Source organism: Nocardia abscessus, assembly GCF_015477775.1.
Taxonomy (GTDB): Bacteria; Actinomycetota; Actinomycetes; order Mycobacteriales; family Mycobacteriaceae; genus Nocardia; species Nocardia abscessus_A.
Genome location: NZ_JADLQO010000020.1, coordinates 1 through 115,343, shown reverse-complemented (window position 1 = coordinate 115,343; position 115,343 = coordinate 1). Strand labels below are relative to the sequence as shown.

Annotated in this window: 75 protein-coding genes, 1 tRNA gene and 1 CRISPR repeat array (1 of these 77 running past the window's edge); of the genes, 46 read left to right on the top strand and 30 right to left on the bottom strand. The window is 68.8% G+C overall.

Annotated features, from left to right (window positions below; all coding sequences use genetic code 11):
• Nucleotides 1-77 carry the 5' portion of a hypothetical protein gene (locus tag IU450_RS34925; protein ID WP_195153983.1) on the bottom strand. 1,189 nt of this gene lie to the left of the window's left edge, so the window shows 77 of its 1,266 coding nt (coding positions 1-77); its start codon is at nt 75-77; its stop codon lies off the left edge, out of view.
• Between the two features lie 246 nt (nt 78-323).
• Nucleotides 324-1,067 carry a CRISPR-associated endoribonuclease Cas6 gene (locus IU450_RS34920; RefSeq protein WP_195153982.1) on the bottom strand — a complete coding sequence of 248 codons (744 nt, stop codon included), beginning with the start codon at nt 1,065-1,067 and terminating at the stop codon, nt 324-326.
• Between the two features lie 356 nt (nt 1,068-1,423).
• A CRISPR array of direct repeats spans nt 1,424-2,120; the repeat unit is 30 nt; unit sequence GTTGCCAACCCTCGCAGGGGCGATGAGGAC.
• Between the two features lie 148 nt (nt 2,121-2,268).
• Between IU450_RS34920 and IU450_RS34915 the strand changes: the two genes are divergently transcribed.
• The 4 genes from IU450_RS34915 to IU450_RS34900 all read left to right on the top strand — a co-directional run bounded on the left by IU450_RS34915 (nt 2,269) and on the right by IU450_RS34900 (nt 9,465).
• Entirely contained in the window at nt 2,269-3,870 is a 1,602-nt protein-coding gene (locus IU450_RS34915; RefSeq protein ID WP_195153981.1) for an ISL3 family transposase, read from the top strand.
• 98 nt (nt 3,871-3,968) lie between these two features.
• A complete protein-coding gene (gene istA / locus IU450_RS34910; protein ID WP_195154000.1) occupies nt 3,969-5,210 on the top strand; it encodes an IS21 family transposase in 1,242 nt (413 codons plus the stop codon).
• Nucleotides 5,210-6,007: an IS21-like element helper ATPase IstB gene (istB, locus tag IU450_RS34905; protein ID WP_195153980.1), complete on the top strand. Its 798-nt coding sequence runs from the start codon at nt 5,210-5,212 to the stop codon at nt 6,005-6,007. The genes istA and istB overlap by 1 nt, the downstream gene beginning before the upstream one ends.
• 1,745 nt (nt 6,008-7,752) lie before the next feature.
• The gene (locus IU450_RS34900; protein WP_324197936.1) at nt 7,753-9,465 is read left to right on the top strand and encodes a recombinase family protein; all 1,713 of its coding nucleotides are present in this window, start codon (nt 7,753-7,755) and stop codon (nt 9,463-9,465) included.
• Here the strand turns inward: IU450_RS34900 and IU450_RS34895 are convergent.
• From IU450_RS34895 to IU450_RS34880, 4 genes are all read right to left on the bottom strand, one after another.
• Nucleotides 9,444-9,531: transfer RNA gene (locus IU450_RS34895), tRNA-Leu, on the bottom strand. The two genes, IU450_RS34900 and IU450_RS34895, sit on opposite strands and share 22 nt — an antisense overlap.
• Nucleotides 9,532-10,390: 859 nt before the next feature.
• Nucleotides 10,391-10,720: a DUF3140 domain-containing protein gene (locus tag IU450_RS34890; protein ID WP_195153978.1), complete on the bottom strand. Its 330-nt coding sequence runs from the start codon at nt 10,718-10,720 to the stop codon at nt 10,391-10,393.
• A 19-nt stretch (nt 10,721-10,739) separates the two neighbouring features.
• A complete protein-coding gene (locus tag IU450_RS34885) occupies nt 10,740-10,955 on the bottom strand; it encodes a DUF2945 domain-containing protein (protein ID WP_195153977.1) in 216 nt (71 codons plus the stop codon).
• Between the two features lie 322 nt (nt 10,956-11,277).
• Nucleotides 11,278-12,147, bottom strand: coding sequence for an NAD(P)-dependent oxidoreductase (locus IU450_RS34880; protein WP_195153976.1), 870 nt, complete (start codon nt 12,145-12,147; stop codon nt 11,278-11,280).
• Nucleotides 12,148-12,290: 143 nt separating this feature from the next.
• Between IU450_RS34880 and IU450_RS34875 the strand changes: the two genes are divergently transcribed.
• The 7 genes from IU450_RS34875 to IU450_RS34845 all read left to right on the top strand — a co-directional run bounded on the left by IU450_RS34875 (nt 12,291) and on the right by IU450_RS34845 (nt 50,433).
• Nucleotides 12,291-12,647: a winged helix-turn-helix transcriptional regulator gene (locus tag IU450_RS34875; protein ID WP_195153975.1), complete on the top strand. Its 357-nt coding sequence runs from the start codon at nt 12,291-12,293 to the stop codon at nt 12,645-12,647.
• Between the two features lie 172 nt (nt 12,648-12,819).
• Nucleotides 12,820-34,653, top strand: a complete 21,834-nt coding sequence (locus tag IU450_RS34870; protein WP_195153974.1) for a type I polyketide synthase — start codon at nt 12,820-12,822, stop codon at nt 34,651-34,653.
• Entirely contained in the window at nt 34,650-47,333 is a 12,684-nt protein-coding gene (locus IU450_RS34865; RefSeq protein WP_195153973.1) for a thioester reductase domain-containing protein, read from the top strand. Before IU450_RS34870 ends, IU450_RS34865 begins: the two co-directional genes overlap by 4 nt.
• Entirely contained in the window at nt 47,330-49,132 is a 1,803-nt protein-coding gene (locus tag IU450_RS34860) for a thioesterase domain-containing protein (protein WP_195153972.1), read from the top strand. Before IU450_RS34865 ends, IU450_RS34860 begins: the two co-directional genes overlap by 4 nt.
• 16 nt (nt 49,133-49,148) lie before the next feature.
• A complete protein-coding gene (locus IU450_RS34855) occupies nt 49,149-49,565 on the top strand; it encodes a cupin domain-containing protein (protein ID WP_043692050.1) in 417 nt (138 codons plus the stop codon).
• Complete coding sequence (locus IU450_RS34850) at nt 49,562-49,711, top strand: hypothetical protein (protein ID WP_195153971.1); 150 nt, start codon at nt 49,562-49,564, stop codon at nt 49,709-49,711. Before IU450_RS34855 ends, IU450_RS34850 begins: the two co-directional genes overlap by 4 nt.
• Nucleotides 49,708-50,433: a hypothetical protein gene (locus tag IU450_RS34845; protein ID WP_228835555.1), complete on the top strand. Its 726-nt coding sequence runs from the start codon at nt 49,708-49,710 to the stop codon at nt 50,431-50,433. Before IU450_RS34850 ends, IU450_RS34845 begins: the two co-directional genes overlap by 4 nt.
• Here IU450_RS34845 and IU450_RS34840 read toward each other — a convergent pair.
• Complete coding sequence (locus IU450_RS34840) at nt 50,411-51,169, bottom strand: polyprenol monophosphomannose synthase (RefSeq protein ID WP_195153970.1); 759 nt, start codon at nt 51,167-51,169, stop codon at nt 50,411-50,413. The two genes, IU450_RS34845 and IU450_RS34840, sit on opposite strands and share 23 nt — an antisense overlap.
• Nucleotides 51,170-51,255: 86 nt before the next feature.
• Between IU450_RS34840 and gmd the strand changes: the two genes are divergently transcribed.
• The 8 genes from gmd (at nt 51,256) to IU450_RS34800 (ending at nt 61,218) form a co-directional block, all read left to right on the top strand.
• Entirely contained in the window at nt 51,256-52,278 is a 1,023-nt protein-coding gene (gene gmd, locus IU450_RS34835; RefSeq protein ID WP_195101544.1) for a GDP-mannose 4,6-dehydratase, read from the top strand.
• Nucleotides 52,275-53,528: a class I SAM-dependent methyltransferase gene (locus IU450_RS34830; RefSeq protein ID WP_324197935.1), complete on the top strand. Its 1,254-nt coding sequence runs from the start codon at nt 52,275-52,277 to the stop codon at nt 53,526-53,528. The genes gmd and IU450_RS34830 overlap by 4 nt, the downstream gene beginning before the upstream one ends.
• Before the next feature lies 1 nt (nt 53,529).
• On the top strand, nt 53,530-54,477 hold the full coding sequence (locus tag IU450_RS34825; RefSeq protein WP_195153969.1) for a GDP-mannose 4,6-dehydratase: 948 nt from the start codon (nt 53,530-53,532) through the stop codon (nt 54,475-54,477).
• 1 nt (nt 54,478) lies between these two features.
• A complete protein-coding gene (locus tag IU450_RS34820) occupies nt 54,479-55,663 on the top strand; it encodes a class I SAM-dependent methyltransferase (RefSeq protein WP_195153968.1) in 1,185 nt (394 codons plus the stop codon).
• Nucleotides 55,664-55,667: 4 nt separating this feature from the next.
• On the top strand, nt 55,668-56,846 hold the full coding sequence (locus tag IU450_RS34815; RefSeq protein WP_195153967.1) for a nucleotide disphospho-sugar-binding domain-containing protein: 1,179 nt from the start codon (nt 55,668-55,670) through the stop codon (nt 56,844-56,846).
• 55 nt (nt 56,847-56,901) lie between these two features.
• Nucleotides 56,902-58,467: a glycosyltransferase family 87 protein gene (locus IU450_RS34810; protein ID WP_195153966.1), complete on the top strand. Its 1,566-nt coding sequence runs from the start codon at nt 56,902-56,904 to the stop codon at nt 58,465-58,467.
• A 112-nt stretch (nt 58,468-58,579) separates the two neighbouring features.
• Nucleotides 58,580-59,857, top strand: coding sequence for a flavin-containing monooxygenase (locus tag IU450_RS34805; protein WP_195153965.1), 1,278 nt, complete (start codon nt 58,580-58,582; stop codon nt 59,855-59,857).
• Between the two features lie 11 nt (nt 59,858-59,868).
• Nucleotides 59,869-61,218 (top strand): cytochrome P450, encoded by a 1,350-nt coding sequence (locus IU450_RS34800; RefSeq protein WP_195153964.1) that lies wholly within the window; start codon nt 59,869-59,871, stop codon nt 61,216-61,218.
• Between the two features lie 80 nt (nt 61,219-61,298).
• On the opposite strand, the gene IU450_RS34795 is transcribed toward IU450_RS34800, so the two are convergent.
• Together IU450_RS34795 and IU450_RS34790 are read right to left on the bottom strand one after the other, a co-directional pair.
• Nucleotides 61,299-62,225, bottom strand: coding sequence for an NAD-dependent epimerase/dehydratase family protein (locus tag IU450_RS34795; RefSeq protein ID WP_195153963.1), 927 nt, complete (start codon nt 62,223-62,225; stop codon nt 61,299-61,301).
• 52 nt (nt 62,226-62,277) lie between these two features.
• Nucleotides 62,278-62,928 (bottom strand): hypothetical protein, encoded by a 651-nt coding sequence (locus IU450_RS34790; protein WP_195153962.1) that lies wholly within the window; start codon nt 62,926-62,928, stop codon nt 62,278-62,280.
• A gap of 107 nt (nt 62,929-63,035) precedes the next feature.
• Between IU450_RS34790 and IU450_RS34785 the strand changes: the two genes are divergently transcribed.
• A complete protein-coding gene (locus IU450_RS34785; protein ID WP_228835554.1) occupies nt 63,036-63,665 on the top strand; it encodes a TetR/AcrR family transcriptional regulator in 630 nt (209 codons plus the stop codon).
• Between the two features lie 47 nt (nt 63,666-63,712).
• On the opposite strand, the gene IU450_RS41090 is transcribed toward IU450_RS34785, so the two are convergent.
• A complete protein-coding gene (locus IU450_RS41090; protein WP_195153961.1) occupies nt 63,713-66,133 on the bottom strand; it encodes a beta-ketoacyl synthase N-terminal-like domain-containing protein in 2,421 nt (806 codons plus the stop codon).
• Between the two features lie 197 nt (nt 66,134-66,330).
• Here IU450_RS41090 and IU450_RS34775 point away from each other — a divergent pair, with 197 nt between their 5' ends.
• The 5 genes from IU450_RS34775 (at nt 66,331) to IU450_RS34755 (ending at nt 69,880) form a co-directional block, all read left to right on the top strand.
• Nucleotides 66,331-66,744, top strand: coding sequence for a GtrA family protein (locus tag IU450_RS34775; RefSeq protein ID WP_324197934.1), 414 nt, complete (start codon nt 66,331-66,333; stop codon nt 66,742-66,744).
• A gap of 128 nt (nt 66,745-66,872) precedes the next feature.
• Nucleotides 66,873-68,234, top strand: coding sequence for a M20/M25/M40 family metallo-hydrolase (locus tag IU450_RS34770; protein ID WP_195153960.1), 1,362 nt, complete (start codon nt 66,873-66,875; stop codon nt 68,232-68,234).
• Between the two features lie 22 nt (nt 68,235-68,256).
• The gene (locus tag IU450_RS34765) at nt 68,257-68,790 is read left to right on the top strand and encodes a YbhB/YbcL family Raf kinase inhibitor-like protein (RefSeq protein ID WP_195153959.1); all 534 of its coding nucleotides are present in this window, start codon (nt 68,257-68,259) and stop codon (nt 68,788-68,790) included.
• A gap of 126 nt (nt 68,791-68,916) precedes the next feature.
• Nucleotides 68,917-69,318 carry a hypothetical protein gene (locus IU450_RS34760; RefSeq protein ID WP_195153958.1) on the top strand — a complete coding sequence of 134 codons (402 nt, stop codon included), beginning with the start codon at nt 68,917-68,919 and terminating at the stop codon, nt 69,316-69,318.
• 142 nt (nt 69,319-69,460) lie between these two features.
• Nucleotides 69,461-69,880, top strand: a complete 420-nt coding sequence (locus IU450_RS34755) for a hypothetical protein (RefSeq protein WP_195153995.1) — start codon at nt 69,461-69,463, stop codon at nt 69,878-69,880.
• A 20-nt stretch (nt 69,881-69,900) separates the two neighbouring features.
• On the opposite strand, the gene IU450_RS34750 is transcribed toward IU450_RS34755, so the two are convergent.
• Nucleotides 69,901-70,746, bottom strand: a complete 846-nt coding sequence (locus IU450_RS34750) for a class I SAM-dependent methyltransferase (RefSeq protein WP_195153957.1) — start codon at nt 70,744-70,746, stop codon at nt 69,901-69,903.
• A 244-nt stretch (nt 70,747-70,990) separates the two neighbouring features.
• Here IU450_RS34750 and IU450_RS34745 point away from each other — a divergent pair, with 244 nt between their 5' ends.
• Nucleotides 70,991-72,172 (top strand): NAD(P)/FAD-dependent oxidoreductase, encoded by a 1,182-nt coding sequence (locus IU450_RS34745; protein WP_195153956.1) that lies wholly within the window; start codon nt 70,991-70,993, stop codon nt 72,170-72,172.
• Nucleotides 72,173-72,250: 78 nt separating this feature from the next.
• Entirely contained in the window at nt 72,251-73,171 is a 921-nt protein-coding gene (locus IU450_RS34740) for an RNA polymerase sigma-70 factor (protein ID WP_228835563.1), read from the top strand.
• A 17-nt stretch (nt 73,172-73,188) separates the two neighbouring features.
• Here IU450_RS34740 and IU450_RS34735 read toward each other — a convergent pair whose 3' ends face one another.
• Nucleotides 73,189-74,319 (bottom strand): hypothetical protein, encoded by a 1,131-nt coding sequence (locus IU450_RS34735; RefSeq protein ID WP_228835552.1) that lies wholly within the window; start codon nt 74,317-74,319, stop codon nt 73,189-73,191.
• Nucleotides 74,320-74,881: 562 nt separating this feature from the next.
• On the opposite strand from IU450_RS34735, the gene IU450_RS34730 reads away from it, so the two are divergent.
• Nucleotides 74,882-75,256 (top strand): DNA-directed RNA polymerase subunit beta, encoded by a 375-nt coding sequence (locus tag IU450_RS34730; protein WP_228835551.1) that lies wholly within the window; start codon nt 74,882-74,884, stop codon nt 75,254-75,256.
• A gap of 97 nt (nt 75,257-75,353) precedes the next feature.
• Nucleotides 75,354-75,581: a hypothetical protein gene (locus tag IU450_RS34725; protein ID WP_195153952.1), complete on the top strand. Its 228-nt coding sequence runs from the start codon at nt 75,354-75,356 to the stop codon at nt 75,579-75,581.
• A gap of 65 nt (nt 75,582-75,646) precedes the next feature.
• Here IU450_RS34725 and IU450_RS34720 read toward each other — a convergent pair whose 3' ends face one another.
• The 3 genes from IU450_RS34720 to IU450_RS34710 all read right to left on the bottom strand — a co-directional run bounded on the left by IU450_RS34720 (nt 75,647) and on the right by IU450_RS34710 (nt 79,884).
• Nucleotides 75,647-77,479, bottom strand: a complete 1,833-nt coding sequence (locus IU450_RS34720) for an AMP-dependent synthetase/ligase (RefSeq protein ID WP_195153951.1) — start codon at nt 77,477-77,479, stop codon at nt 75,647-75,649.
• A 195-nt stretch (nt 77,480-77,674) separates the two neighbouring features.
• Nucleotides 77,675-78,409 carry a GTP cyclohydrolase II gene (locus tag IU450_RS34715; RefSeq protein ID WP_195153950.1) on the bottom strand — a complete coding sequence of 245 codons (735 nt, stop codon included), beginning with the start codon at nt 78,407-78,409 and terminating at the stop codon, nt 77,675-77,677.
• Nucleotides 78,406-79,884 carry a carbohydrate kinase family protein gene (locus tag IU450_RS34710; RefSeq protein ID WP_228835550.1) on the bottom strand — a complete coding sequence of 493 codons (1,479 nt, stop codon included), beginning with the start codon at nt 79,882-79,884 and terminating at the stop codon, nt 78,406-78,408. The genes IU450_RS34715 and IU450_RS34710 overlap by 4 nt, the downstream gene beginning before the upstream one ends.
• 730 nt (nt 79,885-80,614) lie before the next feature.
• Here IU450_RS34710 and IU450_RS34705 point away from each other — a divergent pair.
• Entirely contained in the window at nt 80,615-80,998 is a 384-nt protein-coding gene (locus IU450_RS34705) for a hypothetical protein (RefSeq protein ID WP_195153949.1), read from the top strand.
• A 10-nt stretch (nt 80,999-81,008) separates the two neighbouring features.
• Here IU450_RS34705 and IU450_RS34700 read toward each other — a convergent pair whose 3' ends face one another.
• From IU450_RS34700 to IU450_RS34690, 3 genes are read right to left on the bottom strand one after another with little or no spacing between them, the layout of a single operon-like run.
• Nucleotides 81,009-82,085 carry a quinone-dependent dihydroorotate dehydrogenase gene (locus tag IU450_RS34700; protein WP_195153948.1) on the bottom strand — a complete coding sequence of 359 codons (1,077 nt, stop codon included), beginning with the start codon at nt 82,083-82,085 and terminating at the stop codon, nt 81,009-81,011.
• Nucleotides 82,086-82,089: 4 nt separating this feature from the next.
• On the bottom strand, nt 82,090-82,389 hold the full coding sequence (locus tag IU450_RS34695; RefSeq protein WP_228835549.1) for a DUF5703 family protein: 300 nt from the start codon (nt 82,387-82,389) through the stop codon (nt 82,090-82,092).
• Nucleotides 82,389-83,399, bottom strand: a complete 1,011-nt coding sequence (locus IU450_RS34690; RefSeq protein WP_195153947.1) for an SMP-30/gluconolactonase/LRE family protein — start codon at nt 83,397-83,399, stop codon at nt 82,389-82,391. Before IU450_RS34690 ends, IU450_RS34695 begins: the two co-directional genes overlap by 1 nt.
• A 153-nt stretch (nt 83,400-83,552) precedes the next feature.
• Between IU450_RS34690 and IU450_RS34685 the strand changes: the two genes are divergently transcribed.
• Genes IU450_RS34685 through IU450_RS34675 form a run of 3 tightly spaced genes read left to right on the top strand, consistent with a single transcriptional unit; the run spans nt 83,553 to nt 86,559 of the window.
• On the top strand, nt 83,553-83,909 hold the full coding sequence (locus tag IU450_RS34685; RefSeq protein ID WP_195153946.1) for a hypothetical protein: 357 nt from the start codon (nt 83,553-83,555) through the stop codon (nt 83,907-83,909).
• A gap of 6 nt (nt 83,910-83,915) precedes the next feature.
• On the top strand, nt 83,916-84,449 hold the full coding sequence (locus IU450_RS34680; protein WP_195153945.1) for a hypothetical protein: 534 nt from the start codon (nt 83,916-83,918) through the stop codon (nt 84,447-84,449).
• Between the two features lie 16 nt (nt 84,450-84,465).
• Nucleotides 84,466-86,559: an MMPL family transporter gene (locus IU450_RS34675; protein ID WP_195153944.1), complete on the top strand. Its 2,094-nt coding sequence runs from the start codon at nt 84,466-84,468 to the stop codon at nt 86,557-86,559.
• A gap of 213 nt (nt 86,560-86,772) precedes the next feature.
• Here the strand turns inward: IU450_RS34675 and IU450_RS34670 are convergent, their stop codons facing one another.
• The 4 genes from IU450_RS34670 to IU450_RS34655 all read right to left on the bottom strand — a co-directional run bounded on the left by IU450_RS34670 (nt 86,773) and on the right by IU450_RS34655 (nt 90,827).
• Complete coding sequence (locus IU450_RS34670) at nt 86,773-87,606, bottom strand: heme ABC transporter ATP-binding protein (protein ID WP_324197933.1); 834 nt, start codon at nt 87,604-87,606, stop codon at nt 86,773-86,775.
• Nucleotides 87,607-87,697: 91 nt separating this feature from the next.
• Entirely contained in the window at nt 87,698-88,792 is a 1,095-nt protein-coding gene (locus tag IU450_RS34665) for a FecCD family ABC transporter permease (protein WP_195153942.1), read from the bottom strand.
• Nucleotides 88,789-89,847: a heme/hemin ABC transporter substrate-binding protein gene (locus IU450_RS34660; protein ID WP_195153941.1), complete on the bottom strand. Its 1,059-nt coding sequence runs from the start codon at nt 89,845-89,847 to the stop codon at nt 88,789-88,791. The genes IU450_RS34665 and IU450_RS34660 overlap by 4 nt, the downstream gene beginning before the upstream one ends.
• Before the next feature lie 20 nt (nt 89,848-89,867).
• Nucleotides 89,868-90,827 carry an aldo/keto reductase gene (locus IU450_RS34655; RefSeq protein ID WP_195153940.1) on the bottom strand — a complete coding sequence of 320 codons (960 nt, stop codon included), beginning with the start codon at nt 90,825-90,827 and terminating at the stop codon, nt 89,868-89,870.
• Nucleotides 90,828-91,109: 282 nt separating this feature from the next.
• Here IU450_RS34655 and IU450_RS34650 point away from each other — a divergent pair, with 282 nt between their 5' ends.
• From IU450_RS34650 to IU450_RS34620, 7 genes are all read left to right on the top strand, one after another.
• Entirely contained in the window at nt 91,110-92,039 is a 930-nt protein-coding gene (locus tag IU450_RS34650) for an undecaprenyl-diphosphate phosphatase (protein WP_195153993.1), read from the top strand.
• A gap of 16 nt (nt 92,040-92,055) precedes the next feature.
• Nucleotides 92,056-92,814: a histidine phosphatase family protein gene (locus tag IU450_RS34645; protein ID WP_195153939.1), complete on the top strand. Its 759-nt coding sequence runs from the start codon at nt 92,056-92,058 to the stop codon at nt 92,812-92,814.
• Nucleotides 92,815-92,887: 73 nt separating this feature from the next.
• Complete coding sequence (locus tag IU450_RS34640; protein ID WP_039798216.1) at nt 92,888-93,472, top strand: DUF3090 domain-containing protein; 585 nt, start codon at nt 92,888-92,890, stop codon at nt 93,470-93,472.
• 4 nt (nt 93,473-93,476) lie between these two features.
• Nucleotides 93,477-94,286: an SCO1664 family protein gene (locus tag IU450_RS34635; RefSeq protein ID WP_195153938.1), complete on the top strand. Its 810-nt coding sequence runs from the start codon at nt 93,477-93,479 to the stop codon at nt 94,284-94,286.
• An 82-nt stretch (nt 94,287-94,368) separates the two neighbouring features.
• Nucleotides 94,369-94,791, top strand: a complete 423-nt coding sequence (locus tag IU450_RS34630; RefSeq protein ID WP_195153937.1) for a hypothetical protein — start codon at nt 94,369-94,371, stop codon at nt 94,789-94,791.
• Between the two features lie 146 nt (nt 94,792-94,937).
• Nucleotides 94,938-96,176 carry a cysteine--1-D-myo-inosityl 2-amino-2-deoxy-alpha-D-glucopyranoside ligase gene (gene mshC, locus IU450_RS34625; RefSeq protein WP_195153936.1) on the top strand — a complete coding sequence of 413 codons (1,239 nt, stop codon included), beginning with the start codon at nt 94,938-94,940 and terminating at the stop codon, nt 96,174-96,176.
• A gap of 58 nt (nt 96,177-96,234) precedes the next feature.
• Nucleotides 96,235-97,314, top strand: a complete 1,080-nt coding sequence (locus IU450_RS34620) for an MBL fold metallo-hydrolase (RefSeq protein ID WP_195153935.1) — start codon at nt 96,235-96,237, stop codon at nt 97,312-97,314.
• Here the strand turns inward: IU450_RS34620 and fadD11 are convergent.
• The 3 genes from fadD11 to IU450_RS34605 all read right to left on the bottom strand — a co-directional run bounded on the left by fadD11 (nt 97,304) and on the right by IU450_RS34605 (nt 101,096).
• Nucleotides 97,304-99,139, bottom strand: a complete 1,836-nt coding sequence (fadD11, locus tag IU450_RS34615) for a fatty acid--CoA ligase FadD11 (protein WP_195153934.1) — start codon at nt 99,137-99,139, stop codon at nt 97,304-97,306. The two genes, IU450_RS34620 and fadD11, sit on opposite strands and share 11 nt — an antisense overlap.
• Nucleotides 99,140-99,811: 672 nt before the next feature.
• Complete coding sequence (locus tag IU450_RS34610; RefSeq protein ID WP_195153933.1) at nt 99,812-100,462, bottom strand: enoyl-CoA hydratase-related protein; 651 nt, start codon at nt 100,460-100,462, stop codon at nt 99,812-99,814.
• Nucleotides 100,463-100,493: 31 nt separating this feature from the next.
• Nucleotides 100,494-101,096, bottom strand: coding sequence for a TetR family transcriptional regulator (locus tag IU450_RS34605; protein WP_195153932.1), 603 nt, complete (start codon nt 101,094-101,096; stop codon nt 100,494-100,496).
• Between the two features lie 214 nt (nt 101,097-101,310).
• On the opposite strand from IU450_RS34605, the gene IU450_RS34600 reads away from it, so the two are divergent.
• Nucleotides 101,311-101,859, top strand: coding sequence for a TetR/AcrR family transcriptional regulator (locus IU450_RS34600; protein ID WP_043726054.1), 549 nt, complete (start codon nt 101,311-101,313; stop codon nt 101,857-101,859).
• 10 nt (nt 101,860-101,869) lie between these two features.
• Here IU450_RS34600 and IU450_RS34595 read toward each other — a convergent pair whose 3' ends face one another.
• A complete protein-coding gene (locus tag IU450_RS34595) occupies nt 101,870-103,726 on the bottom strand; it encodes a Na+/H+ antiporter (protein WP_195153931.1) in 1,857 nt (618 codons plus the stop codon).
• A 127-nt stretch (nt 103,727-103,853) separates the two neighbouring features.
• Between IU450_RS34595 and IU450_RS34590 the strand changes: the two genes are divergently transcribed.
• The 4 genes from IU450_RS34590 (at nt 103,854) to IU450_RS34575 (ending at nt 108,803) form a co-directional block, all read left to right on the top strand.
• Nucleotides 103,854-104,756, top strand: coding sequence for an alpha/beta fold hydrolase (locus IU450_RS34590; RefSeq protein ID WP_195153930.1), 903 nt, complete (start codon nt 103,854-103,856; stop codon nt 104,754-104,756).
• Nucleotides 104,757-104,834: 78 nt separating this feature from the next.
• On the top strand, nt 104,835-105,446 hold the full coding sequence (locus IU450_RS34585) for a TetR/AcrR family transcriptional regulator (protein WP_228835548.1): 612 nt from the start codon (nt 104,835-104,837) through the stop codon (nt 105,444-105,446).
• Between the two features lie 148 nt (nt 105,447-105,594).
• Complete coding sequence (locus tag IU450_RS34580; protein WP_228835547.1) at nt 105,595-106,566, top strand: enoyl-CoA hydratase/isomerase family protein; 972 nt, start codon at nt 105,595-105,597, stop codon at nt 106,564-106,566.
• Nucleotides 106,563-108,803: a molybdopterin-dependent oxidoreductase gene (locus tag IU450_RS34575; protein WP_195153929.1), complete on the top strand. Its 2,241-nt coding sequence runs from the start codon at nt 106,563-106,565 to the stop codon at nt 108,801-108,803. The genes IU450_RS34580 and IU450_RS34575 overlap by 4 nt, the downstream gene beginning before the upstream one ends.
• A gap of 230 nt (nt 108,804-109,033) precedes the next feature.
• On the opposite strand, the gene IU450_RS34570 is transcribed toward IU450_RS34575, so the two are convergent.
• Nucleotides 109,034-109,828, bottom strand: coding sequence for an alpha/beta fold hydrolase (locus tag IU450_RS34570; RefSeq protein ID WP_195153928.1), 795 nt, complete (start codon nt 109,826-109,828; stop codon nt 109,034-109,036).
• Between the two features lie 426 nt (nt 109,829-110,254).
• On the opposite strand from IU450_RS34570, the gene IU450_RS34565 reads away from it, so the two are divergent.
• Nucleotides 110,255-110,650 carry a MerR family transcriptional regulator gene (locus tag IU450_RS34565; RefSeq protein WP_195153927.1) on the top strand — a complete coding sequence of 132 codons (396 nt, stop codon included), beginning with the start codon at nt 110,255-110,257 and terminating at the stop codon, nt 110,648-110,650.
• 293 nt (nt 110,651-110,943) lie between these two features.
• On the opposite strand, the gene IU450_RS34560 is transcribed toward IU450_RS34565, so the two are convergent.
• The 3 genes from IU450_RS34560 to IU450_RS34550 all read right to left on the bottom strand — a co-directional run bounded on the left by IU450_RS34560 (nt 110,944) and on the right by IU450_RS34550 (nt 114,557).
• The gene (locus IU450_RS34560) at nt 110,944-113,157 is read right to left on the bottom strand and encodes a molybdopterin oxidoreductase family protein (RefSeq protein WP_195153926.1); all 2,214 of its coding nucleotides are present in this window, start codon (nt 113,155-113,157) and stop codon (nt 110,944-110,946) included.
• On the bottom strand, nt 113,057-113,794 hold the full coding sequence (locus IU450_RS34555) for a GNAT family N-acetyltransferase (protein ID WP_324197932.1): 738 nt from the start codon (nt 113,792-113,794) through the stop codon (nt 113,057-113,059). The genes IU450_RS34560 and IU450_RS34555 overlap by 101 nt, the downstream gene beginning before the upstream one ends.
• Before the next feature lie 178 nt (nt 113,795-113,972).
• Complete coding sequence (locus IU450_RS34550) at nt 113,973-114,557, bottom strand: YczE/YyaS/YitT family protein (protein ID WP_228835557.1); 585 nt, start codon at nt 114,555-114,557, stop codon at nt 113,973-113,975.
• Between the last annotated feature and the right edge of the window lie 786 nt (nt 114,558-115,343).

Sequence of the window (115,343 nt, the reverse complement as noted above, 5' to 3'; positions counted from 1 at the left end):
TAACTCGCACCCAGCCAGAACCCGCCAGGCTCGGCGGCTTTGGCGACCCTTGTGGTCGCCTCGAGGTGCTGGGTCATCGTCTCGACGACGTTCGAGAACTGCTCGGAGGTCAGTTCCTCGGGATGCTCGATCTCGGCCAGCGCGGCGAGAGCGAACGCGCCGATTCGCTGAATCGGGCTCGGGGTCAGAACAACCCGATACTGGTGAACCGCTACGTCAGACATCCATCCTGGCTCTCAGAGCTGAGTGAGTGAAGCAGGTAAGAAAATTGCGGGGCGGGTCGTCATCTCGCGCAGCCCGCCTGGACGATGAAGGCCATAGTTCTAGGTGCGGATCCAGCCCATACCGGCGGCATTGTTCTGGCCTAACCCCCAACTATGGATCGCCTGAAGGGTTTTGGGATCTCCGCTGACCTCGACCTCCACGCAGGCTCCCGGCTTCTTACCTTTCTCACCGCCAGCGCCGTGCACCGCGAACGAACGTTTGGGCCCGACCCAGGTCACCGCTTCCAGCGTCACATCCGGATCGAGGCCAAGCGTCTCCGCTTTACGACGCAGATTCCCCTGAAGATAGAAATCCCATTCGAGTTCACCCGGGAGACACCACGCTTGCCGCGTTCTCCGTACACCCGAATCATCCTTGCCCGAGCCCTTCATCACCACCGGGGTACTCGTGCGGAACACCGCACGCCCGGACGCGAACACAGGCGGCTCGACCGTCTCGACTTGGTCCACAATGAATGCTATTGGACCCCAAGCAATCACCGGCATCGTCGACAACGCCTTCGCCCACGCCTCCACGACCTCGGGCAGTGGACTACCGATCTCCAGCACACCAGGACCGCCTGCACTGTAGACGCGTGGCCTCTTGCGGGCAGCGGGGAACATCGGTGCTGAGTACCCGAAAGGCGCCATGCCGTGCGCGCCATAGCCGCTGTCGTGGAGCGCGGCTCCCAGCTCTGGCGCAGACCCTTTCAGCAAGGTATAAACCAGCGCCCGCCCAGGGGCCAGCACATCGTCCCACGCCAACTCGCGGGCTCCGGTATGGAACGTCAAACGCAGACGCATTACGGCATTCCTCGACAGGTTCGGATCTCTGGTATCTGGAAGCTGGGCAACGCAGGTGCGGCCACGCGGTCAATCTCGCCAACCGCGCTTCGAGAAGTCCAAGGACGCTGCACCGCAGCACTTCTCGCGCAGATACGAATGCCCACTCTCGGCCTCACCAACGCCTCCAATCCCAACGTGAAGCAGCATCGGCCACCGTACCGGCACCCACCGACAAACCACCGCCGATCACACAACCAACCCTCAGTCGGTTTACACCCCCGCTCAGCCCCAGCGGCAAACCACCCTACGACGACGCAGCGTTCTACCTACAGATCGTTCTATCTCCAGATCGCGGGACCAGCGGCTAGGACAAAGTTGGCAACCCTCGCAGGGGCGATGAGGACCCGGCACGGCGGCGGACTGGTTCGCCGCGCTTTCACAGTTGCCAACCCTCGCAGGGGCGATGAGGACTCATCGAACCAGCGCGGGCGCTCAGGTCGCGTAGCGGGTTGCCAACCCTCGCAGGGGCGATGAGGACCGGTTCGATGTTGCTGCCGAGTCTGCGCGACGCCTAGTTGCCAACCCTCGCAGGGGCGATGAGGACGCCACCGCCCACAACGTACTGACGCTCTTGCAGGGGTTGCCAACCCTCGCAGGGGCGATGAGGACAGGACCGCTCCCGTGTCGTACCCGCTCGGCGCACGTTGCCAACCCTCGCAGGGGCGATGAGGACTCGGCAAAGGAATTCGTCGGCGCCCTCGACGAGCTCGGGTTGCCAACCCTCGCAGGGGCGATGAGGACTGGCCATGCGCAGGACACGGTCGCCGCGGTCCTCACGAAGTTGCCAACCCTCGCAGGGGTGATGAGGACCAGAAAAGAGCGCCCAGTGACCACCGCGCCAGTGTTGTTGCCAACCCTCGCAGGGGCGATGAGGACGTCGCCGGTCATCAGCTTGACGGCGCGCCGATGCTCGAGTTGCCAACCCTCGCAGGGGCGATGAGGACTAGTCCCAGCCTCGACCGGAACGGACACCGGCAATGAGTTGCCAATCCTCGCAGGGGCGATGAGGACCCGTGACCGGTTCCATCCGGGCGGGAAGATCATGTTGTCGCGTCCGGCTGAATACTGGATCTGGCACGGTTTGCGTGATTGACACGACCCGGATTGCCAACGCGCGCTTGATAATCGATCATGTGGCCGGTGTTCTGATCTTGGACCGATGGCGGTCCTGTTCCCGCATCTGGATGGGCTGAGGATCGACGGTGTGGACTCGGCCGGGGTTCGGGTGCGAATCGATGCGAGGACGGGTGACGAACCAGCCGTGTGCCCAGGATGCGGCGCGTTGTCACGCCGAGTCCACAGTCGCTACGGACGCCGATTGTCCGACACCGCGATCACCGGCAGGGAGGTGGTGATCCGGTTGCGAGTGAGGCGATTGTTTTGTGACAACTCCGACTGCGGGAGAAGGACTTTCGCCGAACAGGTGCCAATGCTGGCAGCGCGGCATGCGCGGCGCACCGCCGTCCTGCAACGCCTGCTGCGCGCGGTCGCACTGGCCTTGGGTGGTCGCCCGGGAGCCCGCATGACTCGGCATCTGGCGGCCACGGTCAGCCGGATGACGCTGCTGCGGCAGATCCGGGCGCTGCCTGATCCGGACCTGGCGACCCCGCGCGTGCTCGGCGTCGACGACTTTGCCCTTCGTCGCGGGCACCACTACGGAACAATCCTGATCGACATCGAGACCCGGCGACCAGTCGACGTGCTCGGTGACCGGACCGCCGCAACCCTGGCCGCCTGGCTGCGTGCCCATCCCGGCGTCGAGATCGTGTGTCGCGACCGCGCCGGCGCCTACGCCGAAGGCATCGCGGACGGCGCGCCCGACGCTCTGCAGGTCGCGGACCGTTGGCACATCTGGCACAACCTCGGCGAGGCAGTCGAGCGCGTCGTGGCCCGATACCGAAACTGCCTCGACACCATCACCGCCCCCGAAGGCGACACCGATTCAGACAGCACGGATCGGCAGGAGATCCCGATTCCCGAAGTCGTTGCGCCACCGCCGGACCGGACGGACAAATGGGCCGTGCGGACACGCGCACATTATGCCACGATCCACACACTTCTCGCCGACGGCGTGAGCCTGCGGTCGATCAGCGCTCAGCTCGGTCTTGCCCGGGGAACCGTTCGACGTTTCGCACGGGCCGCCACCGTCGAGGAGTTGCTGGTCAACACCGGCACCGGGCAACGCCGGAGTCTACTCGAGGAGTTCAAGCCCTACCTGCATCAGCGATGGAACGAGGGCTGCACCAATGCCACCGAGCTATTCCACGAGATCAAGGCCCTCGGTTACCGCGGCGGACCGAAGATCGTGATGAACTACCTCCACCCGTTCCGGACGATTGGCCAGATTCCTCGCGCTGTCCGCAAGCCGCCGTCGGTGCGTCGTGTCGTGAGCTGGCTTATGAGCGACCCCACCAGCCTCGATCCCGATGATCGGCAGCGGCTCGATGCGATCCTCACTGCCAGCCCCGAACTCACTGGCCTGGCCGGTCACATCCGGGCCTTCGCAACGATGATGCGCCAGCTACGCGGCCGTGAACTGGAGCAATGGATGAAAGCCGTCGACGCCGACGACCTACCAGCCCTGCACTCATTCGTCCGTGGCCTGCGCCGCGACTTCGACGCGGTGACCGCCGGCCTGACCCTGCCCTGGAACAGTGGGCCAGTCGAAGGGCATGTCAACCGCATCAAGATGATCAAACGCCAGATGTTCGGGCGCGCGAAACCAGACCTTCTTCGGAAGCGAATCCTGTTGAGCGACTGAGCGACCCGGACCAGCCGAATCACGGAATTTGTGCCAGATCCTGAATACTGACCCTCTGGTTCCGGGTGAATGTTGACCCACCCGTGAACGATCATGAGGTGCTGAACGTGGAGGACTGGGCGGAGATCCGCCGGTTGCATCGCTCGGAGGGGATGGCGATTCGGGCGATAGCTCGCCGGTTGAAGATTTCGAAGAACACTGTGAAGAAGGCATTGGCTTCGCATGAGCCGCCGCGGTATCAGCGCAGGCCGCGTGGGTCGGTGGTGGATGAGTTCGAGCCGGCGATCCGGGCGGTGCTGGCCGAGTTTCCGGATATGCCCACGACGGTGATCATGGAGCGTGTCGGCTGGCAGCGTGGCCGGACGGTGTTCTTCGAACGGGTGCAGGCGTTGCGGCCGTTGTTCAAGCCGGTGGATCCAGCATCGCGCACGGAGTATCAGCCTGGCGAGTTGGCGCAGTGTGATCTGTGGTTCCCACCGGTGGATGTTCCGCTGGGGTTCGGTCATATCGGGCGCCCACCTGTGCTGGTGATGGTGACCGGGTATTCGCGGGTGATGACCGCGGTGATGATCCCGACGCGGCAGAGCCCGGATCTGTTGGCGGGGCATTGGGCGTTGATCTCGGCATGGGGCAGGGTCCCGAAGATGCTGGTCTGGGACAACGAGGCTGCGGTCGGCCAGTGGCGAGGCGGCAAACCGCAGCTGACCGAGACGATGAACGCGTTCCGCGGCTCGCTGGGCATCAAGGTTCTGCAGTGCCGGCCCAGAGATCCTGAAGCCAAAGGCTTGGTGGAACGGGCGAACGGCTATCTCGAGACGTCGTTTCTGCCGGGCCGGTCGTTCGCTGGTCCTGCAGATTTCAATGCTCAGCTTGCCAACTGGCTGGTTCGGGCCAATCACCGTCACCATCGCCGCCTGGGTTGTCGCCCGGTCGATCGCTGGGACGCTGACCGGGCCGCGATGCTGATGTTGCCGCCGGTGGATCCGGTCACCGGCTGGCGTTTCACCACCCGGCTGCCACGCGATCACTACGTCCGCTTGGACTCCAACGACTATTCGGTCCATCCGGCCGCGGTCGGACGCCGAGTCGAGGTCCGCGCTGATCTCGACGAGGTTGTGATCACCTGCGCTGGTGCAGAACTGGGTCGTCACCGGCGATGCTGGGCCGATCACCAGTCCATCACCGACGCCGGGCACGCCGCTGCGGCAGCGGACTTGCGCAACGCCCGGCGCCTGGTCTCGGTCCCCGCGATCGACACCGAAGTCGAGCACCGAAACCTCTCCGACTACGACCGCATGTTCGACCTCGACGAGGCGAGCAGCAGCGAGGAAATCGCCTGATGGCCACCAAGACCGCAACGAACACCTCGCGCAATATGGCCTCCGAAATCGCCTACCTCGCCAGAGCTTTGAAAGCACCCACTCTTGGCGGCGCCGTCGAACGCCTGGCCGAACGCGCCCGCGCAGAGAACTGGACCCACGAGGAATTCCTGGCTGCCTGCCTGCAGCGCGAGGTCTCTGCCCGCGAGTCTCACGGTGGTGAGGGACGCATCCGATCGGCTCGCTTCCCCGCTCGCAAAGCCCTCGAGGAGTTCGACTTCGATCATCAACGCTCTCTCAAACGCGACACCATCACCCATCTCGGCACTCTGGACTTCATCACCGCCAAAGAAAACGTCGTGTTCCTCGGGCCACCCGGCACCGGCAAAACTCACCTGTCCATCGGGCTCGGGATCCGCGCCTGCCAAGCCGGTCACCGGGTCGCTTTCGCCACCGCATCCGAATGGGTCTCGCGGCTGGCCGAGGCTCACCACGCCGGAAAACTGCAGGCAGAGCTGATCAAGCTCGGCCGGATTCCGTTGATCGTCATCGACGAGGTCGGCTACATCCCCTTCGAAGCCGAGGCGGCGAACCTGTTCTTTCAGCTCGTCTCATCTCGCTACGAACGCGCAAGCCTGATCGTCACCAGCAACAAGCCCTTCGGCCGCTGGGGCGAAGTCTTTGGCGACGACGTCGTCGCCGCAGCCATGATCGACCGCCTCGTCCACCACGCCGAAGTCATCTCGATGAAGGGAGACAGCTACCGCCTCAAAGACCGAGACCTCGGCCGCGTCCCCGCGGCCAAAACCAACGACTGAAACCAACCAAAGGGTGGGTCAAGATTCCAGCGAACAAGCCGGGTCACGATTCGACCGACGTTGACACATGTTGCCAACCCTCGCAGGGGTGATGAGGACGCCTGGCATGGGTCGGTGAAAAAGGCCCGGAAATCGTGTTGCCAACCCTCGCAGGGGCGATGAGGACCTGCCTACATCGCCGCCATGGTGCGGCACAGCACGTTGCCAACCCTCGCAGGGGGCGATGAGGACCCCAGGGTAAAGCTGCTGGTGGGAGGCCTTCTTCGCGGGTGGCAGAATACGGGGTTTGCAGCAGACCTACGGTAGCGCTTGTAAGTACGGCGTGTCGCTGATCGATCTTGGTCGACAGTCGAATGTGCAGGCTTGAACGATTCCATTGAGCTGTTGCGGGTGGCCGAAGTAGCGGGTGCTGGGACTAAAGGTGTTTACGCACCCGCACGCGTACCTCATCGCTTGCTGATCGAGGAGTCGATGGCGTCGCCGCGCAGACAGCATTGCGGCTCCACTATCCAAGGCCACGCGGCCACTGGCTCGGCGCGCAACCACGCATGCTTCCTCCCGAAGGTGTCCATTTACTGCCTGTTTTCATCGCAAACTCCTCGCATATGCCCGAATCCGACAGTATCCGTGGTGTTCGGCTCTATGTTGCGTTGACGCTGGTGAAAGCATGGAACAGGATGTCTCCGAAGCTGGTCGAACAGCTCAGGAAGCCGTGGACTGCGAATCCATTGCTCGCGGGTCCGCGGCTGTCGCCGTACCGCGGTTGGACTGCCCTCGCTTCGTCGCCTGCATCTGCAGTCCCTCCGATTTACTCGGAAGCAGCTTCACAAGGCTGCGTGGTGGGCGAGTTGTGAATCGGCGCCGGCTACCGACCGCACCCGCCTACATCGCTGCACTGGGTGCAAACACCGGCAACGGGTTGCCCGGCATCGAAAACGCTTTTCCACCAACGAATCACGTGTTGGCTGACTCGGCCTGGTATGGCAGTGCACCCGTCATCGAACTCACTACGGGGACGTCCACAGTGCTGCAGGACAACTCGTATCGAGCACGCGGTCGCCGTAACAGAGCTTGTCATCGTCGAAACAACACGATACCGAGCCGCGTAAGACAACAACGTCGAGCTTTCGTTTCGGTAGGCTGAGCGGAGGGAGAATCAGCAGATGGGCGGACAGGAGAGCCATGCCCTCGTCCCGGCTGCTGACTGGATCATGCGCGTTTATGTCGCTGATCCGCCCTTGCCCATACCGTGGTGCAAATCGCGGAGATGATGGGCACTGGCACCGATTTCATATGTCGCCAGCCCATGAGGCTCAGGGGCCGACGAAGACTCCTCCGAACGCGATCACTGGCACGGGCGTCAGATTCAACGAAGCAGCTTGTAGCAGCACGTGTTTGCGCTGCCGCATCCGTTGGACTGCAGCCATTGCTGCGAACCAAGCGGCCAGGCTGACGGTGGATGCACAAGCCTTCCGATACCGGTCTGCGCGTTCCGAGCACCAAGCAATCTGCAATCCGTCGGTACGCTTCACATCCACCGGTGCTCATCATGTGCACTGACCCCAGCAATCGCGAGGTTAACCAGCGCGCGGATGGGCCTGGCATCATCGAAGTCGTCTGCCCCGATGGCCCGCCTGAGTTGACCGATGACGCGGCTAGGGCGCTGCTTCAGATTCTGCTTCGACATGCACGTGAACACCCCATCGAGAGGGAGGACGATGCCAAACCAGCCAAACGAGTGGGCCGTGCTCGACGAACTGTTGGGAATCGTCCCCGAAACCGACGAAAGCGGCGGTGACCAGCGGTTCGCGTTCTACGGGCGCTGCTCGACCGAAGACAATCAGGATCCGGAGACCTCGTATCTGTGGCAGCGGGGCAATGCGGAAAAGTTCGTCTCCGAAGCGTCCATCGTCGCCGACTACTTCGACATCGGCCAATCACGGTCGGTGCCCTGGCATCGCCGCCGGGAAGCTGCGCGGCTGCTGGCGGATCTGAAGAATCCGGCCCGAGGCTGGACGGCGATCGTTGTCGGCGAGGGGACTCGGTGTTGGTTCGGTAACCAGTTCAGTCTGGTCGCGCCGCGCCTGCTAGCGCATGGGGTGGACGTGTGGGTGCCCGAGCTCGGGGGACGCTTCGATCCGCGCAATGTCACGCATTCGATGATGATGAGCATGCTCGGCGGGCTCAGTGAGTCCGAGCGCCAGCATGTTCAGCAGCGCACCCGCGCCAGCATGGACGCTCAAGTCCTCAACGAAGGCCGACACCAAGGCGGCCGACCACCGTACGGGTACGTGGTAGTCGACGGTCCACCGCACCCGAACCCCAACCGCGCCTCCGACGGGTTGAAGCTGCGGATCCTTTCACTCGATGTGAGCACCGCCCCGGTGGTGCAGCGGATCTTTCGTGACTACCTCGCCGGCCGCGGAGACAAAGCCATCGCCATCGCACTCAACCGGGAAGGTGTGCCCTGCCCATCAGCGCACAGGCCGGAGCAGAATCGTCACCGCTCACAGGACGGTTGGCAAGCTAGTACGGTTGCCGCGATTCTGCAGAATCCCCGTTACACCGGCTATGCGGTGTTCGGGCGGTGGACTAAACAAGAAGAGCTCCTCGACCCGGATGATGCTGCTGCTGGCAACGTCATTCGCTTCCGGAGGTCGCCGAATCATCGGATCGTGCGGTCGAAGAAGCCCGCGCACCCGGCCATCGTGTCGGTGCAAACCTTCACCGAAGCCCAGCTGCTGCGCAAGCGGCGAGCAGGCACCGGCAACCGAGCCCGCGGCCGCCTCGAACGCACACGGCAGAACTCACCCCGCGACTACCTGTTGCGGGGTCTGGTCCGCTGCGAGGCCTGCGGTCGCAAGATGCAAGCCGCGGTGGTCAGGGGCGTCGTCTACTATCGCTGCCGGGCCAAGACCCTCGCTCCGGGCAGCCCCGCTCTGGCCGAGCACCCACCGACGGTCAACTTGCGCGAAAGCATCATCTCTTCATCGATCGACCGGTGGCTGGCGACCCTTTTCGACCGCCGACATCGCGATCACACGATCGCCAGCCTGCTCGCCGTCCAAGACAGCAACGACCACGACACACAGCGAGCGCTTCTGCGGCGGCGTATCGCGGACGCCGACGCTCGGCTCGGCCGCCACCTCGCCGCTATCGAAGCCGGGGTGGACCCGCAAGCGCTTGTTGCGGCGATGAACGCCACGCAAGCAGACAAAGCTGCAGCTCAGGCAGAATTGCAGAGCCTGCCGAACGTCCCACGATTGAGTGAAACAGAAATTCGTAAGCTCATCGACTCACTCGGCGACGTCGCCGCCGTCCTCGCCGCAGGCGCACGAGCGGACAAAGCGAACCTCTACCAGGCCCTACAACTGCACATAACGTATCGGCCCCGGCAACAGCTAGCTGTCGTCGGGGCCGATCCTGTGTTTAGCACTGGTGTCCGGAGGGGGACTTGAACCCCCACGCCCGATAAAGGGCACTAGCACCTCAAGCTAGCGCGTCTGCCATTCCGCCACCCGGACCGGTGTGCTCAGCAAGATTATCGGATCACTCCGCGTGGACCAAATCGCGCCTGGACCTGCTGATTCTCGAGAGTCGGAAGGGGAAGCCGCAAGGGGTTTGTAGGCGGTGTGGGGCTTCCGGCGCCGCTCGCCTCGAGCATCCCTCGACGGCGCCCGGGAGCGAGCTGCACTCGGGCGCGGCGGGGACCGCTGACCCGGCCCCACAGAGGACTCGGGGAGGGTGCGAATTCTTGGGCTTCGCCGTGTCGGCGGTCTCGCCGGTGGAGGCGCGCGCTCCACTCGGCAGCGGCAGCTCTACCCGGCAGCGGCCAGTTGGGTGCAGGTGCGGCGGTTTGAGCCAGGGTGAGCAAAGGGGCCGTGCCGAGTGCCGCGTCGACGCATTCACCGAGCGGCAGGGCCGCACGCAGTTGGCGCTCGCGAGGATCGTCGTCGCCGCGATCTCCGTGCGCGGAACGGCCCGGTGCACCCGGTCCCGAACCCGAATGGCGGCTCGTCGCGACGATCCCCGGAGAGTAAATCGACACGCCCACGGATTCGGCCACGAATACGAATACGGACCGTCCAGCCGAGTGCATAGAGAGTGGTGATGCCCACCTGCGCCCGAGATCAACCAGGATCGACACGTAAACCCGGATGCCCGGCTTTCCGCCAGTACGGCGCGGCAAACCGAAGCGCGTTGCGCGATATTTGCTGTCCCGGATATTCGAGGTGACATAGATGGTGTAGCTAGCCGATACTGCCGCCGATGCGGCAGCCTTCGGCGCTTCCGCCCTTCGAAGGCGGCGAGGGTCGTTGCTTTCGCCGGAACTCTCAACCGTTGAGGTCGAGGTCCCGACGTCCGCGCCGCTGTTCGCGGCCGTCAGCTTTTCAACGGATCGTGGCCCCAGTTCATCAGCGAGTATCGCCATTTACTGTTCTCGATTTCCCCGGAGGGGCGTTGCTCCAGGTGGCGATGCGCGTAGCCGACGACTTTGCGCATATGGGCGTAATCATCGTCGGTCAGTTCGTTTTTCTCGAGGATGTCCACGATGCGGCGGCCGCTGGCGTGCCCGGTCGACTCGCTGCCGTCTTGCGGTTTCTGTCCCACCGACTTCGACTCGTCGGTGTCGAGCCACCGGCGTAGCTCTTTTGCCGTCATATTGACGATATTGTCGAATTGCGTGCGGGTATCTTTGTTGTCCGTCGTCATGGCGATCCCGCTTTCGATGTCAGTCTTTGTGACGTAGAGCGTCTGGTTTGTGCACCGCATCACGACCGCTTTTCGCACTCCGCACCCGATACTGGGGATCTTCTTCGGATGCCCGTACGGTCCGGCCGGCCGCCTCGGTGTCTGACGTGATCTCTTCTTCTACCTTGCCCTCTGTAGTGCTGCCGTGGCTGTCCCATTCGACTTTGTCGCCTTTGCTGAACGATCGTTTGCTCATGATCGATTCCTTACCCGTTTCCGTCCCCAACGTGCACGTGGTACCCGCGCGACGCTGCCGAAAACCGATAGCTGTAGTGGTGCTGCATCGGTTCGAGTGTCCGCGCAGTGCGTCTGACCGTGGGTGCGCAGGGGGGGGCAGCCCGAGTGGTCTGTCGAACTCGAAGGGTCACCCAAGCAAGGGTGATTTCCGACGTTCTGGGCGGCAAACGCGACCACAGATACGACGTGAGCGGGTGGTTGGGCCGTATCGGTCACAACCACCCGCGATCGTGTCTGCATATGGGCCGAATTGCCGGTCGACCGGGAGTTTGCCCGCGGGCTCAGAGAAGCTCTTCGAAAGTGCGTTCGAACCCAAGCGCGCCGTGGCCGTCCGCCACCTGGCGATCGAGGAGCGTTTTCAGGGGCGCGACGAAATCGAGGGTGACGTTCGCGTCGCGGCTGGCGCGGTTGATCGCGTCGAACGCTGCCTTGTGGAACGCGATGGATTGGACCGGGTCGGTGTAGGCCGCCGAGTCGATGACGGCCCCCTGGTGCGGCAAGGACTGGGTCATCGCGCTGACCCACGCCGCGGCTCGCCGGCCGAATTCGGCGGCGGAGACGCCGACGGAGCGCATCATGGCCGCGCCGTGCAGGAAGCCGCCGAACATGGCGTACATGGCGGCGAGCAGGGCGAAGTCGTAGGTCGAGGCGAAGCCCGCGTCGTCACCGAAATACTCGGCGGCGGCGAGCAATTCGAGGGTTTCGCGGTGAGCGTCGAAGACCTGCTGCGAGCCGCTGTAGAGGATGGAGGCGCCGGGCTGGCCAATCATCGGGGGCACCGCCATGATTCCGCCGTCGAGGTAGTGGCAGTCGTGCCGCGCCGCCCAGGCGGCGAGTTCGCGGGCCTCGTCGGGAGCGGTGCTGGTCAGGTTGATCAGCTGGCGTCCGGCGAGCCGGTCGGCCACCGGGTCGAGGGTGGCGTGCACCGATGCGTGGTCCAGCAGGACGGCGATGATCGGACCGTCGGCGCCGATCGCCTCGGCGACTGTCGCGGCGCCGACGGCTCCGGCCGCGAGGAGCTCGATGTCCTTGCCGGGGGTGCGGTTCCAGACCGTGGTCGGCAGGCCGGCCTTCAGGAAGGTCGCGGCCAGCGCTTGGCCCATCGCGCCGAGTCCCAGGATGGTCACCGGGGTCTTCGTGGTTTCCGCCATGGCGGGTTCAACTCCTTGGGGTCGATAAAGGTCCTGGTCAGCGCGCTGTAACCAAGAGTGCTCGGCGCCCGGCGTGGAGGCAAGTACCTACTATTTTGTCGGGTACTTACCCATTGGTTTGTGAACAGCTAGAGAGGTTGACGATGGGCGCGAAGCGATCGGGACCATACTTCTGCGGCATCGATGCCGCGATGGATGTCGTCGGCGGGAAGTGGAAATCGCTGATCCTGTGGGAGCTGGAGAACCACGGCGTCCGGCGCTTCGGTGAGTTGCGCAAGGGGCTGCCGGGGGTCTCGGAGAAGATGCTGATCCAGCAGCTGCGGGAACTGGAGGAGGACGGCATCGTCAGCAGGACCGTCTACCGCGAAGTGCCGCCGCGCGTGGAGTACCGGCTGACCGAGATCGGCGTCGCGCTCAACGCCGCGCTGGCCCCGCTGGGCGACTGGGGGCGCGACCGGATCGATCGGATCGGGGCACAGCGGGTGCATCAGCAGCTCTGAAGTGAATCCTTCAAAAGTGAATGTTTCACCTGGGCAACATCATTGAGCGGAAGATCAAGCTACTAGTTGGTAACTTTAGTTACTTTTGTGCACACCGGATGTAATTGACGCATAACCGGGCCCGCCGTATGTTCCACGTCACAACTTTTGCAAGATGTGGGTGGCTGTGCAGATGTCAGATGATGGGTACGACCTACGGGTCTTGCTGACGCGGGCACTCCGCCGGATTCAGGAGTTGGAGGCACGGCCGCAGCGCGAGCCGATCGCCATCGTTGGGATCGGCTGTCGCTTTCCCGGCGGCGCGGAAAGCCCGCAGCAGTACTGGGAACTGCTGTCCTCGGGCCGCGACGCGATCGTCGAGGCGCCGGAAAACCGTTGGACCGTAACGGATTCGGCGCCTCGGCGAGCGCGGCGGCGGGCTGGTCTGCTCGCGGGTCCGATCGATGCCATGGATGCGGAGTTCCTCGGTATCGCGCCGCGGGAAGCGGCGGCGATGGATCCGCAGCAGCGGCTGGTTCTGGAAGTCGCCTGGGAGGCAATGGAAGACGCCGCCCTGGTCCCGGACGGCCCGGCCGCGGCGCGCACCGGTGTGTTCCTCGGCGTCAGCTGGCAGGAATACCAGCGCACGATCACACCGGACTGGGTGAGTTCGGTGGACGCGCACACCCTCACCGGGACGATGTCCAGCATCGTGGCCGGGCGGGTGTCCTACGTGCTCGGGTTGCGCGGTCCCGCGGTGGCGATCGATACGGCGTGTTCGTCGTCGCTGGTGGCGGTGCATCAGGCGTGCCGCAGTCTGCGCGCGGGGGAGTGCGACGTGGCGTTGGCGGGTGGTGTGAATCTGCTGCAATCCGAACTCACCTCGGAGGCGCTGGCCCGGATGGGGGCGCTCTCACCGGACGGCCACTGCCGTCCCTTCGACGCGCGAGCGAACGGGTACGTGCGCGGCGAGGGCGCGGGTGTCGTTGTGCTGAAGACGCTTTCGCGAGCGATCGCTGATGGTGACGCGATCAGGGCGGTCATCAGGGGATCGAGTGTGAACCACGACGGCCGGTCCATGGGGTTGACCGCGCCGAACCCGACGGCGCAGCGAGAACTGCTGCGCGATGCCTTGAGCGATGCCGGCTGCGCCGCCGACCTGGTCGGTTACGTCGAGACGCACGGCACGGGCACGCCGCTCGGGGATCCGATCGAGATCGAGGCATTGTCCAAGGTTCTCGGCGCGCCGCGCGCGGATGGCTCGGTGTGCCTGCTCGGTTCGGTCAAGTCGCAGATCGGTCACCTCGAGGCGGCCGCGGGCGTGGCCGGGCTGATCAAGGTGGTGCTGCAACTGGAGCACGAACGCATACCGCGCCAGCACGATTTCGCCACGATGAACCCCAAGATCGCGCTGGACGGCACGGCGCTGGCGGTGCCGACCCGCGATGTCGCGTGGCCGCGCACCGACCGGCCGCGGCTGGCCGGGGTCAGTTCGTTCGGATTCGCGGGCACCAACGCCCACGTGGTGCTGGAGCAGGCGCCCGAACCAGCGGCCCGCGCGGATCCGGAAGACCCGGTGCTGATTGCGCTTTCGGCGCGCACCGCCTCGGCGTTGGACGCGCTGAGCCATCGCTACGCGGAGCATCTGAATCGGCGGGAGATACCGCTCGCCGATGTCGCCGCCACCGCCGCGCTGGGGCGAACGCATTTCGCCTATCGCCGCGCGGTCGTGGCGCGCACGGCCGAGGAGGCCACGCGCGAACTCGCCGCCTCTCCAGGTCGGTCGACCGACCTGGACCCGGGGGAGCCGCGGGTCGCGATGCTGTTCACGGGGCAGGGCGCCCAGTACGCGGGGATGGGCGCGGCACTCGACCGAAAATATCCGGCTTTCCGCGCCGCGCTCGACCGCTGTGACGAGCTACTCGGGCCGCTTCCCGGCGGGATGCGTTTGCGGTCGGTGCTGTTCGATGCGAACCAGGAGCTGGTGGCCCGCACCGAGTACGCCCAACCGGCCCTGTTCGCGATCGAATGGGCATGCGCCGAACTGTGGTCGAGCTTCGGCATCCGACCGCACATTGTGCTGGGGCACAGCCTCGGTGAGCTGGTGGCCGCGACCGTCGCGGGCGCGTTGGACCTCGCTACCGGGTTGCGTGTGGCAGCCGAGCGCGGCCGGTTGATGCAGGCAGTGACACAGGAAGGGGCGATGGCGGCAGTCTTCGCCGCGCCCACGGAGTTCGAAATGCTCTTGGAGGACCTCGCGGCGAGTCTGTCGGTGGCCGCAGTCAACGGTCCAGGGCAGTTCGTCGTCTCCGGAGCGGTGGACGCGGTGCGCCAGGTGCTGCGAGCAGCCGAGGAACGATCGATTCGCACCGTGCGTCTGCCCGGTACGACGGCGTTCCACTCGCCCCTGCTGGATCCGATGCTGGACGACTTCGAGGCACGGGTCACCGAGTTGGTGCCCGCCCCGCGCGCGGCGTCGATTGCGCTGGTATCGAACGTCACCGGCGCACGGATCGAGGACCCGATGGATGCCGCGTACTGGCGTGCGCACGCCCGCGGCACCGTCCGCTTCGCCGAGGGTGTGCGCTCGGTAGCCGAATTCGGTGTCGACGCCTATCTCGAGGTGGGCCCGCATCCGGTGCTGCTGGAGTTCGGCAGGCAAGCCGACCCGGACGCCTTGTGGGTGCCGAGCATGCGGCGTGCGTCCGTGGACGACGAGGTGCTGTTGCGCGGTGTGGGCGACCTCTACTGCGCGGGCGCGGCGATCGACTGGAAGGCGGTGGCGCCCCCGGACGCGCGGCGGCGCAACGGCCTGCCCACCTACCCTTTCGAACGAGTACGGATCACCGTGCCGTCCCCGGACACCGGATACCTTGCCGAGCATCGGTTTCGGGATCGCGCGGTGGTGCCAGCGGCGGATCTCGCGCTGCGAGCCCTGCGCGCGGCTGGCGGCGCCGACGACGAGCTGATCGACTTCGTGGCCGCGCGGCCGGTGCCGCTGGAGGAATTGGGTGCGCCGCTGGTGTCCGTCGGGGAGGGCCGCACCGAAGTTCGGTTCCAGGTCGGCAGCGTCACGGCGGTGTCCGCGGTGGTTCGAGCCGCCTCGAATCGGCCGCGCGATTCCGGAAGCCTGTCCGCGGCGCGACTCACCCCGTCCACCGAGTGGGACACCGACGATTTCTACCGTCGTTGTGCGGACTCCGGGTTGACGTTCGGTCCGCGATTCCGCTGGATCACGCGGCTGCGGCTCGGCGCGAACAGCGTGCTCGCCGAATTGACGCGACCGGCGGAACTCGCCGGTGAACCGGACGCCTGGCTGGCGTGCCTGCTCGACGCCGCGGTGCAGACCGGTCTCGCGCTGGTGACCCGTGATGATCACGCGGCCCAGTTGCCGGTCGGTATCGGCCGTTTGCGTCTGTCCGGGGCACGGGCCGATGAGCGGGCGTGGGCGCTGGCCGAGCGCACCGGCCGCACGATTCGCATCACCGTCTTCGATACCGCCGACACGGTGATCTGCGATATCGAAGACGTATGGTTCGCCGAGTCCGGCACCGCCGGGCAGTCGCAGGATCGGGATCGCATGTCGCGCTTCACTCATCGACCGGTCTGGGAGCCTGCCGCGGCGGCGCCGCGCGGACAGGGCATGGCCGCCGCGCTGGTGATCGGCGTCGGCAGGCAGGCGGACCGGCTCGCCGCCGCGTTGCGCGCTACCGGCACCGATGCGGTGGCGGTGGAGCGTACGACCGATCCGGCCGTCTGGCCCGGCGACGGCCGGGCGGTGATCTACCTCGCCGATGTCGAGGCGGACGACAGCGCCGACGCGGCGCGCACGGAAACGGCATTCGCCCTCGGCGTGGTGCAGGCGATGGCTCGGACGGTCGCGTACGGACCGCTGCACCTGGTGACCGTGGGGGCGACCGGCGCGTTGCCCGGAGAACTCGTGCGCCCGGCAGCTGCGACGCTGTGGGGACTGGGCGCGGTGGTGCGCACGGAACTTCCCGAGTTGGGTTGCCGCCTGATCGATCTGCCCGTCGGCGCTCGCTGCGACGACCACCGCCTGGTGGACGAAATCGTCTCGCAAGCAGCGGATGACGCGGTTGCACTGCTCGGCCGCCAGCGGTACACGATGGGTCTGCGGCCTGCCGATGACGTCGAGACGGTGCCGCGTCTGGATCGCGCTGCCGCGTATCTGGTCACCGGCGGGCGTGGAGCGCTCGGGTTGACCGCCGCGCGCGTCCTGGCCGAGGCGGGCGCGGGCACGGTGGTGCTGGCCGGTCGCAGCGCCCAGGCTCCGGGAGACGAGCAGGAGGTGGCGCGCATCGCCGCCCTGGGTGCGCGCGTCGAGACCGCGGTGGTCGATGTGGCGGACCGAGCTGCGCTGTCCCGATTGATCGGTCGTTTCGGCGGCGAGCTTCCGAGGCTGGCCGGAGTGGTGCATTGCGCGGGCGTCCTGGACGACGCGCTGCTGATCGAGCAGACCTCGGGACACCTCGAGCGGGTGTTCGCGGGCAAGGTCGCGGGCGCTTGGCACTTGCACGAGTTGACCGCAGGCCGGGCGCTGGATCTGTTCGTGCTGTTCTCGTCGGTCAGCGCCGTGGTGGGCGCCGCCGGCCAGGGCAACTATGCCGCAGCGAACGCCTACCTCGATGCCCTCGCTCGCCTGCGCTCGGCGCAAGGGCTGCCTGCGGTGAGCATCGCGTGGGGTCCGTGGGCGGGCACCGGCATGGCTGAGGGACTGAGCGATGCGGCCCGCCGAGCGTGGGTGCGCCATGGCGTCGCCGAATTGGCTGTCGAGGACGGTGCCCGAGCGTTGCGCTCGCTGGTGGCCGCAGAAGGAGTCGTCGCGGTGTTCCCCGTCGTCGCGAATGTCTCCGCGGAGCAGGAAACGATCGCTCAGGTCGATGAGCAGGACGTGCACGAATCGCGCGACCCGGCCGAACTGCTGGAGCTGGTGCGCGCCCACGCGATGACGACGCTCGGCCGCACCACGGCTGTCGCCGATCGCACGCCGCTGCGCGAACTCGGGCTGGACTCGATGATGGCCGTCGAATTGCGCAACGCGCTTTCCGCCGATCTGGGGGTGCGGCTTCCGGCTACCCTGCTGTTCGATCATCCGACCGTCGCCGCGGTGTCCGAGGAGATCGCCCGGCTCGGCGCGAAAACCGCACCCGGCAGCGGCACCCCACGCCGCACGGCACGGGAGCAGGCCGAACAGCGACCGATCATGCGCATCTCCGAGCAGCTCACCCCCGCGGTGTACCCGGCCGAACTTCCGGTTACACCTAGTACACCGAACGTGACTCAACTCACAAGACCCGAAACTCGCTCCGTTCCTGCGGATTACGCCGACGCGATCGCGATCATCGGTATGGGCTGCCGCTATCCCGGAGGCGTCCGTGGGCCCGCCGACCTCTGGCATCTGCTCACCACCGAAACCGACGCGGTCACCGAGGTGCCCACGCACCGCTGGGATGTGGAGGCCTTCTTCGATCCGGACCCTGATGCCGAGGGGAAGACTTACACCCGCTGGGGCGGCTTCGTCGAGGGTGTCGAGGAATTCGACGCCGGATTCTTCGACATCTCCGTGGGCGAAGCACGGATGCTGGACCCTCAGCAGCGGCTGCTGCTGGAAACCTCGTGGGAGGCGCTGGAACACGCCGGTTATCCCGCGAGCCGTCTGGAGGGCAGCCGGACCGGCGTCTTCGTCGGGTTGATGTCCAACGACTACGCCGAACGGATGGCGCGGGCGGATGTCGCCCCCAACGCCTGGTTCGGCACCGGCAACCTGGCCAGCGTCGCCTCCGGGCGGCTGTCGTACTTCCTCGGCGTCAACGGTCCCAGTCTCACCATCGACACCGCGTGCTCGTCCTCGCTGGTGACCGTGCATACGGCGGTGCGCAGCCTGCGCAGCGGCGAATGCGATCTCGCGTTGGCGGGCGGGGCCACGGTGGTGCTCACGCCCTCGCTGGACATCTACTTCGCGCGAGCGCGCGGCCTGGCCGCCGACGGCCGGTGCAAGAGCTTCGACGCGCGCGCCGACGGCGTGGTCTGGAGTGACGGCGCGGGAGTGCTCGTGCTCAAACGGCTGGCCGACGCGCAACGCGACGGCGATCGGGTGCTGGGGCTGGTACGCGGATCAGCGGTCAATTCCGACGGCCGCAGTCAGGGGTTGAGCGCGCCGAACGGTCCGGCGCAGGAACGGGTCATCCGGGCGGCGCTGACGGACGCGGCGGTCGAGGCCGAGGACATCGATTATGTCGAGACGCACGGCACCGGCACCGCGCTCGGCGACCCGATCGAGGTCAACGCGCTCGCCTCCGTGCTGGGCGAGGGCCGCACCGAGTCCGCGCCGTTGTGGATCGGCTCGGTGAAGTCGAACCTCGGGCACACCCAGGCCGCGGCGGGCATCGCCAACATCATCAAGGTGATCGAGGCGATGCGGCACGAGCGCATTCCCGCCTCGCTGCACTTCCGGTCGGGCAATCCGCACATCGACTGGGATTCGGTCGCGATCCGCGTGGTCGGCGAGGAGCGCCCGTGGCGGCGCGCGCAGCGGCCGCGGCGCGCGGGCGTGAGCGCGTTCGGGATCAGCGGGACGAACGCGCACGTGGTGATCGAAGAAGCACCGCGGCCGTCCGAGGCCGCAGTCGCCGCCGATTCCGGACCCCACCTGCTGGTCCTGTCGGCGAAGAACGCCGGCGCCCTGCGAGAACTGGCGGCTCGGTATCGCGATCTGCTGGCCGCCCGCCCGGACACGGCGCTGGCGGATCTGTGTGCGTCGGCGGCAGTGGGCCGCACGCATTTCGGCGAGCGGGTGGCGATCGGCTTCGACACCGGGGCACAGCTGCGCGCCGCGCTGGAGAGCGTCGCCACCGGGAGCACGGCGAGCGGATCGGTCGTCGGGGTGTCCAGTGGCGCGGCGGAGCTGGCCGATCGTTACGTCGATGGAGCGGAAATCGACTGGGCGGCAGTTTATTCCGGTAGACCGTGGCACCGGGTCGACCTACCGACCTACCCGTTCCAGCGCAAACGGCACTGGCTGGAACTCGAGCCCCGCTCCGGTGGCGCCGCGCAACTCCCCGCCACTCAGGCTCCCGCCCAACCGCTCGCGCAGGACCCCGGTGCCGAGCCTCGGCTCACGTCCTCGCGCACCTTGCGGCTGACGCCCGAGATGTTCGCGGGGCATCGCCTGCGTGGTGTGCCGACGGTGCCCGCGGCGTGGCTGTGCGCTCGACTGAACGAGATCGCCGCTGAACTGCCGGGCGGCTGGGAGGTCACCGGCCTGCGCCTGGTCACTCCGCTGGACGTCACCGCTGAATCGGTCGTGCGGGTCATGCTCGATCGCGGCCAGGACGGCTACGATGTCCGCTTCGTAGGTTCCGACGATGCCCGGACCAGCTACGCGCACGCGAAACTCACCGCCGCGCAGGCGGCCCCGACGCAACCACACGAGGCAGTGGGACACGCTGGGGAGCGTGGGATATGGCCCGCCTACTACGAGACTGCGGCGCGGCTGGGTCTGCACTTGGGGCCCGACTACCGCTGCGCCACCGAGTTCCGGCGGGTCAGCGACACCGACGCGGAGACCGTCTTCCGGTTGCCGCAGGACAGTCCGGCGACGCTCGACCCGATCCTGCTCGATGCGTGCCTGCACAGCATTGTGGTGACCGCCGATGCCGCGGAGGGGTTGTTCTTGCCCTCCGGGATAGATCGTGCTCGATTCTTCGGCAGCCCGACTGTCGGCGATACGATCGTCCGCTGCCGGGTACGGGTAACCGAACGCGGGACGCGCGTCATCGTCGGTGACGCCACACTGTATTCGGCATCGGGACGACCGCTCGCCAGCTTGCACGGGGTCAGCTTGATCGCCACGAAACGCGATTCCGCGCCGGAAGCCGTTGCCGCCGAGCAGGACTCGTCCAGGCTCGCGGGCCTGCTGCATCACGTCGAATGGGTCTCGGCCGAGAGCGCTGAGCCCACACGGGTGAATGCCGCGGGCCGCTGGCTGGTCTTCGCTGACGGGCCGGTCGGCGACGCCGTCGCAGGCGGCCTGGTCGCACGCGGCGCTGAGACCGTGGTTGTCCGCCCGGAAGACCCGGCCTCGTCGTTCGCCGCCACGCATTCTGTGCAGGGCATCGTCTTCGCGTGGACCGCGGCGTCCGCGCAGACCCGCATCGAAGCTGCCTTGCAGTTGACACGCGCACTGGACGCGGCAGCTCACCGGCCCGCTGCGCTGTGGTTGCTGACCGTGAACGCCCAGCGCGTCACCCTCGCCGACCGGCCGGATCCCGATCAGGCTCTCCTGTGGGGCTTCGGGCGCACGCTGGCCACCGAGCACCCGGAGTTCGGGTGCCGATTGCTGGACGTGCCTGCCGAACTCGGCGAGCACAACGCGCCGATCGTCGAGGGCTTGCTCGGCGAGCGCGCCGCAGGCGAGTTCGCGATCCGCGGCGGCCGTTGGCTGACAGCTCGGCTCGCCGACGGACCCGCGCCTGCGGACGACTACCGGCTGGTCGCGCATCGTTCCGGCGATTTCGACCGGATGCGATGGGCACCTGGCGTTCGACGCGCACCAGGAGCCGGAGAGGTCGAGATCGCGGTCGCCGCTACCGGACTCAACGCCCGCGACCTGTGGGTGGCCTCGGGCCTGCACCCCGAAGGTGCGGTGCCGTTGGGGGCGGAATGCGCGGGCCGGATCACCGCGGTGGGGGCGGGGGTCGAGGGTTTCGCGGTAGGCGATCGTGTCGTCGCCTTGGCGAGGGACAGTTTCTCCCGTCACGTGACTGTCGACCAGGGCATGGTGGCACCATTGCCGGAACGCCTCGCGTTCGCCGAAGGGGCGACCGTGCCGTACGCGTTCACCACCGCCTGGTACGCGCTGTTCGACGTCGGCGGCGTGCGCGCCAGGGACCGTGTGCTCGTGCACGGGTCGGCCGACGGCGTCGGTATGGCCGCGGTCCAGCTCGCCGCGCATGCCGGGGCGCAGGTGTTCGCGACCGCCGCGCTGTGTCGCTGGGCGCGCAGCGCGGGACTGCCGGTCACGCAGATCGATACCTGGCACCACGAGGTGGGCGAACACGTCCGGGCGGCGACCTCAGGGCACGGAATGGATGTCGTCGTGCACACCCTGGGGGACGACTTCGCCGCGCAGGCCGTCGGCATATTGCACGCGGACGGCCGACTCGTGGACGTCGTCGACCCGGTGCAGCAGCAAACCGCCCACCGCGGCGGCGAGGTCGACCATCGCGAGTTCGATCCGGCCGCTACCGACCCGCGGCGGCTCGGGAAGATCCTGCGCAGCGTCATGGCGCTGTTCGAGCAACACGCACTCGATGCGCTGCCGCACGCGGTGCACGGCATCGAGCGGGCCGCCGAGGCGTTTCGCGCCATGTCGCACCGGAACCATCCCGGCCGCATCGTCCTGCTCGGCCGAGACACCCCGACCGCCGCGGGCGGTGATCGGTCGAGCGATGGCACCTACCTGGTGACCGGCGGCTTCGGTGGCCTCGGCGCCGCGGCCGCGCGGTGGCTGGTGGAGCGTGGGGCGCGGCATCTCGTGCTGGTCGGCCGCCGTGCGCCGGACGCGGTAGGTGAGCGGCTGCTGGAATCACTGCGCGCCGGCGGCGCCCGTGTGACGGCGCACCAGGCCGACGTCGGCGACCGCGCGTCCGTCGCGGAACTGCTGGGTGCCATCGCGGAGTCCGGCTTCCCGCCCTTGCACGGCGTGGTCCACTGCGCGGGAGTGCTCGACGACGGCGTGGTGACCGAGCAGACCTGGTCGAGATTCGAGACCGTGCTCCGGCCCAAATATCATGCGGCGCTGCACCTCGACGAGCTCACCCGCGACCAACCGCTGGAATTGTTCGTCACCTATTCGTCCGTCGCGGGCGTGCTGGGTACTCCCGGTCAAGCGAACTACGCCGCCGCGAACGCGGCCTTGGACGCGCTGGCTTGGCGACGCCGGGCCGAGGGACTGCCCGCGCTGAGTATCGGGTGGGGACCGTTCGCCGATGTGGGCATGGCCGCCGGCCGCGCCGACGTCACCGCGCGGCTCACGCGGCGTGGTCTGCCGCCGCTGTACGAGGGCGATGCCGTCGCGGCGCTGAGTCATCTCGTTCGCCACGACAGCACTGTCCCGGGTGTGTTCGGTTTCGTGCCGGAACGGTGGTACGCCAACCGCTCGTCGCAGGTCGCGGCGCCGTCTGCCCCACTGCAGACAGAGCCGCCGACGTCACCGCAGCCCCGGCCCGCGTCGAACGATGTCGCGCCGTGGGAGGCGCTCGTGCAGCGCGTCGCGATGCGGGTACTGGACCGCGCGAGCGAACTCGACCCGGATCTGCCGCTGCACGACACCGGAGTCGACTCCCTCACGGGGATGGAGCTGCGAGCCGCGCTGGCCGCCGAGATCGGAATGCCGCTGCCCGCCGGGCTCGTCTTCGACTACCCGACCGTGCGTGACATCGCGCGGTTCCTGCACCGTAAGGGCGCGCCCGCGCTTACCGAAGGCGAAGCGGGCGGGTCGGCCGACAACGTCGTGAGCATCAGCCCTGCGGCAGACACCTCGACAATCTCGGAGACGCCGTTACCGGAACCTCCCGTCCAGCAGCAGAGTTCGACACTGTCGGTATCGAACGGCTCGGAGAGCGAACAGAACGATTCCGACGACGACCCGATCGTCATCGTCGGCATGAGCTGCCGCTTTCCCGGCGGGGTGCGCACACCCGAGGATTTCTGGGATCTGCTGTGGCAGGGCCGCGACGCGATCACCGAGGTGCCGCCGCAGCGCTGGGACATCGACGCCTACTACGACCCCGATCCGGCGGCCTTGGGCCGCATGTACACCCGCTGGGGCGGTTTCGTCGACGGTGCGGACGAATTCGATCCCGCGTTCTTCGGCATCGGCGCGGCCGAAGCGCGCGCGATGGACCCGCAGCAACGCCTGCTGCTGGAGACCAGCTGGGAGGCACTGGAGCGCTCCGGTCGCGCACCAGGCGCTCTGGCGGGCAGCCGCACCGGCGTGTACGTCGGCCTGTGCTTCAGCGAGTACCCGGGCACACCGACCCAGGCCGCCCACCCGACCGCGATCGGCGCCTACTCCGTCATCGGTTCGGCGCCGAGCGTGGCGGCCGGGCGACTGGCCTACGTGCTCGGGCTGCAAGGTCCGGCGATGACGCTGGACACGGCCTGCTCCTCGTCGCTGGTGGCGCTGCAATCGGCCTGGGACGGGTTGCGCGCGGGCCGCTGCGATCTGGCGCTGGTGGGCGGTGTGAACCTCCAGCTGGCCCCGGAGACCACCATCGGCTTCTGCCGTCTGGCTTCCCTGTCGCCCGACGGACGGTCGCGGGCCTTCGACGCCGACGCCAACGGCTACGTCCGCGCCGACGGTTGCGGCGTGCTCGTGCTGACCCGACTGTCGGAAGCCCGCCGCAACGGCGATCAGGTGCTGGCCGTGGTGCCTGGCGTCGCGGTCAATCACGACGGCCGGTCCAATGGTCTCACCGCGCCCAACGGCCCGGCCCAGCAACGCGTCATCACCGACGCACTGGACCGGGCGGGCATGCGGCCGGACGCGGTGGACTACGTCGAAGCACACGGCACCGGCACCCCGCTCGGAGACCCGATCGAGGCCACCGCACTGGCCGAGGTGTACGGGGAGGGGCGCACGCAGCCCCTGCTCATCGGGTCGGTCAAGACCAATATCGGGCACACCGAGGGGGCGGCCGGTGTCGCGGGAGTCATCAAGGCCGTGCTCATGTTGCGGCACCGCCGGATTCCGCCGAGCTTGCATTTCCGCACACCGAACCCGCTGATCGATTGGGCAGGATTGCCGCTCGAAGTCGTCGGCGAGGCGCGGGAGTGGCCGCGGACCGGGCATCAACCGGCGATCGGCGTCAGCTCGTTCGGCATGAGCGGAACCAACGCGCACGTCATCGTGGCGGAGGGTGACCCGACGCCCGCCCCGCGACCGGAGTCGCCGACCGCGCAGGTGCTCGTGCTCTCGGCACGCGACGAATCCGCCCTCACTGACCTCGCGCGGCTCTGGGCGAACGAAACTGCTTCGGCCCGTGTGCCTCTCGGGGATCTGGCCTACACTGCCGCCACCGCGCGGACGCATTTCGAGCAGCGGCTCGCGATCGTCGCGGCGACCGGCGACGCCGCCGCGCGAGACCTGCGGGACCGGCCGCCGACCCTGCTCCGCGGGCGGGTGGAGCGGGCATCGAAAGCGAAGGTGGCGTTGCTGTTCACCGGACAGGGAGCGCAATACCCCGGCATGGCGCGCGAGCTGTTCGCCTCCGAACCGGTCTTCCGCGCGGCACTGCGGCACTGCGACGCGGTGCTGGGACCGATCGAGGACGGCATCGGGCTGATCGACGCCGTGTACGGCGAGCGCGATCCCGAACTGCTGCGCCGCACGGTGTTCACGCAGCCGGTGTTGTTCGCCGTCGAATGGGCGTTGTGGCAGCTGTGGCGGTCGTGGGGAATCACCCCGGCCGCGGTGCTCGGACACAGTGTCGGCGAGTACGTCGCCGCCTGCGCGGCGGGCGCCATGGCCGTGGAGGACGCTCTGCGACTTGTCGCCGTGCGCGGCGGATTGATGCAGCGCCTGCCGGACGGGGGCGGGATGCTGGCCGTGGACGCTCCCGCCGAGCAGGTCGCGCCGCTTGTCGCGCGGTATGAACCCACGGCGTCGATCGCCGGGTACAACGGACCGGCCCAGGTGGTGGTCGCCGGAACACGCACCTCGCTCGATCTGCTTCGGGAAGAACTGTCCGCGCACGGTTTCCGGACCGCGGACCTGACCGTCTCGCACGCTTTCCATTCGGCGGCGATGGATCCGATCCTCGACGACCTCGCCGTGGCTGCGGCGCGGGCCACGATGACCGATCCCGCGATTCCGCTCGTATCGAACCTCACCGGGATGCCGTTGCGCGCGGGGGAGTTGACGCCGGAGTACTGGGCGCGGCATGCGCGTCAGCCCGTGCGCTTCGCCCAGGGCATGCGCGCCATGGCCGAGCTGGGGATCGATGTGTTTCTCGAGATCGGTCCGCAGCCGACGTTGTCCGCGCTCGGCAAGCGAGTGCTGGGGGACTCGGCACGGTTCGTCGCGTCGTTGCGACGCGGGCGCGGCGACCGCGAGACGATGATGACGGCGCTCGGCCACCTGTACGTCGGGGGCGTGCCGGTGGACTGGGAACAGGTCCACCGCCCGCACGACCGTCGGCGCGTGCTCGCCCCGACGTACCCCTTCCAGCGGCAACGTTATTGGGTCGAGGTCCGGTCGGAAGCCGCGCTTGCGGCACCTGGCAGCGCCTCCGAAGGGCACTCTGGGCTTTCGGGCCGCACCGCGGACTTGCTTTCGACGCAGAACTCCATAACCACCGGGAACGCCGACCACACACATCGATCCGGCGACGCCACGACCTCAGCCGAGCGCGTCTTCACCGCAGGGGACTCGAATGGGAGTTCAGGTGGCGCGCTGCCGGAGCCGGGTGCGACACCTACCGCTCCGGCTCGACTCGAAGACGTGCTTCCCGCTCCGAGCGTCACTTCCGCAGAGCTTCCGAGCCGGGCCGCGCATTCGTCCCCTGCCGCACTTCCCGTTCGAGAAGCGGGCCGTGATTCGTCACAGGGAGACACGCTCGCCGAACCGAGCAACGGGCACACGAACCTTTCCATGCGAGCCGGGACTGCTCCGGCCTCTACTCACCACGCGGGCAACGCAAACCCGCGAGCCGCGTCCTCAATCGAACTGGATTCACATAGCGGGACAACGCATTTCGATGTCACGCTCGCCCCGGACTCCCCACGTTATCTGGCCGACCACGTCGTGGATCGGACCGTGGTCGTTCCGGGCGCCTGGTTCGTCGCGACCATCGCCGACACCGCGCGCGAACTTCTCGCCGATGACGTCGTCGCGATCGACGACCTGGTGATCACCAGCGGTCTCGGGCTGACCGGCCCACAGCCGGTGCGGGTGAGCTTCGAGCCGACCACCGACGGAATGGCGGTCCAGGTGACCACCGAGGGCGCGGGCCACGCGCGCGCCCTCGTCCTGACAGGACCGCACCGGATTCCGAACGGCTCCAGCCCCGCGCAGGTGCTTGCACGCTGCCCGGAAACTCTTGCCGGAGGAGACTTCTACCGACTGCTCGCCCGAGCGGGGCTGCCATACGGCCCCGCGTTCCGCCGTGTCGTCGACGTGCGCTTCGGCCCGCGCGAAGCCCTGGTGACGTTGTCGGATCCCGACACCGACGGCGGCGCGGGCCTGGTGCACCCGGTTCTGCTGGACGCGGCCTTCCAAGCCACATACGCCGCGATGTCGCCGCGAGCGGGCGAGCAGACCTGGGTGCCGTTCGCCGTGGACGGGGTACTCGTCTCGGCTGCCGCGGGCACCGTTCGTTTCGGCCATGTGCGCGTCGTCGAGCAGACGCCACAGCTGTGTGTCGCCGATGTTCGACTGCTCGATGAGGAGGGTTGCCCGGTGGTGGTCGCGAACGGACTGCGAGTGATGCCGACACCGACACCGGACGGGCAACCGTCCGCCCGTGCGTCCCGTGACCGGATCGTCGCGGACACCTACCGGATCGACTGGCGGGAAGCCGAATCGGCGCGGCCCGCCGCTGCGACCGGACGCTGGCTGATCATCGGAGCGGCCGGAGACTTCACCGACGGGCTCGCCGACGCCTTACGGGCACGCGGTGCGGACTGCGCACTCGCCCGGCCCGGCCGTGGTTTCGGGTTCCGTGCCGAGAACGAGTTCGAGGTCGACTTGGACGCGCCCGCCGCGGTGCGCGCACTGCTCGGCGCGGCCGGTGACGCACGCACACCGCTGCGCGGGATCGTCTTCGCGGGTGCGCTGTCGGCCGATGGTGCGCCCGCTCCTGGCCGTGCGGAGCGTCTGGTGTCGAATGCGCTGCATCTCGTGCAGGCCGCGGCATTGGCGGGTGAGCCGGCGGTGTGGCTGCTCACACGGCACGGCCAACGGGTCGATTCCGTCGATCGGGTGGCGCCGGAGCACTCCGCACTGTGGGGTTTCGCACGCGGCGCGCAGCTCGAACATCGTGAAATCGGTTGCCGCATGCTTGATCTCGATTACCTGACCGACCTCCACACCGTGGTCGACGCGCTGGTCACCCCCGCTGGCCCGGGTCAGCTCGCGCTGCGTCAGGGACGTCGGCGTGTGCCGCGGCTCGTGCCGATGGAAACCGGGCCCGGCGGCTTCCCGGCCGACTTCGGCGTGGGGCAGACCGTGCTGATCACCGGTGGTCTCGGTGGTGTGGGCTTGCGGCTGGCTCGCTGGTTCGTCGACCGGGGTTGGCCGGATCTCGTGCTCGCCGCGCGGTCGGCGCCCGATGCCCGGGCGGAGTCGATCATCGCCGAATTGCGAGGGCGTGGAGCCCGGATCCGGGTGCGGTCCCTCGATGTCGCCGATCGCGATGCCGTGGCGGCCACACTGGACTGGATCGACCGCGACCTGCCGCCGCTGGCCGGGGTGGTGCATCTGGCCGGGGTACTCGATGACGGGGTGATCGCCGAGCAGACAGCCGAACGGGTCGGGCGGGTGCTGGCGCCGAAGACGTTCGGGGCCTGGCATCTGCACGAGCTGACCGCGTCTCGGTCTTTGCGTTTCTTCCTGCTGTTCTCCTCCGCAGCGGGAGTAGTGGGCTTACCGGGCCAGTCGAGTTACGGCGCCGCCAACGCCTTCCTCGACGGGGTGGCCGAGTTGCGGAGTGCGTCGGGCTCGCCCGCGCTGTCGATCGCGTGGGGTCCGTGGGCGCAGACCGGAATGGTCGAGCGGCTCAGCAGCGGCGCGGTACAGCGGCTGGCTCGGCGCGGCTACGGCATCCTGCACCCGGAGCGCGCGCTCGATGCTCTCGCCCACCTGATCGATGCCACGGCGTCCGGTGCGGTCACCACGATGCCACTCGAACTGTCGGGTGTGTCCAGCGCCGACCTGCCCGAGGTGCTGCTGGATCTGGTCGCACCGGGGCCCGCGGTCGCCGCGAGCGTCTCCGCCACCGGTGATGGCGCGGACCTGTCGGTCCGAACGGAGGAGCTGGTGCGGCGCTGCCTCGGGCTGGCGCCCGACGCCGATCTCGATCGGCCGCTGCACGAACTCGGGCTGGATTCGGTCGCGGCCCTGGAGATCCGCGACGAGTTGTCGCGCTCGAGCGGTCACCGGCTGCCCGCCACGCTGGCCTTCGAGTACCCCACACCGCGCGCGGTTGTCGGCCTGCTGGTGCGGTTGGCGTCGTCTGGGGAGCAGACCGGAATCCACGGCAATTCATCCGAGCGGACGGCGGCGCGGATGTCCGCTCCCACAGTGGACACCGCCGTGGCATCGGCGATCGCTTCGGCCCCGCCGAACGCAGCCGCCACCCGAGAACAGGCGTCGGACAGCGGGATCACCGCAGTCGGGAATGAACCTGGCACCTACAGTGCGTCGACCAGGCGCCCGGTCGATGACGGAGAGATTGCACACGAGCCGGTGGACCGACGAGCAGCCGCCGACTCGTTCGCGTCATCTGCGACACCGACCGTGCCCCACGCGGTGCCCGGCTCGAATTCCGGCTATCACGCCGACGCGATGGGGGATATCGCGATCGTGGGTGTCAGCGGGCGCTACCCGGGCGCGGACGGGCTGGACGAATATTGGCGGGTGCTGGTCGAGGGACGCGACTGCGTCACCGAAATCCCGCTGGACCGCTGGGACCACACGCGCTATTTCGTCCCGGACCGGCACAACCCGTTCACCTCCTACACCAAATGGGGCGGGTTCCTCGACGACGTCGACTGTTTCGATCCGCTGTTCTTCGCCATCTCTCCGCGCGAGGCGGAGATCCTGGACCCGCAGGAACGACTGTTCCTGCAAACCGCCTGGGCCGCGTTGGAAGACGCCGGACACTCCCGCGCCGACCTGGCCCGGGGCGGCTTGCGGCCGGAGCAGGCCGGAGTGTTCGTCGGCGTCATGTGGGGCACCTACCAGATGTTCGGGGCCGAGGAGTCGCGGCTCGGACGCGGCACGCTGCCCGGCTCGACGTTCTGGAGCATCCCGAACCGTGTGTCGCACGCCTTGGATTTCCAAGGTCCGAGTATGGCGGTGGACACGGCGTGTTCGTCCTCGCTCACCGCCTTGCACCTGGCCTGCCAGAGCATCCGCACCGGCGAATGCCAGCTGGCGGTGGTCGGTGGGGTCAATTTGTCGCTGCATCCCTACAAGTTCGTCGCGCTCAGCCAGGGCCAGTTCGCCTCCACCGACGGCCGCTGCCGTTCCTTCGGGGTGGGCGGCGACGGATACGTGGCCAGTGAGGGTGTCGGGGCGATGGTGCTGCGGCCGCTGGCCGACGCCGAAGCCGACGGCGACACCATCTACGGCGTCATCAAGGGCACCGCGATCAATCACGGCGGCCGCGTCAACGGGTTCACGGTGCCCAACCCCGACGTGCAGGCGGCGGTGATCCGCTCGGCGCTGCGCGTCGGCGGGGTCGACCCGGCATCGGTGTCCTACATCGAGGCGCACGGCACCGGCACCGCGCTGGGTGACCCGATCGAAATCGCCGGTTTGGCCAAGGTTTTCGGTGGTTCCGGTGTGACCGAGCTGCCGATCGGCTCGGTGAAGTCCAACGTCGGCCACCTCGAAGCGGCTGCCGGTGTGGCGGCGCTGACGAAAGTGCTTCTGCAACTGCGCCACCGGACCATCGTGCCGTCGCTGCACGCCACACCGCCGAATCCGAATATCGACTTCGCGGCGACCCCGTTCCGGATCCCGAGCAGGCCGCTGCCGTGGCCCGGTGGAGATCCGGCGCGGCCGCGCCGTGCGACGGTGAGTTCGTTCGGAGCGGGCGGGGCCAACGCCAACGTGGTGATCGAAGAGTACGTGGACCGCCGACCGGAGACGCGGTTCAGCGGCGGGCAGGTGGTGCCGGTTTCGGCTCGCGACCGGGAGAGACTCGCGGATTACATTGCCGCGCTGGACCGTTTCCTCGCCGGGCAGCAGCCGAACCTCGGCGATCTCGCCTACACCATGCAGGTGGGTCGGCAGGCGGGCAGTGCGCGCGCCGCGTTCGTCGCGCGGGACATCGACCAACTGCGCACCGCCGTGCGCGCCTGGATCGATGACGCGCCCGGCGCCAGGTCGTGCCGGGATGCGGCCGAGGATTCCCGGATCGCGCGCTGGCTCGACGGCGGCGACATCGATTGGACCACCGTCCGCGATCCCGGACCCCGCCGCCGTATCCCCGCGCCGACCTACCCGTTCGCCCGGGAGCGGTACTGGATTCCGGACGTCGTGCCCGAGCCGGTGCCGTCCACACCGGACCGGCGGTCGGTGTCCGCACCGGAGAGCACGCCGCTGGCACCACCCCACCGAGTGCCGGAATCGGGCCCCGTGTCACAACACACACCGAACCGGCAGTCGGTGTCGGCACAGGAGAACATGCTCGTGGCGCCACCCGCCTCGACGCACCCGGCCGTGCCGGGGCCGGTGTCACAACCGGCACCCGGGCCGCAGTATGTGTCGACGCCGCAGTACATGCCGCGAGCCGGCTCGGGCCAGCCGCCCGCACCGGACTTCACGCCGTCCCCCCAACCCGTATCGAGGCAGTGGTCTGGCCAGGCGCCCGAAGCAGCACTGCCCGAGTCCCCGTCGAGTCGGCAGCCCGCGCAGAAGGACACGCCACTGCCACAGGCTGCGACAGCCCAATGGCCAGCACCATCGCCGCAACTCGCACCAGCCGAACGCCGGGTGCTGGTTCCGGTGTGGCGGGAAGCTTCGCTGCCCGGTGGTGACTCACGATTCCCGCGCGCGGTGGTTATCTATGACGCGCGGACCCCGCGCGACTTGGTCGAGGCGCTCGCCGCGGCCGGTGATCCAGGCCGTTTGGTGCGGCTGTCGGACGTGCCGGGCGACCTGAACCGCGACGACTTCGACGCGGGAGCCGCTCTCGGTCGAGCACTTGTGGCGCGCTATCCCGACACCGACTGCTTGCTCGACGTGTGCGATCTCGTCCCCGCGGCGGTGGTCCGGTCTACCGGCGACCTCGGCCGGATGGGCCTGTACCAGGGTGTGCTCGAGGCACGTACCGGTTCGCTCGCATTGGTGCACGTCGCCGCCGGCCATCCCGGCGCGGGCGGTCCGGAATCCGCGCCGCTGGGCGGACTGGCCGCCGCGCTGGCCGAGGAAATCCGTGACGTGCGCACCCGCAGTGTGCACTTCGTCGCCGAGCACGACAGGGTGTGCGCCGATCCCGCTCGATTGCTGGCGATCCTGGGCGCGGAATGCACCGCCATCGAGGACAGCGCGCCGCGGGTGCGGTATCGCGACGGGGTACGCGAAGCCGTCGAACTGGCGGACGCGACGCCACGCGATGGTCTCGTCGTCGATCCCGCCCGCACCTACGTGGTGACCGGCGGCACGCGCGGACTCGGTGCGGAGTTCGCGGCGGCGCTGGTCGCGCGCGGGGCTCGACGGTTGGCCATCCTCGGCCGAGAGCCGCTCCCACCGGAATCGGAATGGGATCGCGCGGCGGCCGAGGCCGGGCCCATGAGGGACAAGCTGCGACGGCTGGTCGAACTGCGGGATCGTGGTGTCGCGGTGCGGACCTACTTCGGCAGCCTCACTGACGAGACGGGTTTGTCCGGCTTCTTCGACACGGTCCGGCGCGAGTTGGGACCGATCGGTGGTGTGCTGCACTGCGCGGGCAGCGTGTCGACCGAGAGTCCGGCGTTCGTGCGCAAGACCGGGCCGGCCATCGCGACGGTGCTCGAACCCAAGCTGGCGGGCACCGCGGTCCTGGCCGACGTACTGGCCGCCGATCGCCCGGATTTCTTCGTGTTGTTCTCGTCGGTGTCGGCCGTGCTGCCCGGCTTGGCGGTGGGTCTGTCGGACTACGCGATGGCCAACGCGCACCTGGACCGCTTCGCCGAAGCCCAGCACGCCGCCGGGCGGCCTTGGTTCCGATCGGTGAACTGGCCGTCGTTCCGCGACACCGGGTTCGGTGAGGTGACCAGCACGGCCTATCGAGCCACCGGCCTTCCGGCGCTGACCGCCGCGGAGGGGTTCGAGCTGCTCGACGCCGCCCTTGGACTGCCCGGCGCTCCGGTCGTCTTGCCGTACTACGGTGCTGCGCTGCGGCTTTCGACTCACATCAGCAGGTCGCCACTGCCGTCGCCGTTGGCACCGGCAGCCGCGCCCACAGCGACGAGCGCGCCCACAGCGACGAACGGGTCCGCGGCGTATGACGAACTGCTGCGGATCTTCTCCGACGAGTTGAAGCTGGCCCCCGCCCGCTTCGAGGGCGACAAACGGTTCGAGGAGTACGGCGCGGATTCGGTGCTGATCGCCTCGGCGGTGCGCCGGATCGAGCAGGTCGTCGGGCAGCCCTTCGACCCGGCGCTGGTGCTGGAATTCCCGACACTGGACGCGCTGGCGGGCCTGTTGACCGAGCAGTTCCCCGAACGCTTCGCATCCGAACCGGCACCGAATCCGCCGCGTACGCCCGACGATCCGCCGAGCACAGGCGAAACCGGAAGGTCACGTCCGACCACGGCCGCCTGGGCCGCCGACGCCCGCCGCGGCCGGGCAGCCGAGCCCATCGCAGTGATCGGCGTCGGCTGCCGTCTGCCGGGCGGCGACACACCGGAGGCGTTCTGGCGCCTGCTCGCCGCGGGCGAATCCGGCGTCCGCGAGGTGGACCCGGCTCGCTGGGAGCCGGCCCGGTTCTACCGCCCGAGCGGCGGCCCGGGTCTGACCAACAGCAAGTGGGGCGGATTCGTCGACGGCGTGGATCTGTTCGATCCGGAGTATTTCGGGGTCACCGACGAACTCGCCTGGCAGATGGACCCGCTGCAGCGGCTGCTGCTCGAAACGTCGGTGCTGGCCACCACCGACGCCGGATACCGGCGTGACGAACTGGCGGGCAAGCGGATCGGCGTCTACGCAGGCAGCCGGGCGGCGAACTACTTCAACCGGATTCCGGTCGCCGACCGGCACACCATCATCGGCATCGGGCAGAACTTCATCGCCGCGCGCATCTCCGACTATTTCGACTGGCACGCGGGCAATGTCGTGCTCGACAGCGCGTGCTCGTCGTCGCTGCTGTCGGTGCATCTGGCCTGCCAGGCGCTGCGAGCGGGCGAGGTCGACGCCGCGCTGGCCGGTGGTGTGGAGGTGCTGCTCGACGAGATGCTGTTCGTCACCCTCTCGGCGGCGGGTGTGCTCTCGCCGCACGGCCGGTGCGCGACGTTCTCCGAGGACGCCGACGGTTTCGTGCCGGGTGAGGGCGCGGCGCTGCTGATGCTCAAACGGCTCGACGACGCGCTCGCCGACGGCGATCGGGTCTACGCGGTGCTGCGCGGCTCGGCGATCGGCAACGACGGGCACACCATGGGCATCACCACACCCAATATGCGGGCGCAGATCGAAGTGGTCACCGCGGCGCTCGACATGGCGGGCATGTCACCGGACGCGCTGTCGTATATCGAGGCGCACGGCACCGGCACCATGATCGGCGACCCCATCGAACTGAAGGGGTTGGCGACCGTGCTCGGCGACCGCTCGCGCGGCCCGGAGCCGTGCGCGGTCGGCAGCGTGAAAACCAATATCGGGCATCTGCTTTCCGCGGCGGGCATCGCCGGGGCCGTCAAGACGATCCTGGCCGTGCACCACGCGGCACTGCCGCCGTCGCTGCACTGCGACAACCTCAATCCGCGCTTCAAGTTCACCGGGTCGCCGCTGCAGGTCAACCGGGAACTGCGCCCGTGGCGGCCCGCCGACGGCAGGCCGCGCGCGGCGGGCGTCAGCTCGTTCGGCTTCGGTGGCACCAACGCCCACCTCGTCGTCGAGCAGGCGCCCGACGGGCACCGGCCGACTCGCCGACCCCTTGATCCACCCGTCTTCCGCAAGAGGAGCTTCATGCTGCCGAAAACGGTTCCCAGCACATCGACGGAGCCCGCGCCGCGAATCGTGGTCCCGATGCCGCAGAACGCGCCCGCCCCGTCGTTCCTCCGGGTGGAGCCGCTGCGATGAGCGGGATCGAACTGGACAGCTTCGCCACCACCGTGCGGGCCGAGGATCCGGTGGTGCGCGATCACCGGGTGCACGGTGTCCGGATCCTGCCCGGCGTGGTGTATCTCGACATGATCCTGCGGGCGGCGATGGCGGCCGGTTACCGGCCCGGCGATCTGACGATCCGGGAGGCGCTGTTCCAGCGTCCGGTCGCACTCGGTGACGACGGCGCGGTGCGCATCGCGTTCCGGGTCGATCGATCGACGGGACGAGTCGCCATCGACGTCCAGCGCTTGGACGCCGCGGGCACACCGGACGGTCCGATCGAGCCGGTCGCGGAATGTGTTGTGGTGCGGTCGGATTCGGCTGGCGAGCCGCCGGGAATCGATGTGACTTCGTTCCCGGCGTCGTCGCAGGCGCGCGGGATGGCCGAGATGTACGCCCAGAGCGGTGGCCGGGGCATCGAGCACCGCGACTTCATGCGCGCCACCGGCCATTTCTCCCGCCGCGACGACGTGGTCACCGCGACGATGGGGCTCGGCTCCGAAGCCGCGGCGCACCTGCCCGGATTCCTGCTGCATCCCACGTTCCTGGACGCCTCGACGATCGTGCCGTTCGTCGACCCGCACCGGCTCGGCGTGGACGACGACAGCGCGTTCATCCCGATCTATTTCGGTGACGTGCGCGCCTGGCGAGCCACCCCCGAGCAGGTGTACGTGCGAGCCACGGTCCACGGCGGCCACGGCGCGGACCTGCTCGAAGCCGACGTGGCGCTCTACGACCCCGACGGATCACCGGTCGCGCGGTATCGGCTGACGTCCAAGCGCGTGCGCGGCAGCGCGGACATTCAACGATTGCTGGCCCAGCCCGGCTCGGATGCTCCCCGGCAGCCTGCGCAGCGGCCTGCCACCGACCCTATTTCGGCTCCGGCCAACGACCCGCGTGCCGTGATCAGCGCCGACCTCGCGGCTCTCGTCGCCGCCGAGCTCGGCGCTGATCCCGCCGGTATCGCGACAGACGTGGGGTTCTACGAGCTCGGCCTGGATTCCGGTCGCCTGCTGCGGCTGACCGCCGAACTGGAGGCACGGGTAGGTGAGCCGCTCTACCCGACGCTGTTGTTCGAGTACCAGACCATCGAAGCGCTCGCCGGACACCTCGCCGACACAGCAGGCGCGAACTACCGTCCGGCAGGCACTACGGGCGTGGAGCCTGCCCGCCCGGATCTCGAATCCACTGCGGAGCCGACGGTGCTCGACGCGGGCGAGCACACAGCCGCGTCCACCAGGGATGCAGGCACAGACCGGAGAACAACCGACCCGGTCGCGCCGGAACCTGTCGTCGCCACGGAAGACGACCTGGTCACCTTCGGGTTCGACTGGGAAACCGACACCACCACGCACCCGCAGCGCGAACCGACCGCGCTGCTCGTCTTCGACACCGCCGACCACCCCTACCCGCACAGCTCCACCACCACGGTCGTCCACGTGCGGCCCGGTAGTGAATTCGACTCCAGCGCAGACACTTTTGCCATCCATCCAGCGGACGCACAGCACATGGACCTGCTGGTCGCACAGCTGACGGCCCGGCGGCTGCGCTTCGACGCGGCGGTGTATCTGTGGCCGGAAGCCGTGACGGACGACGACCCGCAAGCGCTGATCGAGCGGGTGTACCTGCCGCTGCGCGATCTGGTGCGTGCGACCGCCGGGACGTCCGAGCCGCCGGTGCGCCGCGTGCTCGCCCTTACGCCCGCGACCCCCTCGGGGGAATCGAGTGGCGCTCTGCTGGGCGGTTTCGCGCGCACGCTACGGCTCGAGCAGCCACTACCGCTGCTGAAGGCCGTCCAGCGCGACCCCGCCACGATGATGAGCGACATCGTGGCCACCGAACTGGGCATCGACGAACGCGATCCCGACACCGAGGTCCGCTACCGCGCCGGACGACGCGAGGTCCGCAGGCCGCGTGTGCTCACGGAATCCGTGGCCGGTTCCGGCGACCCGGTGCTGCGCCCAGGCGCGGTGGTCGTCGTCACCGGCGGATTCGGCGGTATCGCCCGGCATCTGGCGCGCCGCCTCGCCACCGAGTACGGGGCCCGGCTGGTCCTGGTGTCGCGCCGCCCGCTCGACGCGGCGGCCGCCGGTCTGCTCGCCGAGCTCAACGACCTCGGCGCGGAAGCTGTGCACGTGCGCGCCGACGTGTCGGTCGCCGCGGACGCCGAACGCGTCGCCGCGATCGCTCACGCCACCTTCGGGCCGGTCGACGTGCTCTACCACGGTGCGGGACAGTTGCGCGACGGACTGTTGTCGGGGTCCGGCCGCGAGGACGCGAGATCCGTTCTGGCACCGAAGGTCTACGGCATCGGGCACCTGATCCGAGTATTGCCGGAGGTCCGCTTGACCGTGTTGTTCTCGTCGGTCTCCGCGGTGCTCGGCAACCCTGGGCAAGCGGACTACGCGGCGGCCAACCGCTATCTGGACGTCTTCGCCGAACAGCGCGACCGCGCCGGACACCGGACGATCAGCGTCAACTGGCCGCTGTGGGCCGAGGGCGGGATGCTTCCGCCCGCCGAGCAGATCACCGCGCTGCGGCGGGCCGGTGCCGGACTGCTGCCCACCGCGACCGGACTCGACCTGCTGTTGTCCTGCGCGACGCTGACTCGTGCACAACTCGCCGCGGTCTGGGGCGAGCCGGAAACCCTGCGGGCACGACTACAACCAGCGGTCGCACCGGTCAGCGCGCCGGTGCCTGCCCCCGGAACAGGGAACGAGCCCCATGCGGCGGTCGGCGGCGAGGAGCCGATCGCGATCGTCGGAATCAGCGGCCGCTACCCGGACGCCGAGGACATCGAGGAGTTCTGGCGCAACCTGCGGGACGGACACGACGCGGTCGGCCCGGTTCCCGCCGAACGCTGGTGGCTGACCGCCGTCCAGGGCAGCCCCGACGCACCCCCGATGGTCGGCGGATTCCTGCGCGACGTGGCCGGTTTCGACCCGCAGTTCTTCCGGATTCCGCCGGTCCAGGCGCCGTTGCTGGATCCGCAGGAGCGGTTGTTCCTGCAACAGGCGTACGCGGCGCTGGAACACGCCGGCTACCACCACAGCGACCCGGCCGTGCGGGATCGCCGCGTCGGCGTGTTCGTCGGCGCGACTTGGAGCGACTACCGCCTGCTCGGCGTCGCGGCCACTCGCGACGGCGATCCGGTCGCGGTGGCCTCGATTCCGTCGTCCATCGCCAACCGCACCTCCTACACACTCGGTCTGCGCGGGCCGAGTCTCACCGTGGACACCGCGTGCTCGGCGTCGCTGACCGCGCTGCATCTGGCGCGGCGCAGCCTGCTCGACGGCGAATGCGACGCCGCGATCGTGGGCGGGGTGAACCTGCTGCTGCACGAGGACAAATTCCTGCTGTTGCACAGCCTGGGCATGATGTCCGATAGCGGCCGGTGCCGGCCGTTCGCCGCCGCCGCCGACGGCTACGTGCCCGGCGAAGGCGTCGGCGCGCTGTACCTGAAGCCGCTGTCGGCCGCCCGCGCCGACGGCGACACCATCCACGGCCTGATCCTGGGCAGCGCGGTCAACCACGGCGGGCAGACCTCCGGCTACAGCGTGCCCCATCCCGGCGCGCAAGCCGAGGTGATCAGCGCGGCCCTGCGCGCGGCGGGGGTCGATCCCGGCACGATCGACTACCTCGAAGCGCACGGCACCGGCACCCCGCTCGGCGATCCGATCGAAATAGCCGGTCTGGCCGCGGCTTTCGGCCGGTCCACCGGTACGGGCCGGTCCCGCGCACTCGGGTCGACGAAGTCGAACATCGGTCACCTGGAAGCAGCGGCAGGCGTCGCGGGCCTGACTCGGGTGCTGCTGCAGATGCGACACGGCCGGATCGCGCCGACGTTGCACGCGGCACAGGTCAATCCGGCCATCGCGTTCAACTCGGTACCGTTCCACCTGCCACGGGAACTGGAGCAGTGGCCGCGCCGCACCGTCGACGGCGTCGCGGTGGCGCGGCACGCGGGCATCAGCGCGTTCGGCGCGGGCGGCGCCAACGCTCATGTCGTGCTCGCCGAATTCGTCGACGACCGGGCCCGCCCTGCCGCGACGGGTGGGCCGGGGATCTTCGTGCTCTCGGCGCGCACACCGGAGCGGCTGCACCGCTACGCCGAAATCATGGCGCGGCATTTCCGCGCGCTCGATCCCGCGGATTTCACCGACGCCGTGCGCACCTTGCAGGTGGGCAGGCCCGCGCTGGCGCACCGGCTGGCGGTGGTCGCGTCCACGCCGGTCGAGGTGGCCGAAGCACTCGATCAGTTCCGCACCGACCAGCTCGGCCCCGTGGTCACCGGCGCCGTCGACGCGCAGGCCCGACCACCGCTGTTCGCTCCGGCGCACAGCGAAGAGGAAATCGCCCGCCAGTGGGTCGCGGGCGCCGAAGTCGATTGGCGCGCACGCGGCGGTCCGCGGCGTCGCGTCCCGTTGCCCGGGTATCCCTTCGAGCGCACCGGCTACTGGATCATCGCACCGCCGCGCGCGGGATTCGACGCCGCGGTGGAGCGTTTCGAGGCGTCCGTCCAGCCCACCGGCGTCGTGGAGCCCGGCAAGGCCGAACTCGGTCGCTACGCGGCGATGCTGCTGTTCGCCACCCTGGCCGGAATGGGACTCACCGCGGGGGAGTGGACCGCGGAGTCGCTGGACACGCGCCTGGGTGTGCGGCCGGAATTCGACCGGCTGCGCACCAGCTGTCTGGACATCCTGCGGCGCCACGGGCTGGTGCGGTGGCAGGACGACCGGATCGTGGTCCCCGGCCCGCCCCCCGGCACGAGCGGGATGCGCGCCGACCTGCTCGCCCGCTTCCCGGAGACCGCTCCGTACGTGGCGTTGCTGGACGCCTGCCTGGCCGCGTATCCGCGCGTGCTGCGCGGGGAGCTGTCCGCGACGGAGGTGCTGTTCCCAGGCGGCGACCTCGGATTGGTGGGCGCGATCTATCACGGCAACGCCGCCTACGACTTCACCAACGGGCTGCTCGCCGCACTGGTGTCGGCACTCGCCCAGCGGCACAGCGACACGCGACCGCTGCGGATCGTCGAAGTCGGCGCGGGGACCGGCGGTTCCACGCACGCCGTACTCGAGGCGCTCGCCGCGAGCGGGATCGCGTTCGACTATCACTACACCGACGTCTCGCCCAGTTTCCTCGCGCACGGACGGCGCACCTTCGGCACGCGCGAGAACCTGCGTTTCGCGGTGCTGGACATCGAGACCGACCCGGTCGCGCAGGGATTCCCCGCGAATGAGGCCGACCTGGTGCTCTGCGCCAACGTTCTGCACGCGACGCGCTCGATCGACCTGACTCTGCGCAACGTCCGGCGGCTACTGGCGCCCGGTGGTGTGCTCGCGTTCACCGAGGCGACCACCGACCTCGAGGTCCTCGCGCTGACGTTCGGGCTGTTGGAGGGCTGGCACGCCTACCGCGATCCCGAGGCGCGTATCCCGCACTCCCCGTTGCTGTCCGAACCACAATGGCAGGCGGCGATGACCGCGGCGGGATTCTCCGGAGTCCGTTCGTGGGGTCCCGGTCTGTCCGCGGACGGGGAGCCGAGTTTCCGGCTGCTCGCGGCGGTCAGCGCCACCGCGCCCGCCGCTACGCAGCTCCGGCCTACGGTGGCCGCGGAGCCACCCGCCGATACACAGCGCACGGTGGCCACGGAGCCAGCCGCCATCGCGCAGCTGCACCCTGTGGTGGCCGCAGAGCGCGCCGCCGATACACAACCCCATCCTGCGGTGCCCGCTGAACCAGCCGCCGGCACCCAGTCCGGACGCGCAGTCGCCGCCGAACGCCTCGCCGCGGTGAGCGCACCCGCGCAGCCCGGCAGTGCCCCGGCGCTGGAGGCCGAGCTAGTCGCCATCGTCGCCGACGGACTCGGCGTGGCGCGCAGCGAAGTGCGCGCGGAATTGCCGCTGTCGGAGTACGGGGTCGATTCCATTCTCGCGGTGAAGATCATCGACCGGGTCAACGCTCGCTACGGCTTGGCGCTGCGCCCCACGGTGGTGTTCGACCATCCGTCGGTGCGGCTGCTCAGCGCTCGCATGGCCGAAGACGGCGCCGTGGCGACAAGCGCGGCGTCGGCACGAGTACCCGCTCGAACATCTCCCGTCCCGGGCGCGTCGACGCCCGGCACCCGAACCGTCGCTGCGCAGGCCGCGCGGCCCAGCGAGAGGCCGACATCAATGGACATCGCCATCATCGGCATGTCCGGGCAGTTCCCGGGCGCGGCGAATCTCGACCAGTTCTGGAGCAATCTCGCCGCCGGGCGCGACACCGTGACCGAGGTACCCGTGTCACGCTGGCCGATCGCCGAGCACTTCCGGCAGGGACCGGCGACACCAGGAAAGACCTACTCCAAGTGGGGCGGATTCCTCGACGGCGTAGCGGATTTCGATCCGGCGTTCTTCGACCTGGTGCCCGCCGAAGCCGACTACATGGACCCGCAGCAGCGGTTGTTCCTCGAACACAGCTGGCTCGCGTTGGAAGACGCCGCTATCGATCCGAAGTCGTTGCGGCGCAGCCGATGTGGGGTGTTCGCCGGGTCTCCGGGATCGGATTACGCCAACCTCCTGCGCAGTCGCGGAACGGCCGGTTCCCACCACATGTTCACCGGCAACAGCCCGGCCATCCTGCCCGCTCGGGTGGCCTATCACCTGGATCTCACCGGCCCATGTCTCGGGCTGGACACCGCCTGCTCCTCGGCGCTGGTCGCGCTGCACCAAGCCTGCCGCAGCCTCGCCTCGGGCGAGTCGGAACTCGCGCTGGCGGGCGGGGTCGCGGTGTTCGTGACGCCCGAATACCACCTGCTCGCCTCCTCGATGGGCATGCTGTCGGCGCGGGGCCGGTGCGCGAGCTTCGCCGACGACGCCGACGGTTTCGTGATCGCCGAGGGCGTGGGCGTGGTGGTGCTCAAACCGCTGGCCGCCGCGCAACGCGACGGCGACCCCATCCACGGTGTGATCCGCGGGATCGGGATCAACCACGACGGCCGCACCAACGGCATCACCGCACCGAGCGTCCGGGCACAGACCGAACTGGAACTGGCGGTGTATCGCGACGGCGGGATCGATCCGTCCACCATCGGCTACGTCGAAACCCACGGCACCGGAACACGTTTGGGCGATCCGATCGAGATCGAGGCGCTCACCGCCGCCTTCCGGCACTACACCGGCGCGATCCGCACCGTCCCGGTGGGGTCGGTGAAATCGAACATCGGGCACGCCTCGCACGCCGCGGGCATGGCGAGCCTGTTCAAGGTCCTGCTGGCCATGCGCGCCGGACAGCTGCCGCCCTCGCTGCATGTGGCGGCCGTGAACCCACTGCTCGGGTTGGACGAGTCGCCGTTCTTCGTCAACACCGAACTGCGCCCGTGGACCGGTTCCCCGCACCGGGCCGCGATCAGCTCGTTCGGGTTCAGCGGCACGAACGCGCACCTGGTGGTCGACAGCGCGCCTGAGCCGAGTACGGCCCGGCGCGAGGTACCCGGCGGCCCGCAGCTCGTCGTGCTCTCGGCCCGCACCGCTACGAGCCTGAACCGGATGGCACGGTCGCTGCGCAGACATCTCACGGCGCATCCCGAGCTGGTGCCCGCGGACATCGCGCGCACGCTGGCGATGGGGCGCGGCGGATTCGAGCATCGCCTCGCCGTCGTCGGAGATTCGGTGGACGCGATCGCGGCGCGGCTGGCCGCTTTCGCCGAAGGTGATCGTCCGTCCGGTGTCTTCACCGGAACGATCGACACCGCGACCACGGACCGGGCCGGAGCGATCGCGCTGGACGACCCGGTAGCGGCGGCGCGGCAGTGGGTCGCGGGTGGGCACGTCGAATACGCGGGCTGGAGCGACCCGGGCGCGCGCCGTATTCACCTGCCCGGCTATGAGTTCGACCGTGAAAGGTGCTGGGCACCGGACGTGAGTGATGCTCCTTCGTCCACGCACGCAGTTGACGCCGGGCGCTTGCAAGATATCTCCGAACCGGCGCGAGTCGCCGACTCTCAGGGCGTGGCGGCCTCTCGGGATGTCGCGGCCTCTCGAGGCGTCGCCGACTTCCAGGGCGTCGCGGCCTCTCGGGGCGTCGCCGAACCTTGGGGCGCCGCTGATCCGCAAAGAGCCGCTGAGCCGCAAAGAGTCACCGCCACGCTACGCGCTGCGGCGCCATCGACCGACGAGGTACCGCAAGCGCTGCGCGCGGCCGGCACCGTCGACGTAGCGGCACCCGTTGTGCCTGAGTTGGGGCCAGTCGACGGCGCTTCGGCGCGACGACGGGCGGCCGAAGACGCGGCGGTACCCGCGGCCCGGACGGCGGCTGCGGCCGAAGGTGACAACAGGCTCCGCGACGCTGCCGACCACGAGGCTCGCGGGCCCGTGACGCCTGACGCCGGGCCCGTATCGCCGGGATCCGCACCGTGGCGCCAGGCCGCCGAGAGCTACCTCAAAGGTCTGCTCGCCGAGTACTGCCGACTCGACCCGCAACGGATCCGCACCCGTATCCCGCTGCAGGACTACGGCATCGACTCGGTGCTGATCAGCAAGATGAACGACCGGCTGGAAACCGATTTCGGCACGCTCCCGAGCACGCTGTTCTTCGAATACCAGACCGTCCGCGACATCGCGGGCTATCTCGCCGACGAGCACGCGCCGCGCTTGGCCGTGCTCACCGCCGACGCGACGCTCACGACCACGCCGCCCAGCGACGCCACCGACGCGACACCCGCCGCGATCGCACCCAGCAATGTCGCCGATACGGCGCCCGCGGCCACGCCGCCCAGCAACGCCGACGCGATCGCGCTCAGCACCGTCGCCGACACGACGCCCGCAGCGACATCGCCCAGCAACGCCGCCGACGCGACACCCGCCGCGATCGCACCCAGCAGTGTTACCGAAACGACGCCCGCGGCCACGTCACCCACCAACGCCGCGACCGGCCACCCCTCCGAGGCGGCGCACACGGGCGCCCTCGATCACGCCGGGCGCGAGTCCACCCCCGGCAACGCGGACGATTCCGAGGACATCGCGGTCATCGGCATGGCGGGCAAGTTCCCGATGGCGGGTGATGTCGAGGAATTCTGGGCCAACCTGGTCGCGGGCCGCGACTGCATCGTGGAGGTCCCGCCGCAACGCTGGGATCACCGCGAATACCTTTCCGAGGACCCCGACGAACCGGGCACCACCTACGCGCGCTGGGGTGGGTTCCTCGATGACGTGGACAAATTCGACGCCCGCTTCTTCGGCATCACCCCCAAGGACGCCGAGGAGATGGATCCGCAGCAACGACTGTTCCTGGAAACGTCCTGGGCGGCATTGGAAGACGCGGGCTACTCGCCGGATCGGGTGCGTCGCAGCGCCGCGGCGCGTGGTCTGCCCGATGCCGGTGTCTTCGCCGGGGTGGGTTACGCCGAGTACCAGGCGTTCGTCGGCGTGCCGATCTCGGGATATTTCGCGGTGGCGAACCGGGTTTCGTACCACTTCGGCTTCAACGGCCCCAGTCTCGCGGTGGACACGGCGTGCTCGGCGTCGCTGACCGCGCTGCATCTGGCCTGTGAGAGCCTGCGCCGCGGCGAGTCGGCCTACGCGCTGGCGGGCGGGGTGAACGTGTCGATCCACCCGGGCAAGTACCTGCTGCTCGGTTACGGCCGCTGGGCCTCCACCGACGGCCGCTGCCGGTCGTTCGGCGCGGGCGGCGACGGCTACGTGCCGGGTGAAGGGGTGGTGACCCTGGTGCTCAAACCGCTGCGGCATGCGCGCGCCGACGGTGACCGCGTCTACGGCGTGATCCGGGGCAGCACCACCAACCACGGCGGGCGCACCAACGGATTCACCGTCCCCAACCCCGTCGCCCAGACCGACCTCATCGGCCGAGCGCTGAGCGCGGCCCGCGTGGACGCGGGTGACATCGGCTACGTGGAAGCCCACGGCACCGGAACCGCACTGGGCGATCCCATCGAGATCGCGGCGCTGACCAAGGCCTACCGCCGTTCGACGTCCGAGCGCGGCTACTGCGGCATCGGCTCGGCGAAATCCAGTGTCGGGCACCTGGAAGCGGCCGCGGGCGCCGCGGGGGTGGTGAAGGCGCTGCTGCAACTGCGCCACGACACCATCGCGCCGAACTTGCACAGCGATCCGCCGAATCCGGGCATCGATTTCGCGGCGTCCCCGTTCCGCGTCATCGATCGGCCCACGGCCTGGCCGCGACCCGACGACGGCAAGCCCCGCGTCACCGCCGTCAGCTCGTTCGGTGCGGGCGGCTCGAACGCCCACGTGATCCTCACCGACGCCGAGCCCACCGTGCCGACCGCCGAAGACGGGCAACCACGAATCGTGGTGCTGTCGGCGCGCGATGGCGACCGGCTCGCGGAACTGGCCGCTCGCACAGCGGACCGGCTGCGCGAACACCCGCTGCCACTGCCCGATGTGGCGTGGACGCTGGCGATCGGGCGGAGCACGTTCGAACATCGCCTCGCGGTGGTGGCCGCCTCCACAGCCGAACTCGTCGAATTGCTCGACAGCGCAGCCGATCCGAGTGCCCCGGCACCGGCCGAAGGGCTGCTGGTCTTCCGCGGCGTGGCCCGCACCCACCGTGAACTCGACGAGCTGCCCGGCGAGTCGGACGCCGACCGTGCCGAAGTGCGCGCGCTGCTGCGCTCGGGCAATCTGCCGCGGGTCGCCGAGTTGTGGGCCGGCGGCTGGACCGTGGACTGGGAACAGAGCTACGAGCGGCCGTTCGGCCGGATCGTGAGCGTGCCCGGCTACCCGTTCGCGCGGCGCAGGTACTGGATCGTTCCCGAGGACTACCGCAGACGCAGCCGTCCGGCTCCCCAGCTGGTCGCGAAGACAGTGGTCGCGCGGGAACTAGAGCCACCTCGGGCAGAGCAGCGCAACGGCCGTTCCACGAATGGCACAGCGCACCGAACCGAACCGGCGTCGACCGAACCGATCGAGTCGTCCACGGACCTGCTCGCACCGACCGGCGACGCCGAACCGGTAACCACCGCTCCGACCGACGCCGCCGAGCCAAGCACCACATCCCCGACCAGCGGAACCGAATCAGTCACCACCGCCCCAACCGGCGTCCCTGAAGCGGTCACCACCGAACCGACCGGCAGCACTGAACCGGTCGCGACAACCCCGACCGGCGAGGAATTCGACAGCGCGTTACGCGATCGGCTCGCCGAGCACATCCGCGACATCTTCGCCGATCTGACCAAGTCCGACCCGGCCGATCTCGATCTCGACGCGGATTTCACCGATTTCGGGTTCGACTCGGTGGCCACCGTCCGGATGCTCAACCGGCTGATGAAGCACTACGACGTCAAGATCCCGGCGGAGTCGACCGAGCTGTATCCCACCATCGCGTCGCTGTCGCACTACCTGGTGGCCGACGGCATCATCGCCGGGAGGACGCGAGACGACGCCCCCCGCGCCACTGTGGTCGACGCGACCGCGACAGTCCAGCAGGACATCCCGCCGGTGAGCATGGACGCCCCGATCCCGGTGCGGTCGGTCTTCATCACGGGCGTGACCGGTGTACTGGGCGGCAAGCTGCTGCACGATCTGCTCACACGCTCCGACGTGCGAGTGACCTGCCTGGTGCGCGGCAAGACCGTGGCCGCGGCCGAGCACCGGGTCAAGCACTTCCTCAGCACCTACGATCCGGACGGATCGCTCGACCAGGTGTTCGCCGATCGCGTGACCACGGTGCTCGGCGACGTCGCCGACGAACGACTCGGCCTGGACGAGGTGACCTGGCGGCGGATCGCCGACGAGGTGGATCTGACCATCCACGCAGCGGGCCGCACCACCTTGGTGACCTTCTACGACGCGCTGGCCCCGATCAACGTCGAAGGCACCCGCCGCGCGGTGGAATTCGCGCTGCGCTCACGCGGCAAGTACCTGATGTACGTGTCGAGCTTCAGCGCCCTGGGTGACCGGCTCAACTTCAACAACCCGCCGTTCACCGAGCGGGATCTCGAACTGGGCCAGGGCTACGACCATCTGCCCTACCAGCAGACGAAGTACGAGTCCGAGAAGCTGATCCGCGCGGCGAGCGAGCGCGGACTGCTCTGGGACATCGTGCGACCGGGCAACATCATGGGCGACAGCCGCACCGGCCGGTACCCGTTCTCCGAGGTCAGCGTCAAAGGCGCGTACTACGACATCCTCAAGACGATGATCGAGACCGGCGAGACGATGCTGACGCCGGTGCACTGGGACATCACCCCGGTCGACTACGTCAGCGCCGCGATCACGCACATCGCGCTGCACCGCGCGACCTACCGGGAGACCTACCACCTCACCAACCCCGACATCCGGCGCTATTACGACGTGGTCCGCTATGTCCAGCGCGCCGGGTACAAGGTGGATCTGGTGCCGCTGGAGGAATTTCACCGCAAGGCCACCGACCGCCAGATCCACCGGCTGGGCACCGACGAGGTCTACGACAGCCAGACCCTGGAGATGTTCAAGTACGGCATCGAACTGTTCGGCACCATCCACTACGAGGAGAGCTCCTACGCCGACTGCGCCTACACCCGGCGGGTGCTGGGCGCGGCGGGCATCGACTGCCCGCCGACCGAGGACCTGGTGCGGGTGTACCTGGCGCACTGCGCCGAAGTGGGCTACATCCCCGCGCCGCGCGCGGCCGAGTCGACCGCGGAGGCGCTGCGATGAGCGGCGAGTGCACGATCGTCTTCCCCGGGCAGGGCGCCCAGCGCACCGGGATGGGAGCGGACTTCTGCGCCGAGTTCCCCCTCGCCCGGGACACGTTCGCCGAAGCGAGCGCCGCGGTGGGCGAGGATCTGTTGCGGATCTGCGCCGAGCGGGATCCTCGGCTGCATCGCACGGAGTACACCCAGCCTTGCGTGCTGACCATGGAGATCGCCGCCTACCGGGTGCTGGCGGCCGAATTCGGTGTGCGGCCGGTCGCTTTCGGCGGGCACAGCCTCGGCGAGTACGCCGCGCTGGTCGCGGCGGGCGTTGTCGACCTCGCCGACGGGGTGCGGCTGGTGCGCACCCGAGGGGCGCTCATGCAGCGCGCCGTGCCGGAGGGTGCGGGGGCGATGGCCGCGCTGATCCTGCCGGACATCGCCGGCTCCGGGGTGAGCGATCTGGTCGCCGAGGCGGGCGCGGAGGTGGCCAACGACAATTCGACCGATCAGCTCGTCATCAGCGGTGGCAGCGACGCGATCGCGGCCGCGCGCGTCATCCTCGCCGAACGCCTGCCGGACCTGCGGTTCGTCCCGCTGCGGGTGAGCGCGCCGTTCCACTCCCGGTGGATGCGCGGCATCGAGACCGAATTCGCCGGACATCTGGCCGAGTGCGCCCCACGCATTCGCGCCGATCGCGCGGTCGCGGTGACCTCGAACTACACCGGGGAGTTCCACCGGCCCGAGACCGTCACCGAGCATCTGGTCCGCCAGATCTCGGCTCCGGTGCGCTGGACCGCGAACATGCGCGCGTTGCTGCGCTCGGGCGTACCCCGCTACGAGGTCGGTCCGTCGGCGCCGCTGTCGAAGTTCTTCGCGACGCTGGGCGCGCCGGTGACCCGCATCGCGACAGTACGTGATCTGCGTGCGCTACACGATGATGCGAGAAGCATTGCAGCCGAGACCCTTCCGGTGTCGACCGAGCCCTCCCACAGAACGACGATCACTGCGGCCGACACGATTCCGGCTTCGACGCCACCTCCAGCCGCCCCCGAACCGGTACGACCCACCGAGACGGGCGCGCTGACCATCCACCGCAAGACAGCCGGAACGCCGAGCCTGCGGTTGTTCTGCTGGCCGTTCGCCGGTGGCAAAGCCGCCGCCTACACCCCGTGGCGGCGCGAACTGCCCGACTGGGTGGAGCTGTGCGTGATCGAACTGCCCGCCCGGCAGCGGCATCTGGCGCAGACGCCGATCCGCCGCTTCACCGATCTCGTCGACGCCGCGCTGGCGCGGGTGGTGCCGCTGACCGATCTGCCGTTCGCCTTCTTCGGCCACAGCCTGGGTGCGCTGGCCGCCTACGAGGTAGCGCGCCGCCTGCCCGATCCGATCGTGCCGCGGGCGCTGTTCCTCGGTGGCGCGGTGGCTCCGCACCTGCCCAGGCCAGGGCGCTTATCGGAGCTGTCGGATCACGAATTCGTCGCCGCGGTCGGCCATTACGGCGGCATTCCGCCGGAGGTGCGCGAGACCCCGGAGGTGATGGCGCTGTTCCTGCCCGCGTTGCGCAGCGACTTCGAGATCTTCGACGACTACCGGTTCACCCCTGCCGCCGCGCCGTCGTGCCCGGCCCACCTGTTCGGCGGTCGAGACGACCGCCAAGTGGCGCCCACCCAGTTGGAGGCCTGGCGCGACGTCCTGCCGGGCCTGCGCTCCACCGAGCTGCTGCCCGGCGGTCACTTCTTTCTCGCCGAGCAGCGGGCAGCGCTGCTCGGCTCGCTCGCGGACAAGCTCGCCGCTGTCCGCCCCGACGCGGTATCCGCCTGATGAAGGGATGCAGTAAATGAAGGTCGAAGTCCTCACCCCCTCGTGCAACCTCGACACCGTCCGCGACGGGCGCGGCGGCATTTTCACCTGGGTCCCGCCGGAACCCCTGCTGGAGTTCAACCTGATCTACATGCACCCCGGCAAGGTGCGTGGCCTGCACTACCACCCGCATTTCGTCGAGTACCTGCTGTTCGTCGAGGGCAATGGCGTGCTGGTGACCAAGGACGACCACGAGGACCCGAACTGCCCGGAGGAATTCATCCACGTGGGCAAGGGCATCTGCACGCGCACGCCGATCGGGGTGATGCACACGGTGTACTCGATCACTCCGCTGACGTTCGTCGCCATGCTGACCAAGCCGTGGGACGAGTGCGATCCGCCGATCGTGCAGGTGGCGCCGCTGCCGCACACCTTGGAAGGCAACGGCGCGTGAGCGGTGCACCCGACAGCGGGAAACCGTCCACGGCGAGCCGCCTCCGTGCCGACGTGGGCATCGCGGTGGGCATGGCGTGGGCGGCTGGAGCACGGCGAAGCTCGGCCGCTCGGCGCGACGCGGACGCCGGAAAGGACGCGGTGTGAGCCGTTTACGTGTGGCAGTGATCGGCGCCGGCGGATACGTGGGTGCCGCGCTGGTCGAGGCGCTCGGCAGGAGCGGAGGGTGGGAGGTGGTGCCGGTGGTGCGCGCTGACCATGAAGCGCATCGCGCGGCCGGTCGCTACGACGTGCTGGTCAACGCCGCCTGCCCATCGAAACGTTTCTGGGCCGAGCACAATCCCGACACCGACCGCCAGGAGACGGTGGACAAGACGCGCCTGCTGCGCGAGCGGTGGAACTGGGACCGGTTCGTGCAGATCAGCAGCATCTCCGCGCGCACCCAGTTGGACACGGTGTACGGACGCCACCGCGCGGAAGCCGAACAATTGTGTTCCGGCGCAGATGATCTCGTCGTCCGCCTCGGGCCGATGTACGGCAGCGACTACCGCAAGGGCGTGCTGGCGGACATGGCCGCCGACCGCCCGGTGTTCGCCAGCGGCCGCTCGCGCCAGAGCTTCGCCCCGGTGGACTGGTGCGCCGACTGGATCGCCGCCCACCTTACGGACACCGGCCTGCGCGAGGTCGGCGCACGCACCACCGTGACGCTGGCCGAGGTGCGGGACGCGGTGGGCTCGCGGTCGGAGTTCGCCAAAGACTATGTGGACGATCAGTTCCCGATCACCGCCACCGGCCCCGACTGGCCGGAGGCGGCGGCGGTGATCGACTGGCTGGCCGGGCGGAGGGTCAGCGATGCGCAGGCGAACTGATGCGGTGCCTGCTGGGGCGCAGGTATTTCTCCGCGCACAGCACCAGCAGGAAACGCACGCTGGTCGCCACGTCCCGGGTGCGCATCTTGGAGGCGCCCGCGGTGCGGTTGAGGACGTGGATCGGCACCTGCTCGATCCGGTAACCGTTGGCGGCGAGGATGTACAGACTTTCGAAGAAGAAGGAGTATCCGGTCGAGCGAACACGATCGAAAGCGGCCACCGGAACCGTATCCAGCCGGTAGTATCTGAACGCGCCGGTGGCATCGTAGGGCATCCGCAGCAATGTCACGGTGAGAAAATGCCCGACCCGGGTGAGGACCTTGCGGAAGGGAGTCCAGTCGGCGAGGCTGTCCTCTTTCAGATATCGCGATCCGACCACGATGTCGAAACCGGACGCCGCCGCGCGCAATGCCGGAAGATACGACGGCGGATGCGCGAAATCGGAATCCATCGTGATGATGTGCCGATATCCCTGCGCGTAGGCCCAGCGGATACCGGCCTGGTGCGCGGAGCCGACGCCTTGCCGACCGGCCCGATGCAGCACGTGGATACGGGGCGCATGCTGTCGGGCCAGGTCATCGAGTACATCGCCGGTGCCGTCCGGGGAGTTGTCGTCGACGAACAGGACATCGAAATCGGTGCCCTGTTCCAGGATCTGAGCGAGCAACGGGCCCACGTTGCGACGCTCGTTGTACGTCGGAATCATTACCAGAGTTTTCTCGGAGGCCGCGCTCATGCAATCGAATTCTAATACCGGCGGCGACCGAAAGATAGGTATTGCCCGCCATTTGGCTACCGGTTAGTCTCGGGGTTGGAGGTTTGATGAGAAAGGCGCTGATAACCGGCATCACCGGCCAGGACGGGTCTTATCTGACAGAATTCCTGTTGCAGCAAGGATATGAGGTGCACGGGATTATCCGGCGTGCGTCGAATTTCAATACCGACCGGATAGATCACCTGTATTCCGATACGCATTCCCAACGCCGGCTGTTCCTGCACTACGGGGATCTGATGGACTCCAGCAGTCTCAACCGGATCCTGGAGGACGTGCGCCCGGCGGAGATCTACAACCTGGGTGCGCAGTCGCACGTGCACATCTCGTTCCAGATCCCGGAGTTCACCGCCGAGACCAACGCGATCGGCACGCTGCGCATCCTGGACGCCATCCGTAAGACCGGCATCGCGACCCGGTTCTACCAGGCCTCGTCCTCGGAGCTCTACGGCGGCCTGCACGACGTCGCGCTCAGCGAGGACACACCGTTCCATCCGCGCTCGCCGTATGCCGTGGCGAAGCTGTACGCGTACTGGATCACGGTGAACCATCGCGAGGCCTACGGGATGTACACCGTCAACGGCACGCTGTTCAATCACGAATCACCCAGGCGGGGCGAGGTTTTCGTCACCCGCAAGGTGACGAGGGGCGCGGTGCGCATCGCGCAGGGCAAACAGGAGAAGCTCTTCATCGGCAACCTCGACGCCCGCCGGGACTGGGGATACGCCAAGGAGTACGTCGAGGCGATGTGGCTGATGCTGCAACAGCCCGAACCCGACGACTACGTGATCGCCACCGGTGAGACGCACAGCGTGCGCGAGCTGTGCGAGACCGCGTTCTCCGCCACCGGCGTCGAATTGATCTGGGAGGGAACCGGTCTGGAGGAGAAAGGGATCGACCGGCGCACCTCGCGGGTACTGGTCGAGGTCGATCCGACCTATTTCCGGCCCGCCGAGGTGCATTATCTCACCGGTGATCCGACCAAGGCGAGACAGAAGCTCGGGTGGGCGCCCCGCACGAGTTTCACCGAACTGGTCGAGTTGATGGTGGCCCACGATATGGAGAACGTGTGACACGAGCAGTGGCGGTGCAGGGCTGCCGGGTGTGCGGGAACACCCGGCTCGAGACGGTGGTCGACCTCGGCACGATGGCGTTGACCGGGGTGTTCCCGGCCGGCGATCCGACCGAGGTGCCGCGCTACCCCTTGGAGCTGGTGCGCTGCGTGCCCACCGGCCCCGAGGAGTGCGGGCTGGTGCAGTTGCGCCACACCGCCGATTTCGACGAAATGTATTCCCCCGGATACGGATACCGTTCCGGACTGAATCGATCGATGATCGAGCACCTCGCCCACCGGGTGGCCAGGATCCGGCAGCGGGTGCCGTTGACGCCGGACGATGTGGTGATCGACATCGGCAGCAACGACGCGACGCTGCTGCGCGCCTACCCCGAAGGGTCGGCGACGATCGTGGGCATCGACCCGCTGGGCGAGAAGTTCCGCCGGTTCTATCCGCCGCACGTGCGGTTGGTGACCGGCTACTTCACCCGCGAGCTGGTCGAGTCGGCGCTGGAGGGACGGCGGGCCAAGGTGATCACCTCGATCGCCATGTTCTACGACGTCCCCGACCCGCTGGGGTTCATGCGCACAGTGCACGACAGCCTCACCGACGACGGCGTCTGGGTGCTCGAACAGAGCTATCTGCCCGCGATGCTGGCCACGACCTCCTACGACACCATCTGCCATGAGCATCTGGAGTACTACACCCTCGACCAGATCGAATGGATGGCGCGGCGGTGCGGCTTCGTGGTGCTCGAGGTGGAACGAAACACCGTCAACGGCGGCAGCTTCGCCCTCACACTGGGCAAGCAGGGCGCGCCCTCGCCTGCCGACGCCGCGGCACTGGATCGGATGCGTCAGGAGGAGTCCACGCTCGGACTGCACACCGCGCAGCCGTACGCCGACTTCGCCAAGCGAGTCGACCAGCATCGCCACCAGGTCCGGGATTTCTTCGACCGCTCCCGCAAGGCCGGTCTGCGCACGCTCGGTTACGGGGCCTCCACCAAAGGCAACGTGGTGCTGCAGCATTGCGGGATCGGCCCGGAGGACCTGGAGTGCATCGCGGAGGTCAACGACGACAAGTTCGGCAAGTTCACTCCGGGAAGCGCGATACCGATCGTGTCGGAGGAGCAGGCGCGAGCGCTGGCGCCCGACCAGTTCTTCGTGCTGCCCTGGCATTTCCGCACCATGATGCTGGAGCGGGAGAGCGGCTTCCGCGCGGCGGGCGGGCGGCTGGTGTTCCCGCTGCCGGAACTGGACGTGGTGTGAGATGACTATCGTCGTCACGGGCGCGGCGGGGCAGGACGGCACACTGCTGTCGGACCTGCTCGCCGCGCGCGGTGAGCGAGTGCTGCGGATCGGCCGCGACGGCCCGGTCGACATCACCGACGCGGCCGCCGTGCAGCGGCTGGTCGCCTCCGAACGCCCCGAGCAGGTGTACCTGCTGGCGGCGGTGCAGCACTCCTCGCAGGACGACCACGGCGACCCACACGAGCTGGCCCGTGCCTCGCACCGGGTGAACACGCTGCCGGTGCAGCATTTCGCGGAGGCGATCGATCGTCACCGCACCGGCACCCGCCTGTTCTACGCGGCCTCCTCGCATGTCTTCGGCTCCGACGGCGCCGCGGTGTGCGACGAGGACAGCGGGCTGCGACCGGACTCGATCTACGGCGTGACCAAGGCGGCGGGCTTGCTGGCCTGCCGCGCCTACCGTGCCCGCGGCGTCTTCGCGGCCGCGGGCATCATGTTCAACCACGAGTCACCCTTGCGGGCCGAGAAGTTCGTCACCCGCAAGATCGTGCGGGCCGTCGCGCGCATCCAGCGCGGCGAGACCGGCACGCTGGAGGTGGGCAGGTTGGACGCCGGCGCCGACTGGGGATACGCGCCGGACTACGTCGAGGCGATGACGCGGATCCTGGCCCTCGACGAGCCGGACGACTTCGTCGTCGCCACCGGCGAACACCACACGGTCGCGCAGTTCTGCGCGGCCGCGTTCGGCATGGCCGGACTGGACTGGAAAGACCATGTCCGCGAACGCTCCTCGATGCTCACCCGCAGCAGGCAGCCGCTGGTGGGCGACGCGACGAGGCTGCGCGAGCGGACCGGGTGGCGGCCTTCGGTGGACTTCCACGGCATGGTGCGGGCCATGCTCGTGGCCGAAGGCGTGCACCTGGTGGAGGAATCGGAGCCGGTACGCACCGGCGGAACGGATGGATGACGTGACCCTGAACGACGAGAATGTCCTTGCCGCCCAGTTGATCTCCGTCGCCGACGGCGTGTACGAGGAGACCGCCGCACGGATCGGTGAGATCGGCACCGAGACCGTCGCCGACGCGGTGCTGAAGGAGATCGCCTGGCGCGCGAGCCACGGCGCCCGGCCGGGACAGCCGGTCACCGCCGTGTTCGAGCTGGCCCACGAGGGTAAACAGCTGGACTATCTGGTCACCTTCGGCGCTGACGACCCCGCGATCGCGCCGGGCACCCTGGAAGATCCCTGGCTGGTGGTGCGTCAGGATCTGGTGGAGCTGCTGCGCGCGGTCTACGGCCCGCCGGACACCGTCCTGGGCACTCGCGCCATCGCGATCAAGGACGAGCCGGGGCCGGGCAGTTTCGCCCCCGACGACCCGTGGCGGCTGGCGCGCGACGCGGCCGCGGTCGCCGCCGACCGGATCGTCACCGCGTGCCGCCCGCACCACTACGACCTCGACGCGCTGTCGCTGTACTTCGGTTCGGACAAGTGGGGCGGGCACTGGTACACCCAGCACTACGAGCGGCACTTCGCGCCGCTGCGCGACAGCCGGGTGCGGGTGCTCGAACTGGGCATCGGCGGATACACCGCGCCCGACGTCGGCGGCGCGTCGCTGCGGATGTGGAAGCAGTACTTCCGCCGCGGGCTGGTGTTCGGGCTGGACTACTTCGACAAGTCCGGCATCGCCGAGCCGCGCCTGCAACCGCTGCGCGGCGACCAGGGCGATCCGGCGTTCCTCGACGAGCTCGGCCGCTCGCTCGGTCCGTTCGACATCATCATCGACGACGGCAGCCACATCAGTGGTGACGTGATCGCCTCGTTCCGGGCGCTGTTCGCGCACCTGCGGCCCGGCGGGCTGTACGTGGTGGAGGACACCCAGACCTCCTACTGGTCGGGCTGGGGCGGAAGCAGCACCGCGACCGACGATCCGGCCACCACCATCGGCTACCTGAAAACCCTGGTGGACGCCCTGCACCACCAGGAATTCGAGAAGGAATCCGGCCGCGCGGCGGGCGCTTTCGACGAGTGGATCGGAGCGCTGCACTTCTACCACAACATCGTGGTCATCGAAAAACGCCGCAACGCCGAGCAATCGGCTCCATCATGGGTGCCTCGGCACACCAATCCGATGGAGTGGATGAAGCCGAAGGAGTGATCGGATGAAGTTTCTTGTCGTGCCGGTGCCCTCGTCGGGCCACCTGCTCGCGATGGTGCCGTTCTGCTGGGCGCTGCGGCTGGCCGGGCACGAAGTGCTGGTCGCCTCACGCAACGACGTGACGGCCACGGCACTGCGCTCGGGGCTCAACGCCGTCGAGTTGACCGCGCTGAACGTGCCGATGGACCAGCTGCGCACCCAGGTGAACCCGGCCATGTTCCCGCTTCCGCTGTTCGCCGACCGCGACCAGTCCAGCGGGCAGGGCCTGTGGCAGGTCGCCGCGCAGAACTGGCACAACCACGCCCGCCAGTACCTCGACACGTTCGCCGCGGTGGCCACCGACTGGGCGGCGGAGGTGATCCTCACCGACCCGCTGGCCACCATCGGCCGTGCGCTCGGCGCGGAACTGGACCTGCCGGTGCTGGTGCACCGCTGGGGGATCGACCCCACCGGAGGCCCCTTCACCGAACGCACCGCCGCACTCGCCGAGGAGGCCGGCACCCGGCTGGCCGATCCGGTCGCCGTGCTCGACATCTGCCCGCAGCGGTTGCAGGCGCCCGATGCCGCACCCGGCACCGCGCTCGGGTATGTCCCGTTCAACGGCACCGGCGCGCTGCCGTCGTGGCATCGCAACGAGCGCGGCCGCAAGCGGATCGCGGTCTGCATGGGCGGCAGCACGCTCAGCCTGACCGGCCCGCGGCCGCTGGAGTCGGTGCTCGCGGCGCTGCGCGAGATCGATGATGCCGAGGTCGTCGTCGCGCTGACCGCACGCGACCGGGCCACGGTCGGCGAACTGCCCGAGCATGTCCGGGTCGTGGAAGAGGTGCCGCTGAACCTGTTCCTGCCCGGCTGCGATCTGCTCGTGCACCACGGCGGCTCGACCACCGGCCTCACCGCGGGCTGGTTCGGTGTGCCGCAATTGGTGTTGCCGCAGATGTTCGACCAGTTCGACTACGCCAGGGGCCTGGTGCGCACCGGCGCCGGGCTGGCCGCCGAGACCCCGCCCGGTCAAGGCGACATCGACGCGCTCGCCGGCTCGATCCGAACCCTGCTGCGCGAACCCCGCTTCCGTGCCGCCGCCGAACAGATCGGCGCCGACCTGCGCGCAGCGCCCACACCGAACGACGTGGTGCACCAGGTCGTTCCGCTGCTGGCCGGGCGCACCGCAGCAGCGACCAGATAGACCATCCGCGCGGCCCGAACCGGGCGGCGCGGGAACCGAAAGCCGTAGGTTGCAGATGATATCCAGGACTTGGACCAGGTTCCGGGGTTCGCTCGACTACTACGCCGCGATGTACGCGGTGTTCGTCGTCGGCATTCTCGTCCCCGTCGTGCTGATCGTGCTCGCGCTCACCGGCCTGCCCGGGCCGGTGACCGCCGTGCTCGGCGTCGTGTGCGCCGCGGCGCTGTTCGTGCTGTTCGTGCCGATGGTGCCCGCCGAGTGGCGGGAGGTGATGCGCGGCAAACCGATCGTGGTGCGGGTGCTGTGGAGCATGGCCATCCTGCTCGTGGTCGCGGTGCTGGCCCGGTTGACGCAGTTCATCCTCGACGCCGACAACGTGGACGCCTCGCTGTCGGCCGACGACGACTTCCTGGTGAAGAAGACCCACCTGTCCGGCTACGTCAGCGGTGCGCTCATGGCCGAGCACGACCCCGCCGGCCTCTACGACCGCCACCGCTACGAATCGCCGCAGGCGGATTCGGTGCTGCCCGCGGTGGCCCCGCAGGATCGCGACGCCTACCTGTACCCGCCGCCGTTCCTGCTGCTGCCGCGTTTGCTGCTGCTGTTCAGCCACGACTTCGCCACGCTGCGCGCGCTGTGGTACTCGCTGTACGTGGCGATCGTGCTGGTGGCCATGTTCGCCGTCGCCCGCTGGATCGGCGGCAGGCAGGGCGGGGTGCTCGCGGCGCTGACCCCGGTGGTGTGGATCAGCTTGCCGACGCTGGCGACCTTGCAGATCGGCAACATCCACGTGCTGGTGCTGTACGTCGGCGGCGCGGGTGCGATGGTCCTGTTCCATTTGCGGCGCAATATCTTCGGCGGCGCGGCGCTGGCGTTCGCGATCATCGCCAAGGTGTCACCGGCGATCCTGCTGGTCTATCTGCTGGTCCAGCGACGCTGGCGGCCCGCGGTGTGGACCGCGGCGTTCTGCGGGCTGTACTCGCTGGCCACGCTGGCGATCTTCGGCTGGGAACCGTGGCGGCAATTCCTGTCCGACGGCACCTGGCAGCGGCTGGCCAGCGGGGAGTTCCACCAGTTCGTGCTCGTGGAACGGGCCAACCAGCTGGTCAATTATTCGCCGTACGGGCTGCCGTACAAGGCGAACATCATGGGTTGGGACATCGGCGATCCCACCGGGCCCGCCCGGATGATCACCAACATCTACACACTGCTGTTGCTGATCCTGGTGGCGGTCACCGCGGTCCGTATCCACCGGCGGCTGTCGGCGGGGGCCGAAGGCCCGCGGGTGCGCGCCGAGCAGCTGGCGATCTGGTTGGCGGTGCTTACGCTCGCGTCGTTCCGCGCCCCGTTCGGGCCGTGGGTGTACATCGCCGTGGGCGCGGTGTGGATGCTCGCGGTGTACGCCGGGCTGATGCGCGGCGGCAAACGCACCGTCGCCCTGCTCACCGTGGCCTGGCTGATCGTGGCGGTCTACAACGAGAACGTCTACTTCACGCTGGTGGCGCAGACGGTCATCTACGTGGCCTGCTTCGTCGTGGCTTGGCGGGCGAGCGCGGGCACCGAGCCGGAACCGGCGCCCCCCGCGGAATCGCCGCGGACCGAACGAGTCGGTGCGGCGTGAGCGGTCAGGCCCGGAGGCGGCAGCGCAGCGTCACCACGCAGGGCCCCGCTCATGCCGACGATCGACACAGCATGAGCGGTCAGGCCCGGAGGCGGCAGGGGAGAGGGAACGGATGAGCACGTATTGCGTGATCGGTGCGGGCGCGGCCGGTTTGGCCACCGCCCGCGGGTTCGCCGCGCACGGTCTGGATTTCGAGGTGCTCGAGGCGGCCGACGGGATCGGCGGTATCTGGGACGCGCGACGGCCGGACTCGCCGGTCAGCCACAACACGCACGTGATCGCGTCCAAAGGCGTGCAGGCGTTTTCGGGATTTCCGATGCCGGAGGACTATCCCGACTACCCCGGCCACGAGCTGGTGCTGCGCTATCTGCACTCCTACGCCGACGCTTTCGACCTGTGGCCGCGTATCCGGTTGAACACCTCGGTGCAGCGGATCGAACCCGGTGCGGAGGGCTGGGCGGTGACGCTGGCCGACGGGTCCGAGCGATCGTACGCGGGGGTCGTCATCGCCACGGGCCACGACCGCAGCCCGCGCCGCATCGACATCCCCGGCTCGGGCACGGTGCCCGTCTTGCATTCGAGCGAGTACCGGCATCCCGAACAGGTGCTGGGCAAGCGGGTGCTGGTGATCGGCGCGGGGCAGTCGGCGGCCGACATCCTGTCCGACTGCGCGGTCAACGCCGCGCTGACCCTGCACAGCAGCAGGCGCGGGTTCTATTGCATGCCCAAGTACATGCTGGGCCGCCCGACCGACAGCATGCTGCAGGGCCGGATGTGGCGGCCGCTGCGCAAGCGGGCCTTCGAGCGGCTGTTCTCGTATCTGCGTGGCCGCTCCCGCACGTTCGGGCTTCCGGTGCCCGATTTCGGTGAGGGCATCGTCATCCCGATGCTCGGTGACCAGTTGCACCACCACTACACCCACGGCGACATCACGCCCAAGCCGGACATCGCCGCGATCGACGACGATCGGGTGACCTTCACCGACGGCACCGAAGAGAAGGTCGATCTGGTGGTGCTGGCCACGGGGTTCGTCCCGAACTATCCCGTGGTCGACCGAGCCCATCTGAACTGGGCCGGGGACAGTTTGCGACCGGGCCTGTATCTGAACATCTTTCCGCCGCACACCCGCGACCTGTTCGTGGTCGGGATGGTGCGGCCGATCGGCTCGCACTGGGACGTCTACGAGAAACAGGCCGAACTGGTCGCGGAGTATCTGCGGGCCAAGGCGCGCGATCCGCGGCGGGTCGAGCGTTTCGATCGCGCCACCCAGGGCCGCCAGCCCGACCTGTATGCCGGGTTGCGGCTCTATCACGCCGACCAGTACCCGCTGGTGGTGGAGAAACAGGACTACGTGAACCAGCTGCGCAAGCACGCCAGGCTCTTGAAGTGAAAGGTCGGACCATGAAAGCACCCGGGCCAGGTCTGGTGGAAACCGGACGCATGCTGCCGAAATTGGCGAAGAACCCGCTGGCGACGGTGGGCGCGCTGCTGGAGGGCTACGGCGACGTCGTGCGGGTCAAGGCAGGCCCGATGCTGGTCTACCTCGTCGCGGACCCGGCGATGACCGAGTACGTGCTCAAGGACAACTACACCAATTACCGCAAGAGCCCGATCTACGACGAGTTCAGCATCCTGCTCGGCGACGGGCAGTTGACCACCAACAATCTGGAGTACTGGCGCACGCAGCGCAAGCTCATCTCCCCGGCGTTCTCCCACTCGCACGTGAAGGGTTTCGCCGACGACATCACCGACAGCGCCGCGGCGATGCTCGATGGTTGGGACGCCGCGGCCGGGGAGTTCCGCGACATCTACGACGACTACGTCAAGCTGCTGCTCGCGGTGACCGGGCGGATCCTGTTCAGCATCGACTTGTCCACCGACACCGGTCAGGTGACCGACGCGATGCGGGCGGCGTTCGCGTTGATCATGAAGCGGGTGAACGCGCCGGTGAAGCTGCCGCAGTCCTTCCCGACGCCCGAGGCCCGCCGGGTCGCGCGCAAAGTCGGCGAACTGGACGACGTGGTGCGTCATCTCATCGACGAACGCCGCCGCGGCGGCGACACCACCGACGTGCTCACCGCGCTGGTGCGTGCCCGCGACGAAGGCGGCAAGGGCATGCGCGAGGAAGATCTGCTCAACGAAATCAAGACCCTGCTGGTGGCCGGTCACGAGTCCCCGGCCAACGCGCTGTCGTGGGCGTGCTACCTGCTGGCCACCCACCCGCAGATCCAGGAGCGGCTGGCGCAGGAGGTGCGCGCGGCGATCGGTGACCGCACCCCGGCGTTTTCGGATCTGGCGCAGCTGAGTTACTGCCGCATGGTGATCGAGGAGACCATGCGGCTGTATCCGCCGGCCTGGATCGTCGAGCGCACTCCGATCGCCGATGACGAGATCGGCGGCTACCACGTGCCCGCGGGCGCGCGAGTCACGTTGTGTATGTACTACATTCACCGCGACAAGCGGCTGTGGGACGACCCGGAGGAGTTCCGTCCGGAGCGTTTCGCCGACGCGGCGGTGGCCGAGCGGCACAAGTTCGCGTTCTTCCCGTTCTCCGGCGGCCCGCGCATCTGCCTGGGCAAGGACATGTCCATGACGGAGATGGTGCTGATCCTTGCCATGACGGTGCAGCGTTTCCGGCTCGAGCTCGACGACACCCACCCGGTGGTGCCGCTGGCCTCGGTGAACCTGCGCCCGGAGTTCGGCATCCGCATCCGCCCGGTGCGCCGTGTCACCGAACCGGTGACGACGTGACGACCCACGGAAGCCGCTGCGCCGCTGGGCGTCGACCGGCGGCGCAGCGGCTTCCGGAGCGGCCGAACGCTCGCACCGCACTACCCCTGGGACGAACCCCTGTCGGGAGCAGCGGTGGCGAGCCACGCCTCGCGGGCGCTGGGGTAGCGCGGCGACCAGGAGGTCGCGGCGCGAAAGCGGTTGTTGCTCACTCGAAGTGACCGCGTCAAGGATGTGAGCCGGTGACCGCCGAGCAGCGCGGCCCGGCCGGGGACACGCAGCCAGGGCCGTTTGCCCGCGGCCGCGGCCAAGGCGTTGGCGTACTCGCGTTTGGTGAGCGGTTCGTCGTCGATGATGTTGTAGGTGCCCGCGGGGGCGGTGAGCGCCGCGACCACGGCCGCGGCCGCGTCGGTCAGGTGAATCGTGGAGATGTATGCGTCGGCGCGGCCCAGGACCGGCGCGATGTGGCGGCGGGCCATGGCGAGCATCTGTTCGCTGTGGGCGGCGCCGGTGCCGCAGAAGACGCCGAAGCGCAGCACGATTCCGGTTCCGCCCGCTGCCGTGAGGCGATGGGCGTTGTCCTCGGCGGTGATGCTGCACAGGGCGCGGGGGTAGCGGTCGGCGGGGACGTCCTCGGTGATCCACTCGGACCCGCTGTCCGGGTAGATCATGCTGATCGATTCCTGGATCAGCCGGTCGACACCGGCGGACAGTGCGGCATCGACCAGGGCGGTGGACCCGTCGATGCGGACGTGCTCGTTTCTGCGCCAAGCGCGGTCGGACATGAACTGTGCGACCGAGGGCAGAGCGCTGGCCATGTTCACCACCGCGTCGTGTCCGGCGAGCGCGGCGCTCAGCTGGTCTCGATCGAACAACGACGCCGTGACGGGACTCGCCCCTCGAGCGCGCACCGCGGCCGCCTTCTCCTCGGTACGGACCAATGCCGTCACCTCATGGCCTGCGTCGACCGATGCCGCGACGACATATCGTCCGATCGCGCCGGTCGACCCCGCTACGAAGACCTTCATGACCAGAGCCTAGTGCGAGCGAGAGTGCCGATGCCGGAGCACCGCATCGGCGTTACCGGCCCAGCAGCGCGACGCTGCAGGCGATGATCCAGGCCGCCCAGCCGAGCCAGCCGATCAGGCCGACGACCGCGATGCGGTTGGTGCCGTCGACGTTGTAGGGACCGGCCGACGAGGAGACGAACAGCAGTGCGGCACTGGCGTATCCGAGCCGCGCATGCCAGTCGGAGATGAATCCGGCGTCGGCTGCGGCGATGCTGAAACCCAGCAGCGCCGCAGCGAGGAAGACCTGGTTGAACCCGAACAGGACATTGCTCGTTCCCCACAGTCCTGCGGTCGTGCCACGGCTGTGCGTGGCGGCCGCGGCCATCCCGAACCGCCGTGCCTCGATCACGGTGAACGTGGCGTTCTGCATCAGGATTCCGCCGAATCCCACCAGCGCCCATGCCGCTGGTCCTTCGCCGCCGCGCCACGTCACCGACAGCAGTCCCGCGGCGAAGACGGTGGTACACAGCCACATTGCCGGAGCGAGCGTCGAAGGGCGCTTCACCGCCTCCCCGGCGGCGGCGAAGGTTTCCTCGACCGCGTCGATCTTCTCCGCCGACACGGGGAACGGAAGCCGCGCACGCGCATAGAGGAGGTTGACTGCCAACGCGGCCACTACGAACCCGATGCCTCCCAAGCCTGCCACAGTGGTGAATTCCATCGAAATGCCCTCTTCCGCATCAGGTTGCTCGCTGGGCTTCGCCGTGCGGCAGCCAATTGGTTTTAGATGACCTATATTGAATATAGGAGCAGTGGGATCGGAGGGCAATGATGGACGCACAGCCGCAGCGGCGACGCTACGACTCGCTGCGCAGGCAGGCGCAGGCCAAGCGCACTCGCACCGACATCGCGGAGGCTGCCGGGCGACTGTTCGTCACCCGAGGATGGGCCGGGACCACCATCGCCGATGTGGCCCGCGCGGCGGGTGTGTCCGTCCCGACGGTGTACGCGGCGTACGGCAGCAAGAAGGGGCTGGTCTGGGCCCTGGTCGATGCTGCCGACGTGTCCGGGGACATGCAGCGGATGCTCGCGGAATTGGAAGCCTGCCCCACCCCCGCACAGCAACTCGCCGCGATGGCAGGCTACGACCGCCGCCTGTTCGAACGCGCCGGAGACCTCATCGCGCTGGTCCGGGAATCCGGGCGCACCGAACCCGAACTGGCGACTCTGTACGCGCAGGCGCGTGAAGTCGCCGACCGAACGCGCGTCGAGGTGTTCTCATCGTGGCCGGACGGCACGCTGCGACCCGGCCTGGACATATCCACCGCCACCGACGTCTACGCCGCGCTGTGCAATATCGACGTCTACGCCACGTTCATCACCGAACGCGCCTGGTCACCCGATGCGGTCGAACGCTGGTGGAGCGAAGCGCTGGCCCGCGAACTGCTGGCTCCGTGAGCGGAGGCGGGTCGGCGGAATCAGCGCGACCGTTCACAGGTTCCGGTTCAGCCCAGTAGCTCCCGGCTCAATGCCACCAATTCGCTGATCGGGAGGGCTTCCTCGCCCGGAGCCGGATCCGGATCGACCGTCGGGGTGGTGGAGGGCCGGGAGGGGGGCTCGGGCGCCGGGTATCGCGCTTCGAGCCGAGTGCTCAGTTCGGCAGCCAGTAGCTCGACCGTGGGGCAGCCCCAGATGATGGCGGCGGGTATGTCGATGCCGAGGCGGGCGGTGAGGCGGGCGGCCAGTTCCACGGCGTGCACCGAGCCGATGCCGAGCTGGTCGAAGTTCTGGCGGACGGCGACGCGGTCGGGGGCGATGCCGACGACTTCGGCCAGTTCCCTGGTGGCCAGCGCGGCGAGCGACGCGGTATCTCGCTCGGCGGTGTCTTCCGGCGCGGCAGTCGGCTCGATCGTCGTGGGCTGCGTTGCCGAATCCTCGACGCCGACGTCGGCCGGTGCGGAAGTCCGAGCCGACGACACGACCGGCGCGGCATCGATCGCCTGCTCGATGGGCGCGTAGTCACGAGCCGGATGGTCAACGGTCGCTGTGGATTGGGAAGACAGGAGATCCGCTGCGGAATCGCCCGCAGTGACGCCGTGTACTTCCGCGGGCGTCTCCGGAACCGCCCAGTGCCGTTCCCGCTGGAACGGATAAGTGGGTAGCGTGATCGGTCGTCCGGGCGGGTTCACGGCCGCCCAGTCGAGCTCGATCCCACGCTGGAACAGCCTTCCCGCCGCGATGAGCAAGTCGCGACGGGCAACGGTGCCGGGCCGCAAAGCCGCCGAGAGGACGAGACTCAGCGTTTCGTTCTCCGCGCCGTCGGCGTCGCCGGGTCCGGCCCCGTCGAGGTAACCGTCGAGAAACTCGACAACCTGGCTCACCTCGTCGGCCACGACCGAAAGACGGTGCTGGAAGGGGGTTCTCGTCGCGAGGGTGTGGGCGAGGTCGCCGAGATGCAGACCGGGTTCGCGCACCAGATGCTCGCGCAGCCGGATCGCGTGTGCCCGAAGCGCGGGCTCGGTGCGCGCGGACAGCACCACCAGGCGCTCGGAGGGGCCGGGGGCGGTCGGCGGTTCGGGAGGAGGGGCCGCTTCGACGATGACGTGAGCATTGGAGCCTCCGAAACCGAAAGCGCTCACCGCGGCGCGAGCCGGACCATCGTGTTGCGGCCACGGCACCGCGGTATCCGCGATACGCACTCCAGCGCTCACCGGGTCGAAATACTCGGGCGCACGGTCGAAATGGAGACTACGCGGAATGCGGTGATGCGACAGAGCGAGCGCGACCTTCACCAGTCCCGCCATCCCCGCGGCCGCCTCGGTGTGCCCGATATTCGTTTTGATCGACCCGACTCTCAGCGGCGAGTCGGCGGTGCGGCCGCTGCCGTAGACCTCGGCCAGCGCGGACAGTTCGGCGCGATCACCGACCGCGGTGCCGGTGCCGTGCGCCTCCACGTAGTCGATCGTCAGCGGGTCCACCCCGGCCTGCGCGCAGGCACGACGGATCAGTTGCCGCTGCCCGTCTGCGCTGCTGGCGGGCATGGATCGGTGCCTGCCGTTGTTGTTGGTGGCGCTGCCCAGCAGGGTGCAGTACACGCGGTCGCCGTCGCGCAACGCCTGCCGCAGTGGCTTGAGGATCACGACCGCGCCGCCTTCGCCGCGGGCGTAGCCGTCGGCGGAGGCGTCGAAGGTGCGGGACCGGCCTCGCGCGGACAGCACACCCAGCGCGGACAGCCCGATCGCGGTCTCCGGAATCAGATTCAGCTGCACCCCGCCCGCGACCGCCAGCGCGCTCTCACCGGCCCGCAGCGCTTGGCAGGCCAGATGGACCGCGACCAGCGATCCCGCGCAGGAGGCGTTCACGGTCATACTGGGTCCGTCGAAACCCAGGAAGTACGACACCCGGTTGGCGATGACGCCTTCGACATCTCCGGTACTGGTGAACGGGGTTATGGCGGTGGCGCCTCGGGAGAGTTTGACGGCGCGATAGTCGTTGAACTTATTGGCGAAATACACGCCGGTCCGCGGCGCCCGGTCGGGCCGGATACCCGCGTCCTCGAACGCTTCCCACGCCAGTTCCAGCGCCAAGCGTTGCTGCGGATCCATATCGGCCGCTTCACGCGGGGTGATCCCGAAGAATTCGGCGTCGAAACCCGCCACATCCGCCAGATACCCACCGGCGACCGACACGGTCTTGCCCGCGGCGGCACGGTCGGAGCCTCGGTAGTCACCCGACCAGCGCCCCGGCGGCGGTTCGTCGGCGACCGCGTCGATCTCATCGATCAGCAACCGCCACAACGCTTCCGGAGAGTCAGCGCGCCCGGCGAAGCGACAGCTCATGCCGATCACGGCAATCGGCTCCGCGGCGCGGGCCGCACCGTCGAATTCCGTCTGCTGAGAACGGGTGCGCCGCTTGGCTTTCTTCACGCTTCTCACCTGCCCGCATTCCACCGACCGTGCACCCGCGGAACAAGCGGTGCGGTGAATCTGCCGATCTTGTTGTGGGGTCGGGACATGTGCCGGAGACTTTACCTGTGCTGTTTTATAAACGCCCCGTTTTCGCTCGGGTGACGTCCGCGCTGGGGGGCGAGGCACGGCGTCGAGAACTACTCCGTTTCGCCTCCGTGGGTGTCGCCGCGTTCACGCTGGACACCGCGGTCTTCCTGACATTGAAGAGCACTGTGCTCGAAGCGCACCCGGTCACGGCGAAAGTCGTCGCGGTGCTGGCGGCGATCACGCTGTCATACGTCCTGAACAAGCAGTGGTCCTTCGATGCGCGCGGCGGGCGGCGCGGACATCACGAGGCCGCGCTGTTCTACCTGGTCAGTTTCCTGGCCGTCGCGATCAACACCGCACCGCTGTGGGTGTCACGGTATGTGCTGCACCTGGAGGTGCCCGAGGTCTCCCGCTTCACCCAGAACCTGGCCGACTTCGTGGCCGCACAGCTGATCGGCACCGCGTTGGGCATGGTGTTCCGGTTCTGGGCTTTCGTACGGGTGGTGTTCCCGGACGAGGTCGAGCGCCCCGGTACCGCGTGAGCGGACAGTTGCGCTCATCCTGATGACAACCCTGTCGCGCGTGATCACGCACCGTGCGGGCCGCACCACGCCGCCGCGATACCCCGGCCGTACGTTTGTATCGCCGCGCGGGTGGTAGGAAAGGGAGCGTGTCCGCAACTGGCGAAGGAATCGACCCGAACAGAAGCTCGCGCGCGGTATCGGAAGTGGTGGAGCTGGTCAGCACGCTGATCCGCTTCGACACCTCCAATACCGGCGACCTGGCCACCACCAAGGGGGAGCGCGAATGTGCGCAGTGGGTGGCCGACCAGCTGCACCAGGCCGGTTACGTCACCGAATACGTCGAGTCCGGAGCCGAGGGCCGGGGAAACGTCTTCGCACGGCTGGAAGGCGCGGACCCGAGCCGTGGCGCGCTGATGATCCACGGGCATCTGGACGTGGTGCCCGCCGAGGCCTCGGACTGGAGCGTGCACCCGTTCTCCGGCGCGGTGCGCGACGGCTACGTGTGGGGTCGCGGCGCGATCGACATGAAGGACATGGTCGGGATGACATTGGCGGTGGCCCGCCAGTTCAAGCTCGAAGGTACGGTGCCGCCGCGCGATCTGGTCTTCGCTTTCCTCGCCGACGAGGAGAACGGCGGCAAGTGGGGCTCGCAGTGGCTGGTCGACAACCGCCCCGACCTGTTCGACGGCGTCACCGAAGCGGTGGGGGAGGTCGGCGGGTTCTCGCTGACCGTGCCGCGGCCCGACGGCACCGAACGCAGGCTGTATCTGGTGGAGACCGCCGAGAAGGGTCTGGGCTGGATGCGGTTGCGCGCCAAGGCCCGCGCGGGCCACGGGTCGTTCCTGCACGAGGACAACGCGGTCACGATCCTCGCCGACGCGGTGGCCCGGCTGGGCAAACACACCTTCCCCGTGGTGCTCTCGGAGTCGGTGGCCGCCTTCCTGGCCGCCGTCGCCGAGGAGACGGGTCTGCAATTCGATCCGTCGAGCCCGGACATCGAGGGCCAGCTGGCGAAGCTGGGCACCATCTCCCGCATCATCGGCGCCACGCTGCGCGACACGGCCAACCCCACCATGCTGCAGGCCGGCTACAAGGCCAACGTGATCCCGCAGACCGCCGAGGCGGTGGTGGACTGCCGTGTGGTGCCCGGGCGGCAGGCGGCGTTCGAGCGTGAGGTGGACGAGCTGATCGGACCCGACGTCGAACGCGAGTGGATCACCAAGCTCGACTCCTACGAGACGACCTTCGACGGCGACCTGGTCGACGCGATGAACAACGCCGTGCTGGCCCACGACCCGCGCGGCCGCACCGTGCCCTACATGCTCTCCGGCGGCACCGACGCGAAAGCGTTCGCCCGGTTGGGCATTCGCTGCTTCGGTTTCGCACCGCTGCAGTTGCCGCCGGAGCTGGACTTCACCGCGCTGTTCCACGGCGTCGACGAGCGGGTGCCGGTCGAGGCGCTCGAGTTCGGCACGCGCGTACTGGAACATTTCCTTCTGCACAGCTGATCCGATCCGGAAGAGAGGTTTCATGACCTACAACCCCTACGACGCGCTTCCGCAGGTGCCGTCGTTCACCCTCACCTCCACCGACGTCACCGACGGCCAACCGTTCGACAACGAGCAGGTCAGCGGCATCTTCGGCGCGGGGGGCAAGGACATCTCCCCGCAGCTGTCCTGGTCGGATTTCCCGGCGGAGACCAAGAGCTTCGCGGTGACGGTGTACGACCCCGACGCACCCACCGCCTCCGGCTTCTGGCACTGGGCCGTCGCCGACATCCCCGTGAGCGCGACTTCCCTGCCCGCCGGCGCGGGCAGCGGTGAAGAAGGCGGCGCACTGCCGACCGGCGCGATCACCCTGCGCAACGACGGCGGTTTCCACGGCTTCGTCGGCGCCGCTCCGCCGCCCGGCCACGGCCCGCACCGCTACTTCATCGTCGTGCACGCCGTCGACGTCGAAAGCCTCGGCATCGACGAGACCGCCACCCCGGCCTACCTCGGATTCAACCTGTTCTCCCACACGCTCGCGCGCGCCACGCTGGTCGCCACCTACGAGCAGAAGTAGAGAGCTCGTTCCTCGACTGTGGCCCTGAGGGAAATACTCAGGGCCACAGTGCTTTTCTCGATACCACGCGCCGGGACCGGAGTCACGCAGGCGCGGAGCGGTCACACAGCGTCGAGAATCGAGTTCATGGACATAGATGAGGCGGTGCGCGGCGCGCGTCTGCTGGCTCGCGATATCGAACGTTCTTTGGGCTTTTCCGCAGAGGTCGGCACCGAATACACCGAAGAGTGGCGCAGCCTCCGCGAACTGTCAGGGCGTCCGCTACCCGACGCATGGGTGACCCTGTCGGTGCCGGAGGTCGGCACGACCATAGCTCTGGACCCCAGCGAGCCGGGCAGCGCGACTGCCGAAGGGTTCGCGATGGAGCTGCTACGAGTCCTGCAAGACGACATCCAGATCCACATCCGCGAGCCGTGGCCGAAGGACCCCGCCGCCGGCGGGCGTGCGCTGGATCCGACCGAGCGAGGTTGGCAGAGCACGACGGATCGCGCCTATCTCGTACCGTATGGCCAACTCGGTTCCGCGTGAACGCCACGAACTGATCCGACCAGTCGGTCTTCCCAGTGTTGGTTCGCGCTCGGCGCGCCCTGGCCGACCACAGGCGTTACGCTGCCGCTGGACAGCCGCCCAAGTGGGCGCGCAAGGGATTGATGAGGGTACGAACTTGATCATTCGCACGGAAACGGCCTGGGTGCTCTTCTTCGCCGGGCTCATCTTCCTGTGGGCACTGGTCCTCGGTGTGTGGAAATGGCAGGCGATGACCACCTCGCCGGACGGTCTGGCCCACCCCTACGTCGACACCGCCCACCGAGCCGCCTTGCTGTACTCGTTCGCGACCGGGTTGATCGCGTGGTTCGTCGAACTGTCCGGCTGGCCGACCGCGGTGAACGCCACCGCGGCCGGGGCGATCATCGCGCTGTTCGTGGTGACGATCGCGAACTACATCCGGCTCGGATTGCAGCGCGAGACCGACAACCAGATGCGCAACCCGCCGTCATCGATGCGTTTCGTCCTCGCCGCACTGATCATCGGCGAGATCGGCGGCTTCGCCGTGCTCCTGGTCGGCTTCGCCGTGGAGCAGCTCTTCTGAGCCGTCCGCCGGCGCGTCACTCAGAACGCGTAGCGGTGGTACTGAGCGATCATCCGCACCGCCGGGATCAGCGACATCACTTTTCCCATCAACTGGTAGCCGCCGGACACGCCGGTCTTGAACGACTCGGCGTCGAACACCGATAGGGCGGAGAGCGGGCGCACCCCGGGCACCGCGGTGACGATGTCGCCGGGACCGTTGATCGCCCAGTGCAGCGTCGAGCCGGAGCGCCGGACGACGGCGTTGATCTTCTGGGACTTGATCCCGAGGGTATTGAAGGCGTCGAATTGCAGTTCCCCGGAGGGGAAGTGGTCGACCACCGCGCGCAGTAGAGCCACACCGTCGTCCTCGGTGAGGTACATCGTCAGCCCCTCGGCGATGAGCAGCACGGGGCGGTCGGACGGAATCTGCTCCAGCCATGCGGGGTCCGTCACGGACGCGGCGACACGATGGTGATGCTCGCGGGACGGGTAGAGCCGTTCGTGCAGCGCGATCACTTCGGGGTAGTCGACGTCGTACCACTCGACGCCGGGGCCGGGGTTCAGGCGGAACACTCGGCTGTCCAGCCCGCATCCGAGATGCAACACGGTGGCACGGTCGTGCTCGGCGAGGAACTCGCGCGCCCAGTTGTCGAAATGAACGGTGCGAACGGTCACTCCAAGCGCATTGCGCGGCGTGATGCTGGTGCTCCGCCAGTCGTAGTCGATGCGGGCGACCGCGTCCTTGGCCAAGGTGTCACCCAGTAGCGGCTTGTCCGCATCCGCATCCAGCGCCTTGGCGTACAGCGTCGCGAGCATCGTCTGCGGTGCGCCGGTGAGGTCGACGCGAATCTTTCCGGTCCCGGATCGATCATCGTTTGAACGCATGTTCAATATATTAAACACGTGTTCAATCGAGAGTCAAAGGACGTGCGGCTCCAGCAGTTCGCGGGTTGCCGGTTCCGGCTGCGGACGTATGTCGCAGGACGGATTCCCCGGCCGCCTGAAGTCAGAAGCCCATCGCCGCCCAGCCGCGTCACCGTGACACAGGCCACAACAACGAGTTGTCACGTTCGGACGGGCTCGCTTGTCCCATAGCCGACCACGCAGAACGAGCCCCAGGGAGCAAGCGATGAACACCACCACCGCCCGAGAAATCGTTGTCCTCGGTGCCGGCTACACCGGCATGCTGGCCGCCATCCGGCTGGCTCGCAACACTCGCAAACTGGATGTGCGCATCACAGTGGTGAACCCCTCGGTCCGCTTCACCGAGCGGCTGCGCATGCACCAGGTCGCCGCAGGGCAGGAATTGGCCAACTACGACATTCCCGCCCTGCTGACCGCTTCGGGTATCGACTTCCACCAGGCCACCGCCACCGCCATCGACGCCGAGGCCCGCCTGATCACCCTCGACGACGGCGCGATCCTGCCCTACGACAACCTCGTCTACGCGCTCGGCAGCAGCACCGACACGAGCATCGTCCCCGGTGCGCACGAGCACGCCTGGACGCTCAACGATCCCCGTCTGGCGCACCGCTTTTCGCAGCGCCTGACCGACGTGGCGCCGGCCGGTGGCGGCGTCACCGTCTGCGGCGGCGGACTCACCGGCATCGAAGCCGCCGCCGAGATCGCCGAGGCGCACCCGGACCTGACCGTCACGCTCGTCAGCCATGCCGAACCCGGCTCGATGATGGGGGACAAGGCTCGCGCCTACCTGAACCGAGTCCTCGACCGGCTCGGTGTGGTCCGCAGGGTCGGCGTGAACGTCACCAAGGTGCTGCCCGACGCCGTGCAATTGGACACCGGCGAACTGATCGACTCGGAGCTGACCTTGTGGACTACCGGCGTCAAAGTCTCACCTCTGGCCGCCCAGGCCGGAATCGCGACGGACGCGAAAGGTCTCATCATCACCGACCCCACCCTGCGCTCGGTGTCGCACCCGGAGATCCACGCCATCGGTGACGCCGCGCTGGTTCAGCAGAACTGGGGCCAGGTCCACGGCACCTGCCAGAGTGGTTTGCCCACCGCCGCCTACACCGCCGACGCGCTGGCCCGGCTGCTGCGCGGCAAGACCGTGAAGCCGTTCCGCTACGGCTACTTCCACCAGCCGGTGAGCCTGGGCCGCAAGGACGCGGTCATCCAGTTCACCAACGCCGATGACACCCCGAACCGCTGGTACCTCAAGGGCAAGGCCGCCGTCGCCTACAAGCAGTCGGTGAGCAGCACCCCGCCGCTGGCCTTCAAGATGAGCAAGTACATGAAGGCGCAGGTGCAGCTGTCCAAGGGCGGCCGCGCCACCCGCGGAACCGCGTGATCGCCCGCGATGGAGGCCGGACGACGCACCCGGCCTCCCAGTGGACCCTGTTCCTCGAGACCGGTAGGTATGAGTTCCATGCAGGACCACACCGATAGGCAACCCGCCGCCGAGCAGACCGACGCATCGATCGACCCCTTCGTCGAACACCGCCGTCTGCTCTTCGGCACCGCCTACCAGATGCTCGGCAGCGTCGCCGACGCCGAGGACATCCTGCAGAGCGCCTGGCTGAAATGGAACGCGGCAGACCGGGCTGCGGTCGAGCACCCCAAGTCCTACCTGGTTCGCGCCGTCACCAACCTCTCGCTCAACCGCCTCACCTCCGCCCGGGCGACCCGGGAAACCTATGTCGGCCCGTGGCTTCCCGAACCGCTGCTCACCGCACCCGACACCGCCGAGGAGATCGAAATGGCCGACACCGTCTCGACCGCCATGCTGGTCGTCCTCGAAACCCTCGATCCCACCGAGCGCGCTGTCTTCGTACTGCGCGAGGTGTTCGGTTACACCTACGCCGAAATCGGCGGCTTCCTGGATCGCCCCGATGCCACCGTCCGTCAGATCGCACACCGTGCACGCAATCACGTGCAGACCCGCCGCCCGCGCTTCGACGCCGACAACGAATCCCGCAGAGAGATCACCGAGAAGTTCATGGCCGCCTGCCACGGCGGCGACCTCAACGCCCTCATGGAACTGCTCGCACCCGAGGTGACCTTGTGGAACGACGGCGGCGGCATCGTCACCGCGGCCCGCCGCCCACTGCACGGCCCGGACCACGTGGCGCGCTGGATGCTGGGCGTCATGACCAAGCCGGTCTCCGCCGGCATCCGCCTCGAATCCGCCGTTGTCAACGGCGAACTCAGCATCATCGGCGTGATCGGAGACTACCGAGTCGGCGCGCTCACCTACGACATCGTCAACGGCCGCATCGAAAACATCCGCTTCCAGGTCAACCCGACCAAGCTCGGTGGAATCCAATCCACGGGCGAAGTCTCCTTCTGAGGGACCGCGCTATGCGGTCATGCCGCGAGCAATGCCCGGGTTCGTTCGTTGAAGTCCGCGACCAAGGGGTGCGGACCGAAGGCCGCCATGTGTTGCTGTATGTCGCGCACGGCTTCCACGGAGCGGGAGGACTTGACCTTGCGCGTGAGATCCAGCGTCCGCACCCCGGCCACGTGAGCGGCTTCGAGGTCTCGTTTCTGAATGTGGGCGACCGCCAGCGCGGCGTGGGAGAGCGCACCCCGGCGTGCACGATTCTGCGTGCGGGCGTGGGCGATCGAGCGGCGAGCGTGCGATGCGGCTTCTTCTGACTGTCCGAGGTCGCGAAACGCGTTCGCCCACTCACCGCAGATGTATGCCTGGTCGATGAAGCGTGCCCACTCGGGTTCCCTGTCGGGCTCGATCCGGGCGAACGCGTTTTCCGCTGCGTTGATCGCCTGCGCGGTACCGGCTTTGTCACCGATGACAGCGAGGGAGCGAGCCTCCAAGGTCCACAGGTCCGCCAGGCAAGCGGGCGCGTCAACCTTCGACAGGCCTTGGCGACCCGCCTGGGCAAGTCGTCGGCCTTCGTGCGGATAGCCGAGCACGGTTGCCTGGTCGGCCAATCCAGCGAGCACGTGAGCGCCGAGTGCAGGATCGCGGGACTCTTCGGCCAGGCGAAGCGCCTGGATCAGATATCGCTGCGCCGTACCGTGCTCGCCGTTGTCGAACGCCATCCACCCGAGCAGGTAGGTCTGTTCGGCTGCCGCACCGCACAGCGCCACCCGGACGTCCTCGGTATGGGTACGCCGCAAGAGCGGGTACACGTGCTCGTTCATGTACGCCGCCAAGACGAGCCGTCCCGACCCACCGCCTTGGAAGATATCCATTTCCTGGAAGGTGCTGAACATGTTCTTGACGGCGGTGACGTCTTCGAGCCGGACCCGTTGCCGCTGATCCGGCAGCTGATCGAGGGTGTTCAGCAACCAGTCGCGGGACGGCCCGATCGCCGCTACCGCCGCGAACGGAGCTGTGGACAGGAACTTTCTGCGATCCACGTCGGCCCTCCCGAGGTCTGCGACTGCTTCGAGTGTCTGTGTCCACGATGGGCTGTAGGCGAGGGCGCGGTCAACGGTCGGCATGTCGCCCAGGCCGAGGTCGTAGGTCGTCACGCGATATCCGAACTGCGCGGAGAACAGGTCAGCGAGGAGCGCCGGAACCGGCGGGCGCGGGCGCTCTCCCTCGTCCACCCACCGACGCACGCTCGAGGCGTCCGGCCTGATCTGGGGCTCTCCCCGTTCGGTCGCCAGTGTGCGCACGCGACGCGCCAATTCGCTACGACTCCAACCTGAACGGGCCAGCCACTCGGAAAGGTGCATGTTCGCACTGTTCATCATGCCCACCGTTTTCGTCACTGGAAGAGGCCGATCCACCACCTTTCAACACCCGCTGCGACCTTACTCGCAGCGACTTCGAGGTGTGTGCTGAATGCGCGCCCGGTCGGGGGAGCTCAGCGCAATTGCTGCCGCAGGCTCACTCCCGCCTCATGGCAAGTTTCACGGTCCACGCGGAACCGGGCGCATCTCTACCGTCGATCGATCTGAGCAGGGGGTTTTGATGATGGGCCGGATACCTTTCGGCGACACGCCGCTGTCGCGGTGCGCCTACTACCGGCAGGTGTGCGATCTTCCTGCGCAGGTCGATCCCCCCTACGTGGGGCGCATAGTCCTACGCATGGGGGTGGCGTGGGCGGTGATCATGCCCGCCATGTTGGGTCAGGACGTGAAGGTGTGGATGCAGCGGCACGACTACACGGTCGGGCCGATCATGTCGCATCCCCGGTCGAAGCGGTGGACTTACCTCACGCAACCGGATCTGCCGGACGACATGACACTGTTCGCGGAGATGTTCCGGCTCAACGTCTCGGTGGTGCGTGCGGGCGGCACCATTGCGTTGCCGAGCCCGGCCGATCGTGGAACTACGTTCCGGGCATGGGTCAACCTCCCGGACAACACGTTCCGTCCCACCGGGAGTGTCGTGGTGGCCGCCATCCGTGGATGCCTAGCCGAACGCATCGCGCGCCGAAGGCAGGACTTCCCGCATGCCTGAGAGCGGCGGGCAATGCATGGAAAACGCTGATGCACTGCGGAATAGGCGAAGTCGATTGCCGGGGGGACAGCGCTCGGACGGCAAGGAAGTGCCAGCGGTGAACGGTGATGAGCGCCGTGGATCTCCGCTCCCATCCGAGCCGGATGTCCACTTGTCGGTGTTCTGGCACGGTGCCCGGATGGACTTCGTCGCCTGCCTCACCGCCGCGTGCTTGTTCGTACAGGAGTGGCGTGCCCGGCACTGGCACGACGCGGTCGAAGTGTCGACCGACGATGTCGACGGGTATCCGAGATTGCCGTGTGAGCGGCTGTATCTCGAGCCGTGAGAATCCGGATAGATGACTGCGGCCCCGGGCGTAATGCTGCGGGGCCGCAGTCTTTTCCGGCGAGCTTACTTGACGCTGATCACCCGGTCGGAGGGTTCCTTGGCGTACAGCGCCTCGATGTCGGCCTGGTATTTGGCCGCGATGGGGGCGCGCTTGAGCGACATCTTCGGGGTGAGTTCGTCGCCGCCGGGCTCCCAGACGGCGCCGAGGATGGTGAAGCGCTTGATCTGCTCCACGCGCGAGAGTTTGGCGTTGCCCGCCTGGACGGCCGCGAGCACCTCATCGATGATCTGGCGGCGGGTGGCCAGGGTGGCGATGTCCTCGCCGGTGGCGTCGAGTTCCTTGGCGCGGATCGCGGCGACGTCGGGGTCGAGCACGATCAGAGCGGCGATGTAGGGCTTGGCGTCACCGATGGCGACGGCTTGACCGACCAGCGAGGAGGCGGCCTTCACCGAGTTCTCGATGTTGGTGGGGGCAATGTTCTTGCCCGCCTCGTTGATGATCAGTTCCTTCTTGCGGTCCACGATCCGCAGGTAGCCGTCGGCGTCGAGGGTGCCGATGTCGCCGGTGTGCAGCCAGCCGTCGGAGTCGATGGCCTCGGCGGTCTTGTCGGGCATGTTGCGGTAGCCGCGGGTGACGATCGGTCCGCGCACCAGCACCTCGCCGTCGGCGTCCAGCCGCAGTTCCATGCCGTCCACCGCGCGACCGACCGAGCCGGGGCGGGGCTTGTCCAGCTCGGTGAAGGTGCCCACACCGGTGGTCTCCGACATGCCCCACACCTCGCTGACGGTGAAGCCGAGGCCCAGGAAGTATTCCAGGGTCTCCGGCGGGATGGGGGCGGCGCCGGAGGAGGCGACACGCAGCTGATCCAGTCCGAGGGCGTGGCGCAGTTTGGACAGCACCAGCGTTTCGGCGATCTTGTGCTGCGCACTCAGCAGGGGACCGCGGCCTTTGCCTGCCAGATCGGCGCGGGCGGCGGCGATTCCGGTGCTGATCGCCCAGTTGGCCAGCGCCTTCTTCACCGGGCTGGGCTCTTCGGCGAGTTTGCCCTCGACGCCGGCCTTGATCTTCTGCCAGACGCGCGGGACGCCGAAGAAGATGGTGGGGCGGGCGTCGGGCAGGGCGGCGGCGACTTCGCGCGGGTCGGGCACGGTGGTGATCTGGATGCCGGTGAGCAGGTTGATCGCGTGGCCGGAGATCCGGTCGGCGACGTGCGCGGCGGGCAGGTAGGACACCGCGCGGTCGTCCAGGCCGACCTGCAGCGGGCCGTTGACCAGGGCGATGATCTGGGCGAGCACGTTGCGGTGGGTGATCTCCACCCCCTTGGACGGGCCGGTGGTGCCGGAAGTGTAGATCAGGGTGGCCAGGTCGTCGGCGCCGACGGCCTGCCAGGCGGCGTCGAAATCGAAGTCGGCGGCGGGCGCGGCTTCCACCTCTTCGAGGGTGATGGCGCCTTCGGCGGGCCCGTCGACCATGATGATGTGCTCGATCGGGACTCCGGCCGCGGTGATCCGGTCGAGGAACACCTGTTCTGTCACCACGACTTTGTTGCCCGCGTTGGTGAACAGATGGGTGATCTGTTCGGGGGAGCTGGTGTTGTAGATGGAGAACGGGGTGGCGCCCAGGTGCAAGGCGGCGGTGTCGACGAGGTTGAACTCGGGGCGATTGGTGAGCATGATGCCGACCGTGTCGCCGTGGCCGAGGCCGAGACCGGCCAGGCCCGCGGCGATCGCGCGAACCCGTTCGGCGTAGTCGCGCCAGGTGTATTCCTGCGTGCCGCCCACCTTGCGCAATGCGATCTGGTCGGGGCGCAGCCGCGCGGTTTCCTGGAATGCGGCGGGGACGGTGTACACCGTTTTGCCCGATTGGTGCGCGTATCCGATTTCTGTTGTCGTCATATCCCTGTTCCCGATATCGCTGGCGTGAACCGACCGCCGGTGTCCGCCGGCGCCCGATCCCGATCCGAGACTCGAACCCTGACATGATGCGGCGAATGCAATGTCAGTCTCTCACGAGTCGGCGCGCCACGTGTGGCGCGGCTCACTCATGGTAGCCAGAGGCGGGAATCGCGGGGGCCGAACTTCAACAATCCTTCAGGCACCGATCAGATCCGGCGCGGTGCCGGGCCCGGGACGCGAATGAAGGTTCTCACCAGGGGTGATCACGACCGGGTCGACGGCCAACGGCTGCTCGGGGTCGCCGTCGCGCTCCTCGAGCGCCCACGGGACCGCATCGGTCGGGATCCAGTGCTTGCGCCGGGTGCGCTTGGCCTCCAGGTACTCGCGGGCACGCTCGCTCAGCGCCCGCGTTCGCAACGGCACCGCGGTGACCTGCAACCCCTCCTGCCGCAGCGCTTCGACTTTGGCGGGATTGTTCGTCAGCAGCTGCACCGAACGCAGTCCGAGATCCGCCAGCGCACGCGCGGTGGCCACATAGGTGCGGGCATCGGCCGGGTAGCCCAAGTTTTCGTAGCTGGTGAAGGTGTCCGCGCCGGAACGCTCGCTCTCGCGGTAGCCCAGCGCCTTGACGATCAGCCCCGCCCCGCGGCCTTCCTGCTCCAGATAGACCAGCACTCCTGAACCCGCGGCCTGGATGAGATCCAGCGCCTTGTCCAGCTCCGGCCCGCAGTCGCAATCCTGCGACCGCAGTGCCTCCCCGTACAGGCAGCGCGAGTGCACCCGCACCAGGCAACCGTCGGCGACCGCGCCGAACAGCAGCAGATGCCCCCGCTCGTCGTCCCCGTTCAACTCCACCACCCGAACTCGCAGATCATGCCCATTGCGACGAAACCGATGCTCGGTGTCGGCAGGATCCACAACGTTGGTCAATGCTCCTCCGTAGCGAGTTTGAAAATTCGCTCGACCTCACTCACCAGTGGCATCGCCCCGGGGACGTCCCCGATCGATTGCGTCGCCACCATTGCGGCGGTCGCCCAGACGTAGTCGTTGCGTGCGGCGGGGCGGCGCGTCGAAACGAGACGATATACCAGGGCGGCGGAGAAGGCAGCGTGAGCGCCGACCGAGTCGTCCAGCGCCGTCGGGAACGGCTGAAAACGGTCGCTGACCTGCTCAGACCACACCGCGCACCGGAAATCCTTGATCGCGCACACCGCCCCCACACCCAGCGCGCGCAGCCGTGTGGCGGTCTGCTCACCGCACGACGCGGCGCCGTCGGCCATCGCCAGCGCCTGCAGGTCCTTGTCGCCGCCGACGAGGTAGTCCACCACACCGAGATGCTGATACAGATACTGCGGGCGATCCAGCCGCGGCGCCGGATGCACGACCACCAGCGGCCGGCGCGGCAGCCTGCGCAACTCCGCCATGATCTGCTCGATCACCCCGGTGGGTTGTTCGAAGGTCAGCAGCACCGCATCCGAGGTGGCCAGCGCCGAGCGGATCGCGTCGCTGCGCAAGTCCTGGGCGCTCAACCGGATTCGCTCGTCCTTGCAGCCGATCGTGCTCGCCGCGCCGGTGCCCGCCACGATCACCGCGGTCACCGGTGTCGGCGCGTAGGGCACCACCTTGACCAGTTCGGTGTCGACGCGTTCGCTGCGCAGGTATTCCAGGATGCGGTCGCCCGCGTCGTCGTCGCCGACCGCCGAGATCAGCCGCACCCGCAGCCCGAGCCGGGCGGCCGCGACCGCGCGCGTGAGCCCCTTGCCGCCGGGATGTTCCCCGTAGCCGCCGCGGGTGGTGCCACCGGGCCCGGGAATACGGTCGACCGCGTACATGTGGTCGATGACCGCGTCGCCGATCACGGTGACCACCCCCCGGGTGTCCACCGGATCCGGTTCGGCGACAGCGGTTTCCGCGGAGGCGGGGAATTCGACGACATGCGCTCCGTCGAACACCGAGGCGGTGGCCAGCTGCGCGGCCAGTTCGGTGAACGCGCGGCGTTCGGGGGCCCCGCGCAGGGAACGCACCGTCAGCGTGCCCGGAACCGGCTGCGCTCCAAGGGCTTCGTGCAGCGCCGCCCACCGGGCGGCGAGGTATTCGCGCCGTTCGCCCAGATCCGAGGCGTAGAGTAGGTCGGGATCGACACCGGCAGGCGGGTTTTCGCGCAGCAGCCCCAGCGACAGCTCCGCATCGACGACGAGCCGGTGGGTGGGCTCCAAACTGCGGGCCAGGTCGCGCACCAGCGGCAGCACCGCTTCTTCCCGGTCGACGCCCGCGCGTCGCGCGTACTGCCGCACGGCCAGCAGATCCAGCAGGGGCAGTACGTCGATTTCGGTGCTGCGCAACCGATCCGAGCTCAAGCCGGACCGTTTGCACAGCCGGGTGAGGATATTGCGAACGGCAACCATTCCCGAATCCTGCGGGACCATGGCGATGCCACCCTCCTCTTCGGCGCGACACCAGGGCGTCGTGCGCATGTTGGCCACGCAAATCGGGTTTAGCCAGCGGGCAAATTGTCAATTACCAAATTACAACGGCAATTGCGCCCGGGGAACGGCAAATGCCACACTGGATATGGCGATCCCCATCGCACCACCAGGCATCGGGAGGGCTGGTGATGAGAATGATTCTTCAGATACGGCAGTCTCGACGGCGACGGCAACACCGCCCCGCCGGAGCAGATACCGAGCTGGTGCCGAAGCCGGTGATGGACTGAACCAGCCGCCGGACACTCCGCGCGACAACGCACCGGTCATCGCCCGCGCCGCCCCGGCGCCCCGGCACGCAGACCACGCCCCGCAATCGGCCCGCCCCCTCAGCCCCGCCGCCGCTACGCGGCTCGACCGGACCGAACGGCGGCCATCTCCGCGCCGACCGGAACTCGCACACCCCGCCGCACCCCACGACCCACTTGCGGGCGCCCCGGACGCCGCACTGCGAGCCACCCCCTGGACCGCCCGGCCGGGCAGCGGACTTCATCGGCCCGGGCACGCAGCATCGTGCCCACCGAACCGGCAGAAACCACGGTGCGGCACGCCACCGCGCCGCACCAGCGGATGCACGACTGGAGGCATTCGTGATCATCGAACTCAGCACCCTGGAGCCGGCCTCACTCCACCTGTTGCACCGGAGACTGCGATGACCATCCACACCACCGAATGGACGATGACCAGTGACATAACCCCGGAATCGGCCTGCCGTGACACCGACGCGACCGACAGCTGGCGGCTGAGCTGGCTACCGGACCGGCGGCTGACCCACAGCCAGGCGCTGGCCGGCATGCGGCTGGACGAACTGCTCAGCGACCCGACCCTCGTGCACGACCGCATGACCCAGGCCCGCGTCGAGGTCTACGCCGACCACCTGGGCATCCTGCGCGATCACGCGGTGATCCTGCTGGCGAAGCGAATGGCGGCGCGTCTGGGGCAGGAACTGCGACCGAAGGGAGATCCGGCCCCGCCGGGGCACGGTCCACGGACCCGGCGCACCCGCACTCCCGAACCGCCGTTCGTGCACGGCTGAGGCCAGGGGTTCAGGCGTGCGCTTTGTGCTCCGCGCCGACGGCCTCACCGAGACCGGCGTAGCCCCCGGTGCGCAACCGCTGCGCCAGGCCCCGATGGATCCTGCGCATCCAGAACGGGCCGCCGTAGATGAACCCGGTGTAGCCCTGCAACAGCGTCGCACCGGCGAGAACGCGTTCCCACGCCTGGTCGACGGTTTCGATGCCGCCCACCGAGATCAGCACCAGTCGGTCGCCGACGCGCCGGTACAGCCGCCGCAGCACCTCGAGCGAACGGTCGGCGACCGGCGGACCGGACAGGCCACCCGCGCCCATGGCGTCCACCTCGGCGGCGTCGGTGCGCAGCCCGTCGCGCCGGATGGTGGTGTTGGTGGCCACGATGCCCGCCAGGCCGAGTTCGACGGCCAGGTCGGCCACCGCGTCGATGTCCTCGTCGGACAGATCCGGCGCGATCTTCACCAGCACCGGCACCCGCACACTGTCCAGCACCGCCCGCAGCAGCGGGCGCAACGATTCGACCGCCTGCAGATCACGCAGACCCGGCGTGTTGGGCGAGCTGACGTTGACCACGACGAAATCGGCCAGCGGCCCCAGCAGCGCGGCGCTGGTGGCGTAGTCCGCGGCCGCGGCCTCCGGTTCGACGATCTTCGTCTTGCCGATGTTCGCGCCGATCGGCACCTCGCCGCGCCGTGCGCGCAGCCGGTCGGCGGCCGCGGCGGCGCCGTGATTGTTGAAGCCCATCCGGTTGATCAGCGCCCGGTCGGCGGGCAACCGGAACAGCCTCGGCGCGGGATTGCCCGGCTGCGCCTGGGCGGTGACGGTGCCGATCTCGGCGAAACCGAACCCCAGCGGGGCCCAGGCATCGACGCCGTCGGCATTCTTGTCGAAACCGGCGGCCAGACCCAGCGGCGCGGGGAACTCGACCCCGAACGCTTCGACGCGCAGGATCGGATCTCGGACGACGAGGATCTTGCTCATCGCCCAGCGCAGCGGCGCAACCCATGCGGCGAACCGCATGACCGCGAAGACGAGGTGGTGGACGCGTTCCGGTGCGACCAGGAACATCAGTCGCAGTAGCAGGGCGTACATCGGCTCACATTCCGGGTTCGGGCTGGGGTAGTAGTGCGGATTTTCGCCGCCGCAGCAGCACCCGCCTGCTGCCGTCGGTGTAGGCCCGCACCCGCGAGAGTTCCCAGCCACCGAACTCGGCCTGGATCGCCAGCCGCATGGACGCGGTCACCCGCGTGACATCCGGCGGCAGCCGCAGCGGCACGTATTCGTAGTCGTCACTCGTGGTTTCCCAGCCCGCGGGCAGCGCACGCCCGCGCCCCCGGTGCGCTGCCGGATCAGCAGTTGCCGCGGTATTCTCGCCCGCGCGTGGTGTCCGAGCCATCAGTGCCCTCTCTTCCGATCGTCCGCACCGATCCGTTGCAGACCGTCGCCGGTCGCGGACCCCACGAACAGATCACCGGTGCTCTGCTCGACAGCCACCGAGTTCGGTTGCCGGACGGTGGCGTAGCGGCCCACTTCCTTCGGTATACCAGTCGACAGGTCGAATCCGATGACCTCGTTGCGCTGCGTGCACGTCACCCACACGGTGTCCGACCGCTGATCGTAGGCGAGTGCGTAAGGCGAAGATCCTACCGGGAAACGCTGGCGCAGCACGAGCGGTCCGGCAGTGTAGACCAGCAGCTCGCCACCGGCGGTGTCGGTGACCACGAACCGGCCGCGGGCGTCGCCGATCAGTTCGGTGGCCCCGTCCCCGGCCCGCAGCGCCAATCCGGGGCGCTTCTTGCCCGGATCGACCTCGAAGATCGCGGTCTGATGCCGGTCGAGCACGGTCAGCTTGCCGTCGGCTTCGGCGAGTTCGTCGGCGGAGACCAGCCCGGACACGGTGCGGGTCACCTCGCCGCCGGGGCCCAGCTCCAGCACCCGGCCGTCGGCGGTGCCGACCAGCAACCCGCCGTCGTCGCGTGCGCGCACCGACCGCACGTCGCCGTCTACGGCGACCGCCGTGACCGCACCGGAGGCGAGATCCACCCGCAGCACCCGGCCCGGCGCGGCCGCCAGCATCTCACCGGGCCTGCCCGGGGTCAGACCACTCGCGCGATCGGGCAGGTTCACCGTGCGGACCACCGGCTGGTCGGCGGCCGGGTCGACGACGGTGAGGACGGTGCCGTCCAGGGTGGCCAGCAACCTACTGCCGGAGTCGGCTTCCAGCGCGGCGATCGGACCGGCGGGCAATACCCGCCCCGCGGGTGGCGTGGTCACCGCGGGCGCGACCGCGGCCGTGGCCGGATCCCTGGTCGGCAGGTCGGGACCGCCCGCACCGGAACATCCGGCCAGCAGCACCAGCACCGCCGCACCCGCGAATGCCGAGACGACCGAGCCGCGAGGGCGCATCCACCGAACTCCTTCTACCGACGAATTTTCCGCTATCTCACCATCTGACCATGATGGCGTAACCAACCGACCGACCGGGGTGTCGGCTCGAGCGGAATGTCGGTGCCCGGCGTTACGGTGGAGTCCACACCGTCCGATATAGGGAGATCCGGGTTGAAAGCCGACCATCCGTCGGGGTTTGTTATCGACGACATCACCGTCGGCGCGTTCGCGCACGGGTTCGGGACCACCGCCGACGGGTACCCGTTCGCCTTCCGCACCGTGCGCGCCACGCTGAGGCTGGAGATCTACCGCCGCGCTCTGGGCGACGCCGTCCCCGGCCCGGAGGACGTGCTCGCGGTCGCCGAAGCCACGGTCACCGACATCGACCTCGACGACGAGCGCAGTGTCGCCGCGCTGGTGCGGGATATGATCCCCGACACCGCGACGATCGAGACCGCCGCGCAACGGGACGTCACGACCGTGCGTGCCCTACTCGGACGGATCAGCTCCGTCATCGAAGGTATGTAGGAAGTGATGACCCGCACACGACTCGCCCGGACCGCGCTCACCGCGGCCGTTCTGCTGCTGGCCGCGCCGGCCGCCGCCTGCGACAGCGGAACCGACGATGCCGCGGTCGATGCCGCCCGCTCGTCGGCGAACGCGTCGCTGTCGTCCTCGATCGCCGCCTCCTCCAGCGCCGCGCACCCGCCGCTGCCGACCGCCGCCGAACTGGACGCCCAGATCAAGCGGGCACTGGACCCGGCGCTGCCCGACAGCGAACGCACCGCCCTCATCGAAGACGGCGACTCCTTCCGCCAAGCCATCCCCGACATGTACAGGGCGCTGCAGGACAACCCGCGCGCCGTCTACGGCGTGACCGACCCGGTGTTCGACAACCACGACGGCACCCTGACCGCCACCATGCGCCTGGACAAGGACGGCACCGGCGCCGCCGTCCGCACCACGGTCGTGCACTTCGTGCTCATCGACGGCAAGTGGAAGATCTCGCGCACCGACCTGTGCGGCATCCTGCGCTCGGCCGACTACCGCACCCCGGCCTGCGGCTGACCGGGCCTGCGACGCGATGCGCCGTTCCGGATCACTGCGGTGGGGACGGTTCGTCCACCGCAACCGCTACCTCGTCCTGGCCTTCTTCGTCCTGTTCGTGCTGGTCTCCGGCTGGTACGGCCGCGACCTGTCCGGTCGGCTGACCCAGGAGGGCTGGTTCGATGAGAGCAGTGAATCGGTGGCCGCCGCCGAACTGGCCGACCGCACCTTCGGCCGGGACACCGACAGCGACCTGATCCTGCTCTACACCGCCCCCGAAGGCGCCACCGTCGACGACCCGGCCGTGCGCGGCCCGGTCACCCGGCAACTCGCCGGACTGCTGGCCACCTACCCCGACCGCATCCAGAAAATCGACAGCTACTGGGACAGCCCGTTCTCCGCCCAGGCCACCGACGCCTCCCGCACCCACGCCTTCGCCAGCGTCGGCTTGCGCGGCTCGGGCACCGCGACGGTGGAGAACTACGCGGCGATCAAGGACCATCTCGGCGCCGGACGCGCGGGCGGCGGTCCCGGCGGCACCACCGTGCAACTGGCCGGGTTGCAGCCGATCGTCGAAGGCATCAACACCGGCATGCAGCGCGACATCAAACGCGCGGAGATGATCGCCCTGCCGCTGGTGGCGATCCTGCTGTATTTCGTGTTCGGCGGCGTCATCGGGGCGCTGCTGCCGGTGCTCATCGGCGGCATGACGATCCTGGGCACCCAGGGCGGGCTGCGGCTGCTGACCGACCACATCGACGTCAACGTCTTCGCCAGCGCCGTGATGACCCTGGTCAGCCTGGGACTGGCGATCGACTACGGGCTGTTCACCGTCACCCGCTTCCGGGAAGAGCTCGCCGCGGGCCACACCGTCGAGGAAGCCACCGCCCGCACCGTCGCCACCGCCGGGCGCACCGTGCTGTTCTCGGCCGCGATCATCGCCCTCAGCCTCGGCGCGCTGTTCATCTTCCCCAACGGCGTGCTGCGCTCGGTGCCGCTGGGCGGCATAAGCTCGGTCCTGCTGGCGGCCTTGCTGTCGGTGACCGCGTTGCCCGCGGCATTGAGCATCGTCGGGCGCCGCATCGACTTCCTGGGCTGGAAACGGTTCTCCCGCAGCAAAACCGAAGCCCAGATCGACGCCGGATTCTTCTCCCGCCTGGCGCTGTGGGCGATGCGCAGGCCGTGGGCGGTGGCCGTGCCGATCGTGCTCGCGCTGCTCGCGCTCGCCATCCCGATACGCCACATCGAATTCGGCGGGCTCAGCGAACGCTATCTGTCCGACGACAACCCGGCCCGGGTAGCGCAGGAACGTTTCGACGAGCTGTTTCCCAGTTTCCGCACCGAACCGCTGAAGCTGGTGGTGGTCGGCGCCGATCCGCAGCAACTCAGCGACATCCGCTACGCCGCCAACCGCATCCCCGGCCTGACCGGACGCTTCGAGCCCGCGGCGCCCACCAAGGACGGCCTCAACGTGCTCGCCGCCGGGTTGGCCGACAAACGCGACGCCGACGAGGTGATCGCCGCACTGCGCGCCATTCCCGAACCACCCGGCGTGCGGGTGATGGTCGCCGGTGTGCCGGCGCTGGAACGCGACAGCATCAACGGACTGCTCGACGGCCTGCCGACACTGCTGGCCCTGCTCGTCGCGGCGGCGCTGGCGCTGATGTACGCGGCGTTCCGGTCGCTGGTGCTCGCGCTGAAGGCGGTGGTGATGAGCGCGCTCAGCCTCGTGTCCACCCTTGGCATGCTGACCTGGATGTTCGTGCAGGGTCACGGTGCGGGGGTCTTCCACTTCACGCCGGGGCCGTTGATGTTCGCGGTGCTGGCGCTGATCGTGACGGTGGTGTTCGGGCTGTCCACCGACTACGAGGTGTTCCTGCTGTCACGGGTGTCGGAGGCCCGCGACGCCGGTGCGGACGCGCCCGAGGCGATCCGCTACGGCATCGCCCACACCGGCGGTGTGATCACCTCCGCCGCCGCGATCCTCATCGTGGTGACCGGCGCGTTCGGGTTCTCGGATCTGGTGCTGATGAAGTACATCGCCTACGGCATGATCGCCGCGCTGATCCTGGACGCCACCGTCATCCGCATGCTGCTGACCCCCGCGGTGCTGAAACTGATCTGGCGGTAGCGCCCGTCCGGCCGGGCGCGCCGCCCTGTACCACGACGACGCTCACCTCGAGCCTCCCCACCGCCACGAACGGCGAAGCGTGGCTGCGGGTGCGCGGCGGCACTTCGCGCGCACCCCGGTGTCGGCGAGGCGACGCCTCGGCATGTGCGTCGAGTACCCGCCGAAGCGAGTGGATCGGCGGCGCCGAGCCACGGCCACCGCAGTGGCTCGGGTTCAGCGGCGCACCGGCAGGACCAGTTGGGCGCCGGTGACCGGGTGGTCGAGCACTTCGACCGGGTGCTGGTAGACGCGCGTGAGCAGTTCGGTGGTGAGCACGTCGCGGGGTGGCCCGTCCGCGGCGATGCGGCCGGAGTCCAGCACGGCGACCCGGTCGGCGTAGGCGGCCGCGATACCGAGATCGTGCAGGACGACCACCACGGCGGCGCCTTCGGCGGCGCGGGCGGCGGCCAAGCGCAGCACGGCCTCCTGATGCCCCAGGTCCAGTGCCGCGGTCGGCTCGTCCAGCAGCAGCGTGGCGGTGTCCTGCGCCAGCACTCGCGCCAGCGCGACCCGGGCGCGTTCACCGCCGGAGAGGGTCGGGAACGACCGGGCGGCGAGGTGTTCGACGTCGGTGGCGGCCATCGCGGCGGCGATCTGTTTTTCATCGAGTTCGCGGCGCTCGGTGCGCACCCAGGGCGCGCGACCCATCGCCACCACTTCCCGCGCGGTGAAGGGGAAGCCGACGGTGTGGGTCTGCGGCAAGACCGCCCGCCGCCGGGCCATGTCCAGCGTCGTCCAGTGCGACAACGGCTGCCCGTCGAGCTCGACCGCGCCCGCGCTGAGCGCCAATTCCCCAGCCAGCGCGGCCAGCAGCGTCGACTTGCCAGCGCCGTTGGGCCCGACCAGGGCCACGACCTGCCCGGCGACCGCCTCGAAGTCGACACCGTCGAGCACCAGCCGCGCCTGCCCGCCACCTCCGCGCTGCACGCTCACCCCCGCCGCCCGCACCGTCGCATCCCCCTTCTGCGGCCACCCCGGCAACTCGTGCACCGTCCGCAACAAGCTCACCCTGCACCTCCCGGCCACGAGTGGCACACCATCGAGAGCTCTTCTCGGCATCCGCCGCGGCCATGTGCCACTCGACGAACGAAACGTGCGGTCATGCCCAGCCTCCGGAGCGGGCTCGGGTGCGGCGCAGCAGCCAGAAGAAGACGGGGCCGCCGATCAGGGAGGTGAGCATGCCGAGGGGGAGGTCGGCGTTGTCGACCAGAGAGCGGGCGGTGACGTCGGCGGCCAGCAGCACCACCGCGCCGACGATGGCGCTCAGCGGGATCAGCACCCGGTGCGCGGGCCCGACCAGCATCCGCACCAGGTGCGGGACGATGAGCCCGACGAACAGGATGATGCCGGTGAACGCGACACCCGCGGTGGCCAGGACCGCGACCACGACGATCGCATTGCGGCGCAGCCGCTCCACGTCGACACCGAGATGCCGGGCCGCGGACTCCCCGAGCGCCAGCAGATCCAGCCGCGGCGCCAGCAGCACCGCCGCGACGACACCGACCGCGGTCAGCGGCGCCACCACCCCCACCGATTCCCACCTGGCCCCGTTGAGCGAGCCCAGCTGCCAGAACACGATCTGGTCGCGCGCCGCGGGAGAGGCGACGAACAACAGCAGCGCGATCAGCCCGCCGGCGAAGGCGTTGATCGCGACCCCGGTGAGCACGAGCGTCACGACCTCGGTCCGCCCGCCCGAACGCGCCAGCAGATACACCAGCAACGTGGTCACCAACCCCGCGACGAACGCCGCCGCGGCCACCGACCACGCGGCCACGAACGCCCCGCCCACCACGATGACCGTGCCCGCACCGACCGCCGCACCCGCCGACACCCCGATCACGCCCGGCTCGGCGAGCGGATTGGCGAACACACCCTGCAACAACGCACCCGCTGTCGCCAGCGCCGCACCCACCAGCACCGCCAGCACCACCCGCGGGAACCGCACCTCCCACAGCGTCACCTCACCCGAGGGATGCGCGGGCATCGGCCCGATCTCCAGCCCGATCCGATGCAGCACGCTGCCCGCCACCTCGGCGGGCGTCGTCGGCACCTGCCCGATCGCCGCCGACGCCAGCGCCAGCGCCACCAGCCCCGCCAGCGCGGCCACGAACACCAGCACCAGCCGCGACCAGCTGCGCGACTTCGGCACAGGCGTCACCGGCGGCCGCGCCGCCTCGGTCTCCGACAGGCTCATGCGTGCCCGGTGCCGTACACCGCCGCGCTCAGCGCCGCGATCACCCGCCCGGTGTTGGGCCCGAAACTCAGCAGCACCGCATCGGACATGTCCACCACCCGCCGGTCGCGCCCGGCGGGAGTCTGCGCGATGCCGGGCACCTTCTGCAGCCCCTCCACACCGCCGACGGACTTCAGCCCGTCCGACATCACCAGCAGCACATCCGGCGCCGCGCCGATCATGGCCTCACTGGTGATCGCGGTGAACGGCTCGGTCAACCCGGCGACGGTGCCCGCGTCCCGCGCGTGCAGCGCCGCGATCAACGCGTCCGCCCCCGACCCCGGGCCCGCGAGCATGGTGATGGCGGTGGAACGCAGGTACAGGAACGCGATGGTCAGCTGCGGATCCTGGGCGGGCACCGCGGCACTCGCGGCCGTGATCTCGTCGCGGGTGCGCTGCGCCAGCGCCTGCCCACGGTCCGCCACTCCCAACGCGCCCGCGACCGCCTCGATCTGCGGCACCACCCCGTCCATCGTGCGCTCCGGGTCGAAGTAGACGACGGTGACACCGGCCGCGCGCAGCTGTTCGCGCACCGCGGGCGCGGCGCTGGTGGTGTCGGTCAAGAACACCGACGGCCGCAGCGCCAGCACCGACTCGATGTTCAGCGACCCGTTGCCGCCCGCCACATTGGGTACCTCCCGCACCGCGGGAAACGCCGCCGAGGTGCTGCGGCCCACCAATTTCGGCCCCAGCCCGAGCGCGTACACGGTCTGGGCGAGGGTGCCGTAGCGGTCCACGGCGATGATGCGGGAGGCGTCGGTCACGGTGACCTCCGCGCCGTCGAACGAACGCACCGTCACCGGCAGCGCGGGCGTGGGCTCCGGCCCGATCGGCACCGGATCCAAATCGGTCAGCGTCGCCGTCGTCGGGCCGTGCCCACCGTGCGAGGAACCGGCATCCGCGCCACACGCGACCGACCCGGCCAGCAGGCTCACCGCGAGCAGGGCCAGCACGCCACGCCACCACCCGGCTCGGACTCGGTTCCCACGCCCATCCCCGGTCGATGCAGTGCTCATGCAGGCAAGGCTAATCTGCGTCACTCGGCGCGTGCACTGACGTCGTCCAAGGCGGCCGCGATCGCCCGCGGCAGTTCCAACGTCTCGGCGGCCAGCACGCCGGTGAGCTGCCCGATGTCACGGGCGCCGACGATCATGCTCGCGATGCCCGGCCGGTCGCGGATCCAGGCCAACGCCACCGCCAGCGGCGAGGTACCCAACCCGTCCGCCGCGGTCACCAGCGCATCCACCACCCGCGTGGCCCGGTCGTCGAGACCATTGCGGATCTCCGCCGCGGTCGCCTCGTCGGCGCCACGCGAATCGGCGGGAACACCGTCGCGGTACTTACCGGTCAGGATGCCGCCCGCCAACGGCGCCGAGGCGATCACCCCGACTCCGTGATACCGCGCGGCCGGCACGACGTCGGCCTCCGCGCCCCGCGCCAGCAGCGAATACGGAGTCTGCGCCGCGGTCACCGGAGCGACCGCGGCCAGGCTGGCCAGCTGCCAGGCCCCGAACCCCCGCACCCCCGCGTAGCGGACCCGGCCCGACCGCACCGCCTGCTCCAACGTCGAGGCGACCTCCTCGAGCGGCGTCCGCGGATCCCACACCGCGACATTCCAGATGTCCAGGTGATCGGTGCCGAACTCGAGCAGCGTGCGATCCAGTTGCCGCAGCAGCGCCCGCCGCGACGTGTCCACGGTGACCTGCGCCGCTCCCGGCACGCCCGCCGCGGAGAACTCCCACGGCGCGGTGCCCGCGCACCCGCTGAGCACCACGTCGTCGCGCGAGACCAGATCGCCGAGCAGCTCGGCCAGGATCCGCTGCGCGGCGCCGCCCGCGTAGGCGGGGGAGGTGTCCACCAGCGTGCCGCCCGCCTCGACGAACGCCACCAGTTGCCCCGCGGCGTCCTCGGCGTCGGTGTGCGAACCCCAGGTATGGGTCGCCAGGCCCATCCGCGACACCCGCAGGCCGCTGCGGCCCACCGTCCGCTGTTCCATCACCGTGTCCGCGCTTTCGTCACGGCGCCAAGCCTAGAGTGTGGATACGCGACCGGGCGCACACCAGCACAGTGGGTCGCACTTCGGTGAGCGGGGAATCCGCGCCACCGTCGTGAACCCGGGCGGCGGCAGCACAACGGCCGGGCACGCCGCGGCGGCCTCGACACTGTACTGTCGCTGCGTGATTGGGGCGGTGATCACACAGACGCGACCGGCCGCCGCACCAATGCGCAGATAGCAACGAGTATTTCACGTGGAGGATGGTTCGTGGTTGGTGAGTCGATGACCTGGGTGCAGGCCTTGGTGCTGGGTCTGGTGCAGGGACTCACGGAGTTTCTGCCGATCTCCTCCTCGGCGCATCTGCGCATCGTGTCGTCGGTCTTCTTCGGCGAAGACGCGGGCGCCTCGTTCACCGCGGTGACCCAGCTGGGCACCGAGGCCGCGGTGCTGGTGTTCTTCGCCAAGGACATCCGGCGGATCGTGTTGGCCTGGTTCGCGGGCCTGCGCGAGCAGGTGAGCGCGCGCGGCCGCCAGGAGCTTCCTCTCCACGATCAGCCCACCACGAAACTTCCGGTCCTCACCGCCGAGCACACGCGTGTTCTCGACCAGCGGGCCCAGCGTGAACTCGACTACCGGATCGGCTGGTATGTGATCATCGCCACCATCCCGATCGGTGTGCTGGGGTTCGTGTTCAAGGATCAGATCCGCACCGGCGCCCGCAATCTGTGGCTGGTGTCGTTCATGCTGATCTTCTTCGCCCTCGTCATCGCCGCCGGTGAGTACTTCGGCCGCAAGGAGCGCTCGATCGAGCAGCTCACCACCCGCGACGGTCTGGCCATGGGTTTCGCGCAGTGCCTGGCGTTGATCCCCGGTGTCTCGCGCTCGGGAGCGACTTCGACCGCGGGCCTGTTCCTGGGTTTGGAGCGCGAAGCGGCCGTGCGGTTTTCGTTCCTGCTCGCCATCCCGGCGGTGACCGCCTCGGGCTTGTTCAGCCTGCCCGACGCATTCGAACCCGCAGGTGAGGGCCTCAACGCCAGTGGGCCGCAACTGCTGGTGGCCACGGTGCTGGCGTTCGTGGTCGGCTACGCGTCGGTGGCGTGGCTGCTGCGTTTCGTCGCACGGCATTCGCTGTACTGGTTCGTCGGCTACCGCATCGCGCTCGGCGCGATCATCATGGGTCTGCTGGCGGCGGGCGTGGTCTCGGCGACATGATCGCTAGGCTGGCCGCATGACGGTGATCCTGCTGCGGCACGGTGTGTCGACCTCGAACACCGCCCGCACCCTGGCCGGTCGCAGCACCGGCGTCGAGCTCACCGAGCGCGGCGAGGAGCAGGCGAGGACCGTGGCCGAACGACTGGCCGGGCTTCCGATCGAACGGATCGTGCACTCCCCGCTGCTGCGTTGTCAGCGCACGGTCGCGCCGCTTGCGGAAAAGTTCGGGCTGGAGCCGGTTTTCGACGACCGCCTGCTCGAGGTGGACTACGGCGAGTGGACCGGCCGCCCGATCGCGGAACTGCTGGAGGAACCGCTGTGGAAGGTCGTGCAGCGGCACGCCTCCGGCGCGGTGTTCCCCGCCGGTGAGGGTTTGGCGCAGGTGCAGGTGCGTGCGGTGGCCGCGATCCGCGACCACGACCGCGCCCTCGCCGAGCAGCACGGCCGCGACGCGTTGTGGGTGGCGTGCACGCACGGGGACGTGATCAAGTCGATCCTCGCCGACGCCCTGGGCATCCATCTCGACGGTTTCCAGCGCATCGTCGTCGAGCCCGCCTCGATCAGCGTCGTGCGCTACACCCCGACCGCGCCCTACGTGTGGCGGCTCAACGACACCGGCGCCGACCTGTCCGCCCTCGCCGCGTCCGGCGGGCAACGCCCCGTCGCCGGCTCGGCGGCGCCGGGCCCGGAGGCCTCCGGACCTGTTCCCGGTGGCGAGCTCGGCAATACCGGAAGTGCGGATAATGGGAATGCGGAGCGCCGAGATTCCTTGTAAACAACCGAGCGGTCGTTGTATGGAATCCCCGCGCCGCGGGTAGTCGATCAGGGTCACGTATCAGGAGGTGCATGTGTCACGCGCAATCCATGTATTCCGCACCCCCGATCGTTTCGTCGCCGGGACCGTCGGTGAGCCGGGCGATCGCGCGTTCTACCTGCAGGCGGTGCAGGAACCGCGCGTGGTCAGCGTGCTGCTGGAAAAGCAGCAGGTGAAGGTGCTCGCCGACCGGATGGGTCTGCTGCTGGACGAGGTCGCGCGCCGCTTCGGCGCGGAGGTGCCTCCGCAGGCCGAGGATGTCAGCGACAACGCGCCGCTGGTCACCCCGATCGACGCGGAATTCCGGGTCGGCACCATGGGCCTGGGCTGGGACGCCGACGCGGGCGCGGTGGTGGTGGAACTGCTGGCGATCACCGAGACCGAGGTCGACGAGTCGGTGGTGCTCGACGACACCGAAGAGGGCCCCGACGCGGTGCGGGTGTTCCTCACCCCGATCCAGGCCCGGGAATTCGCGTTGCGCTCCACCCGGGTGATCGCGGCAGGCCGCCCGCCGTGCCCGCTGTGCGGCGAGCCGCTGTCGGCGCGCGGGCACATGTGCGTGCGGACCAACGGCTACAAACGCGGTGACATCTTCGGCGCGGCCGAACTAGAGGAGTGATTCGGTGGCCGAGACCGGGGACGGATTCCACAGCGGCGAGCTGACGGTGATCGGGCGGGTGAACACCGCCAGCAACGTGACCCTGGTCTGTGACGTGATCGGCCCCGCCACCGACGACCCGCCGCTGCGGGTGGTCTACAAACCGATCCGCGGCGAACGACCGCTGTGGGACTTCCCCGACGGCACGCTGGCCGGGCGTGAGGTGGCCTCGTATCTGATCTCCGAAGCGATCGGCTGGGGCGTGATCCCCGAAACCATTGTGCGCGAGGGCCCTTTCGGCCTCGGCATGGTGCAGCGCTGGGTCGTCGGCGTGGACAACCACACCGACCGCGGCGACCGGCTCGACCTGATCGATCTGTGTCCTGCGGGCGCGGTGCCCGAGGGGTTCTGTGAGGTGCTGCGCGCGGTGGACGACGCGGGCGACGAAGTGTCGCTGATCCACGCCGACGATCCGCGGTTGCAGCGTGTGGCGGTGCTGGACGTGCTGCTCAACAACGCCGACCGCAAGGGCGGGCACGCGCTGGAGGGGCTGGACGGGCAGGTCTACGGCGTCGACCACGGCATCTGCTTGCACACCGACTACAAACTGCGCACGGTGCTGTGGGGCTGGGCCGGTCAACCCATCGGCGACGGGCTGATCGCGGATGTCACCGCGTTCGCCAAGCAGCTGCCCGGCGCGTTCGCCGACACGCTCAGCAGGCACATCACCGACGCCGAGATCGACGCGTTGATCCAGCGCACCCAGCAGCTGCTCGACGAGCCGGTGATGCCGCTGCCGCGCACCGCGCGCCCCATCCCGTGGCCCGCGTTCTGAGCGACCGCAGCCGATGCCGCGGCGGGCGATCGCGGGCACAGTGGAGACATCGAACGCTCGGCGCGACGACGAGGAGGACGCGATGACCCACGCCCCCGGAGACCCCGCGGCACCGACAGTGCGGATCGTCGTCGGCGCGCCCACCTACCGCGTCGCGTTGCACTACGTGCACCTCTATGACAAGAAGCCGTATCCCGACACCGACCTGCACCTCTACGACAACGGCGTCTACTGGCTGCGCTCGGAGGGGGAGAACCACTTCGGGGTCTACGTGCTCACCGAGGGCTCGGTGGACTCCGGGCGGTTCACCATGCGGTTCATCTCGTTGCCTTCCCCGGACTGGGGCGATACGGTCGCTTATCACGAACTCGAATTCGACGTCGCACGCGGCGAATTCACCCAGATCGCGCTCGCCGACACCGATCCCGACATCCCGGACCTGGACGGGACCTTCGCGATCACGCCCAACACGATCGCCGATCCCACCCGCCGCGCCGCGGGCTGATTCAGCCGATTCAGCGAAAATCGAATTATTGACATCCCACGATTTGCTCGAAGACGCAGGTCGCGGCGGGCCGGGCGCGCAGCGCGGCGGGCGAGGGCACCGGGCCGGGGGCGGATGATCCCCACCACACCTTTACCCTCGTAAGCATGCAGTCCTGGTCCGATACCGCCCTCCCGACCGTCCCCGGAGCAGGACCGCCGTTGCGGTTGTACGACACCGCCGACCGTCAGGTACGTCCGGTCACCCCCGGCGCGACCGCCACCATGTACGTCTGCGGCATCACGCCCTACGACGCCACTCATCTCGGGCACGCCGCGACCTACCTGACCTTCGATCTGGTCAACCGACTCTGGCGCGACGCCGGCCACGACGTGCACTACGTGCAGAACGTCACCGACGTCGACGACCCGCTGTTCGAACGCGCGGCCCGCGACGGCGTGGACTGGCGTGATCTGGGCGCCGCGGAGACCGATCTGTTCCGCGAGGACATGTCCGCGCTGCGGATCGTTCCGCCCCGCGACTACGTCGGCGCCGTCGAATCCGTCGACGAGGTCGTCGAGTTCGTGCAGAAACTGCTGGCTTCCGGCGCGGCCTACATCGTCGACGACGCCGAGTACCCCGACGTCTACTTCCGCGCCGACGCCACCGAGCAGTTCGGCTACGAATCCGGCTACGACCGCGACACGATGGAGCGACTGTTCGCCGAACGCGGCGGCGACCCGGACCGTCCCGGCAAACGCGACAGCATCGACGCGCTGCTGTGGCGCTCCGCCCGCCCCGACGAGCCGTCCTGGCCTGCCCCGTTCGGCGCGGGCCGCCCCGGCTGGCACATCGAGTGTTCGGCGATCGCGTTGAACCGCATCGGCCCGGAGTTCGACATCCAGGGCGGCGGCAGTGACCTGATCTACCCCCACCACGAGTACTCCGCCGCGCACGCCGAGTCGCTGATCGCCGGCCGCCGCTTCGCCCGCCACTATGTACACGCCGGCCTGATCGGGCTGGACGGGGAGAAGATGTCGAAGTCCCGCGGCAATCTCGTGCTGGTCTCGGCCCTGCGCCGCCAGGGCGTCGACCCGGCCGCCATCCGTCTCGGCCTGCTGGCCGGCCACTACCGCCAGGACCGGATGTGGACCGATGCTCAGCTCGAGCAGGCGCGGCGACGCCTGGAGCTGTGGCGCGAAGCCGCCGCACTGCAGACCGGACCCTCGGCCACCGACACCGTCGCCAGGCTGCGCCAGCACCTGGCCGACGACCTGGACACCCCCAAAGCGCTCGATGCCGTCGACAGCTGGGCCCGCCAGGCCCTCGACTACGGCGGACAGGACACCGATTCGCCGGTGCTGATCGCCACCGCCGTCGACGCGCTGCTCGGCATCCGCTTGTAGATCCGCTAGTAGCCGCTGACCTCTTGCCCGCATCCGCCGCGCGTGATGGGGTAGCGGCGTGTGCAACCTTCCCGGTCCGGGCCTGTTCGGTCCCGGCGGCAAACTGGCGGCCCTCGCGGCCGGACGCCTGCGGCCCGCCGCCGATGCCGCGCATCCGCGGACGATCGCGGCCCGCAGGCGTTTCTTCGGCGCCGACACCGTCGATGCCGCTACCGGCGCGCTGCGCACCGACCGGGTGGTGCTGGCCTGGGTGGGCTGCACCACCTACGCGGTGGCCATCGGCGGTTCGGTGTTCCTGCTGGACGCATGGGTGCCGCGGCTGACCAGTACCGGCTACGTCCCGGCGACGCCGCAGGAGCTGGTGGACCTGGCGCCCGCGGCGATCTTCATCGGCCACGGACATTTCGACCATGCCGGTGACGCGGGCCGGATCGCGCAGGCCAGCGGCGCCACCGTGCACGGCACCGCCGAACACTGCGCGACGATCGCCGCGCAGCTCACCGACGCGACATTCCCGACCGTCGCCCACGGTGACGCGGACACCGCGATCGGCACCCGCGCGGACTGCACCGTCGGCGCGGTCGAGGTGACCGTCATCCGGCATCTGCACTCCGCACGCACCCCACCCGACCCGATCAACGGATCACCCGGCTTCTTCCCTCGCCCGCAACCGGGCGTCGTGCTCGCGCACCCGCCGACGCTGAGCGGACTTCTGCAAGGAATCCCGCGATTGCGCGACCCGGAGGGTGGGGTGCTGCTGTATCAGTTCCGCGTTCCCGGTTTCTGCCTCGTCTGGCACGACTCGACCGGGCCGCTCACCGAGCGCGCACCGCACGTATTCGACGTCCTGGCCGCGCTACCGGCCACCGATGTGCAGATCGGCGCGGTGCAGGGCTACAACCAGACCAGCAACGGCCTGCGCGACCCCCGCACCTACATCCAGGCCCTCGCCCCGGCGGTGTTCGTCCCGTCCCATCACGACAACTGGCTGCCCGGACTCACCGCGAGCGCGGCGAACTACGACCCACCGCTGCGCGCGGAGCTGGACAAGATCGCCGCGGCGCGCCGCCCGGAACTGCGCGCACTGCACGACCCCGCCGACTACGTGCGCCCGCAGCGACTCACGTTCACCCTGTGAGCGCGTCCGCGCCTCCCACACGCGTGTCCCGCGGCCGCGGTTCGTGCACGGTCGGGGCGAGGTCCTCGGCGTAGAGCAGCGCGATCTGCTCGGCGTATTTCTCCGCGATCGGTGCGCGACGCAGCTTCATCGTCAAGGTCACTTCGTCGCCGCCGGGCTCCCAGAAGGTCGGCAGCACGGTGAACCGTTTGATCTGCTCGACCCGCGACAGCGTGGCGTTACCCGCCGCCACGCCGCGCGCGATCTCGGCCAGCACACCCGGGTCCGCGGCCAGCGCCGCCGCCGAGGCGTCCGGCAGCGCGTGCTGGGCGGCATACAGTGCCGCGGTCTCGGCGTCGATGACGATCAGCGCGGTGTTGTACGGGCGCGCCTCCCCGATGGCGGCGACAGCGCCGACCAAGGGGGTCGCGGCTTTGATCGCGTTCTCGATGTTGGCCGGAGACATGTTCTTTCCCGCCGAATTGATGATCAGCTCCTTCTTGCGGTCGACCACCCGCAGGTATCCGTCGGCGTCGACGGACAAGATGTCGCCGGTGTGCAGCCAGCCGTCGGCGTCGAGCGCCTCGGCGGTCTTGTGCGGCTGTTTGCGGTAGCCCTTCATCACCAGCGGCCCGCGGACCAGGAATTCCCCGTCCTCGGCGATACGCCACTGCATCCCGGGCAGCATCCGGCCCACCGAACCCAGCCGCGCCTGCTGCGGGGAACAGGCACTGGCCACACAGGTCAGTTCGGACATGCCCCAGATCTCCGAGATCGGGATGCCGAGCCCTAAGAAGAACCCGAGGGTCTGCGGCGGAATCGGCGCGGCGCCCGACATCGCCCACCTCAGCTGATCCAGGCCGATCTTCGCGCGTAACCCCGACAGCACCAGTTCGTCGGCCTTCGCCCATTCGGCGGCCAGCCCGGCATCGATCGGCTCGCCCCGCAGCTGCGCGTCGGCTTTGCGTGCCGCCACCTCCAGCGCCCACTGCAGCGCGGCGCGCCTGGCGTCGTCGGGTTCGGCGGTGACGGAGAACTCGATGGCCGCCTTCAACTTCTCCCACACCCGCGGCACCGCACCCCAGATCGTCGGGTGCACGTCCGCCAGCGCGGCGGGCAACAGCGACCGGTCGGGTACCACGGTGATCTGCGTGCCGTACACCTGCTGCAGATACAGCGAGCAGAACCGGTCGGCCATGTGCGCCGAGGGCAGGTAGGAGGTCTGCCGGTCACCGAACTCGACCGGAAGCACCGCGTGGAACGCGCGCGCCTCGGCCAGCAGATTGGCGTGGGTGATCTCCACGCCTTTCGGGTCGCCGGTGGTGCCGGAGGTGTAGACCAGCGTGAGCACGTCCTGCGGCCGCACAGCCCGCCAGGTCGCCTCGAAGTCGAAATCGTCGCCGCCCAAGGCTTTCAGCTCGTCCAGTCCGATGGTGCCCGGCGCGGTGGCGTCGATGGACACGATGGTCTCGATGGGCGCGCCGCAGCGGCGGATGCGCTCGAGGTACTGCTGTTCGCAGATCACCACCCGATTGCCCGCGTTGCCGAACACGTAGCGCAGCTGCTCGGGCGAGAGCGTGTTGTATACCGAGAACGAGGTCGCGCCGGTGTGCTGCGCACCGACCTCCAGTGGATAGAACTCCACCCGGTTGCCCATCATCAACGCCACGGTGTCGCCGCGGCCGACGCCCAGCGCGGCCAGCCCCGCCGCGACCGCGCGGACCTGGTCGGCGTATTCACGCCAGGTGAGCGTCTGCTCACCGCCGATGGACCGGACGGCCACCGCGTCCGGGGCGATGGCCGCGCTGTGTTGGAATGCGGCACAGGACGTGTTCGGTTCGCTCATCGCACACCCTCGTTCGATACTGCCGGTTTTCCCGGACAGTAGGTGCCCGACCACGCCGCGCGGGGCGTTTTCGATCGTTTCCGCACGACGCGCATGCCGCCGAACCGCTTGTCCGGCAAGGGGATCGGTAGATCCGGTCACGCGCAGTCCGGCCCGCTACCGGCTTGCGTGCCCGGTCCGGGCGCGGGGAGTTCCGGGTCGCCCGGACCGGACGCGAGCCACTCGGCCGCGCGGGTGCGAATCAGCCCGCGCTGCCGCTACCGGCCTGGAACACGGCCGTCAGAAGATCGGCGAAAACCGTCAGCAATTCCACGATTACTCCCTATTCGTCGGAAAACATGAAGTCAGCAGCGTGTACGACGCGACCGTCTTTCTCGTGAACGACGAATGAATAATCAGGTGCAGCCCGGTGCGCGTCCCGGGTTCGGGGCCGGGGCCTGCACCGTTGTCGTTTCCGGGCCCGAACTGGACATTTGCGCCAGTTCGGCCGGTTCAGCAGCTCGGTTCGACGAATGCGTTATTTCCGCTGATCGGATTGCGTTTCACCGCCGATCGGATCACCGATCCGAAATAGGAATCCGGCGTCGCGCATCGTCACACCCCAGGCGAAGTGAAAATTCCTGGGGCGCAGCGATTTCCCGGAAATGCACCCGGACGTGGCAACCGAATTTCCTACACGGTCAGTGCCGCGACGGCCGTGGCGTACATGGTGTTCTTGATCGCGCCGAGAGTGCCGGGATCCTTGCCGCCCAGCGGGGCCAGCAGGGCGAGGGCGGTCTCGGTGACGGCGCCTTCGGCGGCGGTGGCGTCCACGATGTCGACGGCCGCGGCGTCGGCGCCGCCGAAGCGGCGGCCGGTGGTCATCGAGGCGACGGCGGTTTTCGGGGTGAGCTTGGCCTGGATCAGCGCGGCCATGCCGGGGGTGAACGGTATGTGGATGTCGACCTCGGGAAAGCAGAAGTAGCCACGGTCGGCGCGCATGACGCGGTAGTCGTGCGCGATGGCGAGCATGGCGCCCGCGCCGAAGGCGTGACCGGGCAGCGCGGCGACAGTCGGTACGGGCAGGGTGAGCACCCGGGCGAACAGCGCCTGCACCTGGGCGACGTACCACTCGGCGCGGTCGCCGTGGGCGCCGAGCCAGTCCAGGTCCAGTCCGTTGGAGTAGAACTTGCCACTGGCGGTGGTGACCAGCCCCTGGGCGCCGTCGGCGAGGGCGGTGTCGAGATGGGCGCCGACCTGGTCGAGAAACTCAGGAGAGAAACGGTTCTCGTCGCCGCCGAGGTCGAGCACGGCGAGTTTGTCGTGGTATTCGAGGGTGGGCATGTGGGTTCCTTTCGTCCGGAATCGAGGAAGATCACGGCGGCGGTGGGCCGAGCGCGAGCACGGCGCGCACGGCGCCACGGAGGTATTCCCGCGCGCGGGGATCGGTGAGCCGGTCGCGGCGCAGCAGCACCGCGGTGGGCAGATCGACCAGGCACAGGGTGATGACGTCGACGGCCCGGCGGTCGCCGCGCTGCCACAGCTGCCGTGACAGCCGGACCAGCAGCTCGACGAGGACCTCGTCGGTGGCAGCGAGTTCACCTGCGATGCCCTCGGGTAGTTCGCCCAGCAACTCCTCGCGCCGCACGGCCAGCAGCAGCCGCGACGAGTCCGGGTAGCGCTCGGCGAACAGCGCGGGCGCCTCGGCGGCCGCGACCACCGCCTCGACGCCGTCGCGCCCATCCAGGGCCGTGGTGACCAGCGTGGTCTGCAGGTCGAGGAAGCGGCGCGCGGCGCGTAACCAGGTGCGCCCGAGCAGTTCCGCGCGCGATCCGAAGGTGTGGTAGATCGCGCCGTTGGAGATGCCGGTGGCGGCCGCGACCGCGCGTGTGGTGACCGCGGCGGGGCCGGAGCGAACGGCCAGGGCTTCCGCGGCATCGAGCACGGTGTCGGGGTCGTGCGTCCGGGGGCGGGGCATGACCACACCATAACAGAGCGCTTGCTCTGCTATGGGGGCACGAGCCCTCCCACGCCTGATCGGTCATGGCCACTAACTATTGCCGCAGGTAACAGGTACTGGCGAGTCCTCTCGGGGTACGCATCGGTACTTCCCGAGCTCGGTCCGGCCGACGCTACGATGGGGTACTGTTCGGTCCCTCCCCCCCTGACCGAACGAAGAGAACGGCGCACGTATGTCACGAGTGGTCACCAAGGAGCAGTACTTCGACACCGGCTTGGCAGTGCTCGCCGAACTCGGCTTCAAGGGTCTCAACATCGGTGTGCTGTGCCGGCAGCTCGGCGTCACCAGCGGGTCGTTCTACCACCACTTCGGCAGCTGGCAGGGATTCGTCGACGCCCTGCTCGAGCACTGGGAGAACCGCCAGGTGCGCATCCTGGGCACCATGCCGTTCAACAAGGGCAACCCCGACGACGACATCCGCGCGATGTCCGACCTCGCCGCCGGGCTGCATCACGCCGCCGAAGCCGCGATCCGCGCCTGGGCGGCCAACGACGAATCGGTCAACCTCGCCCTCAAACGTGTCGACGAATCCCGCAGGCGCACCGTGCACAAGGCGGTCAGAGGGGTCGTCGGCGACGACGACACCGCCGCCGTGGTCACCTCGCTGGGCATGGCGATGCTCGTCGGCTACCAGCAGATCGCCGCGGGCGGGGAGAACCTGTCACTGGACCGGCTGCTGGCCGAATACGCGCGACTGATCTACTCCCACGCCCAGCGCTGAGTCCGCACCGCTACCCGAGCAGTTCGTCGACGAAACACCAGCGCCACGCCTCACCCGGCTCCACACTGCGCATCACCGGATGGCCGCTCCCGGCGTAATGCTTGCTCGCGTGATTGCCCGGCGAGGAGTCGCAGCAGGCGACGTGCCCGCACGACAGGCACATCCGCAGATGCACCCAGGCCAGCCCTTCGGCGAGGCATTCGGCGCATTCGTCGGGACCGGCGTGCGCACGCACCAGCGGCGCGTCCCGCAGATGCGCGCAGACGTCGTCGGCCACCGCGACGGCCAGCGGTTCGACGCGCTCCTCCTCGGCCTCGTCGAAGCGGTCGATGATCGACTCTTCCAGATCCAACTGCGCCAGCACATGTTGCAGGATCTCGTAGTCGACGGCGCCCGAATCCCGTACGCGCAACACCGTTTCCCGTTCGGCGCGCAACATCGCCAACCGCAGCCGCCGGTATTCCGCGGTGGGTGTCACCAGTTCCGACTCCGCCCGCCCGAGCCGCTCCCAGGCGGCGTTGGCCTTCCACAGCACCCGGTCGCGCAACGTCTGCACCACCCCCTCCGGGGTATCCGGCGTGACCTGCTGCTCGAGTGCCGCCAGACCGGCCGCGGTGGCCTGCTGCAACAGGTTGGCCTTCTGCAGCGCGTCCTCGGCGCGGCTGGGCGCACGCAACCGCAGCCATTTCACCAGCCACGGCAGCGACGTCCCTTGCAGCAGCAGCGTTCCGCCCACCACCACCAGCGCCAGCAGTTTCAGCACAGCCAATTGCGCGGTGTCCTGCGGTAGCAGCAACACCGCCGCCAACGTCACCACACCTCGCATCCCCGCCCAGGACACCACCACCAGATGCCGGACCGGCACCGCCTCGCCGTTGCCGAGACTGCGCGACAGCAGCGCCGAGCCGAAGACCCATATCGGACGCGCCAGCATCGTCGCGGCCAGCACCGCCAGCGCCGTCACCACCAGGGTGACGTGATCGAGATCGCTGTGCCACGCACCCTCCACGATCGCGCGAACTTGCAGCCCGATCAGAACGAACACGGCACTTTCCAGGATGAACTGGATCGTGCGCCAGTTGATGCGCTCGGCGATCCGGGACGCGGCGCTCTGCCAGGCAGGCGCGTTGTGCCCGAGGATCATGCCGCAGGTCACCACCGCGATCACTCCCGAGGCGTGAATGCCCTCGGCGGGCAGATACGCCGCGAACGGCGCGAGGAACGACAACGTGGTGTCCATGACCGGATCGGTGATGCGGCGGCGCAGCATCGCCAGCACGTACGCCACGACGATCCCGACCACCGCGCCGCCACCGGCCGCCAGCAGGAAGTCCGCACCGGCCTCCCACACCGACACCGCGCCCACCGTGGCGGCCAGCGCGGTACGCAACGCCACCAGCGCGGTCGCGTCGTTGAACAGCGACTCGTCCTCGAGGATCGTCACGATCCGCCGCGGCATCCCGATCCGCCGCGCCACCGCGGTGGCGGCCACCGCGTCCGGCGGAGCCACCACCGCACCCAAAGCGACGGCGACCGGGAACGGCACCTTCAACAGCCACCACACCACCAGCGCCACGGCGAACGTCGTGAACAGGACCAAACCGACCGAAAGCAACGCGATCGTGCGCACATTCGCCCGGAAATCCACCAGCGACGTGCGGATCGCGGCGGTATACAGCAAAGGAGGCAGGAAACCGAGCAGAATGACTTCCGGCTCCAGGTGGATCTCCGGCACGAACGGCAGATACGACGCCGCCACCCCACCCACCGTCAGCACCAACGGTTCGGAGACCCCGAACCGACGCGCCAGCGCCGCCAACGCGGCCGCCGACGCGATGAGAACAACCAGGCCGATCGCGACATCCACGGTGGAATTCTCGCAGAGCGCACGATCGGCAAACGGCCCGCGCGGTAGATGACACGTGCGCGGTCCACCGAACTACTGTGCCCGGCGCAACCACGCGCCATGCTTGTCGACGACAAGGAGGTAGAACATGGAGGAGTTCGCGTCCTGGCGGGCGAACGGACGACGCCACACTCACCGCGGCCACCAGATCTTCTGGCGCGACGGAGGCGGTGGCGCCGACGGGACGCTGGTGTGCATCCACGGATTTCCCACCGCGTCCTGGGACTGGCATCGGATCTGGCCCGGTCTGTGCGAGCGATTCGCCCGGGTCATCGCACCGGACATGATCGGTTTCGGCTGGTCGGCGAAACCACGCCACTACGACTACGGTATCGCCGACCAAGCCGACATCCACGAGAACCTGCTGCGCGAACAGGGCATCGACCGCTACCACATCCTCGCCCACGACTACGGCGACACCGTCGCCCAGGAACTGCTGGCCCGCGACGCCGAACGCCGCGCCGCGGGCGAGGAATCGCTGCGGGTCGAATCGGTGTTCCTGCTCAACGGCGGCCTGTTCCCCGAGGCACACCGCCCGCGCCTGGTGCAGCGGGTGCTGGCAAGCCCGCTCGGCCCGCTCGTCGGCGTGCTGGGCACCGAGCACACCTTCCACCGCAGCCTGGCCGCGGTGTTCGGGCCCGACACCGAACCCGCCGACGCCGAACTCCACCAGTTCTGGCTGCTGTGGTGCAGCAAGCACGGTAAACGCAACGGCCACAAACTGATCCGCTACATGGCCGAGCGCCGCAAGCACCGGCAGCGCTGGGTGGGCGCCCTGCAGCAGGCCCAGGTTCCGGTCCGGCTGGTCGACGGAACCGCCGACCCCGTTTCCGGCGGGCACATGGTGCGCCGCTACCGCGAGCTGATCACCGACCCGGACGTGGTGGAGTTGCCGAGGATCGGCCACTACCCGCAACTGGAAGCGCCCGAGCAGACCCTCGCGGCGCTGCTGGAATTCCACGGCACCCGGGTGCACAAGCCCACCGCGTGACCGCTGCCGCAGTTGCGGACCGGCTCGGCCGGTCCGCACCGACAGCACCTTCTATGGCGGGGGCCATAGTATGGCGGTATGGCAACCACGCGTCGATCCCGCAGCGCCCAGACCCCACGCCCGCCCAGGGGCGAAGCGCGGCAGCGCATGATCGACGGCGCGATCGACTCCCTGCGCGTGCACGGCGCCAGCGCCACCAGCGTCGACCGGGTCCTGGCCGCCACCGGCGCGCCACGCGGCTCGGTCTACCACCACTTCCCCGGCGGACGCACCGAACTGATCACCGACGCTGTCGGCACGGCGGGGGAGCTGATGTCGGGCTACATCGAGCGCCTGGCCCGAGACGACGAACCCGCCGCCGCGCTGGACCGCTTCGCCGCGATGTGGCGGCGCACCCTGCTCGACAGCGATTTCCGGGCCGGCTGCCCGATCTTCGCCGTCGCCGTCGAAACCAACGACGAGGCCCCGGAGTTCGCCCACCTCGCCGCGGAGATCTTCCGCCGCTGGCAGCAGGCGCTGACCGGGATGCTGACCCGCTACGACGTGCCGGCCGACCGCGCGGAGCGCCTGGCCACGCTGACGGTGGCCGCGTTCGAGGGCGCCATCGCACTGAGCCGCGTCCACCGCGACATCACACCGCTCGACGACGCGGTCGCCACGCTGCGCGAGCTGATGCCCGCCACGAGCTGAGCCTCCCGCCGCGCAACGCGTCAGCCCTTGACACACCCATTATGGTGAATGCCATAGTCGGGAACAGGCCGCGCCACCCCCCGAATCATTCTCGCGCGGACACAGTCTCGCCTTCCGACCGCTGACACGCGCACCGAAGGAGCCGCCGATGCCCGCCGCCGACCTCCACCTGGAAACCATCCGACTCGAACACACCGGGCGGGTACTCACCGCGCGCGTCGTCGCACCACCGCTGAACTTCGTCACCACCGCGGTCGTCCGTGACCTCGACACCCTCACCGCCGCGGTCGACACCGACGACACAGTCGGCGCGGTCGTGCTCACCGGAGGACTACCCGGCCGCTTCCTCACCCACGCCGACCCCGCCGCCCTCAGCGGCATGATCGAACGACCACACCCCTTCGTCCCCGCCCGCGCCGCAGCGCCGTTCCTGCGCGCCGCCGCGGCCGCGCTTCGCGTCCCCGGCGCCACCCACCTCGTCGAACGCCACGGCGGAGGCCTCGGCACCGGCCTGGTCTGGGGCCACCGCTGGAAACGCACCACCCTGCGGATGAACCGCTCCGGCGTCGCCTACCTCGCCGCCATCAACGGCCCCGCACTCGGCGGCGGCCACGAGATCGCCCTCGCCTGCGACCTGCGCTACGCCGCCGACGCCGACCACGTACGCCTCGGCCAGATCGAGACACTGGCCAACCTCATCCCCGGCGGCGGCGCGACCCAACGCCTCACCCGCCTGCTCGGCGCCGCCAAAGCCATCGAGGTCACCCTCGAAGGCACACCGTTCACCGCCCGCGAAGCGTTGCGCCTCGGCCTGGTCCACCGCGTGCTGCCCGCCGAGGACCTGCTCACCGAAACCCAGACCACCGCCGCACGCCTCGCCGCACGCAACCCGGTCGTCGTCGCCGAACTCAAACGCGCCGTCTACTTCGGCCCCGACAAATCCCTCTCCCGCGGCCTGGACGCCGAACAGGCCGGATTCGTCTCCGTCGGCACCACCGCCGCGGCCGCGCGCACCACCAAAGCCTTTTTCGAAGACCTCGACCGGCTCGCCGACACCCCCTTTCTCGCCGACCCGCAACCATGGCTGGACGGCACCCGCGTCGACCAGGTGAGCGAATGAGCACCCCCACGGCCACCGGAACGTGGCACAAGACCGCCTGCATCCTGTGCGAGAACAACTGCGGACTGCTCATCCAGCTCGAGGACCGCCGCTTCGCCAAGATCCGCGGCGACAAAGACCACGTCGCCTCCGCCGGCTACACCTGCAACAAGGCGCTGCGCCTGGACCACTACCAGAACGGCGGAACCAGGCTCACCACCCCGCTGCGCCGCGAACCGGACGGTACCTTCACCGAAATAGACTGGGACACCGCTATTTCCGAGATCGCCGCCCGACTCACCGCGGTCAAGGACACCTACGGCGGCGACAAGATCTTCTACTACGGGGGCGGGGGACAGGGCAACCACCTCGGCGGCGCCTACAGCACCGCCCTGCGCCGCGCCCTCGGCAGCCGCTACCGCTCCAGCGCTCTCGCCCAAGAGAAAACCGGCGAAGGATGGGTCGACGCCCACCTCACCGGCGGCCACACCACCGGCGACTTCGAACACGCCGAAGTCGCGATATTCCTCGGCAAGAACCCCTGGCAGTCCCACGGCGTCCCCCGCGCCCGCACCATCCTGCAACAGATCGCCAAAGACCCCGCCCGCACCATGATCGTCATCGACCCGGTGCGCACCGAAACCGCCGACCTCGCCGACATCCACCTGCAAGTACGTCCCGGCACCGACGCCTGGTGCCTGGCCGCCCTGCTCGCGATCCTCGTCCGCGACGACCTCCTCGACCACGCCTTCCTCACCGCACACACCACCGGATCCGACACCGTCCGCGCCGACCTCGCCCACATCGACGTCCCCGCCTACGCCGACATCTGCGGCATCCCCGAAGACCTGCTGCGCAGCACCGCCCACCGCATCGCCGCCGCCGCCGGCGTCGCCACCTACGAAGACCTCGGCGTCCAGCAGAGCCCCAACAGCACCCTCATCTCCTACCTGAACAAACTGCTGTGGCTGCTCACCGGCAACTTCGCCAAACCGGGCGCCATGCAACCACATTCGTGGATGGCGCCGCTGGCCGGCTACAGCCGCCAGATCAAACGCAGCCCCGTCACCGGCGCACCCATCCTCGGCGGCATGCTGCCCTGCAACACCATCGCCGAAGAAATCCGCACCGACCACCCCGACCGGTTCCGCGCGATGATCATCGAATCCGCCAACCCCGCCCACTCACTGGCCGACTCCACCGCATTCCGCGAAGCACTGCACGCCCTCGACCTGGTCGTCGTCATCGACATCGCCCTCACCGAAACCGCGCGCCACGCCGACTACGTTCTGCCCGCCGCCAGCCAATTCGAGAAATGGGAAGCCACCTTCTTCAACCTCGAATTCCCGCACAACAGCTTCCACTTGCGAGCCCCCGTCCTCGACCCGCTCCCGGGCACCCTGCCCGAACCCGAGATCTACGCCCGCCTGCTGCGCGAACTCCGCGCCGTCGGCCGCGGAAAACTCGCCGTGCTCCGCACCGCCGCGAAACTCGGACGACGCCCCTACGCCTGGACCTTCGCCGCACTGCTGGCCACCGACAAATCCCTCGGCGGCCTGGCCCCCTATTTGCTGTACGAAACCCTCGGCCCCACCCTGCCCGACAACGCCCGCTCCGCGGCCGTCCTGTGGGCACTGGCCCAGCGCGTCGCCAAGGTCTACCCGGCCGCGATGCGCCGCGCCGGACACCGCGACGCCGACGCACTGTTCGACGCCATCCTCACCGGCCGCTCCGGAGTCACCTTCACCCTCGACGACTACGAGCACGCCTGGGACTACCTCCCACACCCCGACAAACGCATCCCGCTGGCCATCCCCGAACTCCTGCACACCCTGCGCGAACTCCCCACCACACCCGCCACCCACACCACCACCGAATTCCCGTTCGTCCTCGCCGCGGGGGAGCGCCGCTCCTTCACCGCCAACACCATCTTCCGCGACGACACCTGGCGCCGCCGCGACCCCGAAGGCGCACTACGGCTCAACCCCGGCGACGCCGCCCGCCTCGGCCTCGCCACCGGCGACCGCGCCCGCATCACCACCCGCCGCGGCAGCGCCGTGGCCACCGTGGAAACCAACGACCGCATGCAACCCGGCCACGCCTCCCTGCCCAACGGCCTCGGCCTGGACCTGCCCGCAGGCAACGGCACCCGCCGCACCGGCGTCGCCGCCAACGAACTCACCGACCTCACCTGGCGCGACGCCATCGCAGGCACCCCCTGGCACAAACACGTCCCCGCCCGCATCGAACCCGCCTGACCACCGGCGAGTCCGTCGTAATGCGTCATCGAGTTCGTCGTAATGCCGTGCCCCACAGCACCTGTCGAGGACCGAGTTCGGGTTTCCGGTCGGCCGGCGCGTCCACGGGCCCGGAGCGGCGGGGCAATACGTGCCTTACCCATGGGCGTCGAGCTGCCGGACGGCCGTGTCGAGGAAGTCGGCGACACTCCGGCTGGATGGGACTGCCGCCGACCTGCGTGCTGCCGGAATCAAAGACGGCTGTCGCGGAGGAAGTCGCGGATGAGGACAGCCCACTCCTCGGGCCGCTCGACGAAGGGCAGATGCCCGGTGGCGATCTCGGCGTAGCGCGCGCCGGGGATGGCGTCGGCCAGCTGCCGGTGGTGGTACGGCGTGACCAGCTGATCGAGCGTGGTGGAGATGACGAGGGTCGGCACGGCGAGCGCGCCGAGATCGGCCCGGACGTCGACGTGGTCGATGAGCAGATCGAGCTGCTCCGGCGTGCCGGGCGGGATGGTGGCCGCGGTCGTTGCGATGGAGGTGTCGAGATCATCCTGGGCGACGACGTCCAGAGCCGCCGCGCTGAGACCGATCAGGGATATGAACGCGGCCAGATTCTCCAGCTCGCCCGCGCGGAGCAGGTCGCGCCAGAGCCGGGCCGCCAGCAGCAACCGCGGGTTGGGATAGGCGAAACCCGCGGTGAGGACCAGGGCGGTGACACGGTCGGGGTGGCGGGTGGCGGCACGGATGGCGACCGCGCTGCCCAGCGAGTACCCGGCGATGGCGAAGGCGTCCACGCCCTCCTCGACAGCGGCGGCGACCAACTCGTCGGCCAGAGCGTCCAGAGTGAGCGGTACCTCGGCGCGGTCGGTGCGGCCGGTGCCGGGGTAGTCCGGGCCGACCACAGTGTGCTGTGCGGCCAGCACGCCCATGATGGGGCCATAGTTGGCGTCGATGCCACCGCCTGCGCCATGGGCGAGCAGCAGGCCCGGGCCGTTGCCGCGCACGACGCGGCCGAGGGTGGAGGTGGGCAGAGCAGTGGACATAGTTCTCTCCTTCGGATTCCGGCAGCGCTGATCACTGCTCAGTGGTCGAGGTGGTGTGGTGCGGCCGCGAGGAGCACAGCGCCGCTGGCTGTTAAGGCGCCGCTGATCGTTACGGCGCCGCTGGCTGGCACGCGCCGCTACGAGGCGAGGCGGCGGTGAGGGCTTGCCCACCAGGAGCCCATCGGCGACACCGAGGTCGAAACGCGGAGGCTCTGATAGCGGCGATGAGGGTGGGGCGCTGCGGAACCCGGGCCCAGTCCTGCCGCAGCGGGACGAGGGCGGCGGCGATCATGGATATCCACGACGAACACGCACACGGTGCGCGTTGTCGAGGAGGCCGCCCTGGAAGCGCTGCGCCGGTGATCATGACCGCTACGCTAAAGTCTCACATCAGTGTGAGAGTCAATGTGGTGAGGTGGAGGTCACATGCGCATCGGAGAGATGGTCCGCCGCACCGGAGTCAGCGAACGACTGCTGCGCTACTACGAGGAACACGGACTGTTGGCGCCGACGAGACTGCCGAGCGGCTACCGGGTCTACAGCGACGCGGACGTGAACACGGTCCGGCGCATCCGCACCCTGCTCGCAGCCGGCTTGTCGACCGCCACCATCGCCCAGGTCCTGCCATGCGTCCGCGACGACGGCCCGAACCTCGCGCCCGTGTGCCCCGATCTGGTGGCGCAACTGCGCAGAGAGCGCGAGCGCATCACCCACGCGATCGAGGAGTTGCAGGCGTCGCAAGGCCTTCTCGATACCGTCATCGCCGCAGGCCCTGCCCACGCCGACGCGACAATCCCGACAATCCCGCAGCCGGGACGCTGACGCGACCGAGACCATGCGGCAGCAGCCACCAGCCGCTACCACCGGCTTACCGACCGACAGCGCTCGGCCATATCGCCGTTCGACCACAACAGCGGTCGAAGTCCGGGACTGATGAGCACACCATCCGTTCGGCGTCACACACCTGGGCGCGGGCTGCCTGACCCACCCGCGCGGCCGCACACCGCTGACACCCGGTCAGCGGCGCCGCCCACATCCGCAGAGAACGCCACTCGCCCCCTCACAGCGACACAGGGAGACCGTCGATCCAGGCACGCCGGCACACCCCGCAACCGTCAAGCGGTCGGCGCGGGCTCACGCTCGCTCACCTCGACACGCTCAGCGGACTCGACAGCCGCCCTGGTCACCGTCACCCAGGTGTTGTTCACCGCCGCCGTCCCCGAGAACGTGTCCGTCAACGCCGGATCGTGCAGCAGGTTCACATTCGCCCCCGGCAACGACGCCGCCACCGTCCACCCGACACCCGGCTCCTGATGACCCCATCCGTGCGGAATCGCCACCGTACCGGCCCGGATATCGTCACTTACCTCCAACGGCACCACGATCGACCCGGTCCGGGAACGCACCGTCACCGGCTCACCGTCCCGCAAGCCCCGCGCCGCAGCATCGTCCGGATGCATCAGCGCCGTGCACCGATCGCGCCCCTTCACCATCGACGGCACGTTGTGCAGCCATGAATTGTTGCTGCGCAGATGACGGCGACCGATCAACTTCAAGTCATAGCCCTCGGCCGGTGTAGTCAACGCCTTGCCCTGCTGCGCCTCCGCGAGCACATCCCGGGCGGCGGCCACGAAATCCTCCGGCGCCACATGCACTTTCCGATCCTTGGTTCCGAGCAGCGAACGCAGCCGCGGCCGCAGCGGTCCCAGATCGATGCCGCCGGCCGCCGCCCGCGCCTTCGCCACGGTCAAACCCTTGCGGCCCCGCCGCAACACCCCGTACGGACCCGCCGCCACCCCGAGCGCGGCGATCCGGACCGGGCTGACCCGATCGAACAACCCATTCAGAGCCCGCGCGGTGAATTGGCGCGCAGGCAGCGGCACCATCTCGGTGATCAGCCGCGCCATGATCTGCCAATCCTCCAACCCGTCGGCGGGCGGCTCGAACACCCGCGCGTCGAACCGCAGATTGTTGCGCACACTGAACACCGGGAACAGGATGTTGACGTCCTCCCGCTCCAACGGCGAGATCGGCGGCAGAATGATGTCCGCGTGCCGCGTCGTCTCCGTGACGTACATGTCCACGGCCACATAGAAATCCAGCGAATCCAGCGCCGCCCCCAACCGGCCACGCTGCGGCGTCGACAACACCGGGTTGCCCGCATACGTGATCATCGCGCGGATCCGGCCCGGCCCCTCGGCCAATATGTCCTCCGCCAACGCCGCCACCGGCAGCTCCGAACGGAACGACTTGTAGGTCCCGGAACGATCCGTCCACGCCCCGTACCCCATCGGCAGATACTTCCCATACCGTGGCACATCGATCGGCGGCGTCGCGAACATCTGCCCACCCGCCCGATCCAGATTGCCCGTCACCGCGTTGATCGTGTTCACCAACCAATGCGTCAACGTACCGGTCACCTGCTGACACACCCCGATCCGCGCGTACAGCACCGCCGAAGGCGCCGCCGCGTGCTCCCGGGCGAGCCCGCGAATCGTCTCCGCGTCCACCCCCGCGTACGCCGCCATCTGCTCCGGCGCGGCCTCGGCCACCAGCGCCCGCAACTGCTCCCAGCCGGTGCTCGACGCGCGAATCGCCTTCTCGTCACACAAATCCTCGGCGACCAGCACATGCAACATCCCCAGCAGCAGATACACGTCACCACCCGGAGCCACCGCGACATGCTGATCGGCCAGCCGCGCCGTCTCGGTGCGCCGCGGGTCGATCACCACGACCTTCCCACCGCGCCGCCGCACGTCACGAATCCGCTGCTTCGCATTCGGCATGGTGGTCACCGACCCGTTCGACACGGCCGGATTGGCCCCCAGAATCACCAGACGATCGGTCCGATCGATGTCGGTCACCGGCATCAGCACATTCGAGCCGAACATCCGCCATGCGACGAACTCCTGCGGGAACTGATCGATCGAGGACGCCGAGAAGAAGTTCCGGGTCAACAGCACCGTCCGCAGCATCCCCGCGTACAGCGCCGACGAACTGTGCGCGGCCGGATTACCGAGATACATGCCGATCGCGCTGGGCCCGTGCTCGCGACGCACCTTCCGCAACCGCTGCCCGATCTCCCGGAACGCCTCGTCCCACCCGATCGGCTCGAACGACGAACCCACCCGCCGCATCGGCGTCCGCAACCGATCCGGGTCATGGTGCAACCCGCCCATCGCCGTCGCCTTCGGGCAGATGTACCCCTTCGACAGCACGTCCTGCGGATTACCCTCGATCCGCGTCACCTGGTCGCCGGAGACCGTGACGAGAATTCCGCAGTGTGCCTCGCACAAGGTGCACTGTCGGGCAATGGTGGTAGCACTCATGAATTTTCACCTTCTGCCGGATCGCTTCCCACAGGCTAACCGGGACGCCCACCTTCCGTACAGGTCTGTATGTAGGTTGGATGCGGGCGTGCACATGCATGTCGTGCCACCCGTCCGCGTGCAACGCGGCGCTGCGTTTGACACCTTCCCGCGCGAATCCCGCCTTCACCGCCGCGCGGCAGGACGGCAGATTATGCACCGAATGCAGCACCTCGAGCCGATGGAAACCCACCTCGAACGCCCACCGGGCCACCCGATCCACCGCCGCAGGCGTGACTCCGCGACCCCGCCACTGCGGAGCGGTCCAATACGCGATCTCCGAGACCCCCTCGGGCGGCGACATGTTCCGCAACGCGACCCGCGCCGCCACCACGTCGTCGACGACGACCGCCCACTGCGGGCCGGAACCATTCGCCCATCCCGCCCGCCAGCGCGCGATCAACTCCTGGGCCTCGGCGTCGGAGTCCACACTGCGCACATGCCAGCGCTGAATGTCCGGATCCTGGTAGACGGCGCGAACGGCAGCGGCGTCGGCATTCGACCAGGGCCGCAACAGCATTGCCGCGCTCCGCAGTGTGGGCTGAGTCCCCGCGGCGAACACGTCGGCGGCGACCGCTTCGGGCAGCAGAGCAGACACACCCGGATTGTCCCCGGGCCTGCCGCCCCGCCGCCACGAAATATTCGGGACTGCCCGCAGTTTACCGACGCTACGGCCACCCTTGATGCATCAGGTCTGACCTTCCCGCCTGTACCGACTTCGTCACAGTGACAATTCGGTATTCGGTCGAGAATCAGCAGGGGAGTGTGCACCCCGGCTACATGGTCGGAACCTCGGCGGCGGCACCGGCCACAGGTTCCGGCCTCGGCGGCGCGAACCCCGGCAGAATCCGGTTGGCCGCAGGAATCATCAGGTGGATCAGCGGGCCGATCCCGAAGGCGTACACCAGCGTGCCGATGCCGACGCTGCCACCGAGGACGAACCCGGTGGTCAACACCGCCACCTCGATTGCCGTGCGCACCACCCACACCGACTTGCCGGTTCGCCGAACCAGTCCAGTCATCAGTCCATCTCGCGGCCCCGGTCCCATGCCGGCACCGATGTACAGCACACTCGCCACCGCGTTCAGCACGACAGCGGCGATCATGGCGCCCACCCGCACCACCAGCTGATCCCACGACGGCAGCCACGCCAACCCCGCGTCGACCGACAACGCGATCACCACGACATTGCTCACCGTGCCCAACCCGGGCATCTGCCGCAGCGGAATCCACGCCAACAGCACCGCGACACCGGTAACCGCCGTCACAGTGCCGAAACTGATCGGCACATGCGCGGCCACGCCCTGATGGAACACATCCCACGGATCCAGTCCGAGCCCCGCCCGCACCATCACCGCCATCGAGAACCCGTACAACCACAATCCGACATACAACGCGATCAACCGACGAACCAGCACCGCACCAGCGTGCCCGCAACTGGACCTCACAACCAGAGCCAATCACCAATCACTGGACTGTGAAACAAAAGCCATCACATGACCCGCTACACGTCGAGCGCACCACAATTCGTCACTGTGACGATTAGATGCGGTTTGCGACTAGAGCAGGGGAGCTCAATCTAGGAAAAATCCAAGATTTACCAATCGGACCGAGATACACCGAAATATTTCCACCAAACGGACAAAGCGCCGAAACGGGCGAACCACGCGACGACGACATTCTCACCAGGAGTCCGGAGCCGAACCGATCGAGCTGGGCATGCCAGCCCATGAAACGCGAACAACGGCAACGCCATACAGCGCAGCACCACATCGCCAACCACGCCAGATTTCCGCCGATAATCAACATTATGTTAACTAGAGCGTCGGACGGGCTTCCGAACCCTTCCCTTCCGTCCGCAACATGCTTGGGCGAACCACGAGTGGCCGGATTTTGACCCGCGCGCCGACCAATGCATGCAGATCGTACCTACCGTTCTCCACCGCGCTTGTGACCGACGTTGCCAGCGAAGCCCGTGCAGGCACTTTCAGCAGTCTCCGGCACCGGCACGGATTGGGTGCGCCATGCTGGTGCGGTGGCCGATCCGCGGAGCAGACAACACGAATACAACGCGTTCATTTCCTACAGCCACGACGAGGACCGAATGGTTGCGACCGCGGTACAGCAGGGTCTGCACCGGCTGGCCC

Coding starts and splice junctions, on each gene's coding strand:
- IU450_RS34920 (WP_195153982.1), bottom strand. CDS start 1,067: ATGCGTCTGCGTTTGACGTTCCATACCGGAGCCCGCGAGTTGGCGTGG.
- IU450_RS34915 (WP_195153981.1), top strand. CDS start 2,269: ATGGCGGTCCTGTTCCCGCATCTGGATGGGCTGAGGATCGACGGTGTG.
- istB (WP_195153980.1), top strand. CDS start 5,210: ATGGCCACCAAGACCGCAACGAACACCTCGCGCAATATGGCCTCCGAA.
- IU450_RS34890 (WP_195153978.1), bottom strand. CDS start 10,720: ATGACGACGGACAACAAAGATACCCGCACGCAATTCGACAATATCGTC.
- IU450_RS34885 (WP_195153977.1), bottom strand. CDS start 10,955: ATGAGCAAACGATCGTTCAGCAAAGGCGACAAAGTCGAATGGGACAGC.
- IU450_RS34880 (WP_195153976.1), bottom strand. CDS start 12,147: ATGGCGGAAACCACGAAGACCCCGGTGACCATCCTGGGACTCGGCGCG.
- IU450_RS34875 (WP_195153975.1), top strand. CDS start 12,291: ATGGGCGCGAAGCGATCGGGACCATACTTCTGCGGCATCGATGCCGCG.
- IU450_RS34870 (WP_195153974.1), top strand. CDS start 12,820: ATGTCAGATGATGGGTACGACCTACGGGTCTTGCTGACGCGGGCACTC.
- IU450_RS34865 (WP_195153973.1), top strand. CDS start 34,650: ATGAGCGGGATCGAACTGGACAGCTTCGCCACCACCGTGCGGGCCGAG.
- IU450_RS34860 (WP_195153972.1), top strand. CDS start 47,330: ATGAGCGGCGAGTGCACGATCGTCTTCCCCGGGCAGGGCGCCCAGCGC.
- IU450_RS34855 (WP_043692050.1), top strand. CDS start 49,149: ATGAAGGTCGAAGTCCTCACCCCCTCGTGCAACCTCGACACCGTCCGC.
- IU450_RS34840 (WP_195153970.1), bottom strand. CDS start 51,169: ATGAGCGCGGCCTCCGAGAAAACTCTGGTAATGATTCCGACGTACAAC.
- gmd (WP_195101544.1), top strand. CDS start 51,256: ATGAGAAAGGCGCTGATAACCGGCATCACCGGCCAGGACGGGTCTTAT.
- IU450_RS34825 (WP_195153969.1), top strand. CDS start 53,530: ATGACTATCGTCGTCACGGGCGCGGCGGGGCAGGACGGCACACTGCTG.
- IU450_RS34815 (WP_195153967.1), top strand. CDS start 55,668: ATGAAGTTTCTTGTCGTGCCGGTGCCCTCGTCGGGCCACCTGCTCGCG.
- IU450_RS34810 (WP_195153966.1), top strand. CDS start 56,902: ATGATATCCAGGACTTGGACCAGGTTCCGGGGTTCGCTCGACTACTAC.
- IU450_RS34805 (WP_195153965.1), top strand. CDS start 58,580: ATGAGCACGTATTGCGTGATCGGTGCGGGCGCGGCCGGTTTGGCCACC.
- IU450_RS34800 (WP_195153964.1), top strand. CDS start 59,869: ATGAAAGCACCCGGGCCAGGTCTGGTGGAAACCGGACGCATGCTGCCG.
- IU450_RS34795 (WP_195153963.1), bottom strand. CDS start 62,225: ATGAAGGTCTTCGTAGCGGGGTCGACCGGCGCGATCGGACGATATGTC.
- IU450_RS34790 (WP_195153962.1), bottom strand. CDS start 62,928: ATGGAATTCACCACTGTGGCAGGCTTGGGAGGCATCGGGTTCGTAGTG.
- IU450_RS34785 (WP_228835554.1), top strand. CDS start 63,036: ATGATGGACGCACAGCCGCAGCGGCGACGCTACGACTCGCTGCGCAGG.
- IU450_RS34765 (WP_195153959.1), top strand. CDS start 68,257: ATGACCTACAACCCCTACGACGCGCTTCCGCAGGTGCCGTCGTTCACC.
- IU450_RS34760 (WP_195153958.1), top strand. CDS start 68,917: ATGGACATAGATGAGGCGGTGCGCGGCGCGCGTCTGCTGGCTCGCGAT.
- IU450_RS34750 (WP_195153957.1), bottom strand. CDS start 70,746: ATGCGTTCAAACGATGATCGATCCGGGACCGGAAAGATTCGCGTCGAC.
- IU450_RS34745 (WP_195153956.1), top strand. CDS start 70,991: ATGAACACCACCACCGCCCGAGAAATCGTTGTCCTCGGTGCCGGCTAC.
- IU450_RS34740 (WP_228835563.1), top strand. CDS start 72,251: ATGCAGGACCACACCGATAGGCAACCCGCCGCCGAGCAGACCGACGCA.
- IU450_RS34730 (WP_228835551.1), top strand. CDS start 74,882: ATGGGGGTGGCGTGGGCGGTGATCATGCCCGCCATGTTGGGTCAGGAC.
- IU450_RS34720 (WP_195153951.1), bottom strand. CDS start 77,479: ATGACGACAACAGAAATCGGATACGCGCACCAATCGGGCAAAACGGTG.
- IU450_RS34710 (WP_228835550.1), bottom strand. CDS start 79,884: ATGGTTGCCGTTCGCAATATCCTCACCCGGCTGTGCAAACGGTCCGGC.
- IU450_RS34705 (WP_195153949.1), top strand. CDS start 80,615: ATGACCATCCACACCACCGAATGGACGATGACCAGTGACATAACCCCG.
- IU450_RS34700 (WP_195153948.1), bottom strand. CDS start 82,085: ATGTACGCCCTGCTACTGCGACTGATGTTCCTGGTCGCACCGGAACGC.
- IU450_RS34695 (WP_228835549.1), bottom strand. CDS start 82,389: ATGGCTCGGACACCACGCGCGGGCGAGAATACCGCGGCAACTGCTGAT.
- IU450_RS34690 (WP_195153947.1), bottom strand. CDS start 83,399: ATGCGCCCTCGCGGCTCGGTCGTCTCGGCATTCGCGGGTGCGGCGGTG.
- IU450_RS34680 (WP_195153945.1), top strand. CDS start 83,916: ATGACCCGCACACGACTCGCCCGGACCGCGCTCACCGCGGCCGTTCTG.
- IU450_RS34675 (WP_195153944.1), top strand. CDS start 84,466: ATGCGCCGTTCCGGATCACTGCGGTGGGGACGGTTCGTCCACCGCAAC.
- IU450_RS34665 (WP_195153942.1), bottom strand. CDS start 88,792: ATGAGCCTGTCGGAGACCGAGGCGGCGCGGCCGCCGGTGACGCCTGTG.
- IU450_RS34660 (WP_195153941.1), bottom strand. CDS start 89,847: ATGAGCACTGCATCGACCGGGGATGGGCGTGGGAACCGAGTCCGAGCC.
- IU450_RS34655 (WP_195153940.1), bottom strand. CDS start 90,827: ATGGAACAGCGGACGGTGGGCCGCAGCGGCCTGCGGGTGTCGCGGATG.
- IU450_RS34650 (WP_195153993.1), top strand. CDS start 91,110: ATGACCTGGGTGCAGGCCTTGGTGCTGGGTCTGGTGCAGGGACTCACG.
- IU450_RS34645 (WP_195153939.1), top strand. CDS start 92,056: ATGACGGTGATCCTGCTGCGGCACGGTGTGTCGACCTCGAACACCGCC.
- IU450_RS34630 (WP_195153937.1), top strand. CDS start 94,369: ATGACCCACGCCCCCGGAGACCCCGCGGCACCGACAGTGCGGATCGTC.
- mshC (WP_195153936.1), top strand. CDS start 94,938: ATGCAGTCCTGGTCCGATACCGCCCTCCCGACCGTCCCCGGAGCAGGA.
- fadD11 (WP_195153934.1), bottom strand. CDS start 99,139: ATGAGCGAACCGAACACGTCCTGTGCCGCATTCCAACACAGCGCGGCC.
- IU450_RS34610 (WP_195153933.1), bottom strand. CDS start 100,462: ATGCCCACCCTCGAATACCACGACAAACTCGCCGTGCTCGACCTCGGC.
- IU450_RS34605 (WP_195153932.1), bottom strand. CDS start 101,096: ATGCCCCGCCCCCGGACGCACGACCCCGACACCGTGCTCGATGCCGCG.
- IU450_RS34600 (WP_043726054.1), top strand. CDS start 101,311: ATGTCACGAGTGGTCACCAAGGAGCAGTACTTCGACACCGGCTTGGCA.
- IU450_RS34590 (WP_195153930.1), top strand. CDS start 103,854: ATGGAGGAGTTCGCGTCCTGGCGGGCGAACGGACGACGCCACACTCAC.
- IU450_RS34585 (WP_228835548.1), top strand. CDS start 104,835: ATGGCAACCACGCGTCGATCCCGCAGCGCCCAGACCCCACGCCCGCCC.
- IU450_RS34580 (WP_228835547.1), top strand. CDS start 105,595: ATGCCCGCCGCCGACCTCCACCTGGAAACCATCCGACTCGAACACACC.
- IU450_RS34575 (WP_195153929.1), top strand. CDS start 106,563: ATGAGCACCCCCACGGCCACCGGAACGTGGCACAAGACCGCCTGCATC.
- IU450_RS34570 (WP_195153928.1), bottom strand. CDS start 109,828: ATGTCCACTGCTCTGCCCACCTCCACCCTCGGCCGCGTCGTGCGCGGC.
- IU450_RS34565 (WP_195153927.1), top strand. CDS start 110,255: ATGCGCATCGGAGAGATGGTCCGCCGCACCGGAGTCAGCGAACGACTG.
- IU450_RS34560 (WP_195153926.1), bottom strand. CDS start 113,157: ATGAGTGCTACCACCATTGCCCGACAGTGCACCTTGTGCGAGGCACAC.
- IU450_RS34550 (WP_228835557.1), bottom strand. CDS start 114,557: ATGGCGGTGATGGTGCGGGCGGGGCTCGGACTGGATCCGTGGGATGTG.